Origin of the sequence: Mycobacterium sp. 852002-51613_SCH5001154 (assembly GCF_001667425.1) — a bacterium.
GTDB lineage: Bacteria > Actinomycetota > Actinomycetes > Mycobacteriales > Mycobacteriaceae > Mycobacterium.
The window spans coordinates 1-100516 of sequence record NZ_LZII01000034.1 but is presented as its reverse complement, the minus strand read 5'-3'; the positions used below and the strand labels follow the sequence as shown (position 1 = coordinate 100516).

Sequence of the window (100516 nt, the reverse complement as noted above, 5' to 3'; positions counted from 1 at the left end):
CCGGTTCGGCCCGCCCCGGGCCGGCGGGTGGCGGCACTGCCGCGGGGAGTCGCTGGGGGCGCAGCGGTATCGCCGCCCCCGCGGGGCGGCAGCCCCCCGCCCGGCCGCCCCCGGGACCCCAACCGGCCCTTCACCGTTTCGGTGTTCGGCGATTCGATCGGGTGGACATGGATGCACTACCTGCCACCCACGCCGGGATTCGCGTTCCTCGACCACACCGTCATCGGCTGCAGCCTGGTGCGCGGCACGCCGTATCGGTACATCGGCCAAACCCTGGAGCAGAGAGCCGAATGCGACGGCTGGCCGATTCGATGGTCGAAACAGGTCAGCCAGGACCAGCCGGACGTCGCGCTGCTGATCATCGGCCGCTGGGAAACCGTCGACCGCGTCAACGAGGGGCAATGGACACACATCGGGGACCCCACCTTCGACGCGTATCTCAACGGCGAGCTGGAGCGGGCGCTGAACATCGTCAGCTCCACCGGCGTTCGAGTGGTGGTCGCCACCGTGCCGTACAGCAGGGGTGGCGAAAAGCCGGACGGCCGGCTGTATCCGGAGGATCAGCCCGACCGGGTGAACCTGTGGAACACCATGCTGCGCAAGACCGTCAGCCACCATCCGAATGTGCAAATCCTGGACCTGAACAAAAAGCTCTGTCCGGACGGCGTTTACACCGCCAAGGTCGACGGCATCAAGGTGCGCAGCGACGGCGTACACCTCACCCCCGAAGGGGTGAAGTGGTTGACGCCGTGGCTCGAGGAATCCCTGCGCTAATCGCCGGTGCGGCAGCTGATTTCCATGCTGTCGCTGTCCCGTACCGCAAAGTTGAAGCTGACGTAGCCGTTCGCGGGATTGCGCACCCGGTCCAGATACGGCTGGGTGTCTGCGGCGCTGGTGTTGTCGGCCACCACCAATGCGCCCGTCGACAACCGCGGTTCGAGCAGCTCGATCACCGGCAGATAGAGGTCCTTCCAACCGTCCAGCAAGACGAAGTCGATCGGCCCGTCCAGCTCGGCCAGCGTGGCCAGCGCGTCCCCTTCGAGGATGGTGATCGCCTCGTCCAGGCCGGTTTCGGCGAACGTCTTCCGAGCGGCGGCGATCTTGCTGTCGTTGAGTTCGGTCGTCACCACCCGCCCGGCGCCGTTGTCCCGCACCGCCGACGCCAGGTGGAGCGCGGAGATGCCGAACGACATCCCGAACTCGACGACGGTGCCCGGGCGGGTCGCACGCACCAGGGCGTACAGCAGCCGGCCCGCTTCGGGAGTGACCGGGATGTAGAACTCGCTCATCGCGTCGGCGCGCTCCTGCGCCGTCATCGGCCGGTCGAAGTCGCCATGCCGCTGACGTAACAGCGACATCTGGTTCTTCGCTTCGGTATACATGCGGTCGAGCACGGTCGCGACCTTCGGATCTTGCAGAGTGTTGGCCATGCTGTCGAGGGTAGGCGCGCGGTGGCCGGCGACCGACCGCGCGCAGGTCGGAGCGGCGGTGAGCCGCCGTAAGGGATATGTCAATCAGTTTGACGGGCCCTGAACCGCGGTGTAGAAAGGGTTTCGCAAGCACCTCGGTAGGTGAGGCGTCTGCATGGACACAGGCCACTGACCCCGAACGTCGAGAGACGCCCCGGGTCAGGACAGCTCTTCCCGGACCCAAGGGTTGAGCCCAAGTGGCTTCCGGAAGTTTCGGATACGCCGTGCAGTGCCGAAGCTCCGACGAGAGGGGTGCGCCGGCCGGCACGTCGCCGGCGTTCGTGCCTCTCCCGTTTCAGGTGATGTGTGACACCCGCGTGTGTCGTGGCCGTGAGGAGGTGAGGGCGAGATGAGCGAGACCAGTCCAAGCGATAGTCCGTATCCCAATTCCGTCTTGTCCCGATCCGGTTCCGGCATTCCTTCTGCCGCCTGAGCTTTCACGGGCGTTCCGGTGATTCGCGCGCAATGCCTGCCCGCGAGCTGCCGCCCCTGACCCCGCGCCATGAGCTGAGCCGATCGGACCTTCCCAAAGGAGAAGATCATGGCTTTTGTTGTCACACACCGCGTTCACGGTCGGACCGGGGGGCGCGGACGGGCGTTGCTCCGCTCGGCGCGGCTGTTGGTCGGCAAGGTGCACGCGCGGACCACCCTGACTCCCCAGGAGCGGGCCAACCTGTACGTGTCACGGATGCCGATCGCGGTCGTCACCGCCTCGCTGGGCGGGCACGCTTCGACCGGCAACCGGCGGTGACGGATTCCACGAGAACACCACGACCCTCGTCTCTTCCGAGGCCGTCGGCGCCGGCGCGTTGGGGCGGGCAGAACTACGGGATGGCTCTGCTATGGATCGAATCGTTCGGCAGCAGAACGATTTTGCCGCGGGTGTGCCGCTTCTCCAATTGTTCGTAGGCGTCGGCGACCCGATCCAGCGGATAGGTGGCGGCGACCTCGAAATCGATGGTGCCGCTGACGACGAGGTCGGCCATCTCGGCCAGCACCTCCGGGGTCGAAGCCTCGGCGCTGCCTTCGGTCTTGGCGCCGACTTCGCCGGCCTTCTGGAACGAGATGATGGTGTCGATTCGTTCGGGTGCGACGCCGAGGTCGACGGCGAGCTGCACGTAGTCGGGGCCGAACAGATCGATGAACGCGTCGATCCCGGTGGGCGCCGCTTCGCGCAGCCGCTCGGCCAGGCCGTCGCCATAAGGGATCGGGGTGACGCCGTGAGCCCGCAGCCAGTCGGCGTTGCCCGGTCCGGCGATGCCGAGCACCCGCGCCTCGCGCAGCACCAGAAGTTGCACGACGAGGCTGCCCACCCCGCCCGCCGCCGCCGAGACGGCCACGGTCTCACCCGGTTGCGGCGCCACCGCGCGGACGGCCGCGTACGCGGTCACGCCGACTACGTACAGCGAACCCGCGACCTCCCAACTGAGTTGGGCCGGTTTGCGAATCAGCTGGCCGACCGGCACCGCGGCATGGGTCGCGTGGCTGGAGCGGCGCAAGCTGAACCCCAAAACCTCGTCGCCGACCGAGAATTCGGTGACCCCGGGGCCTAGCGCGGTCACCACGCCGGCGAGGTCGCTGCCCTCGCCGGACGGAAACGTAGCGGGAAACATCTCATGTATCGCCCCGGTTCGGATGGCGGCCTCGCCGGGGTTGATCCCGGCGGCGCGGACCTCGACGACCACCTCACCGGCCGCGGGGACGGGCATGTCGATGTCCGCCACGTACAACACCTCGCGGTCCCCGTACCGGTCGAACCGAACGGCGCGCGCAGTCGCAACCGTCATCTCGATCTCCTCCCCGCCGCACCCATGGCCACCGACGCCAGCATAGGCGCTGGAAAACGGGTACCCACTGACCGTCGCGCGGGCACACGTTCGAGTGCGCCGCCGGCCAGGACGTGGAAGGAATGGCCATGGAGGTTGCTCGCATCGATGCCGCTGGATGGGCGGTCGCCACCGTCATGGCCGGCGCGACGCTTGCCGGCTGCGGGGGCGGCAACAACGCGTCCCCCACTGACTCGAGTTCCGCTGCGCGCTCTATGAGTTCCAGCGTCTCCAGCCCGTCGCCGGGCCAACCCATGGATTACAGCGCACTCCTGATCAAGCCGGCCGACATCGGCGGCGATCTCACCGCCCCGCAACCGCCCGTGCTGAACCCCAACAATGCGCCCGGTGTGGCTCAGCTGTTCGCGAGCGCCGACCACAGCCGTCGAATCGGCGACAGCATCCTCATCGTCGCCGATCCCGCGACGGCAGCGGCCGGAATCGACAGGACCCGAGCCAATTACGGCGGCACGGTCAACGGCACGTGGCAGCCGATCGACGTCGGCTCCAACGGGACCATCATCTCCGGCACATCGCCCGACACAGCGCAATCGGTGACGGTGTTGCTGTTCAGCGAGGGCAGAGCGCTGGTGAACCTCGAATTCCACAGCGCGCCTGGCGATCCGATCAATCCGGCCGTGGCCGTCGATATCGGGCGCAAGCAGGACGCCGCCATCAAGAAGGCGCTGCCCGGCTAGGCGCGCCGCGTCTACAGCAGGCCGAGCAATCGCAGATCGAAAACATACTTGGCGATCAAGTCCGCCGACAGATGCGGAATGTCTCTGTCCGCACCGAGTTTGGCGGCCTGGACCGCTGCGCGGAAGACCTCGGTCGGGGCCGGCGCGCCACGCAGCGGCCTCTCCGGCTTCCGGTAAGCATCCAGCAACGGCAGTACGGACTGTTGGCGCTGCTTGTCCGGTAGAGCCCGAAGCGCGGTGCCGAAGCGACCGAGCCACTCGTCGTAGTCGTCGATGCGCCGGATGTCGTGACGGTCGGCGATCAGCCAGTCCACGAACACGTCCAGCGAGATCCCGTCGTCGTGCGGGTTCATCACGTCATAGGAGCGAAACACCCCGACGGATCCCGTGTCGTCGGCGGCGGTCGCGATCTGCTCGCCGAGCGCGGTCACCGCTTCGGCCACGAAGTCGGCGGGCAGCCCGTCGTAATGTGCGACGGCCCGGCCACCGGCGTCGGTGGTCTCGTAGAACGACGACGGTGCGATGCCGGTGACGAGCAAGCTGAAGATCAGCCGCGTAAAGGCATCCGGCACGTTCAGCTGTCCGGCGTAGCGGCTGTGGGCGAGGATCATGTCGGACCGGAAGACGGCGACGGGAAGCTCGCACAGGTCATGCGCCTCGCGCAGCAGCACCTCGCCGGCCCACTTGCTGTTGGCGTACCCGTTGGCGTAGCTGCCGTCGACCGGCCGGACCGGGCTGATCGTGCGGATGTCGCCGTCCTCTTTGAAGTCGGCCGGATCGACGGACATGGCCACCGCGACCGTCGACAGGTAGGTCACCGGTTTGATGCGGGTGGTGATCGCCAGGCGGATAACCTCGGCGGTGCCAACGACATTGGGCCCGAACAGCTGATCGTAGGGCAGGACGTGGTTGACCAGCGCCGCCGGGTGGACGATCAAGTCCACGGTGCGGGCCAGCCCGTCCCACGTTGGCTGGTCCAGCCCCAGATTCGGTTCACCGATATCGCCGGCGACGACCTCGAGATGTTCGGCCGCGAGCTCGCGGAACCGCTCGACCAGATGCGGATCGCCGCTGCGGTAGACATCCTCCAGCCGCTTGGTGGCGGCCGCCGCGTCGGTGCCACGCACGAGACAGACCAGTTTTCCGCCCGTCTCGGCGAGCCGCTCCAGCCATTCCAGGCACAGGAAGCGGCCCAGATAACCGTTGGCGCCGGTCAACAGGACGATGCGCGGGGTGCCGGTGGCTCGCGGCAAGGCCGGGGTGCCGGCCAATGTTTTCGCGTCGATGAACTTGTCGAGGGTGAGGTCAGCGGCGCGGACCTCGGTGGCGTCCCGCCCGTGCACCGACCCGAATGTCGTTCGCCTGGACCCCGTTCGGCGTTCGGCCTCAACGTATTCCGCAAGCTGGCCCAAATCGGTGGCCGGGCCGATGATCATGCCGACCGGCACCTCGACGTCAAAGATGTCTCGCAGCAGGTTGGAGAAGGTCAAGGCCGACAGGGAATCTCCGCCGAGTTCGATGAACAGGGCATCGGGTTCGGGCGGGCCGCCGGCCAGGCCGAGCAGCGCTTCGGCGGCGCGAGCCAGCGTGTCGATGACCGGACGGTCGGCCACCCCCTCGCGCAGCGCCCGGAGCTCCGTCACCCGGTTGGTTGCCAGCTCCGCATACAACTGCTCGAGCCGTTCGCGGTAGTGCTCCTTGAGCTTCGGCCGGAGCAACTTGCCCACCCCGGACAGCAGCCCGTTGTCCTCGCTGAACGGCTCGGCCTCGACGAGAAAGTCGACGGGCACCTCGTAGGACTGCAGCTGGGCGAGTTTGCCTGACTGGCGCAGTGATTCGCGCAGGGCGGCCTTGAGCCCGTCGCCGTCGCCGGCGAACCTGTCCAGCGCGTCGGCGGTCGGGACCACGACCGCCAACAGGTACGGGCGTTCGCTGTTGCCGTAGACGAAGATCTGGCGAACCAGGGCCGCGCTGCTGAACACGGCCTCCAGGCGCGCGACGGCGACGAATTCGCCTTGGGCGAGCTTCAATACGTTGTTGCGCCGATCGACGTAAGCGAGCCGGCCCGGCTCCAGCTCGGCCATTACGTCCCCGGTCCGGTAGTAGCCCTGTTCGTCGAAGGCGTTGGCGGTGACATCCGGGCGCTTGAAGTATCCGGGCGTCGCGGTCAGCGATTTGACCAGCAGCTCGCCCCGCGGGAAAGGTTTGTCAGTAAGGAAATAACCCAGTTCGGGAACGTCGATGAGCTTGTATCCCAGAACCGGCGGCGCGGCGATCCGGCCGTCCTTGGTCACCATCCCGACCTCGGTCAGGCCGTAGCCGTCGAGGACGTGCACGTCCAGGCAGGCCTCCACAAAACTGCGCATCTCCGCCGCAAGCGGCGCGGTGCCACAGAACGCGGTGATGATGCGTCCGCCCAAAACCTGCTCGCGCAACTCAGCCCGCGCTTCGGCCTCGGCGGACGCCGGGTCGGTCCCCTGGAAGACCCGCCGGTCGACGGCGCTTTGGTAGCGCTGGTAGAGCATCTCCGCAACCCGCGGCACCAACCCCATTTCGGTGGGGCGCACCAGGTTCCAGTCGTCGAACAGCGTGGACAGGTCACTTTCGGGAACGAAGTAACTGGTGCCGCCCGCTTGGAACGCGGTCGACAACGGTATCCGGCCACCGAGGTGATTGAGCGGCATGAAGTTGACGTTGAACACGGGCGTGTCCGCGAAGTCGGGCATCAGCTCGTTGGTCCACAGCTTGCACAGCATGCGCTCGGTGTACATCGCGCCCTTGGGCAGTCCGGTGCTCCCCGAGGTGTACATGATCATGGCCAGGCGTTGATCGGTGTCACCGGTGTATGCCGGCTCGGGCGGCAGGGTGCGGCCCCGCTCGATCAACTCGTCGAACGTCTCGATCGTCACCGCCATCCCGGCCGCCGACAGCTCCACGCGAGCGCGCTCCAAAGCCTCGCGCTGATCGTCGATTTGGGGGGAGTAGTCGAAAACCACCACGCGCCGCAACGACGTGCTGCCCAGCGCTGCCTCGACGGCCAGATCCAGGTAGCCGGCACCAGCCGCGAGCACCCGCGGCTCCACCTCGGCGACGATCGGCTGCAACCGTGAGGCCGCCGCATTGTGCTGCAGCGGCACCGCCACCAGGCCGAGATAGGCACACCCCAGGTCGAGGGTCAGGTATTCCGCGCTGGCGAAACCCACTGTGGCGACGAAGTCTCCAGGCATCACCGGATCGGCGGCGTCGTGCTGCCAGGCGCTGGCGATCGCGCCCACGTTCGCCCACAGGTCTCGGTAGCTGATGGTGTCGAACCGGGGGAGCAGCTGCGCGGTGGTGCGGCCGGTCGCGGGATCGGCGACCAGCGACCGTGCCCGCCAACCCAGCGCCGGACGATCGGCATAGCCCTCGACGAAGGTCTGCAGGATCTGTGTAAGGCGAAGCTCCGGTTCGCGCGCCGCTCGTTGCAGTGCGGCATTCGGTTTGGTGCTGCGGAACTGTTCGTCCGTCGCGTCCAGTTGGCGAATACGTTCGGCAACCCGCTTCCGTACCGGACTGATCGAACCCTCGATGGTGGATTCTTGTTGTTCCGCATCACCGGTCATGGCCAGCCTCCCGTTCGGATCCTCGTCTACCGGGAACCGACCGTTGCGGGCCAGTCTTCCGTTCAATGGTTGTGACGGTTGTCACACCGGCGAGCGGAGGGCGCGGGCAGCGCCGCTATGCCACGACCTGGATGGGATCGCCGACGTTGACCTGGTTGAAGTACCAGGCGGCGTTGTCGGGACTGAGATTGATGCAGCCATGACTCACGTTGGCATTACCCTGCGAGTCGACCGACCAGGGTGCCGAGTGCACGTAGACGCCGCTCCAGGTGACGCGAACCGCATATGAGGCGGTGATCTTGTACCCCTCGGGCGAGCTGAGTGGGATGCCGATGGTGCGCGAGTCCATGACCACGGTGCGCTGCTTTTCCAGGGCGGTGAAGTTGCCGATGGGCGTGGGCCGACTGGGCTTGCCCATCGACGCCGGCATGGTGCGCAGCACTTCTCCGTTTCGGCTGACGGTGAAGGTGTGCGCGGAGATGCTGGCGACACCGAGTAACGCGTCACCGGTGTCGAAGCCCGTGGTCAGGGCCTGAATGCCCACCGAAACGTGGGTGTGGGCCGGCCAGTACTGGTTCGGCACCCATTGCACGACGTTGTTCTCGACCCACTCGAAGTGTCCGGGCGTGTTGTTCGGCGACGTGACGTGGATGGACCGCTCGGCGGCGCCTCGATCCGTGATCGGTGCGGTGAACGTCACCACGACCGGGTGCGCCACGCCGACCACCGCGCCGTTGGCCGGCAAAACCGAGGCAATCGCCGGGGTGGGCGGTGGTACCGGGATTGACGCGTGGCTGCGACCGATCGGCGCGACCAGGCCGATCGCCGTGATCGCGACCATAACAAATAGATAACGAACACCACGAACCATAGCGTCCGCCCTTCGAGATGGTGCGATTAACACGACTGTATTCTACCGGCTGTACCCGCGTTGTCGCTTTCAGCAAACATTTGTGGCTTCGCCGGTCGCCCCTCGGCCCGCTGGATTGGCTGGCGGCCTAGCGACGCGTTAGCCTCAGAAATCACTGCCCGGAGGGCGAGGAGGTGCGGGTGCTCTTCCGTCAGCTGGAGTACTTCGTCGCGGTCGCGCAGGAGCGCCACTTCGCCCGCGCGGCCGAAAAGTGCTTCGTATCCCAACCCGCGCTTTCCGCCGCGATCGCCAAGCTGGAGCGGGAATTGAACGTCACGCTGATCAATCGCGGGCACAGCTTCGAGGGCCTCACACCTGAGGGCGAGCGGTTGGTGGTGTGGGCCAAGAGGATTCTCGCCGAGCACGACGCCTTCAAGTCCGAGGTGCATGCCGTGCGCTCTGGCATCACCGGGATGCTGCGGCTGGGCACGGTCCCCACCGCCTCGACGACCGCCTCCCTGGTGCTCTCGGCGTTCTGTTCGGCGCACCCGTTGGCGAAGGTGCACATCCTTTCCCGGTTGTCCGGCACCGAACTGTACCGGCGGCTACGCGAATTCGAACTGGACGCCGCGATCGTGCACGCGGCGCCCGACGAGGCCCACGACGTGAACCTGGTGCCGCTTTACGAGGAGCACTATGTGTTGTTGTCGCCCGCGGACATGCTGGGATCCGGGGCCTCGACGATGACCTGGCCGGAGGCCGCGCAGTTGCCGCTGGCGTTGCTCACACCCGAGATGCGGGACCGCCAGATCATCGACAAGGCTTTCGCCGACCATGCCATCGAAGTGACTCCGCAGGTCGAAACCGACTCCGTCGCTTCGCTGTTCGCTCAGGTCGCCGCCGGGAACTGGGTATGCATCGTGCCGCACACCTGGTTGTGGACGTCGCCGCTGGGGCGGGAGGTGCGCGCGGTGGAAATGGTCGACCCGGTGCTCAAGGCCGACGTCGCGCTGGCCACCAATTCCGCCGGGCCGGGGTCGCCCATCGCCCGCGCGCTCGCCTCCTCCGCGGCGCAGCTGTCGCTGGACGAGTTCTTCGACGCGCAGTTATCGCGAATCACCCACGGGCGCTGACCGCTACCGCGCTGGTCGGGTTCAGGCTCGCCAGATGCCCGCTTTCCACCCCGGCCGCCGGGTCGAGCTCGCAGTCGATGATCGACGGCATCCGAGAGCCGATCGACTCGGACAGCGCCGACTGCAGCTCCGCCGGGGTGGTGACGTGATATCCCTTGCCGCCGAAGGCTTCCGCGAGCAGCTCGTGATGGGCCCGCGCGTTGAGGACGGTGGGCGCCGGATCAGATCCCCGCGCTGCTTCGTCGCCGCGGTAGATACCGCCGTTGTTGAGAATGACGACGGTCACCGGAAGCCGGTAGCGGCAAATGGTCTCGATTTCCATCCCGCTGAAGCCGAACGCGCTATCACCCTCGATCGCGATCACGGGGTCACCGGTTTCGACGGCGGCCGCAATGGCGTAGCCCATGCCGATGCCCATGACGCCCCATGTTCCCGTGTCGAGGCGGTGCCGCGGCACCTCCATACCGATGACGTTGCGGGCCAGGTCCAGGGCGTTGGCTCCCTCGTTGACCACGTAAGCGTCCGGGTTTTCCTGCAGCACAGCGCGGATCGCACCCAGCGCGTTGTAAAAGCGCATGGGATGGGGGTTTTCGGTCAGGCGCTCGCGCATCCTGGCGTCGTTGCGGGCGGTGCGCTCGGCCAGCTCCTTGGTCCATTCGGCGGGCACCGCGAGGGGGTGGGCGGCCAGGCCGTCGCGCAGCGCCGACATCACCGAGCCGATGTCGCCGGCCAGGGGCGCGGCGATCGGCTGGTTGCTGTCGAACTCCGACGGGGCGATATCGACCTGGATGAACTTGGCGCCGGCGGACCATTGCGGCGAGTCCCCGTGGCCGAGTAGCCAGTTCAGCCGGGCGCCGACCAGCAACACGACGTCCGCGCGTGCGACCGCGAGCGAGCGGGCGGCCGCGGCGGACTGCGGGTGGGAGTCGGGGAGTAACCCCTTGGCCATCGACATGGGCAGGAAAGGAACGCCGCTGGCCTCGACGAACTCGCGAATCACGTTGTCGGCTTGGGCATATGCCGCGCCCTTGCCGAGCACGATCAAGGGTCGCCGCGCCTGCGCCAGCACCCGCAGCGCGCGCTCGACCGCGTCGGGCGCCGGCAGCTGCCGGGGCGCGGGGTCGACGATCCGCCAGACCGTCTCCGCACCGGCCGCGGCGTCCATGGCTTGACCCAACACGTCGCCGGGGATGTCGAGGTAAACGCCACCGGGACGGCCGGAGATCGCGGTGCGGATGGCACGCGCGACGCCGCGCCCGACGTCCTCGACCCGGCTGATCCGATAGGCCGCCTTCGCGAACGGCCGTGCGGCGTTGAGCTGGTCGATTTCCTGATAGTCACCGCGTTGCAAATCGACCAGCGCCCGGTTGCTGGAGCCCGAAATCTGGATCATCGGGAAGCAGTTCGCCGTGGCGTTGGCGAGTGCCGGCAACCCATTGAGGAAACCGGGCCCCGATGTCGTGAGGCACACGCCGGGTCGGCGGGTCAGGAATCCGGCTGCGGCGGCGGCGTTACCGGCCGACGTCTCTTGCCGGAAGCCGATGTATCGGATTCCGGACGCCTGAGCGACGCGGGCGAGGTCGGTGATCGGGATGCCGACGATCCCGTAGATGGTGTCCACGTCGTTGGCCTTGAGCGCTTCCACCACCAGGTGGAAGCCGTCGATCAAGCGAGTGGGCTCGTGCTCCTGGCCCGGAGATGCCGAAACTGCGGTCATGGTGCCGACTCCTCATGTGTGGTCGGAGGTGAGGTAAAAGCCTCAGCCCATACTCTGGCGCGGCCGCCCCGCGGGTGTCCAAGACCAAGCCGCTATGCCGCGATTCACGCCGTCTATCGGTGCTGGCCGGCCGGGTTCCGCGGCGTCGATAGCCAGCGGTTATCGGTCGTGAGCGAATCGATATTGGACGCGCGGGACGGCCACCCGGCATGGTTCGAGCAGGTGGACGACGAAGAGACAAGGAGCGCGGCGATGAAACCTGAGGCGATCATCGGCAGCCATGCCACGGCGGAGACGTCGGGCCCACGCATCGCCGATTTGGTCGAGGAGGCGGCACGCCGCTCCCCGGGGGCGCCCGCGCTGGTCGCCACCTCCGACCGCGCACCGGTCAGCTACCAGGATCTGCTCCGGCTCGTGGACGACCTGGCCGCGCAGTTGAAGCGGGCCGGGCTGCGGCCGGGCGATCGCGTCGCGCTGCGCTCCGGGAGCAACGCGGAATTCGTCGTCGGACTGTTGGCCGCCTCGCGGGCCGACCTGGTCGCGGTCCCGCTGGACCCGGCCCTTCCGGTCGGCGACCAGCGCACCCGCAGCGAGGCGGTGGGCGCCCGGGCGGTGCTCATCGACGGCGACGCGCCCGCCGATCAGAAAAAACCGGGCCTGCCGTGGTGGCCGCTCGCGGTGACGGTCGGCACCCCGACGGTGCGCTTGGACGTGACCGCAGCTCCGGCACAACACTTTTCGACGCCGGAGGGGATGCGCGACGACGACGCGATGATCATGTTCACCGGCGGCACCACCGGGGTGCCGAAGATGGTCCCCTGGACCCGCGGCAACATCGCCGCCTCGGTGCGGGCCATCATCGCCGGTTACGGGCTGAGCCCCAGCGACGCCACGGTGGCGGTGATGCCGCTCTACCACGGTCACGGGCTTCTGGCCGCGCTGCTGGGGACCCTGGTGTCCGGGGGAGCGGTGCTGCTGCCCGCGCGGGGACGGTTCTCGGCCCACACCTTCTGGGACGACATCGGCGCCGTCCGCGCCACCTGGTACACGGCGGTGCCGACCATTCACCAGATCTTGTTGGAGCGGGCCGAAACCGACCGACCGGGCGAGGCCGGATTGCGGTTCATCCGCAGCTGCAGCGCCCCCCTCACCGCCGAAACGGCGCAGGCGCTGCAGGACACGTTCTCGGCCCCGGTAGTGTGCGCCTTCGGCATGACCGAAGCCACCCACCAGGTCGCCACGACAGAAATCGGCCACGCCGAAAACCCGGCTGCCACACCGGGTCTCGTTGGTCGCTCGACAGGGCCGGAAATCAGAATCGTCGGGACCGACGGCCGGCCGGTGCCTACGGGGGAGGTCGGTGAGGTGTGGCTGCACGGACCCACCGTGGTCCGGGGCTACCTGGGCGACCCGGCGATCACCGCAGCCAATTTCACCGACGGGTGGTTGCGCACCGGTGACCTGGGAACGCTGTCGGCGGCCGGTGAACTGATCATCCGTGGGCGGATCAAGGAGCTCATCAACCGGGGCGGCGAGAAGATCTCCCCGGAACGCGTCGAGGGCGTGCTGGGCAGCCACCCCGGCGTGCTGGAGGTGGCCGTCTTCGGGATGCCGGACAAGCTGTACGGGGAGACGGTGGCAGCGGTGATCGTTCCCCGCGGACCGGCCGCACCGACCGCCGACGAACTGGCCGCGTTCGCCCGCGACCGGCTGGCCCCCTTCGAAGTGCCGGGCAGCTTCCGGCAGGCGACGGAGCTGCCGCACACCGCCAAAGGATCACTGGATCGCCGCGCCGTCGCCCAGCGATTCGGGGCGTAGCGACTTATGAGCTCAGACGCTGGCCTTCACCCGAGTGGCCGCGGTTTCCGGCATCGGTTCGTAGCGGGAGAAGGCCCGGGTGAACGATGCCGCCCCATGGGCCAGTGAGCGCAAGTCGATCGCGTAGCGCGTCAACTCCACCTGCGGCACCTCGGCTTTGACCAAGGTGCGTTCGTGGCCGGCGGTCTCGGTACCGAGCACGCGACCACGACGGCCCGACAGGTCGCCCATCACCGCACCCACGAAATCGTCGGGCACCAGCACCGAGATCTCGTCGATGGGCTCTAGCAGGCTCACCTTGGTCGCCGCGGCCGCCTCACGCAGCGCCAGGGAGCCCGCCATCTGGAACGCGAAATCCGAGGAGTCGACGCTGTGTGCCTTGCCGTCGAGCAGCGTGACCCGAATGTCGACCATGGGGTAACCGGCGTGCACGCCCTTCTCCATCTGCGCGCGCACGCCCTTCTCCACGCTCGGGATGAATTGCCGCGGCACCGCCCCGCCGACCACCCTGTCGAGGAATTCGAATCCGGAGCCCTCGGGCAGCGGCTCCACTTCGATGTCGCACACCGCGTATTGACCGTGCCCGCCGGACTGCTTGACGTGACGACCATGGCCTTTTGCCTTGCCGCCAAACGTTTCTCGCAGCGGCACCCGGAGCTCGACGGTGTCGACCGTGACGCCGTACCGATTGGCCAGCGCGTCGAGGACGACACCCGCGTGGGCTTCACCCATGCACCACAACACGATCTGGTGGGTCTCCTGGTTCTGCTCGATGCGCAGCGTCGGGTCTTCGGCGGCCAGCCGCCCGAGCCCGACCGACAGCTTGTCCTCGTCGGTCTTGGCGTGCGCCTGGATCGCCACCGGCAGCAGGGGCTCGGGCATCGTCCACGGTTTCAGCACGAGCGGCTCCGCCTTGTCCGAGAGGGTGTCGCCGGTTTCGGCCCGGCTCAGCTTGCCGATTGCGCAGATGTCGCCGGCCACCACCGCCGGTGCGGGGCGCTGCTGCTTGCCCAGCGGGAAGGACAGGACTCCGACGCGCTCGTCTTCGTCGTGGTCGGGGTGCGTGCTGCCGTTCCCGTTGACCGCCCCGAAGAACGACGCAAAATGGCCCGACACATGGACCGTCGTGTCGGGCCTGATGGTCCCGGAGAACACCCGGACCAGGCTGACCCTTCCGACGTAGGGGTCCGACGTCGTCTTCACCACCTCCGCGAGCAGGGGTGCGTCCGCGTCGCAGGTCAGCGTCGCGTGCGGGGCGCCCTGCGGTGTAAACACCTCCGGGAGTGGGTGTTCCATCGGGGACGGGAATCCGCGCGTGGCGACCTCCAGCAGTTCGAGCGTGCCGACGCCGGTGCTGCTGCATACGGGGATCACCGGGAAGAACGACCCCCGGGCGACGGCCCGCTCCAGGTCCTCGATGAGCACCGCCTCGTCGATGGACTCACCGCCGAGGTAGCGATCCATCAGCGATTCGTCCTCGGACTCCTCGATGATGCCTTCGATGAGGGTCCCGCGCGCCTCCTCGATCTTCTCCGCGTCGGATGGATCGGGCGGTTGCATGGTCCGCTTGCCGTCGGCGTACTGGTAGCGGGTCTGCGACAGTAAACCGATCAAACCTTCGCAAGACGGCAGGCCGCTCGGCAGGTATAGCGGTAACACCTTGTCGCCGAACGCGTTCTGCGCGGCGGCCAACGCCTCGGAGTAGTTGGCCCGGGCGTGGTCGAGCTTGGTGATCACCACGGCGCGGGGCATGCCGACCTGATCGCATTCCTGCCACAGCGATTTGGTGGGTTCGTCGACGCCCTCGTTGGCAGCGATCACGAACAGCGCGCAGTCCGCCGCGCGCAGGCCGGCCCGCAACTCGCCGACGAAATCGGCGTATCCCGGGGTATCGACCAGATTGATCTTGATGCCGTCGTGCGCCAGGGAAGCGACGGCAACGCCGACGGACCGCTGCTGGCGGATCTCGGCGTCGTCGTAGTCGCATACCGTGCTGCCGTCGGTGACGGAACCCGCTCTGTTCAGCACCCCGCCGGCGACCAACAGCGCCTCGACCAAGGTGGTCTTGCCGCCACCCGAGGGCCCCACCAGGACGATGTTGCGGACATCGCCGGGACCGTTCGCGGTGGGGGCGGCCGTCGCGCCCTGGGAGGCATTCGCCTTGTCCGCCATGTCCTTCCTCCAGTTCTCCCCGGTGGGTGCGCCCAGCGCGGTGTGTCCTAGCTCACAGGGGCTAGAGGCAACTTTTCCCCCAACCGCGGCCCAACACAAGGCCACGGGCGAGCCACATTTGCGCCGGCCCGGCGGGGCAGGGGGTGTCGGATCTCAGGCGTGCCAGCTCGACCAGCGGTGCACCGCGATCGCGATCACCGGCCCGTCCAACGGGACGGATTGGTACTGAGGGTATTTGGCGCGCAGTAGCCGGTATGCGGACTCCATCGCGGGCCCGTCGGCATGGATGCTGGCCGCACCGTCCACCCGCACCCACCACAGCCGCGTCCAATCGTCGGCGTAATGGTCGACGAGCAGGCTCACGTGGGGGTTCTTTTCGATGTTGGCCAGCCGCCGCAGTCGCCGCGTCGTCTTGGGTTTCGCGTCGACGGCCGTGTACACCACGTCGGGAGCGGCCTCAGCGACCGCGAATACCACCGGCACCAGGTGGGGGAAGCCGTCGGGCGCGATCGTGGCCAGCCGGGCCACCGGCGATCGGGTGAAGCTGGCCTTGGGGTCGAATTCGCCCACCGTGTCAGCCTAGGCGGATTGGAACCTTGCCACTGCCATGAATAGCTACCTGCATTACGGTTATATACACATCATTGTGCCGCCCAGAACCGCAAGGCCGGGACAGTTTGGTGTTACCGCAAAGCAGGAAGGGTGACGGATGAGCAAATCGCACCACCGCTCGGTTTCGTGGTCGTGGTTGATCAGCGTGCTGGCCGTGGTCGGACTGGGCCTCGGCCTGGGCACCGTACCAGCGGTCGCATCGCCGTTCCCGCGGCCGCAGGCTCCGGTCGACGCGGCGGCATTGGTCGGCCAGGTGGGGCCGCAGGTGGTCAACATCAGCACCAAGTTCGGCTACAACAACGCGGTGGGCGCCGGGACCGGCATCGTCATCGACCCCAACGGTGTCGTGTTGACCAACAATCACGTGATCTCCGGGGCGACGGATATCAGCGCGTTCGACGTCGGCGACGGGCAGACGTACGCCGTCGACGTCGTCGGATATGACCGCACCCAGGACATCGCGGTGTTGCAACTCCGCGGCGGGGCCGGCCTTCCGACCGCGGCGATCGGCGGCGGCGTGTCGGTGGGCGAGCCGGTCGTCGCGATGGGCAACGCCGGCGGCCAGGGCGGAACGCCCAGCGCGGTGTCCGGCAAGGTCATCGCGCTCAACCAGTCCGTCTCGGCGACCGACACGCTGACCGGCGCCAACGAGTCGCTGGGCGGGTTGATTCAGGCCGACACACCGATTCGCCCCGGCGACTCCGGCGGTCCGCTGGTCAACAACGCCGGGCAGGTCGTGGGAGTGAACACCGCCGCCACTGATAACTACAAGATGTCGGGCGGCGGGCAGGGCTTCGCCATTCCGATCGGCAGGGCGATGGGCGTGGCGGGGCAGATCAGGTCGGGCGCCGGGTCGAACACCGTGCACATCGGCCCGACCGCGTTCCTCGGCCTGGGGGTGACCGACAGCAACGGCAACGGCGCGCGCGTCGAGCGCGTGGTCACCAGCGGCCCCGCGGCGGCGGCCGGGATCTCCCCCGGCGACGTCATCACCGGGGTTGACAACGTCGCGATCACCGGTGCCACGTCGATGACCGAGGTGCTCGTCCCGCACCACCCCGGCGACAACATCACGGTGCGCTACCGCTCCGCCGGGGGCGGCGACCGCACCACGAACGTGACGCTGGCGGACGGACCTCCAGCCTGATCCCCATGTCGACGATGCCCGGCGGGTGGCCAATTCCCTTGGCGCCGGGCTTGTTTCGTCACATGTCAGTAGGTGTGATTCCGAATGTCGCGCCTCGGGTACCCGTGGCATCGTGGATTTGATGAACGACGCAAGAGAAGCTGTCGAACACCATCCCGGAGGGGGCAGTCACGTCCAGGACGGGGTCGTCGAACACCCCGAATCCGATGACTTCGACAACGCCGCCGCGCTGCCCACCGACCCGACATGGTTCAAGCACGCCGTTTTCTACGAAGTGCTGGTGCGGGCGTTCTTCGACGCCAACGCGGACGGGTCGGGCGACCTGCGCGGACTCCTGGGGCGCCTGGACTACCTGCAGTGGCTGGGCATCGACTGCATCTGGTTGCCGCCGTTTTACGACTCGCCGCTTCGTGATGGTGGTTACGACATCCGGGACTTCTACAAGGTGCTGCCCGAGTTCGGCACAGTCGAGGATTTCGTCGCGCTGCTCAACGCCGCGCACGAGCGGGGCATCCGGGTCATCACCGACCTGGTCATGAACCACACCTCGGATTCGCACCCCTGGTTCCAGGAGTCGCGGCACGACCCGGACGGCCCGTACGGCGACTTCTACGTGTGGAGCGACACCAGCGAGAAGTACACCGATGCCCGCATCATCTTCGTCGACACCGAGGAGTCCAATTGGACCTTCGACCCGGTGCGCAAACAGTTCTACTGGCACCGGTTCTTCTCGCATCAGCCGGACCTGAACTACGAAAACCCGGCGGTACAGGAAGCGATGATCGACGTGCTGCGCTTCTGGCTGGGCCTGGGCATCGACGGGTTCCGCCTGGACGCGGTGCCCTACCTGTTCGAACGGGAGGGCACCAACTGCGAGAACCTGCCCGAGACGCATGCCTTCCTCAAGCGCGTCCGTAAGGTCATCGACGACGAGTTCCCGGGCCGTGTGCTGCTGGCCGAGGCCAACCAGTGGCCGGCCGACGTGGTCGAATACTTCGGCGATACCAGCACCGGCGGCGACGAATGCCACATGGCGTTCCACTTCCCGCTGATGCCGCGCATTTTCATGGCGGTTCGCCGGGAGTCGCGCATTCCGATCTCGGAGATCCTGGCGCAAACGCCGGAAATCCCCGACATGGCGCAATGGGGAATCTTCCTGCGCAACCACGACGAGTTGACGCTGGAGATGGTCACGGACGAGGAACGTGACTACATGTACTCCGAGTACGCCAAGGATCCCCGGATGAAGGCGAACGTCGGAATCCGGCGCAGGCTGGCGCCGCTGCTCGACAACGACCGCAACCAGATCGAGTTGTTCACCGCGCTGCTCCTGTCGCTGCCCGGCTCGCCGGTGCTGTACTACGGCGACGAGATCGGCATGGGCGACGTCATCTGGTTGGGTGATCGCGACGGCGTGCGCACCCCGATGCAGTGGACACCGGACCGCAACGCCGGGTTCTCCAAGGCCAACCCGGGCCGGCTCTACCTGCCGCCCAGCCAGGACTCGGTCTATGGCTATCAGGCCGTCAACGTGGAGGCCCAACGCGACACGTCCACGTCGCTGCTGAACTTCACCCGCGTGATGCTGGCGGTGCGGCGCCGCCACGAGGCCTTCGCGATCGGCACATTCGAGGAGCTAGGGGGCTCCAATCCGTCGGTACTGGCGTTCGTGCGCCAGGTGCCCGACGGGGGCGACACGGTGTTGTGCGTCAACAACCTGTCGCGGTTCCCTCAGCCGATCGAACTGAATCTGCAGCACTGGAGCGGTTGCACGCCGGTGGAACTCACCGGGCACGTCGAATTTCCGCGGATCGGGCACCTGCCCTACCTGCTGACGTTGCCTGGGCACGGGTTCTACTGGTTCCAGCTGACCGCATGTGAGGATGAAGAGGAGCGGCGCACATGACTGAGCCAGCCAAGTTGCCCTGGTCGGACTGGCTCCCACAGCAGCGGTGGTACGCCGGGCGCAATCGAGAACTGACCTCCGCCGAGGCCGCCGTGGTCGTCCCGCTACGGGAGGACCTCGACCTGGTCCTGGTCGACGCCCAGTATGCCGACGGCTCGTCCGAGCGTTACCAGGTGATCGTGCGGTGGGATACCGCGCCGGTCTCCGAATACAGCACCGTGGCCACCATCGGCGCCGCCGGTGACCGCACCGGTTTCGACGGCCTGTACGACACCGAGGCGCCGCAGTTCCTGCTGTCGTTGATCGATTCGTCGGACGTTCGAACCGCGTCGGGCACCGAAGTGAGGTTCGTCAAGGAACCCGACGCGGTGTTGCCGCTGGAGGCGATGCCGCACGTCTCCGACGCCGAACAGAGCAATACCAGCGTGATCTTCGATCGGGACGCGATCTTCAAGGCGTTCCGCCGCGTCAGCAGCGGCATCAACCCGGACATCGAACTGAACCGGGTGCTGGGCCGCGCGGGCAACCCGCACGTGGCCCGGCTGCTCGGCACCTACGAGATGGCCGCCCCGGACGGAACGGACGATGAGGCGTGGCCGCTCGGCATGGTGACCGAGTTCGCGTCCAACGCCGCGGAAGGGTGGGCGATGGCCACCGCCAGCGTTCGCGACTTGTTCGCGGAAGGTGACCTGTATGCCTACGAAGTCGGCGGTGACTTCGCCGGCGAATCCTGCCGGCTCGGCGAGGCCGTGGCGTCCGTGCACGCCACGCTGGCCGAGTCCCTCGGAACGGCGCAGTCGGCCTTCCCGGTCGACACCGTGCTGGCGCGGCTTTCGTCGACCGTGGCGAAGGTGCCCGAGCTGCAGGAGTACGCGGCCACCATCGAGGAGCGATTCGCCAAACTCGCCGGGCAGACGATCACCGTCCAGCGGGTACACGGGGACCTGCACCTCGGGCAGGTGCTGCGCACGCCCGAAAGCTGGTTGCTGATCGACTTCGAGGGCGAACCGGGGCAGCCGCTCGACGAGAGGCGGGCGCCGGATTCACCGCTGCGCGACGTGGCAGGTGTGCTGCGGTCCTTCGAATACGCCGCGTACGGACCCCTGGTGGACCAGGCGGCCGACAAGCAACTGGCGGCCCGCGCCCGGGAGTGGGTCGAACGGAACCGGACCGCGTTCTGCGAGGGCTACGCCGCCGCGTCGGGCACCGACCCGCGTGACTCGGCCGAGCTGCTGGCCGCCTACGAGCTCGATAAGGCCGTGTATGAGGCCGGCTATGAGGCGCGGCACCGGCCCGGTTGGCTGCCGATCCCGCTGCGCTCCATCGCCCGGCTCACCGCCTCATAGGTGCGGGATAGGAATTCGCTATGCGTGCCCTGCGGGGGCGCCCGGCGTCTGACAGCATGTCAGCGTGGCGAGCGAAACCTTTAATAGCGAAGCGCGGTTGTCGTGGGTGCTGGCGGTGTTGGCCGGTGTGGTCGGCGCGATCTCCTTCACCCACTCCGCGGGCTACTTCGTGGTTTTCATCACCGGTAACGCCCAACGCGCCGTGCTCGGTTACTTCACGGGGCAAGGGTGGCTGGCCGCAAGCGCCGGGTTCCTGATCGCGGCGTTCGTTGCCGGCGTTGTCGTTGCGTCGCTGTGCCGACGATTTTTCTGGGTGGACCATCCGCACGGCCCGACGGTGCTGACCACCTTCAGTTTGGCGGCCGCCACCGTTGTCGACGTCCTCGATGAGGGCTGGGAGGAAAATTTCGTCGATTTCTTGCCGATGATGCTGCTGGCGTTTGGTACCGGGGCGTTGAACACCTCTTTTGTCAAAGATGGCGAGGTTTCGGTGCCGTTGAGCTATGTGACCGGCACGACCGTCAAGATGGGCCAGGGCATCGAGCGCCACATCGCCGGCGGTGGAAACGTCTCGGACTGGCTCGGTTACTTCCTGCTGTTCGCCAGCTTTGTCGTGGGCGCGGCGGTGGGCGGCTTCATCAGTGTGGTCGTCAACGGGACCTGGATGCTGGTGATGGCCACGTCCCTTTGTGCGGTAACGACCGGGTACACCTACTTTCACCAGGACCGGCGCGCTCTGTTGATGCAACGGTCCGACAAAAAGCATCGGCAGTAGCGCTGACCGGTGCGCTACTGCCGATGCTGGCTCGGCGGGTTTCAGGCGGCCGGTTGTGCCGGTGGTGCCGGTTGGGCCGGTTGAGCGGTGGTGTTGCTGGCCAGCAGCACCTGCTGGATGTCGGGCTTCATGGCGAGCAACTGCTGGTTCCAGTAGGGCCATGAGTGCGTCCCGTTGGCCGGGAAGTTGAACGTGCCGTTGCGTCCGCCCGCGGCCGCGTAGGTGTTCTGGAACTGCTGGTTGGTACGCAGCGTGAGGCCTTCCAGGAACTTGGCCGGCATGTTGTCGCCGCCGAGGTCGCTGGGGGTCCCGTTGCCGCAGTACACCCAGATCCGGGTGTTGTTGGCGACCAGCCGCGGAATCTGCAGCATCGGGTCGTTGCGCTTCCACGCCGGGTCAGTGGACGGACCCCACATGCTGTTGGCGCTGTAGCCACCCGAGTCGCTCATCGCCAGGCCGATCAGCGTCGGCCACCAGCCATCGGAGGGGTTGAGGAAGCCCGACAGCGATGCGGCGTAGGGGAACTGCTGCGGGTAGTAAGAGGCCAGGATCAGGGCGGAGCCACCGGACATCGACAGGCCCACCACGGCGTTGCCGGCCGGCGAGATCTGCTTGTTGGCCTGCAGCCACAGCGGCATCTCCTGGGTCAGGAACGTCTCCCACTTGTAGGTGTAGTTCTGGCCATTGCTCGACGACGGCTGGTACCAGTTGCTGTAGAAGCTGGACTGGCCTCCGACCGGCATCACCACCGACAGGCCGGACTGGTAGAACTCCTCGAAGGCCGGGGTGTTGATGTCCCAGCCGTTGTAGTCGTCCTGGGCCCGCAAGCCATCGAGCAGGTACACCGCGTGCGGTCCGCCGCCCTCGAACTGGACCTTGATGTTGCGGCCCATCGACGGTGACGGCACCTCCAGGTACTCCACCGGCAGCCCCGGCTTCGAGAACGCCCCCGCGGTAGCCGCGCCGCCGGCGGCGGTGACGAGGCCAGACACCAGGGCAGCCCCCACAGCCGCGACCGCCAGTTGGCGCGGCATGGTCGCGGCGGCGCCACGCAACTTCCGCAACTCTTCGAAGAACTTCATAGCTCTCTACCCATCCCAACTTTCATCTGCCATGTGCGGCGGTCGAATCTGTTCGCTGGGCAGTCAAACACGTGGGGAGGGCTCGATTCGCCTGTCACGGCCGAAGCTTCACATCGCGGTTGGCTAACGATTGGGAGTCAGCCCGGAATCGTCACCGTTGGATCACGATTGGCCATCGGAACCGCACGCCGGCCTTCCCAACGGCCGGCGCATCGGCTAACGCCGGCCGCCGTCCCTAGGCGACGAGTCGGCGCAATAACGTTGACGCCGCAGCGATTCCGAGCACGGCGGCCACCACCAGCACGACGATGTCCATCGGGTTGAAGGGCGTGCCGATGAGCAGTCCCCGTAGGGCGTTGACCTCGTAACTGAGCGGGTTGACCCTGCTCAACACGTGCAGCCACGTCGGCATCACGTCGACCGGGTACAGCGCGTTGGAGGCGAAGAACAGCGGCATCGTGATCGCCTGGCCTATGCCCATCAGGCGATCCCGATTGCGCACCAGGCCGGCCAGCGTCATCGACAGGCAGGCGAAGAACGCGGCGCCGAGCATGACGACGGCCATCGCCGCCAGAATTCGCAGCGGGTTGACCGTCAGGCCGACATTCATCAGATACGCCAACGCCATCACGCCGACCACCTGGGCCACCGAGCGGACCCCGGCCGCAAACGCCTTGCCGGTGATCAGCGCCGACGCGGGCGCCGGCGTCACCATCAGCTTGGCCAGGACACCGGCGTCCCGATCCCAAATGATCTGTATCCCATAGAAAATCGAGATGAACAGCGCCGACTGGGCGATGATCCCCGGCGCCAGGAAGGCCAGGTAGGACACCGACCCGGTCTGGATGACGTGCAGGTGGCTGAAGGTGGTTCCGAAGATCAACAGCCACAGCGCCGGCTGCACCATCCGGGTGACGAGCTCGGTCCTGTCGTGCTGCAACTTCTGCAGTTCGACGATCGCGAACGCGCCGATGCGGCTCAACACGGCGCCGACCCGTTGCCATCCGCGGGGCGCCCGGACCAGGGTACCCGGCATGGCGTTATCAACCGACACGGCGCGCAACCTTTCTGGCAGAACGGATTTCGCGGAACGATCCCGCCGACTCGTCCTCCAAGCCCGAGGCGGCATAGTGGCGGAACACGTCCTCGAGGGTTGCGCGCGGCGACACCGTCGACTTCAACTTGGCCGGCGTGCCCACCGCCCGCAACTCACCCTGGTGCATCAGCGCGACGCGATCGCACAACGCGTCGGCCTCTTCCATGTAGTGGGTGGTCAGCAGCACGGTCATCCCGAACTGCGCCTGCATCTTCTGCACCTGTGTCCAGACGCCGTCGCGCGCAATCGGGTCCAGCCCGACGGTCGGTTCGTCGAGAACCAGCAGTGACGGGCGGTTCACCAGCGCCTGCGCCACCTCGAGACGGCGGACCATGCCGCCGGAATAGGCGGAGGCCATCCGGTCGGCGACGTCAAGCAGGTCCATGGCCGCCAGCGCCTGCCCGACCCGATCGGAGCGCTCGGCCCGGGGGACCCCGTAGAGCCGCGCGAACCATTCGACGTTTTGCCGGCCCGTCAATGCGGGCTCGATCGAGAGTTGTTGCGGCACATAGCCGATGTTGCTGCGAATGTCGGTGGTTTGGCGGCGCGCGTCCAAACCGAAGACGCGCAATTCGCCTTGTTGCACCGGCGCCAGCGTGGTGAGCATCCGGACCATGGTCGTCTTCCCGGCGCCGTTCGGACCGAGCAGGCCCATGGTTTCGCCCGGCCGCACCTGCAACGTCACGTCGTTGACGGCCGTGAACTGGCCGTACCGGTAGGTCAGGTGCCTGGCATCGATCGCCATCGGCAGTGATGCGCTCATGGCCGTCGCTCCTGCAGTGTCTGGGTCATCATCTCAATGACCTCCAATCCTCTGGTCAAAGCCTCGATTTGGTCGTCGTCAAGTTCGGCGAGCACCTCGGCCAGCACCGCTCGCCGCGCGGCCCGGGACGCGTCGACGATCTGCTGGGCGGGCTCGGCGAGGTGTAACCGGCCGACCCTGCGGTCCGTGTCCCCGACGGTGCGCATCAGCAAACCGCCGGATACCAGCTTGGACACCAGGGTGGAGGCGGTGTTGGGGGCCAGCCCGAGCTCGGCGGCAGCGGCGTTGACCGAGATGCCCGGCCGCCGGCCCACCAGCCACAGCAGCTCGGACTGCGACTCGGTCAGCCGCGACGAATCGAAGCCGCGGCCGGCCGACCGGCGTAGTTGCCGGCGAAATCTGCCGACGACGCGAAACACCTCGGTGACCACGTCGGTACTTGACTTCACCCGTTCCATAATACCTCTGTAGCCGAGCTATATATGTGTGGAAGCTGTGCAGAAGGTATGTACCCGTTACCTCTGGAGGCGATGCAGGACGATGTCGGCGAGGGTCCCGTCGGCGACGTCGGCGGTCATGTAGGTGCAGAACGGTTGTCGGCGCCGGTCCGTCGGCGAGCCCGGATTGAGCAGGCGCAGGCCGGTGTCGGTGTGGCTGTCCCAGGGGATGTGGCTGTGCCCGAACACCAGGACGTGGGTGTCGGGATACAACCGCGACATCCGGGCTTCGCGGCCCGTCGCCGCGCCGGTCTCGTGCACCACCGTGAATCGCACACCCGCCAGGGTCACGTCCGCCCGTTCCGGCAGCCTGGCCCGCAGTGCCGGCCCGTCGTTGTTGCCCCAGCAGGCGACCAGCCGGGCCGACCTGGCTTCGAGTTCGTCGAGCAGCTCGGGCACCACCCAGTCGCCGGCGTGCACGACGACGTCGGCCGCGTCCACCTCATCCCAAATCCGTGCGGGCAGGTCGCGGGCGCGTCTGGGGACGTGGGTATCGGAAATCAGCAGCAGCCGCACAACCCCATCTTGCCGCGACCCTGGTCGTTACCTCGCCGTCGACGCCATCGTTTTTTCGGGCTTGGTGATTGGCGCGTCGGCCTCCTCGCCGAGCAGGAGGGAACGAACGAGGCGACGGGGTCCGAAGGGCCGCAGCATGGCGCTGGCGGGGCGGGGCCGCACGCGCATCGGCCACCAGAACCACCGCCCCAGCAGCGCCGCGATCGACGGCGTCATCAACGAGCGCACGATCAACGTGTCGAACAGCAGGCCGAGACCAATCGTGCTGCCGGCCTGGCCGATTGAGCGCAGGTCGCTGGCGACCATCGACATCATGGTGAAGGCGAAGACCAGGCCCGCCGAGGTGACCACGCCACCCGTCCCGCCCATGGAGCGGATGATGCCGGTCTTCAGTCCGGCTCCGATCTCCTCCTGGAAGCGGGAAACCAGCAGCAGGTTGTAGTCGGATCCGACCGCCAGCAGGATGATCAGCCCGAATACCGGTGCGATCCAGTTCAATTCCAGTCCCAACAGGTGTTGCCACACCAACACCGAGAGCCCGAAGGCGGCACCCAACGAGAGCAGCACTGTGCCGACGATCATTAGGGATGCGACCAGCGCACGCGTGATGATCAGCATCACGACGAAGATCAGCGTCAGCGCCGCGAGCCCCACGATCAGCAGGTCGTAGTGGGAGCCCGACTGGATGTCGCGGTAGATGGCCGCCGTGCCCGCGAGGTAGAACTTGGCGCCCGTCAGGGTCGTACCCTTCACCGCTTGATGTGCGGCGGCCAATTCCGGCATGACCGCCGAGATGCCCGCAGGCGTCGCCGGGTCCGCGTCGTGGGTGATGATGAAGCGGGCGGCCTTGCCGTCCGGCGACAGGAAAAGCTTCAGGCCGCGCTGAAAGTCGGTATTCTGGAATGCTTCCGGCGGCAGGTAGAAGTAGTCGCCACTGCGGGAAGCGTCGAAGGCCTGACCCATCGCGCTCGCCGTGTCGGTCATCTGCGCCATCTGGGTGACCAGACCGGAGAAGCTGCTGTGCATGGTGAGCAGAGTCCCCTGCATCGACTGGGCGACGGCGATAATCGGCGGGAACTCGGCGAGCATCTGGGGCAATATCGCGTCGACGTTGTTCACGTCATTGATCAGGGTGCTCATGTTCTCGCTGAACTTGTCCACACCGTCGATCGCCTCGAACACCGACCTCGCAGCCCAGCACACCGGGATGTTGAAACAGTGCTGTTCCCAATACAGATAGCTGCGGAACGGCCGAGCGAAATCGTCGAAATCCGCAAGGTGGTCGCGCATCTCGTCCAGCGTGGCCTGCATCTCGTGCATGTCGCCGACCATGTGATGGGTTGCGCCGCTCATCTGCCCGACCAAGCCCTGCATCCGCTGCATCGAGACGATCATGGCGCCAAGGTCGTCGCTCATCTTGAGCATGTCGTCGGTGCGGTCCCGCATGAACTGCAGGTTCTGCTGGATCGGGATCGATTGGGCGCTGATCTGGAAGGGTATGGAGGTGTGCTCGATAGGGCCGCCCAGCGGCCGGGTGATGCTCTGCACCATCGCGATTCCGGGTGAGCGAAAGATGTCTTTGGCAAGCCTGTCGAGGATGATCATGTCGCCGCTGTTCCGCATGTCGTGATCGCTTTCGATCATCAGGATGTCGGGATTCATTGTGGCGGCGCTGAAATGGCGCTCCGCTGCCGCGTACCCGACGCTCGACGGGAGGCCGCGGGGTATGTAGAAGCGGTCGTTGTAGCTGACCTTCATGCTCGGCATGACGAGAATGCCGACGATCGCTATGACCAGCGAGGCCGCGAAAACCGGACCGGGCCAGCGCACGGTGGCGGTGCCGATGCGCCGCCAGCCGCGCGTCTTGATCATCCGTCTCGGGTCGAGCAGGCCGAACCGGGTTGCCACCGCGACGACGGCGGGGGCCGCGGTCATCGCTCCCGCCACGACGACGAGCAGGCCCAAGGCGGACGGAATGCCCAGTGCCTTGAAGTACGACAGGCGCGCCAGGTGCAGGCAGAACGTAGCACCGGCGATCGTCAATCCCGAGCCCAAGATGATGTGTGAGGTCCCGCGAAACATCGTGTAGTAGGCGGTTTCTCGGTCTTCACCGGCCTGACGCGCCTCCTGGTAACGCCCGATGAGGAAGATCGCGTAGTCCGTGCCCGCCGCGATCGCCAACGAGGACAGCATCGCAACGACGAACGTCGAGAATCCCAACAGCTCATTGTTTCCAAGCAGCGCGACAAGCCCCCTGGCCGTGCCCATCTCGAAGCCGACCATGACCAGGACCAGAAGAACCGTGCTGACGGAACGATAGGCGATGAACAGCATGATCATGATGACCACACCCGTGACGCCCATCATCTTGAACATGCTCTTGTCGGCGGCCTCGTTCATGTCCGTGTTCAGGGGGGCCGGACCGGTGACGTAGACCTTGAGTCCCTTGGGGGGCTCTGACTTGTCGACGATCTTCCGCACCGCGTCGACCGAGTGGTTGCCCTGGGTGCTGCCCTGGTTGCCGGCCAGGTTGAGTTGGACGTAGGCGGCCTTGCCGTCGCGGCTCTGGACACCGGCGGCGGTGAGCGGATCGCCCCAGACGTTCTGGACGTGCTGCACATGCTTGGGGTCTGCCTGCAGCTTGCGCACCAAGGAGTCGTAATAGCGGTGCGCCTCGTCGCCGAGCTGCTTATCGCTCTCCAGGACGATCATCGCGATGCTGTCGGAGTCCGACTCGTGGAACGTTGCGCCCATGCGCTTGGCTGCGATCATCGCCGGAGCGTCCTGGGGCGACATCGTCACCGCGTGATTGCGTGCGACCGACTCGATCGGCGGCACGAGCACGTTCAGGGCGACGGTGAGTAATAGCCAGCCGATGATGATGGGCCACGCGAACCTGCGGACGAACCGCATGAATTTCGGACGGGCCTCGGTATCGGTGTTCATGCGGCCTTCACCAGACAGGAAGTTTGGGCGTGGCGCCCGGCCGAGGAGCGCTGGTCCTTGACCACACCGTTGACGGTGATGCGGCACCCGATGTTGTCGCTGTCGCCTTGCGCCACAACACTGGCGATCACGGCGGGCACCGTCGACGTGACCGTGAAGGTCCACGGCAGCGTGGCGAAGTCCACCTGTTCCGGCTGCGCGTTGTTGTCGAGGTAGCTCGCGGTTCCCGTTGTGCCGCTGGGGCCGTAGACCTCGTAGGTCACTTGCTTGATGTGCGAGGGTTCGAGTGGTTCGGCGCTGCGGCCCGTCGCGGTGAAGATCGCGTCGGACCCGAAGACGCCGCGGAGCCGCTCGACGGCAATGCCGCCGAGGGCGACTGCCGCCACGACGACCAACGGCACCCACGCCCGTCTGAGAAACGTGGACACTGACGTTTCCTTCCCTCGTGACCTGGTCGTTCTGGTACGGAGTCTCAGCCCGCATCGCCCCAACGAATAGGGCCATTTGGCCCGCACCTGAGGGCCAGCGGGCACACGTCGCGCGTGTTCGCGTGACCGGTACCCAAGAGTCGCGGCATCAACCGCAACTCAATTCGTACCATACCCCCCGGGGTATTATCAATCGGCCCGGTATACCCCGGTGGGTATGGTATGAAGGAGTCATGGCAAACGAAGCTCACGACCCCGGCGACATGGATGCCGTCCTGGCCCGGTTGCGTCGCGCACACGGTCAGCTCGGCGGCGTCATCGCGATGATCGAGCAGGGCCGCAGCTGTAAGGACGTCGTTACCCAACTGGCCGCGGTATCGCGGGCGCTGGATCGCGCCGGCTTCAAGATCATTGCCTCGGGGCTGCGCGACTGCATCGCCCGACCGGAGGGTAGTCCCACCGAGAGGCCGGCCGTGTCGATCGATGAGCTGGAAAAACTGTTCCTGAGCCTGGCCTGACGGCCCGGTGCCGACGAGAGGGAAGCGCAATGAACCCTGCTGACAGCGGTCGAGCCGGATCGACGGTCACACTCTGGTTGGACCCGGTGTGCCCGTTCTCGTGGAACACCGCACGGTGGCTTCGCGCCGTTGCCGAGAAGACCGGCATGGCTGTCGACTGGCAGCTGATGAGTTTGGCGGTGCTCAACGAGGGGCGAGAACTTCCGGCCCCTCAGCAGGCCCGCATGCGCGACTCGCAACAAGTTGGCCGGCTGATGGCCGCCATCGCGCGCGAAAGCGGCGCCGCAGGATGGACCGCCGCGTACTTCGCGTTTGGTGAACGGTACTTCGACGGCTCCGAACCCCTTGACGACAGTCTCGTCGCCCACGTGTTGACCGCCGCCGGTGCGCGAGACACCACCGCCGCGGCCACCTCGGACACATCGCTGGACGACGTCGTGCGACGTGGACACCAGGCGGCGCAAGACGCGCTCGGCGAAACCGGGGGGAGCCCGATCCTGCGGATCGACGGGCACGCGTTCTTCGGGCCGGTCCTGACCGCGGTGCCCGACGCCGCGGACTCGATCGCCGTATTCGATGCGGTCGCCACCTTGGGTTCGGTTCCCCAGTTCGCCCAGCTGCAGCGGCCACGCGCCGCCGCCTAGCGCCACACGTCACAGATGAGAACCGGAAAGAGGAGAAAACGATGACTGCAGGGCTGACCACCACGTTGCACACCTCGTTCGACGACGCGGTGAAACGGACAACGGAAGCTCTGGCCGAACAGGGCTTCGGGGTGCTGACCACGATCGACGTCAAAGCCACCCTGAAAAACAAACTCGGGGAGGACATGGAGGACTATGTGATCCTGGGTGCCTGCAACCCGGTGTTGGCGCATCGCGCGCTGGGCATTCACCGCCAGATCGGCCAGTTACTGCCGTGCAACGTCGTGGTTCGAACCGACCCCGCCGGTAGCGATGCGGTTCTCGTCGAAGCGATGGACCCGCAACTCATGGTTAAGGTGACAGGCGAGCAGGGGGCCCTGCAGGAGGTTGCGGATCAGGCCACCACCAAATTGCAGGCCGCGATCGGCGCGCTTCGGTAACCGATTCGCTGTGGTCCATGGGGTCAGCCTTGCTGGCTCCGCGCTTCGGCACCCGTTTCCCCGGCATCGAAAGAATCGTCGGGACCAGCCGCTCCCACGTACGAGCCGTCGGCCTCTCCGGCCGCGGCGCGTGACCGTGACTCGTGAGCCTCCGGTTCGACGTCGGACTCTGTCTTGTGGCCCTTCGGGTCCCCCATTTGCTTCCTTCCGGTGCGGGTCGTGACTTCCGACGGGTTCCCCGCGTATGCGCCGCCAAACCGGATCGTGCGTGCGGCGGGCCGGGATGGCTGATCTGGCACCAGGACCCCGGCGCTATTCTTAGCGCCCGGACTCAAGGAGAACCTCTATGCGCACCTTCGAATCAGTAGCCGAACTCGCGGCCGCTACCGGCGAAACCATCGGCCACAGCGACTGGGTGACCATCACCCAGGAAGACGTCAACCTGTTCGCCGACGCGACCGGCGATCACCAGTGGATCCACGTCGACCCGGAACGCGCCGCCGCCGGTCCCTTCGGTGGGACGATCGCCCACGGTTTCATGACCCTGGCCCTGTTGCCGCGCCTGCAGCACCAGATCTACACGGTCAACGGCATCAAGCTCGCAATCAACTACGGCCTCAACAAGGTTCGCTTCCCCGCCCCGGTTCCGGTCGGCTCCCGGGTGCGCGCGCAGACGTCGCTGGTCGGTGTCGATGACATCGGAAACGGCGCCGTGCAGGCGACCATGTCGACGACCGTCGAGATCGAGGGTGCGCCAAAGCCGGCGTGTGTGGCCGAGTCCATCGTTCGCTACGTGTCGTGACCTCCTGCCGCGAAACTTAAACTACGGCAGCGCTTTACGGCGTGTCGTGCGCGTGATTTAAGTGCAGCCGGGTCAGAACTCGGCGACGGAATGCTCGAGCCGCTCGGCCAGCCGCGCTTGGGCTTCCGCGCGCCTGGTGGGTATGTGCGCGGACGGGAATGGCGTTGTGACCGGCTGGTATTCGCGCAAGGTGCGGCGGGCCACCGTCATCTTATGCAGTTCGGTGGCGCCGTCGGCGATGCCCAGCGACTCGGCCGCCACCATCATCTTCACGAACGGCATCTCATCGGAGACGCCGAGCGCGCCGTGCAGGTGCATGGCCCGTTGCACGACGTCATGCAGCACCTGGGGCATGGCCACCTTGACCGCCGCGATGTCGCGGCGCACCTTCTGGTAGTCGTGGTGCTTGTCGATCAGCCACGCGGTGCGCAACACCAGCAGCCGGAACTGTTCGATCTGTATCCAGCTGTCGGCGATCTTCTCCTGGGTCATCTGAAAATCGGACAGTCGCCCGTGCCGCGTCTTTCGGGACACGGCACGTTCGCACATCATGTCAAAAGCGCTGCGCGCCAGAGCGATCGTGCGCATCGCGTGGTGGATGCGCCCGCCGCCGAGTCGGGTTTGCGCGATCATGAACGCCTGACCCTCGCCGCCCAGCACGTGGTCGGCCGGGACGCGCACGTCGGTGTAGCGGACATACCCGTGGCTGGCGCGCGCCGACGACTCGGCTCCCACGCCCACGTTGCGGACGATCTCGATGCCCGGTGTCTCGGCCGGGACGATGAAAAGCGACATCTTGTCGTACGTGCGCGACTCGGGGTTTGTCACCGCCATAACGATGAAGAACGAGGCGTGCTTGGCGTTGGTGGAGAACCACTTCTCCCCGTTGATCACCCAGTAGTCGCCGTCGCGGGTAGCGGCGGTGACGAACTGTCCGGGATCGGAACCGCCCTGCGGCTCGGTCATCGAATAGCACGAGGTGATCTCGCCGTCGAGCAGCGGTTGCAGGTAACGGGCCTTCTGATCGTCGGTGCCGAACATCGCCAGGATCTCGGCGTTGCCCGAATCGGGCGCCTGGCAGCCGAACACCGACGGCGCCCAGCGGGAACGGCCGAGGATCTCGTTGAGCAGCGCGAGCTTGACCTGGCCGAAGCCCTGGCCGCCGAGCTCCGGCCGCAGATGCGCGGCCCACAGGCCCTGATCCTTCACCTGCTGCTGCAACGGCCGCAGGATCGCCATCATCTCGGCGTTCTTCTTGTCATAGGGGTCGAGAGCGACCAGATCGAGCGGTTCGAGCTCGTCGACCATGAACTTTTCGACCCAGTCGAGCTTTGCCTGATATTCCGGGTCCGTTTCGAAGTCCCACACGGTGGCCACCCGTTCCCCGGCGCTGCGTCGCGCCGGACTCATCGATGAAGCCACCCCATCGTAGATGGCGGCGGCGGGGTCAGTCTTCGCGGCGAGTATCGATGACACGCTGCGCGATGTCGGCGAGCTTGACCTGGCTCTCCTGGGATAGCTGACGGAGCAGGTCGAACGCGCGCAGTTCGTCCACGTTGTAGCGCTCCATGATGATGCCCTTGGCCTGGCCGATCCGGTCGCGCGTCGACAGGGCCGATTGCATCTGCTGCCCGTGGCGGCTGGCCATGATCGCCGACGCCGCGTGTGCGGCGAAGATGGTGCCGATGGTTTCGGCCTCGGTGTCCCAGACGTTGGCCTTATGGCTGAACAGGTTCAGCGCTCCCGCCGTGCGCTCGGCGGTATACAGCTTGAACGACAGGCTGCTCAGCACGCCGCGTTCCACAGCCGCCGGCGCATAATTTGGCCAGCGGGGTTCATTGCGGAGGTCATCGGTCCGCACGATCGTCTGTTTCAGGGCGGCGTCGTGGCAGGGCCCCTCATTGAAGTCGTGTTGTAGCTTGTCGAGCTCCGCAGCCAGGCTGTCGGTGTCGGCCACCGATTCGAAGTCCCCGCCCCCCTTGATCAGCAACACCCCGGCGACGTCCGCGGCCGGTATCAGCGCTACGGCGGTGTTGGTCACGTCGTTCAGGACATGAGCGAGCGAGCGCGGCGCGGCGGTGTCGCGGGCCAGTTCGGCCATGCGCACGGCCAACTGGTGCCGGGCATTCGGGTCCGATAACTCCATAGGACCGGATTGTCCACTATGGCCGCCGTCGCGTCACCCGCACACCGGTCCGCGGCGCTGGGCGGCCCGCGCCGGAAGTTGCTGTCACCGCCGTTTGGCGGCGAAGGCCGCGGGTACCCGGCGAAACCATAACCTTCTCGACAAGCCAAGGGAGACCAAGTGTTCGTACACAACAAAGATCTTCAATTCGAGGTCCGCGTCGACCGGCCGGACCCGCGGTTCGCGACGTTGCTGATGGACCAATTCGGCGGCGCCAACGGCGAACTCACCGCCGCGTTGCAGTACTTCACTCAGGCGTTCGTGCTGCGGCAGAAGAACCCGAAGATGTACGACCTGTTCATGGACATCGCGACCGAAGAACTCAGCCACCTCGAAATGGTCGGATCGATGATCACCATGTTGCTCGACGGGCTCAACGACAACCTCAAGATCGCCCACGAGAAATGCGACTGGATGCCGGCGGTGGCCAGCGGCGACGGCCGGGACAGCATCATCCATTCGGTATCGGTCAACCCGCTGTTCCTGGTGCTCAGCGGCGGTGGGCCGGACGTCAAGGACTCCGGGGGAAACAACTGGACCGGCGCCTACATCGATGCCAATGGTGACCCGACGGTCGACCTGCGCAACAACATCGCGGCCGAATCGCGCGCGAAGATCGTGTACGAGTACCTCAAGCAGTACACCGACGATCCCGGCGTGCAGGACACCCTCAACTTTTTGATGACCCGCGAGGTGACGCACTATCAGCAGTTCACCGCCGCGCTCAATGAGCTTCCGGTGAACTTCCCGCCGGGGCAGTTGCCGGGCGACCCGCGCTTCCAGAACGTCGCGTTCAACATGTCCAACGGTGGCGGCGAATCGATTCGCGGCCCGTGGAACGAGGGCCAGGGGCCGTGGCCGAAGGGCATGTCATGGGAGTACGTCGAGAAGCCCGAACAGCAGTGGCTCGGCGGCAGCACTCGCCAGAACCAGGGTGCACAGCAGAACCCGCAGGGCTCACCCGCCATCAAGGCCGAGAAGCCCTTCACGCACGAACAGCACGTTCCAACAAGCTAATTGGGACAAAGAGGCCGGGCGCTGAGGATCCAGCGCCCGGCCTTCAAGTCTCCTACTTGACCTGCGGGTCCGGCGGGTTGTCGTCCGCACGGCCGGTCAACGCGTCGCGCATGTGGTCGACGATTGCCGCCCCCAAGCCCATCGTCTTGAGCACGGTGGGGTTTGGCGGGGTGTCCGGATGGGGCCGGGTCGGCGCGATTTTCTTTGCCTGCTCCAGCTTTTCGCCGATCTTCTCCAGCTCTTCTCGGCTGATCGCCAGCTCCACCTGCGGCCAGACCACGTCCTGCTCGTACGCGATGTGTTCGCGGCCCGCGCGCACGAACTCCTGCAGCGCCTCGTGATAGTCCGGCTCGCCGGGCTTGCCGTCCTCGAGCCGCTGCAACAGCTGCTTGCCGGCCTGCTCCTGCTCGATCGCCTTGTCGACGAGTCCGTCGCCTAGCGCGTCGCGGACCGCCGGCCAAAAGAATTGCTCCTCAATGGCTTCGTGCTGCGACTCGGCGATGATGAGGTTGTTCACCATCGTTTCCAGGCCGCTCGCCTCGGCGCCCGAGCCCGACGGCGCCCCGTCGAGCGTCTCGAACAGACCGAGGACACTCTTGTGGTCCTGGCGAAGAAAAGTGATTGCATCCATGCCTTGCCTTCCAGTTGGGCTTGTCACTCGAAGTGGCCTGCGGATACCCGGGCCCGGGGCGTTGAAACTGCTGCCAGCGGCGCAAACTCCGGTGCGGTTGCGGCAAAACACCGTCGTTTCAACCGGTCTCGTCGGGGTAGGCGGTCGAGTCCAGGTCCGTCTAGTGCAACTGGGGCAAGACGTTGGTGCGGTAGAAGTCGATGGCCGTCAGCGGATTGCTTTGGGGGAAATGCAGAAACGGCACGGCGCCGGCGTCCAGGACCGCTTGCACCGCCTTGATGTGGGGGGCGGGGTCGGTGCCGACGGTCCAATTGGCCAGCACCTTGTCGATGGGATTGACCGCCGCGGCACGCTGTATTTCGACTGGATTCGGCTGGTCGACGGCGCCGGCGGTGAAGCGCCATAGGCCGGCGGCCGTCGTCGCCTCGGTGTTATCGCCGACGACAGCGAACAGCTCCGCGCGCTTGCCCAGGCTGCCCGGGTCGCGGCCGGAGGCCTCCGCACCGGCGCTGAATGCGGCCACGAGTGCGGGGTTCGTGACATCCCGGGCCTGACCGATCCAGCCGTCTCCGTATTGACCGGCCACAGTTGCGCTCTTGGGTCCGCTGGCCGCCACGAAGATCGGGGGCGGTGTGGACGGTGTGTCGTATAGCTTCAGCGCGTTGGTCTGAAAGTACCGGCCGGCGAACGAGGTTCGCGATCCGCTCCACAACTGGCGGATCAGGCTGATTGCCTCGACCAAACGGTCGTGGCGTTCGGCATATTTGCCGAACGCGGTTGTGGTCGCCTGTTCGTTGAGCCGTTCCCCGGTACCGACACCCAGGAACACCCGGCCGGGGCTGAGGATCGCCAGCGAGGCGAACGCCTGTGCCACCACTGCCGGGTGATAACGGTATGTGGGGCAGGTGACTCCGGTGCCGAACGCGATGCGGCTGGTGACGTTGCCCACCAGCGCCAGCGTCAGCCACGGGAACATCGAATGGCCTTCGTTGTCCTGCCACGGCTGAATGTGGTCGCTGGCCCAGACATACTGAAAGCCGGCCTGTTCGGCCGCCTGCGCTTGTGCCACCAGCTGGTCGGTGCGGAACTGTTCGTGCGAGAGCACCACGCCCACCCGCTTGACCGCGGGCGGTGGCGGGGCGGCGGGTGCGGCGTGGTCGTTACCCGGGCGCCCGCAGCTGGCTGTGCCGAGCATGCCCGCTGCGGCGGCCATCCGCCCGAATGCGCGACGCGAAACGCCGGTCACCGCCCTAACGTACCCGCTGCTCCGGTCATGACACCCGGATGTGGCTCACCCGCTAGCCTGACTCGGGTGACTCCCCAGCCACGCCCGGCGCGCAAGGCCGATGTCCGCGAGCTGTCGCGCACCCTGGGCCGGGCCTTCTACGACGACCCGGTGACGACCTGGCTGCTGCCCGACCCGAAGGACCGGGCCGCCAACCTGCACCGGTTGTTCGCAACGATGACCCGCCACCACCATCTGGGCTGCGGCGGCGTCGAGGTGGCTTGCGCCGGCCCGGACATCGGCGCGGCGGCGCTGTGGGATCCGCCGAATCAGTGGCGCGAGACCCGGCGGGGCGAACTGGCGATGATTCCGACGTTTCTGCGGGTGTTCGGCCTTCGTACCGCGAGGGCGCGCGGCCTGCAGGAGCTCATGAAGCGCATGCATCCCGAAGAGCCGCACTGGTATCTCGCCGTGATCGGGAGCGACCCCTCGGTCCGCGGGCAGGGCTTCGGGCAGGCGTTGATGCGGTCGCGGCTGGATCGGTGCGACGCCGAATACTGTCCGGCCTACCTCGAGTCGAGCAAGCCCGAAAACGTGCCGTACTACGAACGTTTCGGCTTCACGGTGACCCGCGAGATCGTCGTCCCCGATGGCGGTCCCACCATGTGGGCGATGTGGCGGTCGCCGCGCTAGGGGCGGGTTGCGTTTAGCCCCCCGATCCCGCGGGCAACCGTTCCCGCATGAGCGAAAACCCCCAAGCCGACGAGCTGGTGGATCCTGCGGACTTCCCCGAGGAGGGCGGTCCCGGTGACACGTTGAACGCGAGCGAAGGTACCGACTCCGACGAGTTGCACAACGACGACGGCGACGTCGTCGTCGACCCGCCCGAGGGCTGGAGCGAAGCGAACCGGTTTGGCATGACCGCGCGAGAAGAGCGTGAGGGCGAATCGCTGGATGCCCGGCTCGCGGAGGAGGAACCGGACATCTCGCCCGACTTGCCCGGGGAGGGTGTGGACGCGCTCGCCGACGGTCCTCCCGGACGCGCCCATCGGGGCCAGATCGATGGAGCGCCCGAAGACGGCCAGTCGCTGTATGAGGTCGTCGATGAGAACAGGGCGCCGGATTTCACTCAGACGACGGACTGAGGTAGCCAGTGTTCGACTGTTCACTCCAGGTGCGGCGCGACTAAGGCTTGCTCTTCCAGCCGGCGATGCCGATGGCGATCATCCGCAACTGCTTGACGGCGAGCCGCCGAATGTCTTCCAGCGTTTCGGCGCTCTGCGAATCCTCGATCGCCTCCGCGATCACGATCATCGCGTTGACGAACAGGGTCGCGAGCACGTTGAGATCTTCGGTGGTCCACTCGTGCAGCCGTGGAAAGCGCGCCAGGTCGGTGGCCAACTCGGACGTGATCAACCGGATCTCGGTGCGGATGGCGTAGCGCAGCACGCTGAGCCCGCTGTTGCGTTCGCGAGCAATGAATCGCCAGTGTTCCCGCCGCTGCGCGACACTGGCGACCAGAATTTCGACTGATGATTCGATCACCCGGTTCGGGTCGAGCTTGCCGGCACGCGCGTCACGCAGGGTGTCGCGCAGGCTTCGGAATGACTCGTCGATCAGAACCAGCCCAAGGGCCTCCATCGACTCGAAGTGGCGATAGAACGCGGCCGGCACGATCCCGACCTCACGGGTCACCTCACGCAGGCTGAGACTGGAAAAGCTGCGGTCCTGCAGCAGCTTGAGTGCCGCGGCGATGATTGCGCGACGGGTCGCCTCCTTGCGCTCCTCACGCGACCGACTTTCGCGCGAGCGCTCGCGACCAGAACCGCGCACCCGTGAGCTAGGAGTACGGCTGTTCACTATGTGAACCCTACCACAGACCTGCGGAAACCCTTGACTGACCGGGGGGTATGGTCCCACGGTGTACATATGTTCACTCAAACCGCTCAGACTTCGGGTCGAACTTTCGCTCGGACTTTTCGGAAGCGAGCTTGGGTTCAGACCTTCTCGATCTCCTCACCGGCCCGCACGGCGTCGACCGGTACACCGAGCTGGTGGCGCCGACCTGGACGCTGGGGGAGGCCCGCGCCAAGGTGATCGAAGTGCGCCGCAGCGCCGCGCGCAGCGTCACCCTCACCCTCGCTCCCAACGACAGCTTCGCATCCGCCCATACCGTCAAAGCCGGCCAGTACGTCAACCTCACCGTCGAAATCGACGGCCGCCGGCACACCCGCTGCTATTCCCCGGCCAATGCCGAGGGGGCCGCCCACCTCGAGCTGACGATCGGACAGCACGACGGCGGGCTGGTCTCGAACTACCTGTACGAACACGCCCGGCCCGGCATGGTGTTCGGTCTGGCCGGCGTCGGTGGCGACTTCGTGTTGCCGCAGCCGGGGCCGAAAGGACCCCGCCGGATCTTGTTCGTTTCCGGCGGAAGCGGCATCACCCCGGTGATGGCCATGGTGCGCACCCTGGTCGCCGAGGGGCACCCCGGCGAGATCGCGTTCATCCATTACGCACGAAACGCGGGCGATGCGTGCTACCGCGACGAACTCGCGACGCTGCCCGGCGTCCGGGTGCTGCACGGCTACACCCGAGCCGAGGGCGGCGACCTCACCGGCCGATTCGACGCCGCGCATCTGGCCGCCGCGATGCCGTCACCCGATGCTGTGTTCGTCTGCGGGCCAACGCCTTTGGTCGACGCCGTCCGAAAGCACTGCGACAACGTCTACACGGAGAGCTTCGTGCCACCCTCCTTCGAGGCGCCGGCCAATCCCTCGGGGGGGCGGGTTACGTTCTCCGACAGCGGAGTCGATGTCGTTGACGACGGACGTTCGCTGCTAGAACAGGCGGAATCGGCCGGCCTGTCACCCGAAAACGGCTGCCGGATGGGCATCTGCCACACCTGCACGCGGCGGAAGACCGCCGGCACGGTGCGCAACCTGATCACCGGCGCGGTCTCGACCGGCCCCGACGAGGACGTGCAGATCTGTGTGTCCGTCCCGGTCGGCGATGTGGACCTGTCGCTTTAGCCCAACCAACCCTGGAGGAAAAGCCATGACACAGAACAAGATCAACCTGACCCCCGAACAGGCCGACGCATTCGGCCGCGAACTGGACGCCATCAGGGAACGCGTGATGGCCAGCCTCGGCGCTGAGGACGCCGACTACATCCGCCGCGTCATCAAGGCCCAGCGGGCGCTGGAAGTCGGCGGCCGCGCGCTGTTGTTCCTGCCGCCCGCCTGGCTGCTGGGAACCACGATGCTGGGGTTGTCGAAAATCCTGGACAACATGGAGATCGGCCACAACATCATGCACGGCCAATACGACTGGATGCGTGACCCGAACATCTCCGGCCGGTCCTTCGAGTGGGACACCGCGTGCCCGGCCGATCAGTGGCGCCATTCGCACAACTACATGCACCACACCCACACCAACATCGTGGGGATGGACCGCGACATCGGTTACGGCATCCTGCGGATGAGCGAAGACCAGCGCTGGCAGCCGTACTTCCTGGGCAACCCGCTCTACGCCTTCTTGCTGATGGTGTTGTTCCAGTACGGCGTCGCACTGCACGAACTGGAAACCGAGCGAATCCGCTCCGGCGAAATCGAGTTGGCCGACAAACGAGACGTGCTGCGCGCGATCTGGAAGAAGACCCGTCGGCAAACGCTCAAGGACTACGTGGCCTTTCCGTTGCTGGCCGGTCCCTTCGCGCCGTTCGTCTTCACGGGCAACCTCTCGGCCAACCTGATGCGCAACGTCTGGTCCTACATGATCATCTTCTGCGGCCACTTCCCGGACGGCACCCAGGAATTCACCGTCGAGGAGACCAAAGACGAGTCGCGCGGCCAGTGGTACTTCCGCCAGGTCCTCGGTTCGGCAAACCTCACCGGTGGCAAGCTCTTTCATCTGCTGTCCGGCAACCTGTCCCACCAGATCGAGCACCACCTGTTCCCGGACATGCCGGCCCGGCGCTACGCCGAGATCGCACCCGAGGTGCAAGCGATCTGCGAGCGCTACGGCATCCCCTACAACCGCGGCCCGCTGCTGCGGCAGTTCGGCACCGTCGTCCGCAAGATCGTCCGGCTCACCTTCCCGGACTCGGTCCTGCGCAAGTCAAGCTCCGACCGGTCGGCCGATCCGGTGCCCACGGCCGCCTGACAGCCGCCCACGGCCCCCGCACCTGAGCCGGGCATTCACGTGCGGGGGCACAATGGGCTGCGTGGAATGGACCGGCGCGCGGTATGCGGACAAACCGACGGTGGAGGCATCGACATGGATCGATGCGGAGCCGGCCCGGGTGTGGAGCCTGGTCTCCGACATCAAGCTGATGCCGACGCTCAGCAACGAGCTGCAGGCCGTGGAGTGGGCCGAGGGTGCCGACGGCCCGCGCGTGGGCGCCCGCTTCATCGGGCACAACGAGCACGACGCGTTCGGGAAATGGACCACCACTTCGCAAATCGTCGCGTGTGACGAGCCACGCGAATTCGCCTGGGCCGTCGGGGAACCCGACAACCCCGCGGCGATGTGGCGGTTCCGGCTGAACTCCCGCGATGGCGGCACGGCGCTGAGCTACTGGATGCAGATGGGTCCGGGACGTTCGGGGCTGTCGGTCGCCATCGAATCGATGCCCGACAAGGAACAGAAGATCGTGTTCGTGCGGATGCGCGAGTTCGAGGCCGCGATCGGCAAGACGCTCGCGGCGATCAAGAGACTGGCCGAGCACGGGGTGCGCTGATGCGCACCGCCACCACGGTCGAGTTTTCGAGTGCCGGCCGGGACACCGCGGCCTTCGTCGTCGAGGCGGAGAAGCTGGGCCTCGATGTGTGCTGGGTGGCCGAGGCCTGGGGCTCCGACGCGCCCTCGGCCCTGGGCTACCTCGCGGCGCGGACCGAACGGATCCTGCTGGGCTCGGGCATCCTGCAGGTCGGCGTTCGATCGCCCGTCATGGTCGCGCAGACCGCCATCACGCTATCCAACCTGTCGGGTGGGCGTTTTCTGCTCGGGCTGGGCGCGTCCGGTCCCCAGGTGATCGAGGGCTTGCACGGCGTCTCGTTCAGCGCGCCGCTGGCCCGCATCTCCGAAACCGTCGACATCGTGCGGAAGGTGTTCACCGGGGACAAACTCTCGTACTCGGGCAAGCAGTTTCAGATCCCGCTCCCCGGCGGCGAAGGGGTGCCGATGCGGTTGTCGACCCGGCCCGAGCATCCCATTCCGATCTACCTGGCCGCGCTGTCTCCGGCCATGCTGCGGTTGACGGGGCGGGTCGCCGACGGGTGGCTGGGCACCAGCTTCGTCCCGGAGGGCGCCGGCGCCGCCTACTTCTCGCATCTCGACGAGGGCCTGGCCGCCGCCGGCCGCTCGCGCGCCGAGGTCGACATCTGCCAGGGCGCCGAGGTTGCGTTCGCCGCGGACGAGGATGAGCTGCACGCCATGGTCGCCGGCCGCAAGAAGGAGCTTGCGTTCAGCCTGGGCGGGATGGGGACATCGAGCACGAACTACTACAACCAGGCCTACAGCCGGCAAGGCTGGGCCGGCATCGCCGCCGAGGTGCGCGAGCGCTGGCAGCGGGGCGACCGCGACGGCGCGGCCGCGTTGGTGACCGACGACATGGTGTTGGCCACCACGCTGATCGGCACCGAGGAGATGGTCCGCGCGCGGCTTGCGGTGTGGCGCGACACCGGCGTGAACACCGTGCGGCTGTACCCGGCCGGCGACACACTGGAGGCGAAGCTTCGCACGCTCGGGCGCGCCATCGAGTTGGTTCGCGAAATCTGAGTGCCGGCGGGCTAGCTGGTCTCCGTCGGCGCCTGTGCCACCTTCACCAGTTCCACCTCCGGCCGCTCCGGCACCCCGTCGGCGAGAAACCACCGGAAGGCGAGGTTACCGCGGGGATAGCCCAGCGTGGTCAGCGAATTCGGGTGGCCGGTTCTATCGCCGGACAAGACGATCGTCACCGAGCGGTCGCTGTTGAGAGCGGCGCTGTGGCCGTTGATCGAACAGCGGGCGTCCGGGCCCTCGGCGGCGCCGAAGGTGGCCATGAATTGGTTCCACACCACCAGGTTCCAGAACCTGCACGCGGGCGGTCGGTGCGTGATCACCAGCGCTTCGTCGTCAGCGAGCACAAAGCTGCCATATGAGTAGCAGGCGTCGCGGGCCGACCAGCCGAAGTTTGCGTCGGGAACCTGATAGGGATCGGCGAATTGATTTGCCGTGTGCGCGGTTTCGTGCCCCAGGGCATGGTCGTCGTCGGCACGTGTCCCTACCGTCAGCGGCACGATCGCGAACATGGTGCGCAACCAGGTTGCGACCGCCTGCAGGCTCGCGGCAGCCTCGGCGTCGCCGTGCCGAATCGGCTCCGGATCGTCGAGCGCCTCGATCCGCCAGGTGACGGGGTGGCCGGTCAGCGGGTCGGCCTGGTAGTCGCGGGTCATCAGCACGGCGGCGTCGGGGGTGGGGCCGAGTTCGAAGGCGAAGTCGCCGTTGGCGGCCACGTCGAGATCGCTGTCGCGGACGATCGCGACCACCCGGTCGGACCACGCGCCCGGTGACGGCTCGTTGTAGGCGGTCACCGAAAAGTACACGCTGTCACCGCGATTGCCGCTGATGCGGTAGCGGCGCTTCGGGTCGACCGGACACATGAAGTAGTAGGCGTCGGTGTTGTCGCCACCCCAGCGGCGGTCGCGGCGGAACGGCGTGTTCACCGCGACGAACTGGGGTCGGCCGGGCTCGGGGAAGAGGTAGGCGTCGAATGCCACGCCGAGTGTGCTGGCGAGCATGCGATAGCCGTCGGCGATGTGGCGGTCGTCGGTCACCGCCCGGTCTCCCCCCAGGAAGGAGCGGTCCAGGGTGCCCAGGGTGGCGAGCAATTCCTGCCACGCGGCCGTCGTTTCGTGCGTCATGCGCGGATTCCCTTCAGGAGCAACGTGGTTGTGCGATCGACCCAGGCCTCATCGAGCTCACCGACACGGGTGAGCAGGCCCATCAGGGTGATGCCGGCGATGGCATCGGTGAGTTCGGTGGCGGTCACCTCGGGCCGGACCTCGCCGCGGCCCGCGGCCCGCTCCAGCAACTCGGTCAGGCCGCCGCCGATGACGCCGGCGAATCGCTCCAGCAGCGCCGAGTGCAGGGTCGGGTCCGCGGTCATCTCGCCCACCAAACCCGGCAAGGCCGCCCTGGCGGCCGGCGTCGTCAGGAAAGCCATTGAGCGACAGACCATTTCGCGTAGATCCTCGGGCAGTGAGCCGGTGTCGGGTAGCTCGGTCGCGACACCGATGGGGAACACCGCCTCATGGACCAGGTGCGCCTTGCTCGGCCAGCGCCGGTAGATCGCGGGCTTGCTGGTGCCGGCGCGTTCGGCGATCGCGGAGACCAAAAGCCCGGCATAACCGGTTTCGGCGAGCAGCTCGACCGTCGCGCTGAGCACCGCGCCGTCGATGCGTGGGTCACGGGGCCGGCCAAAATCCACTACCATTACGAAACTGAGAGTAACATAAGTCGCCGTGACCGCCGCCGTTCGCCTCGATGACCTCGCCACGCCCCGCTTCGGCGCCGAGGCGCAACAACTGCTCGACATGATGGCCTCGCTGGCGCCGGACTGCCCGCTGGATGCCGAGGCGTTGCATGCGAGGGCGGCCGCGGACACCGGCCTGGACGACTTCGGTGCGGACGACTATCGCGAACGGCTCGAGGTCTACCTCGCGGCGCTGCGCGACATCGACGGGCTGCACGAGGCCGGGGTGGTGAACTTCTTCGGGCAGCTGCTGCAGTTGCTCAAGAACCGGCTGTTGTTGACCGACCTGGTGCGCCGGCATCCGGAGATCGACGACATCGAGCTGCAGCCGCCGGTGGTGATCGCCGGCCTGCCCCGCACCGGCACCACGCATCTGCACAACCTGCTGGCGGCGCCGCCCACCTTTCGCACCATGCCCTACTGGGAAAGCGTCGAACCGTTCCCGTTGCCGGCCGAGGCCGGGATGGAGCCGGATCCCCGCCGGGCGCGGATGGACCTCGCGGTCGGGTTGATCAACACCGTGATGCCGCACTTCCCGCTGATGCACGAGATGACCACCGAGCACGTCCACGAGGAGATCCAACTGCTCGCCAACGATTTCTCGACCATGCTGTTCGAGACGCTGGCCGACGTGCCGCCCTGGCGCGAGTACTACCAGGCCCACGACCAGACGCCGCACTACGAGTACCTCGCCCGGCAACTCAGGGCCATGCAGTTCTTGCGGGGCGGGCGGCGCTGGCTGCTCAAGTCGCCCCAGCACCTCGAGCAGGTGCCGGTGCTCGATCGCGTATTCCCCGGCAGCATCGTGGTTTTCACGCACCGCGACCCGGTGCCGGTGGCGCTGTCGATGATCGCGATGATCACCTACTCCGCACGCATGCACCGGTCGCCGGTCCCCGTGGAACGGATCGCGGCGTCGTGGATCGACCGCCTCGAGCACATGCTCACCGCCCTGGTCCGCGACCGGGAAACCATCGGCCCGCAACGCTCGGTCGACGTCCGGTTCGACGACTTCATGACCGACGAAATCGGCGTCGCCGAACGCGTATACGTCCTGGCCGGCGAGCCGTTCACCGACGAGGTTCGAACGGCGATCGACGAGTACCTGGCCGGTCACCGCCGCGGCCGGCTCGGCAACATCGCGACGTCCTGCGAGATGTTCGGGTTGGACGAGGCCGACCTGCGTTGCCGCTTCGCGCCGTACGTCGAGCGGTTCCTGGCCTAACCGGCGGCGGGCCGCTACGTTCTCAATTCATGGTCACTATGCCCGCGCTGGACGGTGTCGAACACAGGTATGTCGATCTGGGGAGCGGTGTGACGATCCATGTCGCGGACGCGGGTCCGGCCGACGGGCCGGCGGTGATGCTGGTGCACGGCTTCCCCCAGAACTGGTGGGAATGGCACAACCTGATCGGGCCGCTGGCCGGCGACGGCTATCGCGTGCTGTGCCCCGACCTGCGCGGCGCCGGCTGGAGCTCGGCGCCCCGATCGACTTACACCAAGGCCGAGATGGCCGACGATCTGGCGGCCGTCTTGGATCGCCTGAATGTCAAGGCCGTCAAGCTCGTCGCCCACGACTGGGGCGGGCCGGTCGCGTTCATCATGATGTTGCGCCACCCGGCAAAGGTGACCGGTTTCTTCGGCGTGAACACGGTGGCGCCCTGGGTGAAACGTGATTTGCGCGCGGTTAGGAATATCTGGCGGCTCTGGTATCAGATCCCGATCTCACTGCCGGTCATCGGGCCGCGGATGGTCGGCAATCTCAACTCGAGGGCGAGCCGTCTGCTCGGGTCATGGGTGGGTGGCGGTTTCGCACTGCCCGAGGACGACCTCCGAATCTATGCCGAGTGCATGCGCCAGCCCGGCCACGCCGAGGCGGGTTCCCGATGGTATCGCAGCTTCCAGACCGGGGAAATGCTGAGCTGGATGCGCGGCGAGTACGCCGACGCCCGCGTCGAGGTGCCGGTGCGCTGGCTGACCGGTACCGAAGACCCGGTGATCACGGCGGATCTGACCGACGGATATGCCGACCACATCAGCGATTTCGAGGTGGAGCTGGTCGACGGCGTCGGCCATTGGATCATCGACCAGCGGCCCGAGCTCGTGCTCGACCGGCTACGGTCCTTCCTGCGCGGCGAAGGTTAACCGCCGGCGCCTCAGGGCTGGACGAGGATACGGATGGGGTTGCCCTGTTGACGCTCGAGTATCTCGATGCCGTGCGCCACGTCTTCCAGGGCGACGATCTCGCTGATCGACCGTGAAAGGTCAAGGCGACCAGCCGAAACCAGCTTCGCCAGGGTCTCGATGTCGACGTTCTGATAGCCCAGGTGACCGAGCACCTGCTTGCGGGTCAAGCCGAACAGGGAGGTGGGTCCGATGGTCGGAGCCTGCGCGCTCATGCCGACGCCCACCAGGCGGCCGCCCGGGGTGAGCAAATCGAGCGCCTGCTCGAACGTCGCTTTCAGCCCGACGGCGTCGAAGGCCGCATCCAGCAGCCGGCCGTCGGTGACGTCGGCGATCTTGTCCCTGAGCCCGTCGTCACGGGAGTCGAACGCGTAGTCCGCGCCCACGGCCAGGGCACGCTCCAGGACGGCGGGGTTGACGTCGATGGCGATGATCGGTACGGCACCGACCAACCGTGCGAGCTGGACGATATGGGTGCCTAGGCCGCCCACGCCCCACACGCCGACCGACTCGCCGACCGCGACCTTCCCGGTCCGGACGACCGCGCCGAACGGGGTGGACACCGCGTCGGCCAGGATCGCGGCCTGCTCCAGCGGAACGTTGTCCGGTACCCGGGTCAGGCCCGCCGCCTGAGCCACGGTGTACTCGGCCCAAGCCCCGTCGTAAGCGAACGCCATCAATTGGATCCGCAGGCAATTCACCACATCACCGCGCCGGCAGTTCGCGCATTTCTGGCAGGGCCGGCCGGCGGCAACCACGACGCGGTCGCCCTCGGCCCAGCCGGTCACGTCGGGGCCCAGCTTCGCGATGGTGCCCGACGCTTCGTGGCCCTGGATCACCACGGGCCGCTGAGCCGGGAAGGTGCCGTTGATCAGGCTCAGGTCGGGGTGGCAGATGCCGCAGAAGGCGACCTTGACCAGGACTTCGCCGGGACCGGGCTCGGGTATTGGAACGTCTTCAAGCGCAACCCTTTTGGTGTCCGCGTAAAAGCGCTCGGCGCGCATCGTCGTCGCCATGGGGTTAGTCGACGCCGATGGTGACTTCCGTGGACTTGATGAACACGGTTGCGGGCTGCCCGACCTTGAGGCCGAGATCGGTCGCGGCGTCCTTGGTGACCGAGGAGGTGACGACCTGGTCGCCGCCGTCGAGCTTCACCTTCACGATCGCCATCACGGTCCCGAGATCGACCTCGGTGATGGTTCCCTTGAGCTGGTTTCGGGTTGATAGCCGCATCGCGAGGTCCTCCGCTTGGTTGAGGGGTATGCGATGGAGCCTAGTGTCGCGGGCCGAGCAGGGCTATGGAGGCGTCGACGGCCGGCTCGACGATTTCCCGCACCGGCTTTCCGTCTTCGACGGCAAGGGCGGTGAGTTCGCGCAAACCGCCCAGCAGGATGACCGCCAGCGCCGCGGTCAGCGGGGGCAGTTCGGCCCGCTGGAACCCGGGGCTGGCGCTGAGGTCGATCAGCAGGCTGGACAGCAGCTGCAGCCCACGGCGCTGCACCGGGCGGGCGGCGGCACCGAGCGACGGAAGCTCCCGGATCCAGCTCAGCGTGATGGCCGGCCGGGATTCGATGTGGCCGACGTAGGCCTCGACGGCCTGACGAATCTGCTGATGCCAATCGGCCTCGGGGTCGACCGCTGCCGCGATGCACGCGCCGAGCTTTTCGTTGTCGGACCCCAGCAGCTCCAGGAAGCACTCTTCCTTGCTCGCGAACTGATCGTAGAAGGTGCGCTTGGACGTCCGGGCGTGACGAACGACGTCGGCGACGGTGCTGGCGCGGTAGCCGCGCTCGGCGATCGAGGTGGCGAGGCCGTCGAGCAATCGGAGCCGGAACGGGTCGCCGACAACCGCTTCGTCAGCCGTTGCTGTCGCCGCTGATGTCACGGCCGGCGCCCCTTTCGGTCGGTGCGGCACCCTTGTCAGGTCTGGTACCACAGAGTACCGTATCCTCAAAGGTTCTGGTACACCGCGGTACCACCCCGGGGGCCCGGGGCAGAAATGGGGAGTAGCCCGTCATGAGTGAAGCCGTCACCGCCCCACCGGCAACCATGCCCGTCCGGTTGCCCCCCGCGACCAGGCTGCCAAAGCTGTTGCAGGGGTTGGGTTTTGCGATGTCGCGGCGCGGGATGATCCAGCGGCTGGCCCGCAGGCACGGTGACGTCTTCACGCTGAACCTCCCCATCTACGGCCCGGTCGTGGTGGTCGCCGACCCGCAGCTGGCCAAGCAGATCTTCACCACCAGCCCGGACGAGCTCGGCAACATCCAGCCCAACCTGAGCCGGCTGTTCGGCTCCGGCTCGGTGTTCGCGCTCGACGGGGAGGACCACCGCCGGCGGCGGCGGTTGCTGGCGCCGCCGTTCCACGGCAAGAGCATGAAGAAGTACGAGGCGATCATCGAAGAAGAGACCTTGCGCGAGACCGCCGGCTGGCCGGAGGGCGAGGCCTTCCCGACGCTGCCGTCGATGATGCGCATCACGCTCAACGCCATCCTGCGCGCCGTCTTCGGGGCCGAGGGTGCCGAACTCGACGAGCTGCGCCGGCTCATCCCGCCGTGGGTCACGCTGGGCTCGCGGATGGCGACGATGCCGAAACCGCAACGCAATTACGGACGCTTCACCCCGTGGGGGCGGCTCGACGAGTGGCGCCGCCAGTACGACACCATCATCGACAGGCTGATCGAAATCGAGCGGGCCGATCCGAACTTCGACGAGCGCTCCGACGTGCTCGCACTGATGCTGCGCAGCACCTACGACGACGGTTCCGCCATGTCGCGCAAGGACATCGGCGACGAACTGCTCACGCTGCTGGCCGCCGGGCACGAAACGACCGCCTCCACGCTGGGCTGGGCGTTCGAACGGCTGACGCGGCATCCGGACGTGCTGGCGGCCCTGGTCGAGGAGGCCGACAATGGCGGCCAGGAGCTCCGACAGGCGACCATCCTGGAAGTCCAGCGGGCCCGGACCGTCATCGATTTCGCGGCCCGACGCGTCTATCCGCCGCGCTATCAACTCGGGGAGTGGATCGTTCCCCGCGGCGAATCAATCCTGGTGAGCATCGCGCAGATTCACGAAAATCCCGACGTGTTCCCGAATCCGGAGCGCTTCGACCCGCAACGGTACGTCGGGACCAAGCCGTCGGCCTTCGCGTGGATTCCGTTCGGCGGCGGCACCCGCCGCTGTGTGGGGGCTGCGTTCGCCAACATGGAGATGGACCTGGTGCTGCGAACGGTGTTGCGCCACTTCACCCTTGAAACCACGACGGCGCCGGGGGAGCGCTGGCACGGGCGGGGCGTCGCCTACACGCCGAAGGATGGCGGCCGGGTCGTGGTGCACCGGCGCTAAGCCGGAACGGGGCGCCTACTGGTCCGCGGTGGCCCGGCGCGGCAGTTTCCAGCCCGGGCGGATGTAGTGGCAGGTGTACCCGCTCGGGTAGTGCTGCAGGTAGTCCTGGTGCTCGGGCTCGGCCTCCCAGAAATCCCCGGCCGGGCTGACCTCGGTCACCACCTTGCCGGGCCACAACCCGGACGCCTCAACATCGGCGATGGTGTCCAGCGCAATCCGCTTCTGCTCCTCGTCGAGGTAGAAAATGGCCGACCGGTAACTGGGCCCGCGGTCATTGCCCTGGCGGTCTTTCGTTGTCGGATCGTGGATCTGGAAGAAGAACTCGAGCATGGTGCGATAGTCGGTGACCGCCGGGTCGTAGACGATCTCGATGGCCTCGGCGTGCGTGCCGTGATTGCGATAGGTCGCATTCGGGACGTCGCCGCCGGTGTAGCCGACCCGCGTCGAAACCACACCCGGTTGCTTGCGGATGAGTTCTTGCATCCCCCAGAAACATCCGCCGGCAAGTATCGCTTTTTGGGTTGCCATTGCTCGTCCTCCTCACGGGTCACGATGCCGCCCAGGCTACACTCCGCCGATGAGCTGCAACGGTGCCGCAAAATGACTACCCGTTCGTTCTCCCGCACCGAACTGGCCGCCGCCTTCGAGAGGTTCGAGGAGACGGTCGCCCGGGCCGCCGAGACGCGCGACTGGGACGCCTGGGTCGAGCAGTACACGCCCGACGTCGAGTACGTCGAGCATGCGGCGGGCACCATGCGCGGCCGCGACGAGGTGCGCGAGTGGATCAAGCAAACGATGACGACCTTCCCCGGCAGCCACATGGTCGCGTTCCCCACGCTGTGGTCGGTGATCGACGAGCCCACCGGGCGGGTCATCCTCGAACTGGACAACCCGATGCGCGACCCCGGCGACGGCAGCGTCATCAGCGCGACCAACATCACGATCATCACGTATGCCGGCGACGGCCAGTGGAGCCGTGAAGAAGACATCTACAACCCGCTGCGTTTCCTGAAGGCCGGGATGAAGTGGTGCCGCAAGGCCCAGGCGCTGGGCACGCTCGACGAGGACGCCGCGCGGTGGATGCAGCAATACGGAGGATCCCAGTGAGCAGCAAACCCAAATTGGTCATCGGCGCCAACGGCTTTCTGGGTTCCCACGTCACCCGCCAACTCGTCGCGGACGGTTTCCAGGTCCGGGCGATGGTGCGCCCGAATGCCAACACCCGCTCCATCGATGACCTCGAGCTCACCCGTTTTCACGGCGACGTTTTCGATGACGCCACGTTGCGCGAGGCGATGGACGGTGTGGACGACGTCTACTACTGCGTGGTCGACACCCGCGCATGGTTGCGTGACCCCGCGCCGCTGTTTCGCACCAACGTCGAGGGCCTGCGCAACGTTCTCGATGTCGCGGTCAGCCAACCCGACCTGCGCAGGTTCATCTTCACGAGCACCTACGCGACGGTGGGCCGGCGGCACGGGCACGTGGCGACCGAAGACGACGTGATCAGCCCGCGGGGACAGACCCCCTACGTGCAGGCCCGGGTGCAGGCCGAAGACCTGGTGATGCGGTACGTGGCCGAGGCGGGGTTGCCCGCCATCGCGATGTGCGTGTCGACGACGTACGGCAGCGGTGACTGGGGCGGCACGCCGCACGGTGCCTTCATCGCCGGCGCCGTGTTCGGCAAGCTGCCCTTCGGAATGAAGGGCATCCAGCTGGAAGTCGTCGGCGTCGACGATGCCGCGCGGGCCATGATCCTGGCCGCCGAACGCGGCCGCATCGGCGAGCGGTACCTGGTCTCCGAGCGGATGATCGCGTTGAACGACGTCGTGCGCATCGCGGCCGACGAGGCCGGGGTGCCGGCGCCGCAACGCTCGATCTCGGTCCCGATGCTCTACGCCCTTTCCGCGCTGGGCAGCCTGAAGGCCCGGCTCACCGGCAAGGACTCCGAACTCAGCCTCGCGTCGGTGCGCATGATGCGCGCCGAGGCCAACGTGGACAGCGGCAAGGCCAAGCGCGAATTGGGTTGGCAGCCGCGCCCGGTCGAGGAGTCGATCCGCGAGGCCGCCCGGTTCTGGGCCGCCATGCGCAGTCCGCGAAAGACCAGCCCGGCCGCACAGCCCGAATAGACGCCCGGGCCGTGGACCGAATACGCGTCGATCTCGACGGGCCGCCGCAGACGATGCTGGCGACGCTGTATGCAAAGGCGGTCGACGCCGACCTGCCGAACCCGATTCTGGGCGACCGTTATGCCAAAGAGGTCGTCGAGCGGATCGACTACGACTGGACGAAGACCACTATCACCGCGCGCAATTCATCGTCGGTGACGACTCGCACCGCGCACTTCGACATGTGGGCTCGCCAATTCCTTGACGCGCATCCGAGTGCGGTTGTCCTGCATGTGGGTTGCGGACTGGACGGCCGATATTTCAGGCTCCAGCCGAGCCCGCTGGTGGAGTGGTACGACGTGGACTACCCCGACGTCGCGGACCTGCGCTCCCGGCTCTACCCGGCTGCCCCGCACTGTCACGTCGTCGCCGCGTCGGTAACCGATCCAGCCTGGCTGGCGGAGATACCCGACGACCGGCCCGCGCTGATGCTCGCCGAAGGGTTGACCATGTATCTGTCCCAACAGGACGGCATAGCGCTGCTGCAACGGGTCGTTGATCGCTTCGAACGCGGCGAGCTGCAATTCGACGCGTTCAACCGGACGGGTATCAAGTCGCAGTGGATGAACGCGGTGGTGCGCCGGTCCGGGTCGAAGTTGAGCTGGGGCATCGACGGGCCGGGCGAGATCCTCCAGGCGGTGCACGGCACTCGACTGCTTTCCTGGGTGCGGTGGTTTGAATCAGAGACCTTCGAGCGGCTTCCGCGCATCTACCACGTGATGGGCAGGGTCATGGCAGTCGTTCCGGCCATGGCCAATATGTCCCAATATCACCGCTACGCATTCGGGGTGCCTGATCGGGAAGCGTCGGGCGCCGGCTCGTGTTGAAGCCTTTATCGGCGTCTAGGAGGAGACCATGAGCCATCCCGAAATCAAAGAGCCCAGTGCCGGCCACCCGATCACCATCGAGCCGACAAAGGGGCGGGTCCAGGTTCGCGTCAACGGCGAGGTGGTCGCCGATACGACGGCCGCGCTCGAATTACGCGAAGCCAGTTTGCCTGCGGTGCAATACATTCCGATGAGCGACGTGGTGCAAGACCGGCTGGCCCGCACGGACACCAGCACATATTGTCCCTTCAAGGGCGAGGCGAGCTATTACACCGTGACCACCTCCGCCGGTGACACCGTGGAGGACGTGATCTGGACTTACGAGCAGCCCTATCCCGCGGTCGCGGCGATCGCCGGGCATGTCGCGTTCTACCCGAACAAGGCCGAAATCAGCGTTTCTGCGTCCTAGAAAATCCACCCCGGCAGCGCGGCCTCGTGGGCCCGGGTGTCGCTGTACAGCCGCATCGAGACGATCAAGCCATCGCGGGTGTCGAAGATGCAGACGAATGGGCTGTCGTATTTGACGCCGGCGGTGGTGATGCCGCTGGCGTGCGCCTCGACCACCACGGTCTCTCCCTCGTTCACACACCGCACCAGGTCGATGGTCAGCTCGAGGTCCCGTTTGCGCCGCTCGATAGCTTGCCGGAACGCTTCCTTGTCGCACGAAGCCCGCGTGACGAGCGACCAGTAGGTGAAGTCGTCGCTGAGCAGTGAAAAACCCTCGTCGAGGTCGCCCCCGTCGCTCGTACTTTGCAGGAACATCCAAGCCAGTTCGCCCTGCGGGTCATCGAACGGCGTCATCACATCGCAATATTGACTTGGCACATCGTTAACGGTCAATCGGAGAGTTGGTCGGTGGAAAGCACGCGCACTGTCACGTTCCCCGGGGTGGTCAGCTTCGGGCACACGTTGGCGCCGCTTCGCCGAGGTCGCGGGGATCCGTGTTTTCAGGCTTCCGGTGACGGCACGATCTGGCGGACCAGCCTGCTGCCGACCGGACCCGTCGCCGCGCGGATCAGCCGTGTGGCCGCCAACGCCGCTCACTGTGTGGCGTGGGGTAGCGGCGGGCCGGAATTCGTCGAACGGTTGCCCGCGCTGCTCGGCCACGAGGACGACGCTTCCGATTTCGCGCCCCGGGACCCGATCGTTGCCGCCGCGCAGCGGCGGGTACCCCACTTGCGCCTCGGTCGTACGGGGCTGGTGCTGGAGGCGCTGATCCCGGCGATCATCGAGCAGCGGGTGCCCGGCGCCGATGCGTTTCGGTCCTGGCGCCTGCTGGTGTCCAAGTACGGGTCGCCGGCGCCGGGGCCGGCGCCGGCGCGAATGCGGGTGCCGCCCTCGGCCGACGAGTGGCGGCACATCCCGTCGTGGGAGTTCCATCGAGCCAACGTCGACCCGGGACGTGCGCGGACCGTGGTGACGTGTGCGCGTCGGGCCGCCGCGCTGGAACGGCTGGCGTCCCGTTCGCCCGCGCAGGCGCGCGAGGCGATGATGTCGTTGCCTGGGGTGGGGGAGTGGACCGCCGCGGAAACCGCGCAACGGGCGTTCGGTGACGCGGACGCGCTCTCGGTCGGCGACTATCACATCCCGAAGATGATCGGCTGGACGCTGGCGGGCCGCCCGGTCGACGACGCGGGCATGCTGGAGCTGCTCGAACCGATGCGACCACACCGCCACCGAGTGGTCCGGTTGCTCGAGGCCAGCGGGCTGGCATACGAACCACGGCGCGGCGCCCGGCTACCGGTGCAGCACATCAGCGAACTCTAAACGTGGTCATGGCCTCGTCGGTCCCGCGTTTTCGGCAACGGTCATCGGGTAACCAACGTCAAAAGACGTGACCGTGTGCGAAACGGAGGAAACCGATGACACAGTTCACCATCCCGGGGCTCACCGACAAACAGGGAGCGCGGCTGACCGAACTGCTGCAAAAGCAACTGAGCACTTACAACGATCTTCACCTGACGCTCAAGCATGTCCACTGGAATGTGGTGGGGCCCAACTTCATTGGCGTGCATGAGATGATCGACCCGCAGGTCGAAGCGGTCCGCGGTTTCGCCGACGACGTTGCCGAGCGCATTGCGGCCCTGGGCGGATCACCGCAGGGTACGCCGGGAGCCATCATCAAAGACCGCACCTGGGACGACTACTCCGTCGGCCGCGACACCGTTCAGGCTCACCTGGCCGCGCTCGACCTCGTCTACACCGGCGTCGTCGAAGACATCCGCAAGTACATCGAGGAGACCGAGGAACTCGACCCGGTCACCCAGGATCTGTTGATCGATCAGGCCGGGAACCTGGAGAAGTTCCAGTGGTTCGTCCGGGCGCACCTGGAGAGCGCGGGTGGGCAATTGACCCACGAGGGCTCGACCACCGAGAAGGACGCCGCCAGCAGCGCGCGCGGTTCCTAGCGGGCCGGCGAATCCGGGTGCTGCACGCCGTCTTTGGGCGCGAGGACGTTGACGCGGTCGCCCACGGCGAGCCGTAGTGTGGCGTCGGCATCGACGAGCCGCCGATTGTGCAGCACGGAGACGGGGAAGTGACCGTCCGGCCAGTCGAGGTCACCGAGAACCCGGCCTACGGCGGTCGAATCGCCGGCCAGGGTGTGTTCGACGATGCAATACCCGTCGAGTTCACTGTGCGGGTCGTGTTCGGCGGCGGGTCGCGGCTCGACCCAGTCCGCAGCCGGTTGGCCCGTGGCGACGTCCGGCTGGACGTCCGTGAAGTGGGCCCCGACCGCGCGCAGCACATTCTGGTTGGTCAGCCACCCCTGAACAGACCGGGCCTCGGTGTCGATGACGGGCAGCCCGTCGCGCCCATAGAGGACGAGCTGACGCAGGGCTTGGGCGAGGCTGTCGTTGGCGAACAGCGCCTGCGGTTCGCGCACGCGCGTGACAGGGCCGAGCAAGGCCGTCAAGTTCTGATCGGCATTTCCGACGGCGCGGGTCAGGTCCAGTGGAATGGCGAACGGATGCATGGCGTCGGCCGCGGTGAGGTCGGCGAACGCATGGGTAGGAGTGGGGCGGTCGATGTCGATGCCCCGGCGCAGCAGCTTCGTCGTGTAGATGGTTCCGTAGGAAACCCCCCGCGACACGGTAGTGCCGACCGCTACGGCCAACATGACCGGCAGGGTAAGGGTGAAATCGCCGGTCATTTCGACGGTGCTCGCCAGGGCGGTGAGCGGGGCGCGCGCTGCGGAGGCGAACACGGCACCCATGCCGACGATGGCGTAGAGGGCGGGGTGCCCGACGGCCGTCCCGATGGTGTGCTGGACGAACAGCCCGAAGGCCATGCCGGAAGTGGCCCCGACGAACAGCGAGGGCGCGAACACCCCGCCCGAGCCGCCGATCCCGATGGTCAGGCTGCAGGCCAGCATTTTGCCGGCGGCGAGCACCAGTAGGAGCCACAGCGCGTAGTGGCCGGCGAAGGCGGCGTACATCACCGGGTAGCCGACACCGTAGAGCTGCGGCACCGCGAGCAGCAGCAGGCCGAGCACGATCCCGCCGACCGCCGGCCGCGCCCAATCCGGGCGCCCACCCCACGCCCGGTCGCAAAGATCTTCGGTCTTGTACAGGACATTTTTGAAGAGGATCCCGATCAACCCGGCGATCGCCGCGAGGAGCGCCACCAGCAAGTAGTTGGCTATGTGATTCAGCTCGATGCCGGCAGGCAACTGGGTGAGGAAGGGGGCCGAGCCGAAAAACACGCGGGCGACCACGTCGGCGACCATCGACGACAGCATGATCGTGAAGATCGCCTCGACGGACAGTTCACGCAGGATCAGCTCGACGGCGAAGAACACCCCGGTGATCGGGGCGTTGAAGGTGGCCGAGATGCCGCCCGCCGCGCCACAGGCCACCAGCACCCGCAGCCGATTTTCCGGCATTCGCACCCACTGGCCGAGACCGGAGGCCAGCGCCGCGCCGATCTGAACGATGGGTCCTTCACGGCCGACCGATCCGCCCGTACCGATGCACAACGCGGAGGCCAGGGCTTTCACCACGGTCACCTGCGGACGGATGCGGCCACCGTTCTCCGCCACCGCGATCATGACTTCCGGGACGCCATGGCCGCGAGCCTCCCGGGCGAACCGCGAGATCAGCGGCCCGTACAGCAATCCGCCGATGACAGGGATGATCACGAAGAAGCCAATTCCCAACCAGGGCAAATGGTCGCTGCCCACCCAACCGTCCTGGCCGAATTCGTCGTGTCCGGTCGCCAACCAGGTGAAGCCGTAGATCAGGTAGCGGAACGCCGCCGCGCCCAGGCCGGCGCCGAGCCCGACGACGATGGCCGCACAGAACAGCCCGACCCGGTTCGCGCGCAGCCAACCGGCGAACTGACCCACGGCTCTGGACACTGGCCGGATCGGCAGAACCGTAGCCGTGGCCGCCACATTTTGACCCATCCACGCATCCTTCCCCCCACGGCCGCATTTTGCTTGTCGGCCGCCTCTGGATCGTGCACGCCGCTGCGACCATTTCCTGCAGCAAATATTGCCCTACGCAACTTTTCGCCGCGACGGCAGCACCGGGGAATAACTGGACCGCGGTCCGGTTATTCGGGGTAGTTCTCATTACGGAGGTCATATGCCCGCTATCACCGCCAACACGTTGACGTTGCCCCGCGTCGGTGTCGCCGCACCCGCCGACACCGAGCGCCCGGTCCGGTCGATCACCACAGGGCCGCGCGGCTACGAGGGCGAGGGCTTTCCCGTGGTCCGCGCATTCGCCGGAATGAGCGCTGCCGCCCTTGACCCATTTGTGCACATGGATCAGATGGGCGCGGTGGAGTACGAGCCCGGCGAGCCGAGGGGCACGGACTGGCACCCGCACCGCGGGTTCGAAACGGTCACCTACATGATCGACGGCAAGTTCGCTCACCAGGACTCCCACGGCGGCGGCGGCCTGATCACCGACGGCGCGACGCAGTGGATGACCGCCGGTTCGGGGATCCTGCACATCGAGACGCCGCCCGCAGAACTGGTCGACAGTGGCGGCCTCTTTCATGGCATCCAGTTGTGGGTGAATCTGCCGAAGAGAGACAAGTTCGCGCCGCCTCGGTACCAGGCCATCGACGGTGGTGACGTGCAGTTGATCTCGTCCGACGACGGCGGGGCGCTGGTCCGCATCATCGCCGGGGAAGTCGACGGTCACCGCGGCCCCGGAAGCACTCATACGCCGATCACGCTCGCCCACGCCACGATCGAAACCGGCGCCCGACTGAACCTGCCGTGGCAGCGCGATTTCAATGCGCTCGTGTACGTGTTGTCGGGCAGCGGATGTGTCGGTCCGGTTGCTCACCCGATTCGCGAGGGCCAATTGGCGGTGCTGGGCCCCGGAGATCGGATCACGGTGGGCGCCGATCCGGCACAGGAATCGTCGCGCACGACCGCGATGGATGTGCTGATTCTGGGCGGTCGACCCATTCGCGAGCCGGTATTCCACTACGGGCCTTTCGTAATGAACTCGCGTGCGGAATTGGTTGAAGCGGTGCAGGACTACCAGGCCGGGAAGTTCGGCAGCATTCCGCCAAACGCGCTAATGCCGCACCGTGGCGGTGGCACACTTTAACGATGTCTTCAGGGGTGGGTCGCAGGCCTGGACGCCCCCCTGCCGCAAAGGCGGACGAGACGCGCCAGCGAATCATGCGGGCCGCTCGCCTGGTGTTCAGCGAACGCGGTTACGACGGCGCCACGTTCCAGGCGATCGCGGCCCGCGCTGATCTGACCCGTCCGGCCATCAACCATTACTTCTCCAGCAAGCGCGTCTTGTATCGCGAGGTATTGGAGCAAACCAACGAAGCCATCATCGGAACCGGCATCAAAGTGGCCAGCCGCGAGACCACTCTGGCGGCGCAGCTGACGGCATTCATCACCTCCGCGGTGCAAGCGAATTCGGAGAATCCCGCCGGATCGGCGCTGATAATTTCCGGGGTGCTCGAGTCGCAGCGGCACCCGGAATGGAACAAGACCGAAAACGAGTCAGTCCGGGCCGTCCGGGAATTCCTGGATCGAGTCATCAAGCACGCGATCGAGCGCGGCGAGGTTGCCGCCGACATCGACGCGTCGGCGCTGATCGAGTCGCTGGTCGTCATCATGTGCGGCGTCGGCCTGTACGCGGGCTGGGTGGAGAGCCCCCAGCAGATGCTGGCCGTGACCGGAATGCTGCGGCAGCTGATGGAAGGCGGGCTGCTGCGGCCGGAGGCCTAGCCGATCGCGCGGGCAGTGAAGTTGCGCACAAAGCGTATAGGCTAACTAACTTATCCCGGTAGCATGGCCCCGTCATGACTGATGTGGACGCGTCGTTACCGCCTTCCCTGAGATCTGCCGGCGACAGCTGGGCCATCACCGAACTCGTCGGTGCCACCGCGCTGGGCGTCGCCGCCTCGCGCGCGGCGGAAACCGCCGGAAGCAACCCGTTGATCCGCGACGAGTTCGCCCGCGTTCTGGTCTCGTCGGCCGGCCCGGCATGGGCCCGGCTCACCGATCCCGAATTGGCGTGGCTCGACGGCGACGAGCAGGGCCGCCGCGCGCATCGGATGGGCATCGACTACCAGGCCGTGCGTACCCACTTCTTCGACGAGTACTTCGCCGACGCGGTGCAGGCCGGCATTCGGCAGGTGGTCATCCTGGCCGCCGGGTTGGACTCGCGGGCCTACCGCCTGAATTGGCCGGACGGCACCGCGGTCTACGAGATCGACCAGCCCAAGGTGCTGGAATACAAGACCGGGATCCTGCAGCAGCACGGCGCCGCCCCCGCCGCGAGCCGCCGCCCTGTCCCCGTTGACCTGCGCGACGACTGGCCCGCGGCGCTGGCCGCGGCGGGCTTCGACCGCACGCGACCGACCGCCTGGCTCGCGGAGGGCTTGCTCCCGTACCTGCCAAGCGACGCGCAAGACCGTCTGTTCGAGACTTTCACCGCTCTCAGCGCCCCGGGCAGCCGGGTCGCCATCGAGGCATTCGGCCTGAACTCGCGGAGCAATTCACAGCGCTGGCTGCGGATGCGGGAGCGGCTCGGCCTGGACGTCAACGTGCAGGCGCTGACCTACCACGAGCCGGACCGTTCGGACGCGGCCCAGTGGCTGACCGACCACGGCTGGCAGGTGCGAGCCGTGGACAACCGCGAGGAGATGGCCCGGTTGGGCCGCCCGGTACCCGAAGACCTGGCCGAAGACGCCGTGCGCAGCGTGCTGCTGCGGGCGCACCTCGGCGAGCCGACCGACTGACTTCCGCCCGAGGATCAAGGAGCAATTCAATGAGCTCACTGCGCACCCACGACGACACCTGGGACATCAAGACCAGCGTCGGCAGTACCGCGGTAATGGTCGCCGCCGCCCGGGCCGTCGAGACCGAACGGGCGGACGCCCTCATCCGCGACCCGTACGCCAAACTTCTGGTCACCAACGCCGGTGCCGGGGTCTTGTGGGAGCACATGCTCGACCCGGATGTCGCGGCCAAGATCGAATCCCTCGACGCCGACTCCGCGGCGCAGCTCGAGCACATGCGCGGCTATCAGGCGGTGCGCACCCACTTCTTCGACACCTACTTCAAAGACGCCGTCGCCGCCGGAATCCGGCAGGTGGTAATCCTGGCGTCCGGCCTGGATTCCCGCGCGTACCGCCTCGACTGGCCGGCCGGCACGGTGGTGTACGAGATCGACCAGCCCCAGGTCTTGGACTACAAGTCCGCGACGCTGGCGGAAAACGGCGTGACGCCGTCGGCCGAGCGCCGCGCGGTGGCCATCGACCTGCGGCAGGACTGGCCGGCCGCGCTGCGCGACGCCGGCTTCGACCCGTCGGCGAGGACCGCCTGGCTGGCCGAGGGCCTGCTGATGTACCTGCCGGCCGAGGCGCAGGACCGGTTGTTCACCCAGATCGGCGAACTGAGCCCGGCCGGAAGCCGGGTCTCGGCGGAAACCGCGCCCGCGCACGCCGACGAGCGCCGGCAGCAGATGCGCGAGCGGTTCAGGAAGGTCGCCGACGAACTGGGCATCGAAGAGACCGTCGACGTCGGCGAGCTGATGTACCGCGACGAGCACCGCGCGAACGTCGCCGACTGGCTCAACAACCACGGTTGGCGTGCTCAGGCGCAGCGCTCGACGGACGAGATGCGCCGGCTGGGCCGCTGGATCGAGAACGTCCCGCTGGCCGACGACAAGGACGCCTTCTCCGACTTCGTCATCGCCGAGCGGCTGTAATGCCGCGCTCGCTGGACGACTCCTGGGACATCGCCACCAGCGTCGGCGCCACCGCGGTGATGGTCGCCCTGGCCCGCGCCGCCGAGACCGCCAGCGACTCACCGCTCATCCGCGACCAGTTCGCCGAGCCGCTGGTCTCCACACCCGAGCTGGCCGGAGTCCGCGAGCAGGTGGCGGCCTGGTGGGCGGGCGAGCCGGACGACGACTCCGGTGGCGACGCCCCGGACCCCAACCACATGATCAACTACCAGGCGGTGCGCACCCACTTCTTCGATGCGTACTTCGCCGACGCCGTGGCGGCGGGTATCCGGCAGGTCGTGCTTGTGGCCGCCGGATTGGATTCGCGTGCCTACCGCCTGGACTGGCCGGCCGGCACCGTGGTGTACGAGATCGATCTACCCAAGGTGCTCGAGTACAAGACCGAGACGCTGGCGAGCCACGGCGCCGAGCCCACCGCCGACCGCCGGGCCGTGCCCGTCGACCTGCGCCACGACTGGCCAAAGGCATTGCGCGAGGCCGGTTTTGACGCTAGCCGGCCGACGGCGTGGCTGGCCGAGGGGCTGCTGCCATTCCTGCCCGCGGCGGCGCAGGAGGCGCTGTTCGCCTCCATCGATGCGCTGAGCGGACCGGGCAGCCGGGTGGCGGTGGAGAACTTCGGAGTCGACGAGGAGAAGCGCCGCGAGGCCGAGCAGAGGTGGCAGGAACTGCGGGCCAAGCGCGAAGCGCGCGGCCAAGACACCTCGTTCAACCCCTTCGACCTCTGGTTCTCCGACGAGGGCCGGCCCGATTGCGCCGAGTGGTTCGCCGCGCACGGCTGGACCACGCGCACGGTGAGCGCGCGCGACGAGGGCCAGCGGCTGGGCCGCGCGCCGCAACCGGAGGACCGGCCGTTCGCGAACAGTTTCGTGGCGGCGTCCAAACCCTGAGCCCGTTCGCCGGATCAGATCCTTTCTACTGCTCTCCCAACCGGATGGTTAGGATCGCGGTTATCACCCATGAGCGCTCGTGCGACGAGCAGCGGGCGCATCGGGATGACCGAAGCAGGGGAAGGACAACGATGACCACCGAATCGGTTACACCCACGACATCCGCCGCCAACGGCGCGCCCACACCTCAGCCGGCGAACATCCCCGCGACCGTCGCGCGGCTGCGCAAGACCTTCGCCAGCGGGCGCACCCGCGACGTGGAGTGGCGCAAACGGCAGTTGTTGCAGCTGGCCAAGCTGATGGAAGAGAACGAAGCGGCGATCGCGGGTGCTCTCGCCGCGGATCTCGACCGCAGCCCGTTCGAGGCGTTCATCGCCGACATCGCAACCACGGCCGGCGAAGCGAAGTACGCCGCCAAGCGGGTGCGCAAGTGGACGCGTCGCAAATACCAGCTGCTCGAGGCGGCGCAGCTCCCCGGCCGCGGTTGGATCGAATACGAGCCCTACGGCACCGTGCTGATCATCGGCGCGTGGAACTACCCGTTCTATCTGACGCTGGGCCCGGCGGTCGGCGCGATCGCCGCGGGTAACGCCGTCATCCTCAAGCCCTCGGAGATCGCCTCGGCGTCCGCGCACCTGATGGCGGACCTGGTGCCCAAATACCTCGACAGCGACGCGATCGCGGTGGTCGAGGGCGACGGTTCGGTCAGCCAGGAACTCATCGCGCAGGGCCTGGACCGCCTGCTGTTCACCGGCGGCACCGAGATCGGTCGCAAGGTCTACGAAGGCGCCGCCCCGCATCTGACCCCCTGCACGCTGGAGCTCGGCGGCAAGAGCCCCGTGATCGTGGCGGCTGACGCCGACGTGGACGTGGCGGCCAAGCGGATCGCCTGGATGAAGCTGCTGAACGCCGGCCAGACGTGCGTCGCCCCCGACTACGTGTTGGCGGACGCCAAGATTCGCGATGAGCTGGTGAGCAAGATCGGCGCGGCCATCACGAAGTTCACGTCGGACAAGCCCAACGGAATGCGGATCGTCAACCAGCGTCAGTTCGACCGGATCAGCGGCTATCTGGCCGGCGGGGACGGCCAGGTCGTCGTCGGCGGCAAATGCGACCCGTCGAGCCTGCGCATCCAGCCCGCGGTCGTTGTCGACCCCGATCCGGACGGGCCGTTGATGCAGAACGAAATCTTCGGACCGGTACTGCCGGTGATCACCGTCCAATCCCTTGATGACGCAATACGTTTCATCAACTCGCGGCCTAAGCCGTTGTCCGCCTACCTGTTCACCAAGACGCGCGAGACCCGCGAGCGGGTGATCAAGGAGGTGTCGGCGGGCGGCATGCTGGTCAACCACCTCGCCTTCCAGGTGTCGACGGCCAAGCTGCCGTTCGGCGGTGTCGGCGCATCGGGCATGGGCGCCTATCACGGCCGCTACGGCTTCGAGGAGTTCAGTCACCGCAAGTCGGTGCTGACCAAGCCGACCCGGCCCGACCTGTCCAGCTTCATCTACCCGCCGTACACGGCACGGGCCTTCAAGATGGCCCGCAGGATGTTCTGACCACTGTCCGAATTCGCTTGCTAGGACGTAGTTTTCACCTTAGAGAGGAACCTGATGCCCGGAGTGCAGGATCGCGTCATCGTCGTCACCGGAGCTGGCGGGGGGCTGGGCCGTGAATACGCCCTGACCCTGGCCCGCGAGGGGGCCAGCGTCGTCGTCAACGACCTCGGTGGATCCCGTGACGGCACGGGGGCCGGCCACAACATGGCCGATCACGTCGTCGACGAGATCAAGGATGCGGGTGGCCGGGCGGTCGCCAACTACGACAGCGTCGCCGAGCCCGAGGGCGCCGCGAACATCATCAAGACGGCGCTCGACGAGTTCGGCGCCGTGCACGGCGTGGTGAGCAACGCCGGGATCCTGCGCGACGGCACCTTCCACAAGATGACGTTCGAGAACTGGGACGCTGTGCTCAAGGTGCACCTCTACGGCGGGTACAACGTGCTGCGCGCCGCCTGGCCGCATTTCCGGGAGCAGAGTTACGGGAGGATCGTCGTCGCCACCTCCACCAGCGGCCTGTTCGGCAACTTCGGGCAGACCAACTACGGCGCGGCCAAACTCGGCCTGGTCGGCATGATCAACACGCTGGCGCAGGAGGGGGCGAAGTACAACATCCACGCCAATGCCGTCGCGCCGATCGCGGCGACCCGGATGACCGAGGACATCCTCCCCAAGGAGGTGCTCGAGAAGCTGACGCCCGAGTATGTGGCGCCGGTGGTGGCCTACCTGTGCACCGAGGAAAACCCCAACACCGCTTCGGTTTTCGTCGTCGGTGGAGGCAAGGTGCAGCGGGTGGCCCTGTTCCAGAACGAGGGCGCCAACTTCGACAAGCCGCCGACGGTCGAGGATGTCGCCTCGCACTGGTCGCAGATCGACGACCTGTCCGCGGCCAAACAAGCCAACTTCAAGCTGTAACGGTCAGCGCCGTGGCCGCGTGGTTCGAGTCAGGCCAGCAGCGCCTGACGTAGTCGATCCACGTCGGCCTCGGTGATGCCCGCGTCGCTCAGATAGGCGTCCAGCGAACCGAATTGCTCGTCGATGGTCTGGCGCGCGGCGGCCAGGTACTCGGGCCGCACGCCGAGAACACCGTCGGATAGCCGGGCTTCGGTGAAGGTCCTGACCTCCGGCGTGAGTTCGGCTTCCGAGCGCTGCTCAATCATCTCGGAGATGCGGACCCGCAGCTCCGCGACGGCGTCATTGCTGCGCAGGTAGTCGGCGACGATGGTGTCGCGATCGATGCCGACAGTCTCCAGCACCGTCGCCACCACGAAGCCGGTGCGGTCCTTGCCCGCGAAGCAGTGCGTGAGGACGGGCCGCCCCGCGGCCAGCAGCGTGACGACGCGGTGCAGCGCCCGCTGGGCGCCGTTGCGGGTGGGGAACTGCCGGTACTCGTCGACCATGTAGCGGGCGGCGGTGTCGTTGATGGACTCGTCGGGATCGCCGTTGGTCATCAGCTGCCGGAACGCATGTTCATGGGGGGCTTCGTCGCCCTCACCGGCGTCGTCGGCGAGGTCCGGGAACGGAAGCAGGTGAACGTCGACACCGTCGGGCACGCGGCCGGGCCCGCGGCGGGCCACCTCCCGCGCCGCCCGTAGGTCGGCGACGTCGGTGATGCCCAGTCCGAGCAGCGTCGCCCGGCCGTCGTCGTCGAGGCGGCTCAGCTCGCTGGACCGAAACAGCCGGCCCGGCCGCAGCGCCCCGGCGCGGTCGGCGACATCGCGAAAGTTCCACGCGCCGGGCAACTCCCGGAGGGCGGCCTTACTCATGTGCGGTGACCGCCGCGGCGAGCGGAGACTTCTCCCGGCCGAGCTCGGCGCGCGCGATGGTCCGCATGTGTACCTCGTCGGGGCCGTCGAAGAGCCGCATCGCCCGGTGCCAGGCGTACATGCGGGCGAGCACCGTGTCCTCGCTAACCCCCGCGGCCCCATGCACCTGAATCGCTCGGTCGATGACGTTGCACGCCACCTGCGGCGCGACCGCCTTGATCTGCGAGACCAACGTGTGGGCGGCCTTGTTCCCGTGCTGGTCGATGGTCCACGCCGCCTTTTCGCACAACAGCCGCGCCTGGTCGATCTCGTTGCGGGACTTGGCAATTGCCTCCCGCACCACGCCCTGCTCGGCCAGCGGACGGCCGAACGCCACCCGGTTCTGCGCCCGGTCCACCATCAGGGCCAGCGCCCGTTCGGAACCGCCCAGCGCACGCATGCAGTGGTGGATGCGGCCCGGCCCCAGCCGGGCCTGCGCGATCGCGAAGCCCCCGCCCTCCTCGCCGAGCAGGTTGGTGGCGGGCACCCGGACGTTGTCGTAGATGATCTCGCAGTGTCCAGGCTGGTCCTGGAAACCGAAGACCGTGGTGGAGCGGACCACCGTCACGCCCGGCGTATCGATCGGCACCAGCACCATGGACTGCTGCTGGTGGCTTGCCGCCTCGGGGTTGGTGCGGCCCATCACGATGAGGATCTTGCAGCGCGGGTCGGACGCCCCGGAGGTCCACCACTTGCGGCCATTGATCACGTAGTCGCCACCGTCGCGCACGATGGAGGTCTCGATGTTGCGGGCGTCGCTGCTGGCGACAGCCGGCTCGGTCATCGAAAAGCCGCTGCGGATCTCACCGTTGAGCAACGGCTCCAGCCATTGCTTGCGTTGCTCCTCGGTCGCGAACAGGTGCAGGGTCTCCATGTTTCCGGTGTCCGGCGCCGCGCAGTTGAGCGCCTCGGGGGCGATCTCGAGGCTCCAGCCGGTGATCTCGGCCAGCGGCGCGTATTCCAGGTTGGTCAGGCCCGACTCGGCCGGCAGGAACAGGTTCCACAGGCCGCGCTCCTTGGCCTTGGTCTTCAGCTCCTCGATGATCGGCGGGACCGTGTGATCGTTCGGGCCGGCCTCGTCCCGGTACTTGTCGTATTCGGCCTCGGCCGGGAAGACGTACTCGGTCATGAAGTCGGTCAATCGCTTGTGGTAATCGTTGCCTTTGGCCGACATCGCGAAGTCCATGCCGCCACCATAGGACACGTGTCTAGCGGCGCCACGAGCAGACGCAACGTCACCTGTCGGCGTGCGGATTAGTGCGATTTTGTGTTCTGCTCGCGGTAGACATGGCGCCATGACCGAATCCCGTCCGCCGTTCCCGCCGTTCACCTCTGAGACTGCCCTAAAGAAGGTGCAGGCCGCCGAGGACGCGTGGAACACCTGCGATCCGCACCGCGTCAGCCTGGCTTACACGCCCGACTCGCAGTGGCGCAATCGCGACGAACATGTCGTGGGCCGCGACGCGATTGTGGGGTTCCTGACCCGCAAGTGGCAGCGCGAGCTCGACTACGCGTTGCGGAAAAGCTTGTGGGACTTCCACGGCAACCGCATCGCCGTGCGGTTTCAGTATGAGTGTCGCGACGCGAGCGGCCAGTGGTTTCGCAGCTACGGCAACGAGCTGTGGGAGTTCTCGCCGTCGGGGTTGATGGCGCGCCGCGAGGCCAGCATCAACGACGTGCGGATCGACGAGTCCGAACGCCGCTACTTCGGGCCCCGCCCGGTGGCCGAGCGCGGGCAGGACATCCCGCTCTGGTAGCGAACCGGCCACAACGTTGTCTTGTGGGTCCACAACGCCGCGGCCGCTACTGCGCGCGCCTCGGGTAACGAACCATCGACGGGAGCCCGTCTGCCGCGCCGGCGGTAGCCCGCCCCGGTCGATCGCACGTCCGGGGCGAAATCCGGCAGGCGTTAAGGTAGCGAAGCGTGCGGCCAGCCAGCGGCACATCAAACGGCAGGAAAGTGCGGGAAAGCAGATGTACGCGCCATGACAGATGCGCAGACGACGGTAGGGGTGGTCGCCGAGTCCGGGGCCGACGAACGACGGGTCGCACTGGTACCCAAGGCGGTGGCGTCGCTGATCAGCGGCGGTGTGGCGGTAGTGGTCGAGTCGGGTGCGGGCGAGGGTGCTTTGCTTCCGGACCAGCTCTACACCGAGGCCGGCGCCAGCATCGGTGACGCCTGGGCTGCCGACATCGTCGTCAAGGTGGCGCCGCCGACCAAAGAAGAGGTCGCCAAGTTGCGCCGCGGGCAGACCCTGATCGGTTTCCTGGCACCGCGCAACACCGACAACTCGATCGGCGCTCTCACCGAGGCCGGAGTGCAGGCGTTCGCGCTCGAGGCGATCCCGCGCATCTCGCGCGCCCAGGTCATGGATGCGCTGTCGTCGCAGGCCAACGTGGCCGGCTACAAGGCCGTGCTGCTGGCGGCGTCCGAGTCGACCCGGTTCTTTCCGATGCTGACGACCGCGGCGGGCACCGTGAAGCCGGCCAGCGTGCTGGTGCTCGGCGTCGGGGTGGCCGGACTGCAGGCGCTGGCGACGGCCAAACGGCTGGGCGGGCGCACCTCCGGGTACGACGTGCGCCCGGAGGTGGCCGATCAGGTCCGTTCGGTGGGGGCGCAGTGGCTGGATCTCGGTATAGACGCGGCCGGTGAGGGCGGGTATGCCCGCGAGCTCACCGAAGAAGAGCGCGCCCAGCAGCAGAAATCCCTGGAGAAGGCGATCGCCGGGTTCGACGTGGTGATCACCACCGCGTTGGTTCCGGGGCGCCCCGCACCCCGGCTGGTGACCGCCGCGGCGGTGGAGTCGATGAAGCCCGGCAGCGTGGTGATCGACCTGGCGGGGGAAACCGGTGGCAACTGCGAACTGACCGAGCCGGGGCAGACGGTCGTGAAGCACGACGTCACCATCGCCTCTCCGCTGAACCTGCCGGCAACCATGCCCGAGCACGCCAGCGAGCTCTACAGCAAGAACATCACGGCGCTCCTGGACCTGTTGATCAAAGACGGCAAGCTGGCCCCCGACTTCGACGACGAGGTCGTCGCGGCGGCCTGCGTTACCCGGGCGAGTGAGGACTCCTAGATATGTATGACGAGCTGTTGGCCAACCTGGCGATCCTGGTGCTGTCCGGGTTCGTCGGGTTCGCGGTCATTTCAAAGGTGCCCAACACGCTGCACACGCCGCTGATGTCGGGAACGAACGCCATTCACGGCATCGTGGTGCTCGGCGCTCTGGTGGTCTTCGGCGAGGTTGAGCATCCGTCGCTGGCGGTGCAGATCATCCTGTTCGTCGCGGTGGTGTTCGGGACGCTCAACGTGATCGGCGGCTTCATCGTCACCGACCGGATGCTGGGCATGTTCAAGGGCAAGAAGAAGGCCGCGCCGGTGAAGACCGAAGATCTGGCGGCGAAATGAACTACCTGGTCACCGTTCTCTACATCATTTCGTTCGCCCTCTTCATCTACGGCCTGATGGGCCTGACCGGCCCGAAGACGGCGGTGCGGGGCAACCTGATCGCCGCGGTCGGCATGGCTCTGGCGGTGACGGCGACCCTGATCAAGATCCGGCACACCGAGTCGTGGGTGCTCATCATCGCCGGCCTGGTCGTGGGTGTCGTGCTCGGTGTGCCGCCGGCGCGGCTGACCAAGATGACCGCCATGCCGCAGCTGGTCGCGTTCTTCAACGGCGTCGGCGGCGGCACGGTCGCGCTAATCGCGCTGGCGGAATTCATTGAGACCAAAGGCTTTTCGGCCTTCCAGCACGGGGAGTCGCCGACCGTGCACATCGTGGTCGCGTCGCTGTTCGCCGCGATCATCGGGTCGATCTCGTTCTGGGGATCGATCATCGCCTTCGGCAAACTGCAGGAGATCATCTCCGGCTCTCCGATCGGCTTCGGCAGGGTTCAGCAACCGATCAACCTGCTGCTGCTGACGGCGGCGGTGGCCGCCGCGGTGGTCATCGGCTTGGGCGCGCACCCCGGCACCGGCGGGGCGCCGCTGTGGTGGATGGTCGGCCTGCTGGCCGCCGCGGGGGTGCTCGGCCTGATGGTGGTGCTGCCGATCGGTGGCGCCGACATGCCGGTGGTCATCTCGCTGCTCAATGCCATGACCGGCCTCTCGGCCGCGGCGGCCGGCCTGGCGCTCAACAACACCGCGATGATCGTGGCCGGCATGATCGTCGGCGCGTCCGGTTCGATCCTGACCAACCTGATGGCCAAGGCCATGAACCGTTCCATCCCGGCGATCGTCGCCGGTGGCTTCGGCGGTGGGGGCGTGGCCCCGGGCGCCGGAGGGGACGGCGGCGACAAGCACGTCAAGGCGACCTCGGCGGCCGACGCCGCGATCCAGATGGCGTACGCCAACCAGGTGATCGTGGTTCCCGGCTACGGGCTGGCGGTCGCGCAGGCCCAGCACGCCGTCAAGGACATGGCCAGCCTGCTCGAGGACAAGGGCGTGCCGGTGAAGTACGCGATTCACCCGGTCGCGGGGCGCATGCCCGGGCACATGAACGTGCTGCTGGCCGAGGCCGAGGTCGACTACGACGCCATGAAGGACATGGACGACATCAACGACGAGTTCGCCCGCACCGACGTCGCGATCGTCATCGGCGCCAACGACGTCACCAACCCGGCGGCCCGCAACGAGCAATCCAGCCCGATCTACGGCATGCCCATCCTGAACGTGGACAGGGCCAAGTCAGTCATCGTGCTCAAGCGGTCGATGAACTCCGGGTTCGCGGGCATCGACAACCCGCTGTTCTACGCCGACGGGACGACGATGCTGTTCGGGGACGCGAAGAAATCGGTGACCGAGGTCGCCGAGGAACTGAAGGCGCTCTAGAGGCGCCAAGCGGCCTAGACCGGCGGGTAGGCGGGCGGCGGGTAGCCGTTGCCGTCGACGACGCCGCGCAGCCCCCAGGGCACGTAGCGGAAGAAGAACTCGATTTCGTCGCTAGCGTCGTAGTCCGGGCTCGGATCCATGAGGCCACCCCTCCAGTCGCGACTTGAGCTTTCGAAAGCGAGTCTAGTCCCATCCTCGTCGGGGCGACACCTGGCGTTTGCCTAAACTGTCCAACCAGTTGATTGATAATTGGCCTTGCCCGGCACCCGAAGGTCCCGCCCGGCAGTGACGATAGCGAGGGCAGATGCCATCCGAGAACGGACGCACGCGACGTGAAGAGCTGCTGGCTGTCGCCACCAAGCTGTTCGCCGCCCGCGGCTACCACGGCACCCGGATGGATGACGTCGCCGACGTGATCGGCCTGAACAAGGCGACGGTCTACCACTACTACGCCAGCAAGTCTCTGATCCTCTACGACATCTACCAGCAGGCCGCCGAGCGCACCCTGGCCGCCGTCCACGACGATCCCTCGATGACCGCGCGAGAGGCGTTGTACCAGTACACCGTGCGCCTGCTCGACCAGATCGCTGCCAATCCCGAGGGCGCGGCCGTGTACTTCCAGGAGCAGCCGTATATCACCGAGTGGTTCACCGAAGAGCAGGTCGCCGCGGTGCGGGAGAAGGAAACCCAGGTCTACGAGCACGTGCACGGCCTCATCGACCGGGGGATCGCCAGCGGGGAGTTCTACCCGTGCGACTCCCACGTGCTGGCGCTCGGGTACATCGGCATGACGCTGGGCGCCTACCGGTGGTTGCGGCCCAGTGGACGCCGCAGCGCCAAGGAGATCGCCGCCGAGTTCAGCACCGCGCTGCTGCGCGGATTGATCCGCGACGAGGCGATCCGCACGAGTTCCCCGCTCGGGCCCTAGCCCAATGGGGCGACCCGCTTCGCCCGACTACGCCGCGCTCGCGATCGCCCCTAGTCGCCCTTCAGGTGCTTGTCGAGGAAGGCGAGCTGGTCGGCGACGACACGCTCGAACGCCTCGTCGACATAGATCGCGAAATGGCCTTCGGGATAAAGCTTGACCTCACCGCGCGGGGCCTTGGCCGCGTAGCGCAGCGTCGCCGCCGCCGGAGCCACCGAGTCGGCTTCGCACACGCAGAACAGGATCGGGCAGGGGATCTTCGCGGCGTCGCGGCCGGGACGGTAGGCCATGATCGTCAACGCAATGCGGGCCGCCACCTCGTTGGTCAGCTCCTCACCCACGGGCACGAGCCTGAGGTAGCCGGGGTACGCGTCGGGGGTGGTCATCAAGGCGACGTCCCCCGGCATTCCGACCGTCGGCACCATGACCGGGGGCTTGCGCAGCCGGGCGGCCACCAGGTCGCGTGCCGCTAGGAGGCCGACCCGCGCGAAGACCAAGGGGTTGCTGATGGTGCGCGCCGACGCGAGGCCGTCGGTGAAGGGGCATTGGACGACCGCCGCGGCGATTCCCGGCAGCCGGGCCGCCGTAGCCATCACGTGCCCGCCGGCAAAAGAGGTGCCCCACAACGCGATTCGCTTGGGATCGATTCCCGGGAGGGTGCGGGCGTAGGCGACCGCCGCGGCCCAGTCGGCGAGCTGCAGCCCGACATCGAGCACCTGGCGCGGCCTGCCCTCGCTGTCGCCGAAATTGCGATAGTCGAACACCAGGCAGGCGTAACCGGCCGCGCTGAATCGCTCGGCGTAGGCGTCGAGCCGCATGCTGCGGACCCCGCCCAGGCCGTGCGCCATGACCAACAACGGTGGGGGGCCGCCGCCAGCCGGCCGATAGAGCCAGGCGCTGATCAAATCGCCACCGGAGGGGAATTGGACGTCTTCGCGTTGTGCCATCAGCGAGTCATTCTGCCCGAGGAGCCGACGGCCAGTCCGCCGGTATGCGCCACAAATTTTGTGGACTAGTGTCTAGAAAAGTTTTGAGCGCTCAAAGGACGGAGACTCTCATGGCGATCCGCGTCGCGCACGTCGGTACCGGAAACGTCGGAGGGTTAGCCCTGGCCGAGCTGATCACCAACCCGCAATTCGAGTTGACGGGCGTGTGCGTGTCCAACCCGGAGAAGGTGGGCAAGGACGCCGGCGAGCTGTGCGGCGTGGGCCTCGAGGCCGGCGTCGTCACGGGTGTCACCGCCGTCTCCGACCTCGACGCCCTGTTGGCCACCAAGCCCGAGTGCGTCGTGTACTGCGCCATGGGCGACACCCGCCTGCCCGACGCGATGGCCGACGTCATGCGCATCTTGGCGGCCGGTGTCAACGTCGTCGGATCCTCGCCGGGGCTGCTGCAATACCCGTGGGGCGTGATGCCCGACAAGTACATCGGCCGCGTCGAAGACGCTGCCAAGCAAGGTAATTCGAGCATCTTTATCAGCGGCGTCGACCCCGGATTCGCCAACGATCTGCTACCGTTCGCGCTCGCCGGTACCTGTCAGCACATCGAGCAGGTGCGCTGCATGGAGATCCACGACTACGCGTCGTACAACGGGACCGAGGTCATGGACTACATGGGATTCGCCAAGCCCATGGACGAGATCCCGATGCTGCTGCAGCCGGGCATCCTCAGCATCGCCTGGGGAACCGCGATCCGTCAGCTGGCGGCCGGCCTCGGCATCGAGGTCGACGAGATCACCGAGTCCTACCAGCGCGAGCCGGCACCGGAGGATTTCGATATCGCGGTCGGCCGGGTGGCCAAGGGCACCGTGGCGGTGCTGCAGTTCGAGATCCGCGGCATGGTCAAGGGCCACCCCGCCATCGTCATCGAGCACGTCACCCGGCTGCGGCCGGACCTGCGGCCGGACCTGCCTCAGCCCGCTGCGGGCGACGGCTCGTACCGCGTCGAGATCACCGGCGAGCCGTCGTATGCCGTCGACATCATCCCGAGCAGCCGCAAGGGCGACCACAACCACGCCGCGATCGCCGGCGCCGCGGGCCGCGTCGTCAACGCCATCCCCGCCGTCATCGCCGCCCCGCCGGGCATCCGGACCACGCTTGACCTGCCGTTGGTCACCGGCAAAGGCCTTTACGCACCAAGCACTTTGGTAAGCACCTAAATCGAAAGGAGTCCCTGTGGGACGGGTAGACGGCAAGGTTGCGCTGATCAGCGGGGGCGCCGGCGGTATGGGAGCCGAAGATGCGCGCCTGCTGGTGTCCGAAGGCGCCAAGGTCGTGATCGGCGACATCCTGGACGATCAGGGCAAGGCGTTGGCCGACGAGATCGGCGACTCTGCGCGCTACGTGCACCTCGACGTCACCCAGCCCGACCAGTGGGACGCCGCCGTCGCCACGGCGATCGGCGAATTCGGCAAGCTCAACGTGCTGGTCAACAACGCCGGCACCGTCGCGCTCGGCCCGCTGAAGAGTTTCGATCTGGCCAAGTGGCAGAAGGTGATTGACGTCAACCTGACCGGGACGTTCCTGGGCATGCGGGTTGCGGTCGAGCCGATGATCGCCGCCGGGGGCGGCTCGATCATCAACGTGTCCTCGATCGAGGGCCTGCGCGGCGCGCCCATGGTGCACCCCTACGTCGCGTCCAAGTGGGGCGTGCGCGGCCTGGCGAAGTCGGCGGCATTGGAGCTGGCGCCGCACAACATTCGGGTGAACTCGGTGCATCCGGGGTTTATCCGCACCCCGATGACCGCCCACCTGCCCGAGGACATGGTGACGATCCCGCTTGGGCGTCCGGGCGAGGTTCGGGAAGTCGCGACGTTCGTGCTTTTCCTGGCCAGCGACGAGTCGTCCTACTCCACCGGCAGCGAGTTCGTGATGGACGGTGGCCTGATCACCGACGTGAATCACAAGGAGTTCTAGCGTTCGGGGCCGGTCCGAAGCAGACCCGTAAAGGTAAGTGACCGGTCGGCTACCATCGAGGGATGCCGCGTCCGCCGAATCCCGAGGTGCGCCGCCGCCTGCTTAGCGCGGGGCTCGAACTCGTCCACTCGCGCGGATTTTCCGCGAGCGGCGTCAAAGACATCACCGACGCGGCGGGCGTCCCGAAGGGGTCGTTCTACGCGTATTTCGCGAGCAAGGAAGCGTTCGCGGCGGCGATCCTCGAGCATTACTGGGCCGACATCGAAGCGCGCCTGCTGCCGATCCTCGGCGAAGCCGGGCCGGCACCGGACCGGATCACCCGCTTCTTCCATGCTCTTGCCGACGAGCACGAGGCCGGCGACTTCATGCTTGGCTGCTTGATCGGCAATCTGTCGCTCGAAATGGGCGGTTCGAGCGAACCGGTGCGCGCCGAACTGGTGCGCATTCTCGACCGCTGGGGCGCGGCCCTCACCGAGTGTGTGCAGTCCGGGCAGCGGCGTTCCGGCGGCGTCCGGCGCGACCTGCCGGCTCCCGAGCTCGCCTCCCAGCTGATCGAGGCGTGGGAAGGCGCGGCCCTGCGCGGGAAGGTGACCCGCAGTAGGGCCCCGTACGACCGGTTCGAGGCGACCACGGTCCCGGCGCTACTGCACTGATGCGGTCGGCGGCGGAATGGTTCACGGGCCCGGCTTGTTAAATAGACGACTGGTCATCTAACATCGGACGTTACCGGTTCCGAAGACGAGGATGTGTGTGATGCCAGAGCCGAGCAGCGACGCCGAGCCGCACCTGCCCGAGCTGCCGGATTCCGGCTTCGTGCTCGACCTCGATCGCGCCGCGCTGGTCCTCACCGATCCGCAGGTCGATTTCCTGAGTCCGGCGGGCGCCGGGTGGCCGGTCTTCGGCGACGGTGTCCGGGCCAACGACGTCGTCGCCCATATCGGCGAGCTGCTCGACGCCGCGAAGCGGGCGGGCATCACCGTCGCGGTGTCACCGCACTACTTCTTTCCCACCGACAAGCAGTGGCGGTTCGGGGATCCGCTGGAGAAATTCATGGACTCCGTCGGCATGTTCGAGCGCCAAAGCGCTTACGCGGCAGATGGATTCGTCGGCTCCGGAGCCGACTTCCTGCCGGCGTACCGCCAGCACATCCACGACGGCCAGACCGTCATCGCCTCACCCCACAAGATCGTCGGCCCGGAGTCGAACGACCTGGTGCTTCAGTTGCGCAAGCGCGGCGTCAGCCAGGTCGTGCTCGCGGGGATGGCCGCCAACCTGTGCGTCGAAGGCCACCTGCGCGAGCTCATCGAGCAGGGTTTCGAGGTCGCCGTCGTCAAGGACGCCACGGCGGGCCCGCGCCTGGCCGAATGCGATGGCTACCTCGCCGCCCTGATCAATTTCCGCTTCCTCGCCAGCGCGGTCTGGACCACATCCGAAGCCGTCGCCCTGCTGACCAAGCCGGCCGATCCGTCGAGAACAAAGGAGTCCGAAAGCCATGGCACCGAATGAAAGTCTCAGTCAACGCAGGTTCGCCCTGAACGACGGGAGCGGCGCGATCCCGGCGCTCGGGTTCGGCACCTCGCTGTCCGACAACACCAAGACGCGTGATGCCGTCAAGACCGCGGTCCAAGCGGGGTTTCGTCACCTCGACGCCGCCGAGCGGTATCGCAACGAAGCCGAGGTCGGCGCGGCGCTCAAAGAGCTGTTCGCGCAACGAACGGTCCGACGCGAGGAATTGTTCGTGACCACGAAGCTGTGGAACAACAACCATCGCCCGGAACGGGTGAAGCCCGCCCTGCGGGCCAGCCTGGACAGGCTGGGGCTGGACGCGGTCGATCTGTATCTCGTGCACACCCCCTTCGCGTTCCGGCCCGGGGACGACCAAGACCCCCGGGACATCCATGGGGCCGTCGTCTACGACGACGGGGTCACGTTGGCGCAAACCTGGGCGGCGATGGAAGCCCTTGTCGACGAGGGCCTTACGCGGGCAATAGGCCTCTCCGACATCGACGCCGAAGGCACCCGAGAGATCCTGAAGACGGCCCGCATCAAGCCGGCGGTCGTCGAAGTCGAGTCGCACCCGTATCACCCCCAATGGGCACTTCACCAAATGCGCGAGACCGACGGCATCATCCTGTTGGCCTTCGCCTCCCTCGGTCACGCACTGGAACCGCGGCTGCTCGATGACCCTCTCGTCGTATCGATCGCTCGGCGGCTCGGCAAGACGCCCGCGCAAGTGCTCCTGGCCTGGGGCATCCAGCGCGGCAGCGCGGTTCTCACCGCATCCGTGTCACCGGCACGCATCCGCGAGAACTTCGATGTCACAGTGCTTCCCGACAGCGCCGTGCAAGAGATCAGCGAACGTCTCGACACTCGGATCCGGTTCAACTCCGTTGTGGACGCGGGCGAGCCGGGATTCGCCGAGGTGCCCCGGGGCTAGGGTCGTGGAGTGAGGGCGATGGCTGGCATCGGCGTTCCGACCCACCTTGCCAGCGTGATATCCGGCCCCGACGGCGTCACCCGCTGCCGGTGGGCCACCCAAACGGGTCGCGATCTGACCGCGTATCACGATCACGAGTGGGGGACAGCGACACGCGACGAGGCCTTGCTCTTCGAAGCGCTGGTGCTGACCTATTTTGAAAACGGCCTGTCGTGGACGACCGTTTTCGACAAGCGGGACAACCTGCGCGAGGCGTTCCTCGGATTCAACCCCGCGGCGGTCGGAGAAATGACGCCCGAAGACGTCGAGGGGTTGATGACGGACACATCGATCATTCGCAATCGACGCAAGATCGAAGCCACGCTGCACAATGCCCGCCTGTTATCGAAACACTCGTTGTCGCAACTGGCGTGGCAACATCAACCCCGCAGGCACCATCGGCTCCGAACCTTCGGCGATGGTCGAATGGTCAGTCCGGAGTCACGCCAGCTGTCAAGAGCATTGCGAGATAAGGGTTTTCGAATGGTCGGGCCTGTGGTCGCCCACTCGTTCATGCAGACTGTCGGGATTGAAAACGGTCATTTCGAGGGCTGTTTTCGGGCAGCGGCGTGAGGTGCTATAACCGCGAGCATGCTACGTAGCCTGGCCGAGGTGGTGGGATCGACCCACGTGGTCACCGATCCCGACGTGCTCGCGGGCCGCAGCGTCGACCACACCGGCCGCTATCGGGGCCGGGCCAGTGCGCTGGTGCGCCCGGGATCGGCCGAACAGGTCGCCGAGGTGCTGCGGGTGTGCCGGGACGCCGGGGCGCACGTGACGGTGCAGGGCGGCCGCACCTCGCTGGTGGCCGGCACCGTTCCCGAGCACGACGACGTGCTGCTGTCCACCGAGCGGTTGCATGCGATCGACCATGTCGACACCGTCGAGCGCCGCCTCCGGGCGGCCGCGGGCGCGACGCTGGCGGCGGTGCAACGGGCCGCGGGGGCCGCGGGCCTGCTGTTCGGCGTCGACCTGGCCGCCCGGGATACGGCGACCGTCGGGGGGATGGCCTCGACGAACGCCGGCGGACTGCGCACGGTCCGCTACGGCAACATGGGCGAACAGGTTGTCGGCTTGGAGGTGGCGCTGCCCGACGGCTCGCTGCTGCGCCGCCACAGCCGCGTGCGCCGGGACAACACCGGCTACGACCTGTCGGCGCTGTTCGTCGGTGCCGAGGGCACCCTCGGTGTGATCACTTCGCTGGAGCTGCGCCTGCACCCCACCCCGGCGCGGCGGGTGACCGTGATCTGCGGGTTCGACGACCTGGCGGCGCTGGTCGAAGCCGGCCGGACGTTCCGGGACACCGACGGCATCGCCGCGCTGGAACTGATCGACGGCCGGGCCGCCGCGCTGACCGGCGAGCACCTCGGGGTGGGCGCACCGGTCGACGGCGACTGGCTACTGCTGGTGGAGTTGGCCGCCGACCACGACCAGACCGAGCGGCTCGCCGACCTGCTCGACGGCGCGCGGATGTCCTCCGAGCCCGCGGTCGGGGTGGATGTCGCTGCGCAGCAGCGGTTGTGGCAGGTGCGCGAATCGCTCGTTGAGGTGCTCGGCGTATACGGTCCGCCGCTGAAGTTCGACGTCTCCTTGCCACTGTCGTCGATCGACGAATTCACCAGGGAGGCAGTCGATCTGGTCGGGGTCCACGCGCCGGAGGCGCTGCCCGTGCTGTTCGGCCACATCGGCGAGGGCAACCTGCATCTCAACGTGCTGCGCTGCCCGGCCGAGCGGGAGAACGCGCTGTACGGGCCGATGATGGAACTCATCGCGCGATCCGGCGGCAACGTCAGCTCCGAGCACGGTGTCGGCACGCGCAAGCGCCACTACCTCGGCATGTCACGCGAAGCGGCGGACATCGCGGCGATGCGAACGATCAAAGCCGCGCTGGACCCGACCGGCTACCTCAACGCGGCGGTGCTGTTCGACTGATCGTTCTTGCGCCGTCTGAGATACGCTGGGCTTCATGGCATCCGGGATCTTCGGCACGCCCATCGTCGGAATCGTCAACAATTTGTTCAATGGCATGATCGACGCGCCCGTCGTCGGACCACTGGTACGACGCGGGCTGATCAAGATTCGCTACGTCGGCAGGCGTTCGGGTAAGACGATCCAGACCCCGGTCGGGTACCGCCGCTCCGGCGACGGCATCGTCATCAACGTCATGTCGCCCGATAGCAAGACATGGTGGCGAAACTTTCTCGGCGAAGGCGGTCCGATCACGCTGCTCAACTTCGACGGCGCCGACCACACCGGCCACGCCGTCGCCAGCCGCGATGAGAAGGGCCGCGTCAAGGTCGAGGTGCAGCTCGACTGATCAGGAGCTGCCCTTGATCCCGACCGCGTGCCGCAGCTGCGCCAGGAACTGGTCGGCGTCGTCGCTGGGGACGATGTAGTGCGAGATCGCGATCCGGATGACGGTTGCCGCCTTCACCGCGGCGTTGGGACCGGGCAGGTGGCGCTGCAAGCCCTCGCGCATCTGCGGGATGACCCCGGAGAACTGGGCGATGGTGTGCTCGGGCTCGACATCGACCATGCGCACCCCGGAGTACGAGTGCTGGTACTCGACGATGAACCGCAACACGGCGTCGAGCTTGTCGACCCCCTTCAGGCCGGCCGTGGCCCGAACCAGGCCGCTCTCGAAGATCTGGCGCTCGTAGCTCGAAAAGGCCGACAGCAGTTCCTCTTTGGACGCGAACCAGCGGTAGAGCGTCGGGCGGGAAACCCCGGCCTGGGCGGCGACGTCGGACAGGCTGAGCTTGGTTTTGCCGTTGCGGCCGAGCACCTCGGCGGTGGCGTCGAGGATGCGCTGACGCGTCGAGGTGTCAGGCTCTGCGGTCTGGGCCGGACTGCTCATATCTGCAACTCTACGAAGTTGTTCACGGTGATTTCGCTTCCCGGTCGGACTTGCCCGGGCGCGGGCGCACCAGTACCGATTGCTGGATGGCGCCGACCGCGCCGCGCTCGTCGAACAGCGTGCCGATCGTGGTCCCGATGCCGTCCGGGCCGTAGCTGGTCTCGGCGCGAATGCCGATCCACTCGCCGTCGGGGACCCGGAACACGTGCACGGCCAGGTCGGTGTTGAGGAACGTCCACCGGGTGATGTCCAGCTTGCTGCCGATGCCGTTGGCGCAGTCGGCCACCGCGAAGAGGCGCTCCAGCGGCGTCATCGTCTCGCCGGTGACCAGGTCCACCGTCGGGTGGATCCACGATTCGCCCGGGCCCTCGCTGAGCGGTTCCGTCAGCCACAGCCAGTCGAGGCTGTGCACGTAGTTGCGGTCCCAGTCCCGCGCCTTGAGGTTGCGGTTGCGGGCCTCGCTGCGCGGCCCGGGCATCGGCGCGGCGGCGTGGGCTACCGCCCGGGTGTCCAGGGCTTGCAACCGCCATCCGCTGGCGCGCGCCACCGGCCGGGGTTCGCCGTCGGGACCGGGTGCCAGCATCTCCGCGCTGACGAGTTCGATCTGCTTCCCGCCGCGCTGAACCCGCGAGCTGACCCACAGGTCGCCGTCGGCCGGCACCCCGCCCAGCAAGTCGATGACGACGCGGGACAGTCGGGTGTCGTCGCGTTGTTCGCACCGCTCCAGCGCCCGCACCAGCAGGGCCGACACTGGCCCGCCGTGCTGTATCGCGGACGACCAGGTGCCGCGCGCCAGGTCGGTGGCGCGGAACTTTTCGCCCCACGTATCCGCGCCGTCGATGAGCTCGTAGTAGGAGTCGGTCATCGTCACCTCTCGTCAGGGCAGGCCGGCGCCGGGCGTGGTCACCGTGACGGCGTCCAGCCGGGACAGTCGGGTGCCGACCAGGCGCTGCGGATACGCCTCCGTGCTGGACAACAAAAACAACGTCCGGCGTTCGGGGCCGCCGAGCGCGCAGGCGATCGCGACGCGCTCACCCATGTCGATGCGGTCGGTCACGGCGCCACCCTCGATGATCCGCTCGAATTGGTGGGCCAGCGTCATCGAGGCCCACACCGCGCCGTCGGCGTCGAGCGCGATGCCGTCGGGCGGCCCGTCCAGGCCTTCGGCGAAAACGCAGCGGCCGGCCAGCCCGCCGTCGGCGCCGATAGTGAACGAGGTCAGCCGCCGGCCGACCGACTCGGCGACGATCAGTCTCTGCCCGTCCGGCGTGATCACCATTCCGTTTGGAAAGTCGAGGTCTTCGGCGACGACGACGGCGCTGTCGTCCGGATCGAGCCGGATGATGGCGCCGCCGTTAAAGGCCTGGCATCCGATGTACGCGCGGCCCGCGCCGTCGATGACCATGTCGCCGAGGTTGGTCGGTGTCAGTTCGGCGAGATCGGCGATGGTGTCGACGCTTTCACCGTCGTAGCGCAACACCTTGCGGTCTTCGACCGAGACGATCAGGAGCGATCCGTCGGGGCGAAAACCCAGGCCTGACGGGCAGTGCCCGGGCAGCGGCAACGTGGTAAGCGAGCCAGCCATGGTCGAGGTGTGGACCGCCTCGCCCAGCATGTCGGAGAACCACAGCAGTCCCTCGAACCAGCGCGGTCCTTCGCCGAAGCAGAAGCCGTTGGCCAGCGGCTCCGGAATCATCCGCTGCAGCCTTCGACGGCATCCTCCGCTTTACAAAACACCGCCAAAGTGTCATGCACCGCGGGCACCGGTGTCAATCTCGCTGCCGGGCGACTTCCCGCGCGACGGCCTCCAATTCTCCGGATTGGTGACGACGTCGTAGGCGGCCCCCGCGGACCGGGTGAAAGCGGTTAGCCAAGCTTTACAAATCTTGGCCAGAGTGTCACGCTGTGCGATGAGCTGCCAACGAGATGGGGAGCGGATTTGACTACCGAATCTGAGCAGACCGAGTGGACGGTGCAGGGCCTGCTGGACCTGTTCGACGTGCAGGCCGACGGCCAGGACCGGTTCACCGGTGACACCGGCGGTGATGTTGGAGCCGCCGGCGACGAACGTCAAGTGGTGGAAGGCACCCAGGTGCTCGCCCAGGCGATCGTCGCGGTGGCCAAGCGATTTCCGGACAAGTCGGTGCGCTCGGCACACGCGGTGTTCTCCCGCGCCGTGACCGTTGGACCGCCGATCGAGCTTGTCCTCGACGTCGTCGCCGAGGGCCGGTCCACCGCCACCGCGGTGGTCGCGGTGCACCAAAACGGGCGACGCTGCCTGAGTATCACCGTGCTGGCCGACGTGCCGACCGACGACGTCATTCGCCACCACCTGCCGCGGCCCGACGTGGCCGGGCCCGCGGATGCCCACCACTCGCCGATGCCGATGGTCGGCCGGGAACTGCGCCTGGTCGACGTCGTCGACGTGAACAGCCCCGACGAGGTCGGGCCGCCGGAGCTCTACGCCTGGCTGCACTACGAACCCATCCCCACCCGGGACGACCTGGCCAAGGCGTTGCTGGCGTACTTCACCGGCCACCTGGGGATTTCCACCACCATGCGCGCGCATCCCGGCATCGGCACCGCGCAGGCGCACCTGACCGTGTCCACCGCACCGATGAGCATCTCCGTCGCGTTCCACGAGCCGGTGCGCTGGAACGGGTGGCTGCTGTACACCCACGAAAGCACCCAAGTCGGCGCAGGCATGTCGTACGTGCGCGGCACCGTGCATTCCGAGGAGGGGGAGCTGCTGTGCTCCTTCGCGCAGGAGGCGCTGATCCGCCCGTTGCGCACCACCGACACGGCCATCGACTCCCGCGCACGGTTCTAACGGCCGGTCGCTGGCATGCACTTCACCATCACCCACCCGATGCACAGCCACCCGTACAACCGGGAGTTGGTGAGCGGAGATGGCATCGGGAAGGTGGCCGCGGCCACCGAAGCGGCCGGAATTCACGGGTTCGGCTTCACGGATCATCCGGCGCCGTCGCAGCGATGGTTGGAGGCCGGTGGGCATGACGCGTTGGATCCCTTTGTCGCACTGGGCTTCGCGGCTGCCACGACGACCACACTGCGGCTGATTCCCAACATCGTGGTGCTGCCGTATCGAAACCCGTTCGTGGTGGCCAAGTCTGGTGCCACGCTGGACCTGCTCTCCGGCGGCCGGTTCACCCTGGCGGTGGGCGTGGGATACCTCAAGCGAGAGTTCGCCGCGCTGGGGGTCAGCTACGACGAGCGGGCCGAGCTCTTCGAGGAAGCGCTGCAGGTGATCCGGGCGGTCTGGACCGGCGACGACATCGTTTTCGAGGGAAGGCATTTCAGTGCGCGCGGGATCACCGCGCACCCCCGGCCGCTGAGTGACCCGCACCCGCCTATCTGGATCGGTGGCAACACGTCGTCGGCGCGCCAACGGGTGGCGCAATACGGTGACGGCTGGTGCCCATTCCCCGCGCCACCCCAACTGGCCCAGACCGCCGGCACGGCGGTCATCGACTCGCTGGCGCGCCTCACCGACGGCATCGACGACCTGCGCCGCCGGTGCGATGCCGCCGGCAGGGACTGGTCGGCGATCGACATCACCTTCACCAACTTCGAGGGCGGCAGCCCCGCCGACGACGAATTCAACGCCGATGCCTACCTCGACGGCCTGGAGAAGCTGGCGAAACTGGGCGTGACGTGGGTGAGCGTCCATCTCCCCGGCGACAGCATGGCGCACGCACTCGAGACACTCGATCGGTTCCGCACCCTCGTGATCGACGCGGCCTGATGGACTTCTCCCGCGTCGAACTCTCGCCCGAGGACCGGGCCTTCCGCGACGAGACCCGCGCCTTCATCGCGAAGCACGTCACGGACGAAGTGCTCCACCGGCAGCTGGAATTCGGCGAAAACTTCGACGAGCAAGTGCATCTGGCGTTGGGCGAAGCTGGCTACCTCGCATCGGATTGGAAGTTGGAGTCCGAAGGTGGATTCAGCCCGGTTCGTCGGCGCATCTTTCAACTCGAGATCGCCCGCGGGCACACGCCGTGGTACCACTGGGGCACCACGTCCGTCGTCGCTCGGCTGGTGCGGCAATTCGGGGCGCCGGAGCTCGCCGACCGGGTGCTGCCCGGTGTGTTGGCCGGCGAGATTCGGCTGTGTCTGGGCTACACCGAGCCCGAGGGTGGCTCCGACGTCGCCACCTGCAAGACGCGCGCGGTCCGCGATGGTGACGGGTCTAGCTGGATCATCAACGGCTCCAAGATGTTCACGTCGAACGCGCAGAACGCCAGGTATGTCTTTCTGCTCACCAACACCGACCCCCAAGGCCGGAAACACCGCAACCTGACGATGTTCCTGGTACCGCTCGACTCGCCGGGCGTCGAGATCCAGGGGATTCGGACCCTGGACGGTGACCGCACCAACATCGTCTACTACAGCGACGTCCGCGTCGACGACATCTACCGCATCGGTGAAGTGAACGATGGCTGGACGGTGATGCGCGCGGCGCTGGACTCAGAGCACGGCCTGGCGGATCGCGAAGATCATGGCCTGCAATACATTGCGGCGATGTCGGCGCACGGCGACCTGATGGCCGAGGTCATCGACGCCGTCGCCGCCGCCGTCGGTCGACCGGGTCCCGACGGGCGGACGCAGCTGGACGACGACTCGGTGAAATACCGGCTCGGGCGTGACGTGGCCCGGATGGAGGCGGCACTTTCCACGCCCGGGATGCTCGGGCGGGTAGCGATCGCGCAGACCATGCGCGACATCACCCCCGACCTGATGGACATCCTGGGGACCGCTTCGGCGTTGCCCACCGAAACTCCCGGCTCCGCCACCGACGGTGCGGCGGAACACCTTTACCGGCTGGCCCTGCCACTGGGGATCTACGGCGGCACCCTGGAAGTGTTCCGCAACATGATCGCCCAGCACGAGCTAAAGCTGGGACGCCCGAGCTACGGCGGATAGCTTCGGACGTTCGGGTGGGCCAACCCTCCCCGAGGGCGCTACCTTTTCACCGAGCATCGGTCGCAGAGAGGTGGGCCCGCAGTGGTTGTTCTCGTGGCCCTCGGCTCGTTCGTCACCACATTGCTGGGCGGTTATGCCGCGCTGCGTATCGGTTCCTACCGCTATCTGGTGCTCGGGTTGGCGGCCGGGCTGATGCTCGGCGCGGTGGGCTTCGACCTGCTGCCGGAAGCGATGAGCCAGACGCCATGGAGCCTGTTCGGCATACCTGCTCCCTTGGCGGCCTTCGTTCTCGGCTTTCTGGTGCTGCACGTCGTCGAACACACCGTCGGCATCCATCGCGGTCACGGATCGGAGGATGCCGGTGATCCGGACGCGCCCGGCGTCGGGATCCTTGCCGCGTCGGGGCTGATCGGCCACAGCGTCATGGACGGATTCGCCATCGGGGCCGCCTTTCAAGCCGGGGCCGCGGCGGGCGTCGTCGTGGCGGTGGCGGTAATCGGCCACGATTTCGCGGACGGCTTCAACACCTACACCGTCACATCGCTCTATGGAAACGACCGTCGACGGGCATTGGCGCTGCTGGCCGCTGACGCGATCGCACCGGTGGCGGGCGCGGCGCTCACACTGGCCGTGACGATCCCCCATCGCCTGCTCGAGCTGTATCTCGGATTCTTCGCCGGCTTCCTGATGTACCTGGCCAGCGCCGACATCCTGCCGAGGGCGCATGCCGGACATCGCACCCCGGTGACCTTGGCGTGCACCATCGGCGGGGTGCTGTTCATGCTGGCGATCGTCGGGCTGGCCAGTTAGCCGCCCGCGAGCGGCAGCTCGGCCACGACATCCACGCGGGCGAGGTCGAAGCTCAGGAATCCCTTGATGGGCAGGCTTTCCGGCGGGGGGTCGGCGTAGCTCCAAGCGATGTCGTCGACATCACCCGCAGACCAATACGTCGCGAAACCCTTGTAATTGCAGTAGCTCAACGTCTTCGAGCGGCGCAACAGGTCGGTGCGCACGTGCGCCGGATCGACGTAAAGCCGTGGAGCCAAGGATGTTTCGAACACGATCACGGTGTCGTCGGTGTCCACCAGCACCGTGCCGGCGACCGAGACGCGCAAGCGACGCTTGGTGGGGCGGCAGTCGACGCGGTGGTACGGATTGGGCGGGTAGTGCACGAGCTCGCGGCCCTCTTCCAGCCAGGTGTCGACGGCGTCCCAGGGCACGTGCACGAAGCCCGGCGCCTCCGGCTCGGGTTCGCCTGGCAGGTCACCCACCTCGTCGGCCCGGAAGACATAGCTCAGCGGCTGCCCCCGCCGGTGCACCAGCAGCGCCCCTTCGGTGTCGAGCACCACACGCCCGTCCTGGATGGCTTGCACGCGGCGCGGATGAGGCTCGATGAAGACGACCTCGGCGGGCAGCGGGGGCGAGAAACGCCCGGCCGGATCACTGCTGAGCGGACCACGTCCGGCTACCAGGCTCATGCAGTGAGGCTAGACCTTTGCCCATCGGGATCATGCGGGGCTCAGTGGTCCGCATCGAGCAGCGCCGCGTACTCGCGTTCGAGCACCTTGGCAGCGCCGCTGTCCCAGCGCTCGGCCAGCGACCTTGACAGCGGATCGGGGAAGATTTCGTCGTCGTTGTTCTCCACTCCGTCGAAGATGGCGCGCGCCACCGATTGCGGTGAGGCCTTCGGTATGTCGAGGCCGCGGGTCATCTCGGTATCCACCGGCCCGGTCAGCACGGCATGCACCCGAACCCCCTGCCCGGCCAACATGGCACGAAGCGACTGCGTCATGGAGAACGCGGCAGCCTTGGAGACGGAGTAGGCCGGGATGAGTGGTAAGGGGGCCAACGCGTTCACCGACAGATTGTTGACAATCGATCCTCCGGAACGGACCAACAAAGGCAGGAAGGTCTGGATGACGGCGTAGGTGCCGAAAAGGTTGACCGCAAGATGCCGCTCAAGCGCGGAGGGGTCGCTCAAGTCATCGTAAAGAGCAAGCCCGGCATTGTTGATGACGATATCGAGAGAGTCGACCCGCTCGACCGCCGCCTCGAGGTCAGCCTTGTCGGTTATGTCCAGGGTCAACGGCGTCACGCGTGAATCGCCGTTGTCCGCCAAGGCCTTTCGGGTACCCACCCACACCCGTCCCGCGCCTCTGTTCAACGCTTCCACGGTCAGCGCGTGCCCGATGCCACGATTGCCACCGGTGATCAGAATCGCCTTTCCCGAGATTGTCGCCACGACGACCATCTCCCTTCTCGTTCGGAGTACCCGGCAGGCCCACGCCCGAGGGTCCGCCGCGGCGAGCCGTCGCGGCCCGCATGTATTCCGATGCACCGGGGCGCGCGAAATCATCGGCCCGCAGCTCAGGGGCCGGTGCCCCTGCGTACCATCCGGTTGACGGAAGGCAGGGACCAACCCATGGCGGGACCGATGGAGGGCGTCAAGGTCGTCGAGCTCGGGGTCTGGGTGGCCGGACCGGCCACCGGCGGCATCCTGGCCGATTGGGGCGCCGACGTCGTCAAGATCGAACCGCCGAGCGGCGACCCCGGGCGCATGTTCGGCAAGATGCTGGGCTGCGACCTCGGGGTCAACCCGCCCTTCGAGATGGACAACCGCTCCAAGCGCAGCGTCGTGCTCGACCTCACGGACGAGGCGGGCCGCGAATCCGCGTTCGAATTGCTCACCGGCGCCGACGTTTTCGTGACCAATGTGCGCCCCGGCGCGCTGCAACGCCTGGGGCTCGACTTCGAATCGGTGTCCGCCCGCAACCCGAGCCTGGTGTACGGGCTGATCACCGGATACGGCGAGACCGGACCCGACGCGGACCGGGCCGCCTACGACGTGGCCGCCTTCTGGTCGCGCGCAGGAGTGGCGCATCTGCTCACCCGGCCCGGCGATACGCCACCGTTCCAGCGTGGTGGGATGGGCGATCATTCGGCCGGCATGACGCTGGCGGCGGCCATCTGTGCGGCGCTGGTTGCCCGCGCCCGTACCGGGACCGGTCAACTGGTGAGCACATCGCTGTATCGGCAGGGTGCCTACACCGTGAGCTTCGATCTCAACACCTACCTGCTCACCGGCCAACCGATCGCAATCGGGCAGCGGGAATCGATGGGCAATCCCTGCATGAACAACTACGCCACCGCCGATGGGCGGCGATTCTGGATCGTCGGACTCGAAGGCGACCGGCACTGGCCCCCGCTGTGTCGTGCCGTCGGCCACCCGGAGTGGTTGTCCGATCCGCGGTTCGGCGACGCATACGCCCGCTTCGTCAACTCGGCGGAGCTGATCGGCGAGCTGGATGCCATCTTTGCAACCCGCACCCTCGAGGAGTGGGCGCAGGCCTTCGCGGCCGAACCCGATTTCTTCTGGTCACCGGTGAACAGCCTCGAAGACGTAGTCGCCGACGAGCAGTTTCACGCCGCGGGCGGCATTGTTGACGTGCCCGATGGCGAATCCAGCGTCCCGATGGTGGCCACACCCGCCGATTTCCACGGCACACCTTGGGCACCGCGTTCTGCGGCACCGGAACTCGGGCAGCACACCGAGGAAGTGCTCGCCGAACTCAAGGCGCGCCGCGGCTTGTGACCACCGGTCGCACCTTTACAAATATGTCCTCAAGTGTCACGCTGTCCGGTAAGTCGCCTCAGGCGGCCCCAGCCCAGAACAAGCGTTGCGGTAACGCCGATGCACGTGCGGCGGTGAGGAACGGATTGAATGGTCACGTCAACGTTCGACATCAGGGAAGGCAGCCGGGTCCGCGCCGCCCGGGCGAGCCGTGCCGACCGGGAATGTCTGCGCTATCGGCTCGACGTCATTGCGGTGAGCGCCCTGGACGTCGTCGAATCGGCCGGAGGTTGGCTCTACGACCGGGCGATGGCCGGCTGGCAGGTGACGGTGCTGCTGCCGAATGACGGCGACGCCCGCTCGCTGCGGATCCTCGGCCTGCAGGCGCGCGATCTCGAGGAGTGGCTCACCGCGACGGGCCCCGGCTCGACGAGCGAGAGCCTGGCGGTGAGCGCCGAGGCGTTCACCGCGGATGCGCGCGTGCGCGACAAGGTGCTCGCGTCGCTCGACGACCGGTTGACCGAAGTCGCGTTGTGGGGCCAGGCGCCTTCCGGGTGGCCCCTGCGCGTGGACCGCGAGGTGGCCAGGGCGCAGTACTCGCTCAGTGCGGCCGCGCGAAGGTTCAAGGGCCACGCGCTGGCGGCAGCCGGAAGTGACTGCCCCGCAGTCTATTCCACGGAAACATTGTTCTGCGATTTGGCGACCTGTGGGCGCGACGACTCGGGGCTGATCCGGCTCGACCGATGAAGAAGTACTACCGCCACACGCTGCTCTACCTGCACGAGACCATTTCGCTCGGCTCCGGGCGAAGCGACCGCTTCACCGAGGTGTTCGCCGACACCTACCGGCCCATGATGGAAGAGATCGGCGCCCGGCTGTTCGCGATCTGGGAGACCACGCCCTACAACGGCCACTGGCCGCAGGTGACGGTCATCTGGGAGATCGACGGGTTCGCCGACTATGCGCGGATCGGGGCCGCCCAGGCCCGCGGCGGCAGTCACGAGGCCGCGGCCGGCAAATGGTCCGCCTTTCTGGCCGACATCGGCGCCACGGGGGAGGGCCGAATCATGTACCCCGGCCCCAGCAACAGGACTCTTGCCCAGCTGCGGGAAGCCAATTTCGCTGCGCCGCTGGTGATCCAGGAGATCATGCAAACCAAGCCGGGGCGTCAAGACGACTACATCCGCGAACTGGAGCGGCTCTACGTCCCATGGTCGGAACGCACCGGCAAGCGCTGGCTGGGCTCGTTCACCACGACCTTCCGCTACAACGAGGTCATCCACTACTGGGCACTGGACGGCGGCTGGGAATGCTTCGCCAACCATTACCCTTCGTGGAAGGAGAGCCCGCCCGCCGAGATCGTCACCTGGATGAGCGTGGCGCCCGCCCTGCGCGACGGCTGGGAGGATTCGATCCTGCAGGCCCTACCGCCCTCGCCGCTGCAGTGATGCGGCAGCAAGAGGCCGTGCACTTCGCCTACGACCCCTTCGACGCGCAGGTGATGGCGAATCCGCTGCCGTACTACCGAATCCTGCGTGACCACCATCCCGTCTACTACATGCCGCAGTGGGACACCTACGCGCTGTCCCGCTTCGAGGACATCTGGCAGGTGCTGGAGGTCAACGACGGCACGTTCGTCGCGTCGGAAGGGACGCTGCCGGCGGCGGCCGTCCTGGCCAAGCACAACACCGGCCCGGTCGACGACCCGCCCCTGCACCCCCTGCCGTTCCACGCGGTGTTCGACACGGATCTGTACGCGGAGATCCGGCGCGCGCATTCCCAGCCGCTGCGCCCCAGGGCGGTCACCGGCTGGGAGGCCAGAATCCGCGAGCTGGCCAACGAACGCCTCGATGAGCTGCTGCCCCGCGGTTCGTTCGACCTGACCCAGGACTACGGCGGCATCGTCGTGGCATCCGTCGTATGCGAATTGCTGGGCATTTCAACCGATCTCGCGCCCGAGGTGCTCGCCGCGGTCAACGCCGGCAGTCTGGCCGAGCCCGGCGTCGGGGTGGACACCGCCGAAGCGCGGCCCAACTATTTCCAATACCTGCTACCGGTGGTTCAGCGCCGCCGCGCCGACCGGTCCGGGGGGCCGCTTGCGGTCGTGGACGGCCTGCTCGGCTACCGCCTGCCCGACGGCAGCCCGCTCGACGACCTGGAAGTCGCGACCCAGATGCTCTGCATCTTCATCGGAGGCACCGAGACGGTGCCCAAGATCGTCGCCCACGGACTATGGGAGCTCAACCAGCGACCCGACCAGCTCGCCGCGGTGCGCGCCGACCCCGGCAACAACGTGCCGATCACGCGGGAGGAGATGATCCGGTTCTGTGCGCCGGCGCAATGGTTCGCCCGAACCGCGCGGAAGCCCTTCACCATTCACGGCGAGACCATCCGGCCCGGACAGCGCGTCATCACCCTGCTCGCCTCGGCCAACCGCGACGAGCGGGAATACCCCGAACCCGACGAATTCGTCTGGGACAGGCCCATCCGCCGGTCCCTGGCCTTCGGCCGCGGTCAACATTTCTGCATCGGCTACCACCTAGCCAGGCTGGAAGTCGATGTGCTGCTGGGGGAATGGCTGCGCCGGGTGCCCGACTACGCGATCCAGGCCGAGGCCGCCAAGCGGCTGCCCTCCAGCTTTCAATGGGGATGGAACAACATCCCGGTGGAGGTATGACGTGTGGTCCTACCGGATCGTCGCCCCCTACCTGTTCGAGCGGACAACGATCCCAGAGAAGACGCCCGAGTGCCTCGCCGACGCCGAGGTCCTGCTGCGGTTCACGGCCGCCGGCGTGTGCGGCAGCGATCTGCCCGCCTTTCGCGGTGCCCGCGGGCGCATTCCGGGCGACGACGGGACCAGCGCGGCCGAAAAGGACGGCTTCCCGATCCACGAAGTCGCCGGCGAGGTGATCGCCAGCCGGCACCCCGAGCACCGTCCCGGCGACCTCGTGGTCGGCTGGGCATCCGGGTTCGACGGCATGATGGAACGCGTGGTCAGCAACGGCTACGGCCTGGCGCCGTACGACTCGGCGCTGACCCCGGCGCAGGCGGTCGGCCTGCAACCGCTGGCGTGCGTCCTCTACGCCTGCGAGCAGCTGCCGGACCTCGCCGGCAGGCATGTGGCGATCATCGGCCAGGGCTCCATCGGCCTGCTGTTCTCCTATGTGGCCAAGGCGGCCGGCGCCCGGCGCGTCACCGGGGTCGATCCCGTCGACCGGTCAAGCGTGGCAACCGCATTCGGCGTCGACGACCCGGTGCGCGCCACCAGTGACCGGTGGGTGAGCCAACTCGCCGCCGGCGACCGCGCCGACATCGTAATCGAGGCCGTCGGTCACCAGGTCGCCACGCTGGCCCACGCCATCGACGCGACCGCGCCCGGCGGCACCGTCTTCTACTTCGGCGTCGCCGACGACGACGCCTATCCCATCAACATGCGCGCCATGCTGCGCAACAACCTGACGCTGAAATCCGGTGTGACACTGGATCGGCGGCGGATGCTCGAGCTCGCGGGCAAGTACGCCGCCGAACACCCCGAGCTCCTCGCCACCTACCTCACCCACACGTTCGGCATCGACGACGTCCAGGGCGCCTTCGAGTTGGCCGACCGCCCGGTTCCCGAGCGCATCAAGATCGCGATCGCGGAATGACCGACAACTCGCAGAGCGCGTTGCAGCGGGCACTGAACCGCGGCGGCCCGATATGGGGCGGCTGGATCACCGGGCCGACGCTGCTCGGCCCGGAGGAATTCGCCGGTGCCGGTTACGACTACGTGGGTTTCGACGCCCAGCACGGCTACCTCGACGACGCCGACATCGCCGGGATGCTGCGCCGGACCGAACACCTGCCGATCGGCACCCTGGTGCGGCTGCCCAACGCCGACGCGGCCCCGATCGGGCGCGTGCTGGACGCCGGCGCCGACGCCGTCGTCATCGCGATGATCGAGTCGGCGGACCAGGCCGCCGCGGCGGTGGCCGCCACCCGCTACCAGCCCGCGGGCATCCGCAGCTTCGGCCCGTTGCGCGCCGGCCTTGGCCGTGACACCGCCGCGCTGGAATCCCGGGTCAGCGTGTTCGCGATGATCGAGACGGCCGCGGCGCTGGCCGGCCTGGACGACATCTGCGCCGTCGACGGGCTCGCCGGCCTCTACGTCGGCCCCGCCGATCTGGCGCTCTCGTTGGGCGTGGGCGTGGTTGGCGCGACGAAGGATCCGGCCGTCCTCGATGCCATCGTGCGAATCCACCGAGCGGCCACCGGCGCCGGATTGGTGACCGGCATTCACGCCGGGGACGGCACGACGGGCCGCGCCATGGCGAAGCTGGGGCTTTCGATGATCACCCTGACTGCCGAATCGCACGCGCTGCGCCGGGGAGCCGCGGAGCACCTGCGCGAGGCGACCGAACCATGAGCGACGATCAGACCGCGATCCGCGAGTTGATCGCCGATTACGCCCTCACACTCGACGCGGGTGACGTGGACGGGTGCGTGGCGCTGTTCACCCCGGACGCCGAATTCCTGGTCTACGGGCGGACCTTCGCCGGGCACGACGGCATCGGGCGGATGTTCCGGGATGCCCCGCGGGGGCTGCACCTGACCGGGGTCTCCCGGATTCACATCGACGACGACACCGCGACGGCCCGGTCGCAGGTGCTGTTCGTCCGGGCGGGTGACCTGCACCTGCGCCCCGCCCTGTACGACGACCAACTGGTCCGCAGCGACGGGCGTTGGCGTTTCCGGCGTCGGAGGTGCCAATTCGTCACCAGCCACGGCCTGTCCGACAGCCCCGAGGTCACGTCATCATGAATCAACGCGTCGCACTGGTGACCGGCGCCGCCGGCGGCCAGGGTTGGGCGATCGCCAAACGGCTACGCGTGGAAGGCTATTCGGTGGCCGCCTGTGATCGGCGAGCCCACGAGCTGACCGCCTTGGTCGATGAATTGGGCGATGACGGGGTGATCGCGATCGAGCTCGACGTCACCTCCGAATCGCTGTGGGAGTCGGCCGTGCGCACCGTGATCGGCAGGTTCGGGGCGCTGACCACGCTGGTCAACAACGCCGGCGTGCTGCACCGTGCCTCGTTGGCCGACGAGACCGCCGGCGGGTTCGAGAATTCCTGGCGGGTCAATTGTTTCGGCGCTTTCCTGGGCATTCAGGCGACGCTGGAGCACCTGCGTGCGGCGCAGCAGGCCGCCATCGTCAACATCTGCAGCACCGGAGCCATCCGCCCCTTCCCGCATCACGCCGCATATAGCTCGGCGAAGTGGGCGCTTCGCGGCCTGACCCAGAACGCCGCCGCCGAACTCGCGCCCTTCGGCATCCGGGTCAACGCCGTGTTCCCCGGACCGATCGCCACCCCGATGCTCGATGACGCCACGCAACTGCGACTCGCCGCGTCGTCGGCCTTCGGGCGGATCGGACAACCGCGCGAGATCGCCGACGCCGTCGCGTTCCTGGTCTCCGGCGAGGCGTCGTTCATCACCGGTTCCGAACTGGTCGTCGACGGTGGCCAATGCGTGCAGATCCGATGACCGAATTCGACGGAGCACTGGACGCGACGGGCGCGGGACCTTCGGCTCTACTCTGAGCGCCCGGGCCATCGGCAGAATGTGCTGCCATGAAGATCACCGGCCTCGAGGTGGCGCCGTTCGAGACGTTCGTCGATCGAATCTCGTTCGGCCAGCTGATGACCGACTATCGCGTGGTGCAGACCGTGACCAAGGTGCTCACCGACGAGGGGATCGAGGGCTACTACTTCGGCGGTCACTTCCATGGCGACCAGGACGGCCTGCTCCCCGGGGATCAGGCGCTGATCACCCGATTCCTCAGCCCGCTGCTCGCCGGCCAGGACCCGTTCGACAGGGCGGAGATCTGGCGCCAACTGTGGGCCGCGAAGCTCCCCGAAAACGTCTGCAGTGTAATCGATCTGGCCCTGTGGGATCTGGCCGGCCGGGTTACCGGGTTGCCGGTGCACAAACTGCTCGGCGGGGCGCGGGACCGGGTGAAGGCCTATGCCAGCAGTTTCAACAATCTCGGATCGCCCGACGACTACGCTGCCCACGCCGTCGATTGCAAGCGTCAGGGCTACGGCGCCTACAAGATTCACCCCTACCACTACTGGAATCCCGCAACAGGCCAGTTCGCCCTGCCGCGGCCGTCCTACGTCGACTGGGACATCCGGGTGTGCCGCGAGGTTCGGGCAGCGGTGGGCGACGAGATGGTGCTGATGTTCGACCCCTGGGGCACCTACCACACCCACGAGGACGCGCTGCGGGTCGGCCGCGAGCTGCAGCGGCTGGGTTTCTACTGGTACGAGCACCCGATGCCGGAGTACCGGGTTGAGGCCTACCGGCGACTCGGCGACGAACTCGACATCCCGATCTGCTCTCCCGAGATCGCCGAGGGCGGCATCTACACCCGGGCGGATTGGATCCTGCGCCATGCCTCCGACATCAGCCGCATCGACGTGCTGCGCGGAGGCATTACCGGCGTGATGAAGCTGGCGGGGATGTGCGAGGCGGTCGGCATGCGGTGCGAGCTGCATATGAGCGGCTTCGGCAACCTGCAGGTGCTCGGCGCCACCAGCGAAGACGTCTGCGAGTACTACGAGCGCGGCCTGCTCGGGCCAGGCGCTCGCTACGACGCCGCGCCGCCGTATCTGAACTCGCCCTGCGATCCGCTCACCCCGGACGGGTTCGTCGAGATACCGTCGGCTCCCGGGCTGGGCTACGAAATCCGTTGGGAATACATCGAAGAGCACCGCCTTCCGGACGCGGCGGTGGAACCCGTCGCGCCCCTGCACCCGAGGTAGCGGCTAGTCGAACCTGATGAGCTGCCGCACGGCGGTACCGTCGGCCAGCTTGTCCATCGCCTCGTTGATCTCATCCAACCGGATCGACGACGACACCAGTGATTCCACCGGCAGCCGGCCCGCTTGCCAGAGTGCGACGAACCGCGGGATGTCGCGGCTGGGCACCGCCGAACCCAGGTAACTGCCGATCAGCGACCGCCCCTCGGCCACAAAACCTAACGGGGACACGGTGATTCGCGCATCCGGCGGCGGCAGTCCGACGGTGATGGTGCGGCCACCCGGCGCGGTCAGCGCGATGGCCGTCTCGAGTGCGGCGGGATGACCGACGGCCTCGACAACCACAGCGGCCTTCACCCGAGCGTCGGCAGCCTGCTGCGGCGTGTACGCCTCGTGCGCGCCCAGGGCGCGGGCGGTGGTCAGCTTGTCGGGTAATTGGTCGACGGCGACGACGCGCACGCCGTCATAGGTGAGCGCGGTGAGCACCGCCGCCATGCCGACACCGCCCAGGCCTACAACGGCGACTGCCTGGCCCGGCTGCGGATTGCCGACGTTGAGCACGGCGCCCCCACCCGTCAGCACGGCGCACCCCAGCAGCGCGGCGACTTCGGGCGGCACGTCCGGCGGCACCGGCACCACACTGGCCCGGTTGACCACCGCATGCGTCGCAAATCCGGATACCCCGAGGTGGTGATACACCCGGTGACCGGCGTGGTGGAGCCGGATGTCGCCGTCCAGCAGGGTCCCCGCGGCGTTGGCCGCGCTGCCCGGCTCGCAGGGGGTCAGGCCCTGGGTCGCGCAGGCCGCGCAATGACCGCACCGCGGCAGGAACACCAGCACCACCCGCTGGCCGATGGCGAGGTCGGACACGCCGTCACCAACCCGCTCGACGATTCCGGCCGCCTCGTGACCGAGCAGCATCGGCACCGGCCGCACCCGGTTGCCGTCGACCACCGACAGGTCGGAGTGGCACACCCCGGCCGCCTCGATGCGGATCATCAGCTCGTCGCTGCCCGGCGGGTCCAGGTCCAGATCGACAACCCGAATCGGCCGGGAATCGGCGTACGGGCGAGCGAGACCGACCCGGTCCAGCACGGCCCCCCGAATCTGAACCATGCTGGAATACAACCATGGCTTCGGAACCCCCGGCCTCGCCGGCTCCGGTGGTACCGCCGGCACCGGACGGGCTCACCAGTGACGACTTCCCCGTGCTGTGGCCGGTCGGAACCCGGTGGGCCGACAACGACATGTTCGGCCACCTCAACAACGCGGTGTACTACCAGTTGTTCGACACCGCCATCAACGCCTGGATCAACACCAGCACCGGGCTGGACCCGCTCACCACCCCCGCGCTGGGCATCGTCGCCGAGTCGGGCTGCCGGTACTACTCGGAACTGCATTTCCCCGAAGACCTCGCGGTGGGCCTGGCGGTGACCCGGCTGGGCCGCAGCAGCGTCACGTACCGGCTCGGCGTGTTCCGGGCGGCGCACGCAGAGCAGGCGCAGCCCATCACCGCGCTCGGCCATTGGGTGCACGTCTACGTCGACCGGTCCACTCGCAAGCCGATCGAGATCCCCGACCCCGTCCGCTCGTTGCTGTCGTCGGCGCGCGTGGACCGATAAGCCTGAGATCGCCCGCGGGGCCGGGGCTTTCGTGCGAAACCGCCGGCCCGGCCGCACTGCCGGAGCGCGTCGCCCACCCGGCTATGCTTCGCCAATGCCCGTGATGAGCAAGACCGTCGAGGTCAGCGCCGACGCGGCCTTGATCATGGCGATCGTCGCCGACTTCGAGGCCTACCCGCAGTGGAACGAGGAGATCAAGGGTCTCTGGGTGCTCGCGCGATACGACGACGGGCGCCCCAGCCAGCTGCGGCTCGACACCGACTACCAGGGCATGCAGAGCATGTTCATCCAGGCCGTGTACTACCCCGGGGAAAACCAGATCCAGACCGTGCTGCAGCAGGGTGACCTGTTCACCAAACAGGAACAGCTGTTCAGCGTCGTGGCGATGGGGGCGTCGAGCCTGCTGACCGTGGACCTCGACGTCGAAACCTCGATGCCGGTCCCGGCGCCGATGGTGAAGCAGCTCCTCAACAACGTGCTGGACCACCTTGCCGAAAGCCTCAAGCGCCGCGCCGAGCAGTTGGCCGCGGGCTAGGCGCGGGCGAGGCAGGTCAGTCGAAGATTCCCGTGCGGTCCCGCATCTCGTTCAGCCGGGCGGCCGCGTCCGTGAATTGCCACACGGTGTGTTCGATCACCGCGGCGGCATCGCGCCGGCGCAGCGCCGCGATCAGCTGGCGGTGGTTCTCGACGGCGGCCGCACCCCACTGCTGATCGGCGGCATACATCAGCACCGGCATGTAGCGCGCGGCGTTGAGCAGGAACCAGGCCAGCTTGATCCGCCCGCTCGCCTGATTGAAGACCCGATGGAACGCGAACTCGATGCCCGCGATGGTCTCGGCATCGCTGGAGCCGACGGCCGCGGCGAGCGCCTCATTGATGCGCTCCAGCTCGTTGATCTCCGCGTCGGTGATGTGGTCGGTGGCCGCGGCCGCCAGCTCCTTGGCGATGGTGGCCTGCAGCCAGAAGATGTCCTCGACGTCCTGGCGCGTGAGCGGGAGCACGACGTGACCGCGGTGCGGCTCGAGCTGCACCATGCCCTCGCCGCGCAGCTTCAGCAGGGCTTCGCGCACCGGCGTGACGCTGACGCCGAGCTCGGCCGCGGTCTCATCGAGGCGGATGAACGTTCCCGGCCGCAAGGCCCCGGACATGATCGCCGCCCGCAGGTGGCCCGCGACCTCGTCGGACAATTGCGCCCGGCGCAGTGGCCGTCGGCGCCTCAGTCGCGTGGATATCGGTGCGTTCACGGGGGCTGCCAGGGCTTTCGGGGCGTCGTGGAGGTTGGTTTGAAACTTTTGTCGGGGCTTGTCAGCAGGGCTTTAAGGCCATAATGTGACCCAGACAACACCATGTTTTATCAAATATCAACCTGGCGCAAGCGGTGCGGGAGTGAGGGAAGGGTTGGGGTTGACCGCGCAATTAGCGAGCCATCTGGCGCAGGGAACCGAGCAGCCGTATCTGGCCCGGCGGCAGAACTGGGTGAATCAGCTCGAACGGCATGCCCTGATGCAGCCGGGCGCGACGGCGCTGCGGTTTCTTGGCAAGACCGTGACGTGGGGCGAACTGCGGAGCCGCGTCGGGGCGCTGGCCGATGCGTTGAGCCGTCGGGGAGTCGGCTTCGGCGATCGGGTCATGGTGTTGATGCTCAATCGGACCGAATTCGTCGAGTCGGTGCTGGCTGTCAACATGCTCGGCGGGATTGCCGTTCCGCTGAACTTCCGGCTCACCGCCGCCGAGATCGCGTTCCTGGTGCAGGATTGCGAAGCCCGCGTGATGATCACCGAATCGGTGCTCGCCCCGGTCGCCACCGGGGTTCGCGAGGTCGAGCCCCTGCTGGACACTATCGTCGTGGCCGGTGGCGCGGGCGACGACAGCGTGCTCGGCTATGAAGACCTGATCAACGAGCCCGGCGGGCCCGCGAACATGCCCGACATCCCGAACGATTCGCCGGCGTTGATCATGTACACCTCGGGCACCACCGGCCGCCCGAAGGGCGCCGTGCTGACCCACACCAACCTGACCGGCCAGACCATGACGGGCCTCTACACCAACGGCGTCGACCTCAACAGCGACGTCGGCTTCGTCGGCGTCCCGTTCTTCCACATCGCCGGCATCGGCAACATGCTGACCGGGATGCTGCTCGGCACCCCCACGGTGATCTACCCGCTCGGCGCCTTCGAGCCGGGGCAATTGCTCGACGTGTTGGCCGAGGAGAAGGTCACCGGCCTCTTCCTGGTGCCCGCCCAGTGGCAGGCGGTCTGCGCCGAGCAGCGAGCGCGGCCCCGCGACCTGAGGCTGCGGGTGATGTCGTGGGGGGCGGCGCCCGCCCCCGACGCGCTGCTGCGCGAGATGTCGGCGACGTTCCCCGGAACCCAGATCCTGGCAGCCTTCGGCCAGACCGAGATGTCGCCGGTCACCTGCATGCTGCTGGGCGAAGACGCGATCCGCAAACGTGGATCGGTCGGCAAGGTGATCCCGACCGTGGCCGCACGTGTGGTCGACGAAAACATGAACGACGTACCGGTCGGTGAGGTTGGTGAAATCGTTTATCGCGCACCGACTTTGATGAGCGGCTACTGGAACAACCCGGAGGCCACCGCGGAGGCGTTCGCGGGCGGTTGGTTCCATTCCGGCGACCTGGTCCGGATGGACGCCGACGGCTACGTCTGGGTGGTGGACCGCAAGAAGGACATGATCATCTCCGGCGGCGAGAACATCTACTGCGCCGAGGTGGAGAACGTGCTGGCCAGCCACCCCAGCATCGTCGAAGTGGCGGTCATCGGGCGTTCCCATGACAAGTGGGGCGAGGTGCCGATCGCGGTTGCGGCGGTGGCCGGCGAGCAGCTGCTGCTCGACGAGTTGGCCGAATTCCTGGCCGAGCGGCTCGCGCGGTACAAGCATCCCAAGGCGCTCGAGATTGTGGACGCGCTGCCGCGCAACCCCGCCGGCAAGGTGCTCAAGACTGAGCTGCGGATCCGTTACGGCACCGCAAATATCGACGAAAATCGCTCTACCACAGAAGGTTTCACTGCCAGAGAGGAAAGCTGACGGAAACTGTAACGTTTGCCCGCTGTTGACGAAGGGTTAATTGTGCAGATGCAGTTCACACGTGCATGGCCATCGGGTACATTCCTGTGGTCTCCGTTACTACTTGCCAGTAGGGAGCCCATGGTCACACACGTTGGGTCGCGGCAAGGTGGGGGCACCCCCGGCCGCATAGCGGCGAGGGGGCGAATCGTGTTACACGATCCGCCGCGGCGCCCTGAGGCTCGCGGTATCGGCTGGAGGGGGCAGCGGTGACTTCAACGTCGACGAGTCGACAGGGCCCCTACCTGGTCGGCTACGTACGCGACCAACTGCAGACACCGTTGACGCTCATCGGGGGGTTCTTCCGGATGTGCGTCCTCACCGGACGGGCACTGTTCCGCTGGCCCTTCCAGTGGCGCGAGTTCGTCCTGCAGTGCTGGTTCATCATGCGAGTCGCGTTCCTGCCGACCATCATGGTGTCGATCCCGCTGACCGTGCTGCTGATCTTCACGCTCAACGTGCTGCTGGCCCAGTTCGGAGCCGCCGACCTGTCCGGTGCCGGTGCGGCGATCGGTGCCGTCACCCAGCTCGGGCCGCTCACCACGGTGCTGGTGGTGGCCGGCGCCGGCTCGACGGCGATCTGCGCGGACCTCGGTGCCCGCACCATCCGCGAGGAGATCGACGCGATGGAGGTGCTCGGCATCGACCCCATCCACCGCCTGGTGGTTCCCCGCGTGATCGCCGCGACGCTGGTCGCCACTCTGCTCAACGGCCTGGTGATCACTGTCGGCCTGGTCGGCGGCTACCTGTTCGGTGTCTACCTGCAAAACGTCTCCGGGGGCGCCTACCTCGCCACCCTCACCACGATCACCGGCCTGCCCGAGGTGGTCATCGCGACCGTCAAGGCCGCCATGTTCGGCCTCATCGCCGGACTGGTCGGCTGCTACCGCGGGTTGACCGTGCGGGGCGGCTCCAAGGGCCTGGGCACCGCGGTGAACGAGACCGTCGTGCTCTGCGTCGTCGCCCTGTACGCGGTCAACGTGGTGCTGACGACCATCGGCGTGCGATTCGGGACGGGCCACTGAGATGTCAACCTCTGCCGTATTGCGCGCCCGCTTCCCCCGGGCAGCCGAAAACCTCAACCGCTACGGCGGTGCCGCGGCCCGCGGCCTGGACGACATCGGCCAGATGGCCTGGTTCGGTGCGGAGGCCATCGCGCACATCCCGCACGCACTGCGCAACTACCGCAAGGAAACGTTGCGGCTGATCGCCCAGATCGGCATGGGCACCGGCGCCATGGCCGTCATCGGCGGCACCGTCGCGATCGTCGGCTTCGTGACCCTCTCCGGTAGCTCCCTGGTCGCGATTCAGGGCTTCGCCTCGCTGGGCAACATCGGGGTCGAGGCATTCACCGGCTTCTTCGCCGCACTGATCAACGTGCGCATCGCCGCCCCGGTCGTCACCGGCATCGCGATGGCGGCCACCGTCGGCGCGGGCGCGACCGCCGAGTTGGGCGCCATGCGCATCAGCGAAGAAATCGACGCCCTGGAAGTCATGGGCATCAAGTCGATCTCGTTCCTGGCGACCACCCGGATCATGGCCGGTCTGGTCGTCATCATCCCGCTCTATGCGCTGGCCATGATCATGTCGTTCCTGTCCCCGCAGATCACCACGACGGTGCTGTACGGTCAGTCGAACGGCACCTACGAGCACTACTTCCGGACATTCCTGCGTCCCGACGACGTGTTCTGGTCATTCCTCGAGGCCATCATCATCACGGCGGTCGTGATGATCACCCACTGCTTCTACGGATACAACGCCGGCGGTGGACCCGTCGGCGTAGGGGAGGCCGTCGGCCGATCGATGCGTTTCTCGCTGGTATCGGTGCAGGTCGTCGTTCTGGCAGCAGCGTTGGCGCTCTATGGTGTCAACCCCAACTTCGCACTCACGGTGTAGCCGCCATGACATCACCAGTGAAGGTCAACGCCCAACGGAAGCCGCCGTACAAGCTGGCCGGCATCGCGTCGTTGATCATCGCCTTGGTGGCCGGGGCCCTGGTCTACGGGCAGTTCCGGGGGGACTTCACGCCGAAGACGAAGTTGACGATGCTGGCGTCGCGGGCCGGGCTGGTGATGGATCCGGGCTCGAAGGTCACCTA

Annotated in this window: 105 protein-coding genes, 1 pseudogene and 1 riboswitch; of the genes and pseudogenes, 68 read left to right on the top strand and 38 right to left on the bottom strand. The window is 67.2% G+C overall.

From position 1 onward, the window contains the following. Window positions 1-774: SGNH/GDSL hydrolase family protein (locus A5750_RS08945; protein ID WP_197505387.1), on the top strand; the 774-nt coding region annotated here is incomplete at its 5' end. Here A5750_RS08945 and A5750_RS08940 read toward each other — a convergent pair. Continuing rightward, entirely contained in the window at window positions 771-1430 is a 660-nt protein-coding gene (locus A5750_RS08940; RefSeq protein WP_066957312.1) for an O-methyltransferase, read from the bottom strand. The two genes, A5750_RS08945 and A5750_RS08940, sit on opposite strands and share 4 nt — an antisense overlap. A 126-nt stretch (window positions 1431-1556) precedes the next feature. Next, a riboswitch (M-box (ykoK) riboswitch) is annotated at window positions 1557-1728 on the top strand. Window positions 1729-2010: 282 nt separating this feature from the next. Here A5750_RS08940 and A5750_RS25780 point away from each other — a divergent pair. Next, entirely contained in the window at window positions 2011-2220 is a 210-nt protein-coding gene (locus tag A5750_RS25780; protein ID WP_067791583.1) for a hypothetical protein, read from the top strand. A gap of 73 nt (window positions 2221-2293) precedes the next feature. Here the strand turns inward: A5750_RS25780 and A5750_RS08935 are convergent, their stop codons facing one another. Further along, window positions 2294-3256 carry an NADP-dependent oxidoreductase gene (locus A5750_RS08935; RefSeq protein WP_067262131.1) on the bottom strand — a complete coding sequence of 321 codons (963 nt, stop codon included), beginning with the start codon at window positions 3254-3256 and terminating at the stop codon, window positions 2294-2296. 128 nt (window positions 3257-3384) lie between these two features. Between A5750_RS08935 and A5750_RS08930 the strand changes: the two genes are divergently transcribed. After that, window positions 3385-3993, top strand: coding sequence for a hypothetical protein (locus A5750_RS08930; protein WP_067262150.1), 609 nt, complete (start codon window positions 3385-3387; stop codon window positions 3991-3993). An 11-nt stretch (window positions 3994-4004) separates the two neighbouring features. Here A5750_RS08930 and car read toward each other — a convergent pair whose 3' ends face one another. Together car and A5750_RS08920 are read right to left on the bottom strand one after the other, a co-directional pair. After that, window positions 4005-7595 carry a carboxylic acid reductase gene (car, locus tag A5750_RS08925; protein ID WP_067262128.1) on the bottom strand — a complete coding sequence of 1197 codons (3591 nt, stop codon included), beginning with the start codon at window positions 7593-7595 and terminating at the stop codon, window positions 4005-4007. A 115-nt stretch (window positions 7596-7710) separates the two neighbouring features. Continuing rightward, window positions 7711-8466, bottom strand: coding sequence for a L,D-transpeptidase family protein (locus A5750_RS08920; protein WP_067262126.1), 756 nt, complete (start codon window positions 8464-8466; stop codon window positions 7711-7713). Window positions 8467-8645: 179 nt separating this feature from the next. On the opposite strand from A5750_RS08920, the gene A5750_RS08915 reads away from it, so the two are divergent. Continuing rightward, entirely contained in the window at window positions 8646-9578 is a 933-nt protein-coding gene (locus A5750_RS08915; RefSeq protein ID WP_067262149.1) for a LysR family transcriptional regulator, read from the top strand. Here A5750_RS08915 and oxc read toward each other — a convergent pair. Further along, window positions 9562-11295 (bottom strand): oxalyl-CoA decarboxylase, encoded by a 1734-nt coding sequence (gene oxc / locus A5750_RS08910; RefSeq protein WP_067262124.1) that lies wholly within the window; start codon window positions 11293-11295, stop codon window positions 9562-9564. The two genes, A5750_RS08915 and oxc, sit on opposite strands and share 17 nt — an antisense overlap. 252 nt (window positions 11296-11547) lie before the next feature. Here oxc and A5750_RS08905 point away from each other — a divergent pair, with 252 nt between their 5' ends. Then, complete coding sequence (locus A5750_RS08905) at window positions 11548-13113, top strand: FadD7 family fatty acid--CoA ligase (protein ID WP_066949494.1); 1566 nt, start codon at window positions 11548-11550, stop codon at window positions 13111-13113. A 12-nt stretch (window positions 13114-13125) separates the two neighbouring features. Here A5750_RS08905 and A5750_RS08900 read toward each other — a convergent pair whose 3' ends face one another. Together A5750_RS08900 and A5750_RS08895 are read right to left on the bottom strand one after the other, a co-directional pair. Continuing rightward, window positions 13126-15285 carry an elongation factor G-like protein EF-G2 gene (locus A5750_RS08900; protein WP_067262122.1) on the bottom strand — a complete coding sequence of 720 codons (2160 nt, stop codon included), beginning with the start codon at window positions 15283-15285 and terminating at the stop codon, window positions 13126-13128. 153 nt (window positions 15286-15438) lie between these two features. After that, window positions 15439-15855, bottom strand: coding sequence for a TIGR03668 family PPOX class F420-dependent oxidoreductase (locus tag A5750_RS08895; RefSeq protein WP_066949235.1), 417 nt, complete (start codon window positions 15853-15855; stop codon window positions 15439-15441). A 139-nt stretch (window positions 15856-15994) separates the two neighbouring features. Between A5750_RS08895 and A5750_RS08890 the strand changes: the two genes are divergently transcribed. The 4 genes from A5750_RS08890 to A5750_RS08875 all read left to right on the top strand — a co-directional run bounded on the left by A5750_RS08890 (window position 15995) and on the right by A5750_RS08875 (window position 21071). Continuing rightward, window positions 15995-17044, top strand: coding sequence for a S1C family serine protease (locus A5750_RS08890; RefSeq protein ID WP_067262120.1), 1050 nt, complete (start codon window positions 15995-15997; stop codon window positions 17042-17044). A gap of 121 nt (window positions 17045-17165) precedes the next feature. Continuing rightward, a complete protein-coding gene (gene treS, locus A5750_RS08885; protein ID WP_066949496.1) occupies window positions 17166-18950 on the top strand; it encodes a maltose alpha-D-glucosyltransferase in 1785 nt (594 codons plus the stop codon). Continuing rightward, on the top strand, window positions 18947-20296 hold the full coding sequence (locus A5750_RS08880) for a maltokinase (RefSeq protein WP_067262118.1): 1350 nt from the start codon (window positions 18947-18949) through the stop codon (window positions 20294-20296). Before treS ends, A5750_RS08880 begins: the two co-directional genes overlap by 4 nt. Before the next feature lie 64 nt (window positions 20297-20360). Next, complete coding sequence (locus tag A5750_RS08875; protein WP_067262117.1) at window positions 20361-21071, top strand: YoaK family protein; 711 nt, start codon at window positions 20361-20363, stop codon at window positions 21069-21071. A 41-nt stretch (window positions 21072-21112) separates the two neighbouring features. Here the strand turns inward: A5750_RS08875 and ag85C are convergent, their stop codons facing one another. The 7 genes from ag85C to A5750_RS08840 all read right to left on the bottom strand — a co-directional run bounded on the left by ag85C (window position 21113) and on the right by A5750_RS08840 (window position 28399). Further along, a complete protein-coding gene (ag85C, locus tag A5750_RS08870) occupies window positions 21113-22153 on the bottom strand; it encodes a diacylglycerol acyltransferase/mycolyltransferase Ag85C (protein ID WP_067262116.1) in 1041 nt (346 codons plus the stop codon). Window positions 22154-22388: 235 nt separating this feature from the next. Next, window positions 22389-23207, bottom strand: coding sequence for an ABC transporter permease (locus tag A5750_RS08865; protein ID WP_066949499.1), 819 nt, complete (start codon window positions 23205-23207; stop codon window positions 22389-22391). Further along, window positions 23197-24012: an ATP-binding cassette domain-containing protein gene (locus A5750_RS08860; RefSeq protein WP_067262115.1), complete on the bottom strand. Its 816-nt coding sequence runs from the start codon at window positions 24010-24012 to the stop codon at window positions 23197-23199. Before A5750_RS08860 ends, A5750_RS08865 begins: the two co-directional genes overlap by 11 nt. Then, window positions 24009-24470, bottom strand: a complete 462-nt coding sequence (locus A5750_RS08855) for a MarR family winged helix-turn-helix transcriptional regulator (RefSeq protein WP_067262114.1) — start codon at window positions 24468-24470, stop codon at window positions 24009-24011. The genes A5750_RS08860 and A5750_RS08855 overlap by 4 nt, the downstream gene beginning before the upstream one ends. 57 nt (window positions 24471-24527) lie before the next feature. After that, window positions 24528-25025: a metallophosphoesterase gene (locus tag A5750_RS08850; protein WP_067262112.1), complete on the bottom strand. Its 498-nt coding sequence runs from the start codon at window positions 25023-25025 to the stop codon at window positions 24528-24530. Window positions 25026-25052: 27 nt separating this feature from the next. Further along, a complete protein-coding gene (locus tag A5750_RS08845; protein ID WP_067262110.1) occupies window positions 25053-27971 on the bottom strand; it encodes an RND family transporter in 2919 nt (972 codons plus the stop codon). Beyond that, window positions 27968-28399 (bottom strand): MmpS family transport accessory protein, encoded by a 432-nt coding sequence (locus A5750_RS08840; RefSeq protein WP_067262109.1) that lies wholly within the window; start codon window positions 28397-28399, stop codon window positions 27968-27970. The genes A5750_RS08845 and A5750_RS08840 overlap by 4 nt, the downstream gene beginning before the upstream one ends. A gap of 233 nt (window positions 28400-28632) precedes the next feature. On the opposite strand from A5750_RS08840, the gene A5750_RS08835 reads away from it, so the two are divergent. The 4 genes from A5750_RS08835 to A5750_RS08820 all read left to right on the top strand — a co-directional run bounded on the left by A5750_RS08835 (window position 28633) and on the right by A5750_RS08820 (window position 30803). Continuing rightward, window positions 28633-28917 carry a metal-sensitive transcriptional regulator gene (locus tag A5750_RS08835; RefSeq protein ID WP_067262102.1) on the top strand — a complete coding sequence of 95 codons (285 nt, stop codon included), beginning with the start codon at window positions 28633-28635 and terminating at the stop codon, window positions 28915-28917. Window positions 28918-28946: 29 nt separating this feature from the next. After that, window positions 28947-29561, top strand: a complete 615-nt coding sequence (locus A5750_RS08830) for a DsbA family protein (protein ID WP_066949268.1) — start codon at window positions 28947-28949, stop codon at window positions 29559-29561. A gap of 41 nt (window positions 29562-29602) precedes the next feature. Next, complete coding sequence (locus tag A5750_RS08825) at window positions 29603-30001, top strand: DUF302 domain-containing protein (RefSeq protein WP_066949271.1); 399 nt, start codon at window positions 29603-29605, stop codon at window positions 29999-30001. A gap of 346 nt (window positions 30002-30347) precedes the next feature. Further along, entirely contained in the window at window positions 30348-30803 is a 456-nt protein-coding gene (locus A5750_RS08820) for a MaoC family dehydratase (protein ID WP_066949274.1), read from the top strand. A gap of 72 nt (window positions 30804-30875) precedes the next feature. Here the strand turns inward: A5750_RS08820 and A5750_RS08815 are convergent, their stop codons facing one another. Beyond that, window positions 30876-32213, bottom strand: coding sequence for an acyl-CoA dehydrogenase family protein (locus tag A5750_RS08815; RefSeq protein WP_156664298.1), 1338 nt, complete (start codon window positions 32211-32213; stop codon window positions 30876-30878). Window positions 32214-32250: 37 nt separating this feature from the next. Continuing rightward, window positions 32251-32949: a GAF and ANTAR domain-containing protein gene (locus A5750_RS08810; RefSeq protein WP_066949277.1), complete on the bottom strand. Its 699-nt coding sequence runs from the start codon at window positions 32947-32949 to the stop codon at window positions 32251-32253. Between the two features lie 159 nt (window positions 32950-33108). Between A5750_RS08810 and A5750_RS08805 the strand changes: the two genes are divergently transcribed. After that, a complete protein-coding gene (locus tag A5750_RS08805; protein ID WP_066949280.1) occupies window positions 33109-34005 on the top strand; it encodes a manganese catalase family protein in 897 nt (298 codons plus the stop codon). A gap of 52 nt (window positions 34006-34057) precedes the next feature. On the opposite strand, the gene A5750_RS08800 is transcribed toward A5750_RS08805, so the two are convergent. Together A5750_RS08800 and A5750_RS08795 are read right to left on the bottom strand one after the other, a co-directional pair. Further along, window positions 34058-34636: a hemerythrin domain-containing protein gene (locus A5750_RS08800; protein ID WP_067262098.1), complete on the bottom strand. Its 579-nt coding sequence runs from the start codon at window positions 34634-34636 to the stop codon at window positions 34058-34060. A gap of 160 nt (window positions 34637-34796) precedes the next feature. Further along, window positions 34797-35882, bottom strand: a complete 1086-nt coding sequence (locus A5750_RS08795; RefSeq protein WP_067262096.1) for a F420-dependent hydroxymycolic acid dehydrogenase — start codon at window positions 35880-35882, stop codon at window positions 34797-34799. Window positions 35883-35948: 66 nt separating this feature from the next. Between A5750_RS08795 and A5750_RS08790 the strand changes: the two genes are divergently transcribed. Further along, the gene (locus A5750_RS08790) at window positions 35949-36554 is read left to right on the top strand and encodes a GNAT family N-acetyltransferase (protein WP_066949288.1); all 606 of its coding nucleotides are present in this window, start codon (window positions 35949-35951) and stop codon (window positions 36552-36554) included. Between the two features lie 47 nt (window positions 36555-36601). Continuing rightward, a complete protein-coding gene (locus A5750_RS08785; RefSeq protein ID WP_066949290.1) occupies window positions 36602-37006 on the top strand; it encodes a hypothetical protein in 405 nt (134 codons plus the stop codon). Window positions 37007-37046: 40 nt separating this feature from the next. On the opposite strand, the gene A5750_RS08780 is transcribed toward A5750_RS08785, so the two are convergent. Further along, window positions 37047-37694: a TetR family transcriptional regulator gene (locus A5750_RS08780; RefSeq protein WP_197503788.1), complete on the bottom strand. Its 648-nt coding sequence runs from the start codon at window positions 37692-37694 to the stop codon at window positions 37047-37049. Window positions 37695-37852: 158 nt separating this feature from the next. On the opposite strand from A5750_RS08780, the gene A5750_RS08775 reads away from it, so the two are divergent. The 4 genes from A5750_RS08775 to A5750_RS08760 are packed head-to-tail and all read left to right on the top strand — an operon-like array spanning window position 37853 to window position 41642. Further along, the gene (locus A5750_RS08775; RefSeq protein WP_067262094.1) at window positions 37853-38893 is read left to right on the top strand and encodes a ferredoxin reductase; all 1041 of its coding nucleotides are present in this window, start codon (window positions 37853-37855) and stop codon (window positions 38891-38893) included. A gap of 25 nt (window positions 38894-38918) precedes the next feature. Beyond that, complete coding sequence (locus A5750_RS08770; RefSeq protein ID WP_066949306.1) at window positions 38919-40025, top strand: acyl-CoA desaturase; 1107 nt, start codon at window positions 38919-38921, stop codon at window positions 40023-40025. A gap of 52 nt (window positions 40026-40077) precedes the next feature. Then, complete coding sequence (locus tag A5750_RS08765) at window positions 40078-40602, top strand: SRPBCC family protein (RefSeq protein ID WP_197505386.1); 525 nt, start codon at window positions 40078-40080, stop codon at window positions 40600-40602. Then, window positions 40602-41642 (top strand): LLM class flavin-dependent oxidoreductase, encoded by a 1041-nt coding sequence (locus tag A5750_RS08760; protein ID WP_067262091.1) that lies wholly within the window; start codon window positions 40602-40604, stop codon window positions 41640-41642. The genes A5750_RS08765 and A5750_RS08760 overlap by 1 nt, the downstream gene beginning before the upstream one ends. An 11-nt stretch (window positions 41643-41653) precedes the next feature. On the opposite strand, the gene A5750_RS08755 is transcribed toward A5750_RS08760, so the two are convergent. Both A5750_RS08755 and A5750_RS08750 read right to left on the bottom strand, forming a co-directional pair. Then, a complete protein-coding gene (locus A5750_RS08755; RefSeq protein WP_067262088.1) occupies window positions 41654-42766 on the bottom strand; it encodes a DUF1214 domain-containing protein in 1113 nt (370 codons plus the stop codon). Beyond that, on the bottom strand, window positions 42763-43338 hold the full coding sequence (locus A5750_RS08750; RefSeq protein ID WP_067262086.1) for a TetR/AcrR family transcriptional regulator: 576 nt from the start codon (window positions 43336-43338) through the stop codon (window positions 42763-42765). The genes A5750_RS08755 and A5750_RS08750 overlap by 4 nt, the downstream gene beginning before the upstream one ends. A gap of 28 nt (window positions 43339-43366) precedes the next feature. Here A5750_RS08750 and A5750_RS08745 point away from each other — a divergent pair, with 28 nt between their 5' ends. Together A5750_RS08745 and A5750_RS08740 are read left to right on the top strand one after the other, a co-directional pair. Then, window positions 43367-44602, top strand: a complete 1236-nt coding sequence (locus A5750_RS08745) for a sulfotransferase (RefSeq protein WP_067262085.1) — start codon at window positions 43367-43369, stop codon at window positions 44600-44602. Between the two features lie 29 nt (window positions 44603-44631). Beyond that, entirely contained in the window at window positions 44632-45522 is an 891-nt protein-coding gene (locus tag A5750_RS08740; RefSeq protein ID WP_067262084.1) for an alpha/beta fold hydrolase, read from the top strand. A gap of 11 nt (window positions 45523-45533) precedes the next feature. Here the strand turns inward: A5750_RS08740 and A5750_RS08735 are convergent, their stop codons facing one another. Genes A5750_RS08735 through A5750_RS08725 form a run of 3 tightly spaced genes read right to left on the bottom strand, consistent with a single transcriptional unit; the run spans window position 45534 to window position 47446 of the window. Next, window positions 45534-46577 carry a zinc-binding dehydrogenase gene (locus tag A5750_RS08735; RefSeq protein WP_067262081.1) on the bottom strand — a complete coding sequence of 348 codons (1044 nt, stop codon included), beginning with the start codon at window positions 46575-46577 and terminating at the stop codon, window positions 45534-45536. A gap of 4 nt (window positions 46578-46581) precedes the next feature. After that, window positions 46582-46794 (bottom strand): molybdopterin-binding protein, encoded by a 213-nt coding sequence (locus A5750_RS08730; protein WP_066949331.1) that lies wholly within the window; start codon window positions 46792-46794, stop codon window positions 46582-46584. A gap of 40 nt (window positions 46795-46834) precedes the next feature. Next, window positions 46835-47446, bottom strand: a complete 612-nt coding sequence (locus tag A5750_RS08725) for a TetR/AcrR family transcriptional regulator (RefSeq protein ID WP_067262079.1) — start codon at window positions 47444-47446, stop codon at window positions 46835-46837. 131 nt (window positions 47447-47577) lie between these two features. Here A5750_RS08725 and A5750_RS08720 point away from each other — a divergent pair, with 131 nt between their 5' ends. Further along, complete coding sequence (locus A5750_RS08720; RefSeq protein WP_067262077.1) at window positions 47578-48903, top strand: cytochrome P450; 1326 nt, start codon at window positions 47578-47580, stop codon at window positions 48901-48903. A 15-nt stretch (window positions 48904-48918) separates the two neighbouring features. Here A5750_RS08720 and msrA read toward each other — a convergent pair whose 3' ends face one another. After that, window positions 48919-49431 carry a peptide-methionine (S)-S-oxide reductase MsrA gene (msrA, locus tag A5750_RS08715; RefSeq protein ID WP_066949340.1) on the bottom strand — a complete coding sequence of 171 codons (513 nt, stop codon included), beginning with the start codon at window positions 49429-49431 and terminating at the stop codon, window positions 48919-48921. A 72-nt stretch (window positions 49432-49503) separates the two neighbouring features. Here msrA and A5750_RS08710 point away from each other — a divergent pair, with 72 nt between their 5' ends. Genes A5750_RS08710 through A5750_RS08695 form a run of 4 tightly spaced genes read left to right on the top strand, consistent with a single transcriptional unit; the run spans window position 49504 to window position 52307 of the window. Continuing rightward, entirely contained in the window at window positions 49504-50010 is a 507-nt protein-coding gene (locus A5750_RS08710; protein WP_067262146.1) for a nuclear transport factor 2 family protein, read from the top strand. Continuing rightward, the gene (locus A5750_RS08705) at window positions 50007-51032 is read left to right on the top strand and encodes an NAD-dependent epimerase/dehydratase family protein (RefSeq protein ID WP_067262074.1); all 1026 of its coding nucleotides are present in this window, start codon (window positions 50007-50009) and stop codon (window positions 51030-51032) included. Before A5750_RS08710 ends, A5750_RS08705 begins: the two co-directional genes overlap by 4 nt. Before the next feature lie 20 nt (window positions 51033-51052). Next, entirely contained in the window at window positions 51053-51898 is an 846-nt protein-coding gene (locus tag A5750_RS08700; protein WP_066949512.1) for a class I SAM-dependent methyltransferase, read from the top strand. Window positions 51899-51926: 28 nt separating this feature from the next. Beyond that, window positions 51927-52307 (top strand): DUF427 domain-containing protein, encoded by a 381-nt coding sequence (locus A5750_RS08695; protein WP_067262072.1) that lies wholly within the window; start codon window positions 51927-51929, stop codon window positions 52305-52307. Here A5750_RS08695 and A5750_RS08690 read toward each other — a convergent pair. Next, window positions 52304-52702: a nuclear transport factor 2 family protein gene (locus A5750_RS08690; protein WP_066949349.1), complete on the bottom strand. Its 399-nt coding sequence runs from the start codon at window positions 52700-52702 to the stop codon at window positions 52304-52306. The two genes, A5750_RS08695 and A5750_RS08690, sit on opposite strands and share 4 nt — an antisense overlap. Window positions 52703-52753: 51 nt before the next feature. Between A5750_RS08690 and A5750_RS08685 the strand changes: the two genes are divergently transcribed. Both A5750_RS08685 and dps read left to right on the top strand, forming a co-directional pair. Beyond that, window positions 52754-53665 carry a DNA-3-methyladenine glycosylase gene (locus A5750_RS08685; protein WP_066949351.1) on the top strand — a complete coding sequence of 304 codons (912 nt, stop codon included), beginning with the start codon at window positions 52754-52756 and terminating at the stop codon, window positions 53663-53665. Between the two features lie 95 nt (window positions 53666-53760). Next, window positions 53761-54306: a DNA starvation/stationary phase protection protein Dps gene (gene dps / locus A5750_RS08680; protein ID WP_066949353.1), complete on the top strand. Its 546-nt coding sequence runs from the start codon at window positions 53761-53763 to the stop codon at window positions 54304-54306. On the opposite strand, the gene A5750_RS08675 is transcribed toward dps, so the two are convergent. Beyond that, on the bottom strand, window positions 54303-56303 hold the full coding sequence (locus A5750_RS08675; RefSeq protein WP_066949356.1) for a chloride channel protein: 2001 nt from the start codon (window positions 56301-56303) through the stop codon (window positions 54303-54305). The genes dps and A5750_RS08675 overlap by 4 nt on opposite strands. A 181-nt stretch (window positions 56304-56484) precedes the next feature. On the opposite strand from A5750_RS08675, the gene A5750_RS08670 reads away from it, so the two are divergent. From A5750_RS08670 to A5750_RS08640, 7 genes are all read left to right on the top strand, one after another. Beyond that, window positions 56485-57468, top strand: coding sequence for a pirin family protein (locus A5750_RS08670; protein WP_066949359.1), 984 nt, complete (start codon window positions 56485-56487; stop codon window positions 57466-57468). Between the two features lie 2 nt (window positions 57469-57470). After that, window positions 57471-58106, top strand: a complete 636-nt coding sequence (locus tag A5750_RS08665; protein ID WP_067262069.1) for a TetR/AcrR family transcriptional regulator — start codon at window positions 57471-57473, stop codon at window positions 58104-58106. A 74-nt stretch (window positions 58107-58180) separates the two neighbouring features. Beyond that, on the top strand, window positions 58181-59122 hold the full coding sequence (locus A5750_RS08660) for a class I SAM-dependent methyltransferase (protein WP_067262067.1): 942 nt from the start codon (window positions 58181-58183) through the stop codon (window positions 59120-59122). A 38-nt stretch (window positions 59123-59160) separates the two neighbouring features. Continuing rightward, entirely contained in the window at window positions 59161-60093 is a 933-nt protein-coding gene (locus A5750_RS08655) for a class I SAM-dependent methyltransferase (protein ID WP_156659296.1), read from the top strand. Continuing rightward, window positions 60093-61019, top strand: coding sequence for a class I SAM-dependent methyltransferase (locus tag A5750_RS08650; protein ID WP_066949372.1), 927 nt, complete (start codon window positions 60093-60095; stop codon window positions 61017-61019). Before A5750_RS08655 ends, A5750_RS08650 begins: the two co-directional genes overlap by 1 nt. A gap of 131 nt (window positions 61020-61150) precedes the next feature. Further along, window positions 61151-62578, top strand: coding sequence for an aldehyde dehydrogenase family protein (locus A5750_RS08645; RefSeq protein WP_067262064.1), 1428 nt, complete (start codon window positions 61151-61153; stop codon window positions 62576-62578). Window positions 62579-62632: 54 nt separating this feature from the next. After that, window positions 62633-63493, top strand: a complete 861-nt coding sequence (locus tag A5750_RS08640; protein ID WP_066949377.1) for an SDR family oxidoreductase — start codon at window positions 62633-62635, stop codon at window positions 63491-63493. 29 nt (window positions 63494-63522) lie between these two features. On the opposite strand, the gene A5750_RS08635 is transcribed toward A5750_RS08640, so the two are convergent. Both A5750_RS08635 and A5750_RS08630 read right to left on the bottom strand, forming a co-directional pair. After that, on the bottom strand, window positions 63523-64344 hold the full coding sequence (locus A5750_RS08635) for a tyrosine-protein phosphatase (RefSeq protein ID WP_067262061.1): 822 nt from the start codon (window positions 64342-64344) through the stop codon (window positions 63523-63525). Continuing rightward, window positions 64337-65557, bottom strand: coding sequence for an acyl-CoA dehydrogenase family protein (locus tag A5750_RS08630; RefSeq protein ID WP_066949515.1), 1221 nt, complete (start codon window positions 65555-65557; stop codon window positions 64337-64339). Before A5750_RS08630 ends, A5750_RS08635 begins: the two co-directional genes overlap by 8 nt. Window positions 65558-65678: 121 nt before the next feature. On the opposite strand from A5750_RS08630, the gene A5750_RS08625 reads away from it, so the two are divergent. From A5750_RS08625 to A5750_RS08610, 4 genes are all read left to right on the top strand, one after another. Then, window positions 65679-66140 (top strand): nuclear transport factor 2 family protein, encoded by a 462-nt coding sequence (locus tag A5750_RS08625; RefSeq protein ID WP_066949383.1) that lies wholly within the window; start codon window positions 65679-65681, stop codon window positions 66138-66140. Window positions 66141-66368: 228 nt separating this feature from the next. Further along, complete coding sequence (locus tag A5750_RS08620; RefSeq protein ID WP_067262059.1) at window positions 66369-67463, top strand: Re/Si-specific NAD(P)(+) transhydrogenase subunit alpha; 1095 nt, start codon at window positions 66369-66371, stop codon at window positions 67461-67463. A gap of 2 nt (window positions 67464-67465) precedes the next feature. After that, entirely contained in the window at window positions 67466-67795 is a 330-nt protein-coding gene (locus A5750_RS08615) for an NAD(P) transhydrogenase subunit alpha (RefSeq protein ID WP_066949393.1), read from the top strand. Beyond that, window positions 67792-69219 carry an NAD(P)(+) transhydrogenase (Re/Si-specific) subunit beta gene (locus A5750_RS08610; RefSeq protein WP_067262056.1) on the top strand — a complete coding sequence of 476 codons (1428 nt, stop codon included), beginning with the start codon at window positions 67792-67794 and terminating at the stop codon, window positions 69217-69219. Before A5750_RS08615 ends, A5750_RS08610 begins: the two co-directional genes overlap by 4 nt. A 14-nt stretch (window positions 69220-69233) precedes the next feature. Here A5750_RS08610 and A5750_RS25775 read toward each other — a convergent pair whose 3' ends face one another. Further along, the gene (locus A5750_RS25775) at window positions 69234-69359 is read right to left on the bottom strand and encodes a hypothetical protein (protein ID WP_007167223.1); all 126 of its coding nucleotides are present in this window, start codon (window positions 69357-69359) and stop codon (window positions 69234-69236) included. 164 nt (window positions 69360-69523) lie between these two features. Between A5750_RS25775 and A5750_RS08605 the strand changes: the two genes are divergently transcribed. After that, window positions 69524-70147 (top strand): TetR/AcrR family transcriptional regulator, encoded by a 624-nt coding sequence (locus A5750_RS08605; RefSeq protein ID WP_066949400.1) that lies wholly within the window; start codon window positions 69524-69526, stop codon window positions 70145-70147. A 50-nt stretch (window positions 70148-70197) separates the two neighbouring features. Here the strand turns inward: A5750_RS08605 and A5750_RS08600 are convergent, their stop codons facing one another. Next, a complete protein-coding gene (locus A5750_RS08600) occupies window positions 70198-71091 on the bottom strand; it encodes an alpha/beta hydrolase (RefSeq protein WP_067262053.1) in 894 nt (297 codons plus the stop codon). Between the two features lie 110 nt (window positions 71092-71201). Here A5750_RS08600 and A5750_RS08595 point away from each other — a divergent pair, with 110 nt between their 5' ends. The 8 genes from A5750_RS08595 (at window position 71202) to A5750_RS08560 (ending at window position 77852) form a co-directional block, all read left to right on the top strand. Beyond that, on the top strand, window positions 71202-72302 hold the full coding sequence (locus A5750_RS08595; protein WP_067262051.1) for a diacylglycerol kinase: 1101 nt from the start codon (window positions 71202-71204) through the stop codon (window positions 72300-72302). A 16-nt stretch (window positions 72303-72318) separates the two neighbouring features. After that, on the top strand, window positions 72319-73059 hold the full coding sequence (locus tag A5750_RS08590) for a glucose 1-dehydrogenase (RefSeq protein ID WP_066949409.1): 741 nt from the start codon (window positions 72319-72321) through the stop codon (window positions 73057-73059). Window positions 73060-73121: 62 nt separating this feature from the next. After that, on the top strand, window positions 73122-73712 hold the full coding sequence (locus A5750_RS08585) for a TetR/AcrR family transcriptional regulator (RefSeq protein WP_067262048.1): 591 nt from the start codon (window positions 73122-73124) through the stop codon (window positions 73710-73712). 100 nt (window positions 73713-73812) lie between these two features. Continuing rightward, the gene (locus A5750_RS08580; RefSeq protein WP_082959071.1) at window positions 73813-74565 is read left to right on the top strand and encodes a cysteine hydrolase; all 753 of its coding nucleotides are present in this window, start codon (window positions 73813-73815) and stop codon (window positions 74563-74565) included. Continuing rightward, window positions 74552-75496, top strand: a complete 945-nt coding sequence (locus A5750_RS08575; protein ID WP_067262044.1) for an aldo/keto reductase — start codon at window positions 74552-74554, stop codon at window positions 75494-75496. Before A5750_RS08580 ends, A5750_RS08575 begins: the two co-directional genes overlap by 14 nt. 18 nt (window positions 75497-75514) lie before the next feature. After that, window positions 75515-76108: a DNA-3-methyladenine glycosylase I gene (locus tag A5750_RS08570; RefSeq protein ID WP_066949518.1), complete on the top strand. Its 594-nt coding sequence runs from the start codon at window positions 75515-75517 to the stop codon at window positions 76106-76108. An 18-nt stretch (window positions 76109-76126) separates the two neighbouring features. Next, the gene (locus tag A5750_RS08565; protein ID WP_067262042.1) at window positions 76127-77467 is read left to right on the top strand and encodes an FAD-binding oxidoreductase; all 1341 of its coding nucleotides are present in this window, start codon (window positions 76127-76129) and stop codon (window positions 77465-77467) included. Between the two features lie 34 nt (window positions 77468-77501). Further along, the gene (locus A5750_RS08560) at window positions 77502-77852 is read left to right on the top strand and encodes a hypothetical protein (protein WP_067262040.1); all 351 of its coding nucleotides are present in this window, start codon (window positions 77502-77504) and stop codon (window positions 77850-77852) included. Here A5750_RS08560 and A5750_RS08555 read toward each other — a convergent pair whose 3' ends face one another. From A5750_RS08555 to A5750_RS08545, 3 genes are read right to left on the bottom strand one after another with little or no spacing between them, the layout of a single operon-like run. Next, on the bottom strand, window positions 77853-78392 hold the full coding sequence (locus tag A5750_RS08555; RefSeq protein WP_067262038.1) for a TetR/AcrR family transcriptional regulator: 540 nt from the start codon (window positions 78390-78392) through the stop codon (window positions 77853-77855). A 22-nt stretch (window positions 78393-78414) separates the two neighbouring features. Continuing rightward, the gene (locus tag A5750_RS08550) at window positions 78415-79257 is read right to left on the bottom strand and encodes a thioesterase family protein (RefSeq protein ID WP_067262138.1); all 843 of its coding nucleotides are present in this window, start codon (window positions 79255-79257) and stop codon (window positions 78415-78417) included. A gap of 12 nt (window positions 79258-79269) precedes the next feature. Next, window positions 79270-80088, bottom strand: coding sequence for an SMP-30/gluconolactonase/LRE family protein (locus A5750_RS08545; protein WP_066949433.1), 819 nt, complete (start codon window positions 80086-80088; stop codon window positions 79270-79272). Window positions 80089-80331: 243 nt separating this feature from the next. Between A5750_RS08545 and A5750_RS08540 the strand changes: the two genes are divergently transcribed. The 4 genes from A5750_RS08540 (at window position 80332) to A5750_RS08525 (ending at window position 84149) form a co-directional block, all read left to right on the top strand. Continuing rightward, window positions 80332-81222, top strand: coding sequence for an acyl-CoA thioesterase II (locus A5750_RS08540; protein WP_197505385.1), 891 nt, complete (start codon window positions 80332-80334; stop codon window positions 81220-81222). 15 nt (window positions 81223-81237) lie between these two features. Then, window positions 81238-82158, top strand: coding sequence for an LLM class F420-dependent oxidoreductase (locus A5750_RS08535; RefSeq protein ID WP_066949439.1), 921 nt, complete (start codon window positions 81238-81240; stop codon window positions 82156-82158). Continuing rightward, entirely contained in the window at window positions 82158-83339 is a 1182-nt protein-coding gene (locus tag A5750_RS08530) for an acyl-CoA dehydrogenase family protein (protein ID WP_067262036.1), read from the top strand. Before A5750_RS08535 ends, A5750_RS08530 begins: the two co-directional genes overlap by 1 nt. Before the next feature lie 81 nt (window positions 83340-83420). Then, the gene (locus tag A5750_RS08525) at window positions 83421-84149 is read left to right on the top strand and encodes a ZIP family metal transporter (RefSeq protein WP_067262034.1); all 729 of its coding nucleotides are present in this window, start codon (window positions 83421-83423) and stop codon (window positions 84147-84149) included. Here the strand turns inward: A5750_RS08525 and A5750_RS08520 are convergent. Both A5750_RS08520 and A5750_RS08515 read right to left on the bottom strand, forming a co-directional pair. Beyond that, complete coding sequence (locus tag A5750_RS08520) at window positions 84146-84817, bottom strand: DUF427 domain-containing protein (RefSeq protein ID WP_066949448.1); 672 nt, start codon at window positions 84815-84817, stop codon at window positions 84146-84148. The genes A5750_RS08525 and A5750_RS08520 overlap by 4 nt on opposite strands. Window positions 84818-84858: 41 nt before the next feature. Then, window positions 84859-85590: an SDR family NAD(P)-dependent oxidoreductase gene (locus A5750_RS08515; protein ID WP_067262032.1), complete on the bottom strand. Its 732-nt coding sequence runs from the start codon at window positions 85588-85590 to the stop codon at window positions 84859-84861. A gap of 171 nt (window positions 85591-85761) precedes the next feature. Here A5750_RS08515 and A5750_RS08510 point away from each other — a divergent pair, with 171 nt between their 5' ends. The 9 genes from A5750_RS08510 (at window position 85762) to A5750_RS08470 (ending at window position 93715) form a co-directional block, all read left to right on the top strand. Further along, window positions 85762-86931, top strand: coding sequence for a CaiB/BaiF CoA-transferase family protein (locus A5750_RS08510; RefSeq protein WP_067262030.1), 1170 nt, complete (start codon window positions 85762-85764; stop codon window positions 86929-86931). Between the two features lie 129 nt (window positions 86932-87060). Next, on the top strand, window positions 87061-87657 hold the full coding sequence (locus A5750_RS08505; RefSeq protein WP_067262028.1) for a hypothetical protein: 597 nt from the start codon (window positions 87061-87063) through the stop codon (window positions 87655-87657). Beyond that, complete coding sequence (locus A5750_RS08500; RefSeq protein ID WP_067262026.1) at window positions 87654-88358, top strand: NIPSNAP family protein; 705 nt, start codon at window positions 87654-87656, stop codon at window positions 88356-88358. Before A5750_RS08505 ends, A5750_RS08500 begins: the two co-directional genes overlap by 4 nt. Before the next feature lie 17 nt (window positions 88359-88375). Next, complete coding sequence (locus A5750_RS08495) at window positions 88376-89587, top strand: cytochrome P450 (RefSeq protein WP_197505388.1); 1212 nt, start codon at window positions 88376-88378, stop codon at window positions 89585-89587. Window position 89588: 1 nt separating this feature from the next. Further along, window positions 89589-90557: a zinc-binding dehydrogenase gene (locus A5750_RS08490; protein WP_067262022.1), complete on the top strand. Its 969-nt coding sequence runs from the start codon at window positions 89589-89591 to the stop codon at window positions 90555-90557. Beyond that, entirely contained in the window at window positions 90554-91315 is a 762-nt protein-coding gene (locus tag A5750_RS08485) for an HpcH/HpaI aldolase/citrate lyase family protein (RefSeq protein ID WP_066949468.1), read from the top strand. Before A5750_RS08490 ends, A5750_RS08485 begins: the two co-directional genes overlap by 4 nt. Then, window positions 91312-91710, top strand: coding sequence for a nuclear transport factor 2 family protein (locus A5750_RS08480; RefSeq protein WP_067262020.1), 399 nt, complete (start codon window positions 91312-91314; stop codon window positions 91708-91710). The genes A5750_RS08485 and A5750_RS08480 overlap by 4 nt, the downstream gene beginning before the upstream one ends. Beyond that, window positions 91707-92435 carry an SDR family NAD(P)-dependent oxidoreductase gene (locus A5750_RS08475; RefSeq protein ID WP_067262018.1) on the top strand — a complete coding sequence of 243 codons (729 nt, stop codon included), beginning with the start codon at window positions 91707-91709 and terminating at the stop codon, window positions 92433-92435. The genes A5750_RS08480 and A5750_RS08475 overlap by 4 nt, the downstream gene beginning before the upstream one ends. Window positions 92436-92521: 86 nt before the next feature. Further along, on the top strand, window positions 92522-93715 hold the full coding sequence (locus A5750_RS08470; RefSeq protein ID WP_067262016.1) for an enolase C-terminal domain-like protein: 1194 nt from the start codon (window positions 92522-92524) through the stop codon (window positions 93713-93715). A gap of 3 nt (window positions 93716-93718) precedes the next feature. Here the strand turns inward: A5750_RS08470 and A5750_RS08465 are convergent, their stop codons facing one another. Beyond that, complete coding sequence (locus A5750_RS08465; protein WP_067262136.1) at window positions 93719-94828, bottom strand: alcohol dehydrogenase catalytic domain-containing protein; 1110 nt, start codon at window positions 94826-94828, stop codon at window positions 93719-93721. A gap of 14 nt (window positions 94829-94842) precedes the next feature. Between A5750_RS08465 and A5750_RS08460 the strand changes: the two genes are divergently transcribed. Together A5750_RS08460 and A5750_RS08455 are read left to right on the top strand one after the other, a co-directional pair. Then, complete coding sequence (locus A5750_RS08460; RefSeq protein ID WP_067262014.1) at window positions 94843-95334, top strand: thioesterase family protein; 492 nt, start codon at window positions 94843-94845, stop codon at window positions 95332-95334. A gap of 94 nt (window positions 95335-95428) precedes the next feature. Continuing rightward, complete coding sequence (locus A5750_RS08455; RefSeq protein ID WP_066949484.1) at window positions 95429-95869, top strand: SRPBCC family protein; 441 nt, start codon at window positions 95429-95431, stop codon at window positions 95867-95869. Window positions 95870-95885: 16 nt separating this feature from the next. Here A5750_RS08455 and A5750_RS08450 read toward each other — a convergent pair whose 3' ends face one another. Next, window positions 95886-96578 carry a GntR family transcriptional regulator gene (locus A5750_RS08450; protein WP_082948261.1) on the bottom strand — a complete coding sequence of 231 codons (693 nt, stop codon included), beginning with the start codon at window positions 96576-96578 and terminating at the stop codon, window positions 95886-95888. A 160-nt stretch (window positions 96579-96738) separates the two neighbouring features. On the opposite strand from A5750_RS08450, the gene fadD5 reads away from it, so the two are divergent. The 4 genes and pseudogenes from fadD5 to A5750_RS08430 all read left to right on the top strand — a co-directional run. After that, on the top strand, window positions 96739-98379 hold the full coding sequence (gene fadD5, locus A5750_RS08445; protein WP_067262133.1) for a fatty-acid--CoA ligase FadD5: 1641 nt from the start codon (window positions 96739-96741) through the stop codon (window positions 98377-98379). A gap of 248 nt (window positions 98380-98627) precedes the next feature. Next, on the top strand, window positions 98628-99443 hold the full coding sequence (locus tag A5750_RS08440) for an ABC transporter permease (protein WP_066949488.1): 816 nt from the start codon (window positions 98628-98630) through the stop codon (window positions 99441-99443). A gap of 1 nt (window position 99444) precedes the next feature. Then, a complete protein-coding gene (locus A5750_RS08435; RefSeq protein ID WP_066949491.1) occupies window positions 99445-100314 on the top strand; it encodes an ABC transporter permease in 870 nt (289 codons plus the stop codon). A 5-nt stretch (window positions 100315-100319) separates the two neighbouring features. Continuing rightward, window positions 100320-100516 (top strand): annotated as a pseudogene (locus A5750_RS08430) (MCE-family protein MCE1A); the annotation flags it as partial.

Excerpts from the sequence above, each read along its gene's own strand:
- A5750_RS08845 (WP_067262110.1), bottom strand. The coding sequence starts at position 27,971 with ATGAACACCGATACCGAGGCCCGTCCGAAATTCATGCGGTTCGTCCGC.
- A5750_RS08890 (WP_067262120.1), top strand. The coding sequence starts at position 15,995 with ATGAGCAAATCGCACCACCGCTCGGTTTCGTGGTCGTGGTTGATCAGC.
- A5750_RS08785 (WP_066949290.1), top strand. The coding sequence starts at position 36,602 with ATGAGCGAAAACCCCCAAGCCGACGAGCTGGTGGATCCTGCGGACTTC.
- A5750_RS08470 (WP_067262016.1), top strand. The coding sequence starts at position 92,522 with ATGAAGATCACCGGCCTCGAGGTGGCGCCGTTCGAGACGTTCGTCGAT.
- A5750_RS08455 (WP_066949484.1), top strand. The coding sequence starts at position 95,429 with ATGCCCGTGATGAGCAAGACCGTCGAGGTCAGCGCCGACGCGGCCTTG.
- A5750_RS08510 (WP_067262030.1), top strand. The coding sequence starts at position 85,762 with ATGGCGGGACCGATGGAGGGCGTCAAGGTCGTCGAGCTCGGGGTCTGG.
- A5750_RS08650 (WP_066949372.1), top strand. The coding sequence starts at position 60,093 with ATGCCGCGCTCGCTGGACGACTCCTGGGACATCGCCACCAGCGTCGGC.
- A5750_RS08600 (WP_067262053.1), bottom strand. The coding sequence starts at position 71,091 with ATGGCACAACGCGAAGACGTCCAATTCCCCTCCGGTGGCGATTTGATC.
- A5750_RS08900 (WP_067262122.1), bottom strand. The coding sequence starts at position 15,285 with ATGGCGGACAAGGCGAATGCCTCCCAGGGCGCGACGGCCGCCCCCACC.
- A5750_RS08720 (WP_067262077.1), top strand. The coding sequence starts at position 47,578 with ATGAGTGAAGCCGTCACCGCCCCACCGGCAACCATGCCCGTCCGGTTG.
- A5750_RS08760 (WP_067262091.1), top strand. The coding sequence starts at position 40,602 with ATGCGCACCGCCACCACGGTCGAGTTTTCGAGTGCCGGCCGGGACACC.
- A5750_RS25780 (WP_067791583.1), top strand. The coding sequence starts at position 2,011 with ATGGCTTTTGTTGTCACACACCGCGTTCACGGTCGGACCGGGGGGCGC.
- A5750_RS08595 (WP_067262051.1), top strand. The coding sequence starts at position 71,202 with ATGGCGATCCGCGTCGCGCACGTCGGTACCGGAAACGTCGGAGGGTTA.
- A5750_RS08565 (WP_067262042.1), top strand. The coding sequence starts at position 76,127 with ATGCTACGTAGCCTGGCCGAGGTGGTGGGATCGACCCACGTGGTCACC.
- A5750_RS08930 (WP_067262150.1), top strand. The coding sequence starts at position 3,385 with ATGGAGGTTGCTCGCATCGATGCCGCTGGATGGGCGGTCGCCACCGTC.
- A5750_RS08555 (WP_067262038.1), bottom strand. The coding sequence starts at position 78,392 with ATGAGCAGTCCGGCCCAGACCGCAGAGCCTGACACCTCGACGCGTCAG.
- A5750_RS08800 (WP_067262098.1), bottom strand. The coding sequence starts at position 34,636 with ATGGATGCAATCACTTTTCTTCGCCAGGACCACAAGAGTGTCCTCGGT.
- oxc (WP_067262124.1), bottom strand. The coding sequence starts at position 11,295 with ATGACCGCAGTTTCGGCATCTCCGGGCCAGGAGCACGAGCCCACTCGC.
- msrA (WP_066949340.1), bottom strand. The coding sequence starts at position 49,431 with ATGGCAACCCAAAAAGCGATACTTGCCGGCGGATGTTTCTGGGGGATG.
- A5750_RS08810 (WP_066949277.1), bottom strand. The coding sequence starts at position 32,949 with ATGGAGTTATCGGACCCGAATGCCCGGCACCAGTTGGCCGTGCGCATG.
- A5750_RS08640 (WP_066949377.1), top strand. The coding sequence starts at position 62,633 with ATGCCCGGAGTGCAGGATCGCGTCATCGTCGTCACCGGAGCTGGCGGG.
- A5750_RS08620 (WP_067262059.1), top strand. The coding sequence starts at position 66,369 with ATGACAGATGCGCAGACGACGGTAGGGGTGGTCGCCGAGTCCGGGGCC.
- A5750_RS08535 (WP_066949439.1), top strand. The coding sequence starts at position 81,238 with ATGCACTTCACCATCACCCACCCGATGCACAGCCACCCGTACAACCGG.
- treS (WP_066949496.1), top strand. The coding sequence starts at position 17,166 with ATGAACGACGCAAGAGAAGCTGTCGAACACCATCCCGGAGGGGGCAGT.
- A5750_RS08710 (WP_067262146.1), top strand. The coding sequence starts at position 49,504 with ATGACTACCCGTTCGTTCTCCCGCACCGAACTGGCCGCCGCCTTCGAG.
- A5750_RS08550 (WP_067262138.1), bottom strand. The coding sequence starts at position 79,257 with ATGACCGACTCCTACTACGAGCTCATCGACGGCGCGGATACGTGGGGC.
- ag85C (WP_067262116.1), bottom strand. The coding sequence starts at position 22,153 with ATGAAGTTCTTCGAAGAGTTGCGGAAGTTGCGTGGCGCCGCCGCGACC.
- A5750_RS08905 (WP_066949494.1), top strand. The coding sequence starts at position 11,548 with ATGAAACCTGAGGCGATCATCGGCAGCCATGCCACGGCGGAGACGTCG.
- A5750_RS08500 (WP_067262026.1), top strand. The coding sequence starts at position 87,654 with ATGAAGAAGTACTACCGCCACACGCTGCTCTACCTGCACGAGACCATT.
- A5750_RS08855 (WP_067262114.1), bottom strand. The coding sequence starts at position 24,470 with ATGGAACGGGTGAAGTCAAGTACCGACGTGGTCACCGAGGTGTTTCGC.
- A5750_RS08740 (WP_067262084.1), top strand. The coding sequence starts at position 44,632 with ATGGTCACTATGCCCGCGCTGGACGGTGTCGAACACAGGTATGTCGAT.
- A5750_RS08530 (WP_067262036.1), top strand. The coding sequence starts at position 82,158 with ATGGACTTCTCCCGCGTCGAACTCTCGCCCGAGGACCGGGCCTTCCGC.
- A5750_RS08820 (WP_066949274.1), top strand. The coding sequence starts at position 30,348 with ATGCGCACCTTCGAATCAGTAGCCGAACTCGCGGCCGCTACCGGCGAA.
- A5750_RS08860 (WP_067262115.1), bottom strand. The coding sequence starts at position 24,012 with ATGAGCGCATCACTGCCGATGGCGATCGATGCCAGGCACCTGACCTAC.
- A5750_RS08610 (WP_067262056.1), top strand. The coding sequence starts at position 67,792 with ATGAACTACCTGGTCACCGTTCTCTACATCATTTCGTTCGCCCTCTTC.
- A5750_RS08920 (WP_067262126.1), bottom strand. The coding sequence starts at position 8,466 with ATGGTTCGTGGTGTTCGTTATCTATTTGTTATGGTCGCGATCACGGCG.
- A5750_RS08940 (WP_066957312.1), bottom strand. The coding sequence starts at position 1,430 with ATGGCCAACACTCTGCAAGATCCGAAGGTCGCGACCGTGCTCGACCGC.
- A5750_RS25775 (WP_007167223.1), bottom strand. The coding sequence starts at position 69,359 with ATGGATCCGAGCCCGGACTACGACGCTAGCGACGAAATCGAGTTCTTC.
- A5750_RS08575 (WP_067262044.1), top strand. The coding sequence starts at position 74,552 with ATGGCACCGAATGAAAGTCTCAGTCAACGCAGGTTCGCCCTGAACGAC.
- A5750_RS08480 (WP_067262020.1), top strand. The coding sequence starts at position 91,312 with ATGAGCGACGATCAGACCGCGATCCGCGAGTTGATCGCCGATTACGCC.
- A5750_RS08560 (WP_067262040.1), top strand. The coding sequence starts at position 77,502 with ATGGCATCCGGGATCTTCGGCACGCCCATCGTCGGAATCGTCAACAAT.
- A5750_RS08630 (WP_066949515.1), bottom strand. The coding sequence starts at position 65,557 with ATGTCGGCCAAAGGCAACGATTACCACAAGCGATTGACCGACTTCATG.
- A5750_RS08435 (WP_066949491.1), top strand. The coding sequence starts at position 99,445 with ATGTCAACCTCTGCCGTATTGCGCGCCCGCTTCCCCCGGGCAGCCGAA.
- A5750_RS08830 (WP_066949268.1), top strand. The coding sequence starts at position 28,947 with ATGAACCCTGCTGACAGCGGTCGAGCCGGATCGACGGTCACACTCTGG.
- A5750_RS08825 (WP_066949271.1), top strand. The coding sequence starts at position 29,603 with ATGACTGCAGGGCTGACCACCACGTTGCACACCTCGTTCGACGACGCG.
- A5750_RS08735 (WP_067262081.1), bottom strand. The coding sequence starts at position 46,577 with ATGGCGACGACGATGCGCGCCGAGCGCTTTTACGCGGACACCAAAAGG.
- A5750_RS08505 (WP_067262028.1), top strand. The coding sequence starts at position 87,061 with ATGGTCACGTCAACGTTCGACATCAGGGAAGGCAGCCGGGTCCGCGCC.
- car (WP_067262128.1), bottom strand. The coding sequence starts at position 7,595 with ATGACCGGTGATGCGGAACAACAAGAATCCACCATCGAGGGTTCGATC.
- A5750_RS08660 (WP_067262067.1), top strand. The coding sequence starts at position 58,181 with ATGACTGATGTGGACGCGTCGTTACCGCCTTCCCTGAGATCTGCCGGC.
- A5750_RS08615 (WP_066949393.1), top strand. The coding sequence starts at position 67,466 with ATGTATGACGAGCTGTTGGCCAACCTGGCGATCCTGGTGCTGTCCGGG.
- A5750_RS08815 (WP_156664298.1), bottom strand. The coding sequence starts at position 32,213 with ATGAGTCCGGCGCGACGCAGCGCCGGGGAACGGGTGGCCACCGTGTGG.
- A5750_RS08770 (WP_066949306.1), top strand. The coding sequence starts at position 38,919 with ATGACACAGAACAAGATCAACCTGACCCCCGAACAGGCCGACGCATTC.
- A5750_RS08515 (WP_067262032.1), bottom strand. The coding sequence starts at position 85,590 with ATGGTCGTCGTGGCGACAATCTCGGGAAAGGCGATTCTGATCACCGGT.
- A5750_RS08755 (WP_067262088.1), bottom strand. The coding sequence starts at position 42,766 with ATGACGCACGAAACGACGGCCGCGTGGCAGGAATTGCTCGCCACCCTG.
- A5750_RS08465 (WP_067262136.1), bottom strand. The coding sequence starts at position 94,828 with ATGGTTCAGATTCGGGGGGCCGTGCTGGACCGGGTCGGTCTCGCTCGC.
- A5750_RS08935 (WP_067262131.1), bottom strand. The coding sequence starts at position 3,256 with ATGACGGTTGCGACTGCGCGCGCCGTTCGGTTCGACCGGTACGGGGAC.
- A5750_RS08475 (WP_067262018.1), top strand. The coding sequence starts at position 91,707 with ATGAATCAACGCGTCGCACTGGTGACCGGCGCCGCCGGCGGCCAGGGT.
- A5750_RS08750 (WP_067262086.1), bottom strand. The coding sequence starts at position 43,338 with ATGGTAGTGGATTTTGGCCGGCCCCGTGACCCACGCATCGACGGCGCG.
- A5750_RS08635 (WP_067262061.1), bottom strand. The coding sequence starts at position 64,344 with ATGAGTAAGGCCGCCCTCCGGGAGTTGCCCGGCGCGTGGAACTTTCGC.
- A5750_RS08645 (WP_067262064.1), top strand. The coding sequence starts at position 61,151 with ATGACCACCGAATCGGTTACACCCACGACATCCGCCGCCAACGGCGCG.
- A5750_RS08460 (WP_067262014.1), top strand. The coding sequence starts at position 94,843 with ATGGCTTCGGAACCCCCGGCCTCGCCGGCTCCGGTGGTACCGCCGGCA.
- A5750_RS08545 (WP_066949433.1), bottom strand. The coding sequence starts at position 80,088 with ATGATTCCGGAGCCGCTGGCCAACGGCTTCTGCTTCGGCGAAGGACCG.
- A5750_RS08665 (WP_067262069.1), top strand. The coding sequence starts at position 57,471 with ATGTCTTCAGGGGTGGGTCGCAGGCCTGGACGCCCCCCTGCCGCAAAG.
- dps (WP_066949353.1), top strand. The coding sequence starts at position 53,761 with ATGACACAGTTCACCATCCCGGGGCTCACCGACAAACAGGGAGCGCGG.
- A5750_RS08570 (WP_066949518.1), top strand. The coding sequence starts at position 75,515 with ATGGCTGGCATCGGCGTTCCGACCCACCTTGCCAGCGTGATATCCGGC.
- A5750_RS08520 (WP_066949448.1), bottom strand. The coding sequence starts at position 84,817 with ATGAGCCTGGTAGCCGGACGTGGTCCGCTCAGCAGTGATCCGGCCGGG.
- A5750_RS08730 (WP_066949331.1), bottom strand. The coding sequence starts at position 46,794 with ATGCGGCTATCAACCCGAAACCAGCTCAAGGGAACCATCACCGAGGTC.
- A5750_RS08585 (WP_067262048.1), top strand. The coding sequence starts at position 73,122 with ATGCCGCGTCCGCCGAATCCCGAGGTGCGCCGCCGCCTGCTTAGCGCG.
- A5750_RS08625 (WP_066949383.1), top strand. The coding sequence starts at position 65,679 with ATGACCGAATCCCGTCCGCCGTTCCCGCCGTTCACCTCTGAGACTGCC.
- A5750_RS08695 (WP_067262072.1), top strand. The coding sequence starts at position 51,927 with ATGAGCCATCCCGAAATCAAAGAGCCCAGTGCCGGCCACCCGATCACC.
- A5750_RS08485 (WP_066949468.1), top strand. The coding sequence starts at position 90,554 with ATGACCGACAACTCGCAGAGCGCGTTGCAGCGGGCACTGAACCGCGGC.
- A5750_RS08880 (WP_067262118.1), top strand. The coding sequence starts at position 18,947 with ATGACTGAGCCAGCCAAGTTGCCCTGGTCGGACTGGCTCCCACAGCAG.
- A5750_RS08835 (WP_067262102.1), top strand. The coding sequence starts at position 28,633 with ATGGCAAACGAAGCTCACGACCCCGGCGACATGGATGCCGTCCTGGCC.
- A5750_RS08670 (WP_066949359.1), top strand. The coding sequence starts at position 56,485 with ATGCCCGCTATCACCGCCAACACGTTGACGTTGCCCCGCGTCGGTGTC.
- A5750_RS08765 (WP_197505386.1), top strand. The coding sequence starts at position 40,078 with ATGGGCTGCGTGGAATGGACCGGCGCGCGGTATGCGGACAAACCGACG.
- A5750_RS08675 (WP_066949356.1), bottom strand. The coding sequence starts at position 56,303 with ATGGGTCAAAATGTGGCGGCCACGGCTACGGTTCTGCCGATCCGGCCA.
- A5750_RS08605 (WP_066949400.1), top strand. The coding sequence starts at position 69,524 with ATGCCATCCGAGAACGGACGCACGCGACGTGAAGAGCTGCTGGCTGTC.
- A5750_RS08580 (WP_082959071.1), top strand. The coding sequence starts at position 73,813 with ATGCCAGAGCCGAGCAGCGACGCCGAGCCGCACCTGCCCGAGCTGCCG.